Source organism: Anoxybacillus sp. UARK-01, from assembly GCF_002075365.1.
Classification (GTDB): Bacteria; Bacillota; Bacilli; order Bacillales; family Anoxybacillaceae; genus Anoxybacteroides; species Anoxybacteroides rupiense.
Map to the genome: position 1 here is coordinate 56,289 of NZ_NASY01000037.1, position 115,343 is coordinate 171,631.

Annotated in this window: 104 protein-coding genes, 1 tRNA gene, 1 other RNA gene and 2 pseudogenes (1 of these 108 only partly in view); 83 read left to right on the plus strand and 25 right to left on the minus strand. The window is 42.2% G+C overall.

The window, feature by feature from the left end:
• Window positions 1–26: 26 nt before the first annotated feature.
• Window positions 27–619: pseudogene (locus B6A27_RS07635) on the minus strand (IS607 family transposase).
• Window positions 620–1,102: 483 nt separating this feature from the next.
• Here B6A27_RS07635 and ilvA point away from each other — a divergent pair.
• The gene (gene ilvA, locus B6A27_RS07640; RefSeq protein ID WP_066149051.1) at window positions 1,103–2,311 is read left to right on the plus strand and encodes a threonine ammonia-lyase; all 1,209 of its coding nucleotides are present in this window, start codon (window positions 1,103–1,105) and stop codon (window positions 2,309–2,311) included.
• A gap of 30 nt (window positions 2,312–2,341) precedes the next feature.
• On the opposite strand, the gene B6A27_RS07645 is transcribed toward ilvA, so the two are convergent.
• Window positions 2,342–2,593 carry a DUF6154 family protein gene (locus B6A27_RS07645; protein ID WP_066149050.1) on the minus strand — a complete coding sequence of 84 codons (252 nt, stop codon included), beginning with the start codon at window positions 2,591–2,593 and terminating at the stop codon, window positions 2,342–2,344.
• 152 nt (window positions 2,594–2,745) lie between these two features.
• The gene (locus B6A27_RS07650; RefSeq protein ID WP_044745992.1) at window positions 2,746–2,997 is read right to left on the minus strand and encodes a hypothetical protein; all 252 of its coding nucleotides are present in this window, start codon (window positions 2,995–2,997) and stop codon (window positions 2,746–2,748) included.
• A 141-nt stretch (window positions 2,998–3,138) separates the two neighbouring features.
• On the opposite strand from B6A27_RS07650, the gene B6A27_RS07655 reads away from it, so the two are divergent.
• Window positions 3,139–3,903: an alpha/beta hydrolase family protein gene (locus B6A27_RS07655; RefSeq protein WP_080861080.1), complete on the plus strand. Its 765-nt coding sequence runs from the start codon at window positions 3,139–3,141 to the stop codon at window positions 3,901–3,903.
• A 309-nt stretch (window positions 3,904–4,212) separates the two neighbouring features.
• Here B6A27_RS07655 and B6A27_RS07660 read toward each other — a convergent pair whose 3' ends face one another.
• Window positions 4,213–4,749 carry a flavodoxin family protein gene (locus B6A27_RS07660; RefSeq protein ID WP_197431018.1) on the minus strand — a complete coding sequence of 179 codons (537 nt, stop codon included), beginning with the start codon at window positions 4,747–4,749 and terminating at the stop codon, window positions 4,213–4,215.
• A gap of 159 nt (window positions 4,750–4,908) precedes the next feature.
• On the opposite strand from B6A27_RS07660, the gene B6A27_RS07665 reads away from it, so the two are divergent.
• From B6A27_RS07665 to B6A27_RS07730, 14 genes are all read left to right on the plus strand, one after another.
• Window positions 4,909–5,556 carry a TetR/AcrR family transcriptional regulator gene (locus B6A27_RS07665; protein ID WP_080861082.1) on the plus strand — a complete coding sequence of 216 codons (648 nt, stop codon included), beginning with the start codon at window positions 4,909–4,911 and terminating at the stop codon, window positions 5,554–5,556.
• Between the two features lie 119 nt (window positions 5,557–5,675).
• Window positions 5,676–6,818, plus strand: coding sequence for an acyl-CoA dehydrogenase (locus B6A27_RS07670; protein ID WP_080861084.1), 1,143 nt, complete (start codon window positions 5,676–5,678; stop codon window positions 6,816–6,818).
• Between the two features lie 54 nt (window positions 6,819–6,872).
• Window positions 6,873–8,525, plus strand: a complete 1,653-nt coding sequence (locus tag B6A27_RS07675) for an AMP-binding protein (RefSeq protein WP_255375080.1) — start codon at window positions 6,873–6,875, stop codon at window positions 8,523–8,525.
• Window positions 8,526–8,535: 10 nt separating this feature from the next.
• A complete protein-coding gene (locus tag B6A27_RS07680) occupies window positions 8,536–9,891 on the plus strand; it encodes an acetyl-CoA carboxylase biotin carboxylase subunit (protein ID WP_080861086.1) in 1,356 nt (451 codons plus the stop codon).
• Between the two features lie 85 nt (window positions 9,892–9,976).
• Entirely contained in the window at window positions 9,977–10,189 is a 213-nt protein-coding gene (locus B6A27_RS07685; protein WP_066149044.1) for an acetyl-CoA carboxylase biotin carboxyl carrier protein subunit, read from the plus strand.
• Window positions 10,190–10,201: 12 nt separating this feature from the next.
• Complete coding sequence (locus B6A27_RS07690) at window positions 10,202–11,110, plus strand: hydroxymethylglutaryl-CoA lyase (protein WP_066149043.1); 909 nt, start codon at window positions 10,202–10,204, stop codon at window positions 11,108–11,110.
• Window positions 11,111–11,127: 17 nt separating this feature from the next.
• Window positions 11,128–11,907, plus strand: a complete 780-nt coding sequence (locus tag B6A27_RS07695) for an enoyl-CoA hydratase (protein ID WP_080861092.1) — start codon at window positions 11,128–11,130, stop codon at window positions 11,905–11,907.
• A 14-nt stretch (window positions 11,908–11,921) separates the two neighbouring features.
• Window positions 11,922–13,469, plus strand: coding sequence for an acyl-CoA carboxylase subunit beta (locus B6A27_RS07700; RefSeq protein ID WP_080861094.1), 1,548 nt, complete (start codon window positions 11,922–11,924; stop codon window positions 13,467–13,469).
• Between the two features lie 56 nt (window positions 13,470–13,525).
• A non-coding RNA gene (ssrS, locus tag B6A27_RS07705) (6S RNA) lies at window positions 13,526–13,716 on the plus strand.
• A 272-nt stretch (window positions 13,717–13,988) separates the two neighbouring features.
• Window positions 13,989–14,432: a MarR family winged helix-turn-helix transcriptional regulator gene (locus tag B6A27_RS07710; RefSeq protein WP_080861096.1), complete on the plus strand. Its 444-nt coding sequence runs from the start codon at window positions 13,989–13,991 to the stop codon at window positions 14,430–14,432.
• Between the two features lie 4 nt (window positions 14,433–14,436).
• Complete coding sequence (locus tag B6A27_RS07715) at window positions 14,437–15,075, plus strand: HlyD family secretion protein (protein WP_080861098.1); 639 nt, start codon at window positions 14,437–14,439, stop codon at window positions 15,073–15,075.
• 145 nt (window positions 15,076–15,220) lie between these two features.
• A complete protein-coding gene (locus tag B6A27_RS07720) occupies window positions 15,221–16,774 on the plus strand; it encodes a DHA2 family efflux MFS transporter permease subunit (RefSeq protein ID WP_369824156.1) in 1,554 nt (517 codons plus the stop codon).
• A 173-nt stretch (window positions 16,775–16,947) separates the two neighbouring features.
• Complete coding sequence (locus tag B6A27_RS07725; protein WP_080861100.1) at window positions 16,948–17,118, plus strand: DUF2639 domain-containing protein; 171 nt, start codon at window positions 16,948–16,950, stop codon at window positions 17,116–17,118.
• Between the two features lie 44 nt (window positions 17,119–17,162).
• Entirely contained in the window at window positions 17,163–17,369 is a 207-nt protein-coding gene (locus B6A27_RS07730) for a DUF6501 family protein (protein ID WP_080861101.1), read from the plus strand.
• A gap of 213 nt (window positions 17,370–17,582) precedes the next feature.
• Here B6A27_RS07730 and B6A27_RS07735 read toward each other — a convergent pair whose 3' ends face one another.
• The 3 genes from B6A27_RS07735 to B6A27_RS07745 are packed head-to-tail and all read right to left on the minus strand — an operon-like array spanning window position 17,583 to window position 21,339.
• Window positions 17,583–18,725 (minus strand): Ger(x)C family spore germination protein, encoded by a 1,143-nt coding sequence (locus B6A27_RS07735; RefSeq protein WP_080861102.1) that lies wholly within the window; start codon window positions 18,723–18,725, stop codon window positions 17,583–17,585.
• The gene (locus tag B6A27_RS07740) at window positions 18,725–20,251 is read right to left on the minus strand and encodes a spore germination protein (protein WP_080861103.1); all 1,527 of its coding nucleotides are present in this window, start codon (window positions 20,249–20,251) and stop codon (window positions 18,725–18,727) included. Before B6A27_RS07740 ends, B6A27_RS07735 begins: the two co-directional genes overlap by 1 nt.
• Window positions 20,251–21,339, minus strand: a complete 1,089-nt coding sequence (locus tag B6A27_RS07745) for a GerAB/ArcD/ProY family transporter (protein WP_080861104.1) — start codon at window positions 21,337–21,339, stop codon at window positions 20,251–20,253. The genes B6A27_RS07740 and B6A27_RS07745 overlap by 1 nt, the downstream gene beginning before the upstream one ends.
• 281 nt (window positions 21,340–21,620) lie before the next feature.
• Here B6A27_RS07745 and B6A27_RS07750 point away from each other — a divergent pair, with 281 nt between their 5' ends.
• Window positions 21,621–22,496, plus strand: a complete 876-nt coding sequence (locus B6A27_RS07750; protein WP_080861105.1) for a DMT family transporter — start codon at window positions 21,621–21,623, stop codon at window positions 22,494–22,496.
• A gap of 25 nt (window positions 22,497–22,521) precedes the next feature.
• Window positions 22,522–23,427, plus strand: a complete 906-nt coding sequence (locus B6A27_RS07755) for an EamA family transporter (protein ID WP_080861106.1) — start codon at window positions 22,522–22,524, stop codon at window positions 23,425–23,427.
• Between the two features lie 317 nt (window positions 23,428–23,744).
• On the opposite strand, the gene B6A27_RS07760 is transcribed toward B6A27_RS07755, so the two are convergent.
• Window positions 23,745–24,995 (minus strand): sensor histidine kinase, encoded by a 1,251-nt coding sequence (locus B6A27_RS07760; protein ID WP_080861107.1) that lies wholly within the window; start codon window positions 24,993–24,995, stop codon window positions 23,745–23,747.
• 827 nt (window positions 24,996–25,822) lie between these two features.
• Between B6A27_RS07760 and B6A27_RS07765 the strand changes: the two genes are divergently transcribed.
• The 8 genes and pseudogenes from B6A27_RS07765 (at window position 25,823) to B6A27_RS07800 (ending at window position 37,422) form a co-directional block, all read left to right on the plus strand.
• Entirely contained in the window at window positions 25,823–26,209 is a 387-nt protein-coding gene (locus tag B6A27_RS07765; protein ID WP_044741631.1) for a GntR family transcriptional regulator, read from the plus strand.
• Window positions 26,206–27,105 carry an ABC transporter ATP-binding protein gene (locus tag B6A27_RS07770; protein WP_080861109.1) on the plus strand — a complete coding sequence of 300 codons (900 nt, stop codon included), beginning with the start codon at window positions 26,206–26,208 and terminating at the stop codon, window positions 27,103–27,105. Before B6A27_RS07765 ends, B6A27_RS07770 begins: the two co-directional genes overlap by 4 nt.
• Window positions 27,080–28,792: a DUF6449 domain-containing protein gene (locus tag B6A27_RS07775; RefSeq protein WP_066149032.1), complete on the plus strand. Its 1,713-nt coding sequence runs from the start codon at window positions 27,080–27,082 to the stop codon at window positions 28,790–28,792. Before B6A27_RS07770 ends, B6A27_RS07775 begins: the two co-directional genes overlap by 26 nt.
• Window positions 28,793–29,244: 452 nt before the next feature.
• A pseudogene (locus B6A27_RS07780) lies at window positions 29,245–29,599 on the plus strand (ArsR/SmtB family transcription factor).
• Window positions 29,589–31,694, plus strand: a complete 2,106-nt coding sequence (locus tag B6A27_RS07785) for a heavy metal translocating P-type ATPase (RefSeq protein ID WP_080861114.1) — start codon at window positions 29,589–29,591, stop codon at window positions 31,692–31,694. Before B6A27_RS07780 ends, B6A27_RS07785 begins: the two are co-directional and overlap by 11 nt.
• A 207-nt stretch (window positions 31,695–31,901) precedes the next feature.
• The gene (locus tag B6A27_RS07790) at window positions 31,902–33,362 is read left to right on the plus strand and encodes a SpoIIE family protein phosphatase (protein ID WP_080861115.1); all 1,461 of its coding nucleotides are present in this window, start codon (window positions 31,902–31,904) and stop codon (window positions 33,360–33,362) included.
• Window positions 33,363–33,908: 546 nt separating this feature from the next.
• Window positions 33,909–35,648, plus strand: coding sequence for an ABC transporter ATP-binding protein (locus B6A27_RS07795; protein WP_080861117.1), 1,740 nt, complete (start codon window positions 33,909–33,911; stop codon window positions 35,646–35,648).
• Window position 35,649: 1 nt separating this feature from the next.
• Window positions 35,650–37,422, plus strand: coding sequence for an ABC transporter ATP-binding protein (locus tag B6A27_RS07800; RefSeq protein WP_236631821.1), 1,773 nt, complete (start codon window positions 35,650–35,652; stop codon window positions 37,420–37,422).
• Between the two features lie 34 nt (window positions 37,423–37,456).
• Here the strand turns inward: B6A27_RS07800 and B6A27_RS07805 are convergent, their stop codons facing one another.
• Both B6A27_RS07805 and B6A27_RS07810 read right to left on the minus strand, forming a co-directional pair.
• Entirely contained in the window at window positions 37,457–38,092 is a 636-nt protein-coding gene (locus B6A27_RS07805; protein ID WP_080861121.1) for an MOSC domain-containing protein, read from the minus strand.
• Window positions 38,093–38,579: 487 nt separating this feature from the next.
• The gene (locus B6A27_RS07810) at window positions 38,580–39,197 is read right to left on the minus strand and encodes a hypothetical protein (protein WP_080861123.1); all 618 of its coding nucleotides are present in this window, start codon (window positions 39,195–39,197) and stop codon (window positions 38,580–38,582) included.
• A 314-nt stretch (window positions 39,198–39,511) separates the two neighbouring features.
• Between B6A27_RS07810 and B6A27_RS07815 the strand changes: the two genes are divergently transcribed.
• The 14 genes from B6A27_RS07815 to B6A27_RS07880 all read left to right on the plus strand — a co-directional run bounded on the left by B6A27_RS07815 (window position 39,512) and on the right by B6A27_RS07880 (window position 53,848).
• Window positions 39,512–40,069: a thioredoxin family protein gene (locus B6A27_RS07815; protein WP_066149025.1), complete on the plus strand. Its 558-nt coding sequence runs from the start codon at window positions 39,512–39,514 to the stop codon at window positions 40,067–40,069.
• Window positions 40,070–40,138: 69 nt separating this feature from the next.
• Entirely contained in the window at window positions 40,139–40,537 is a 399-nt protein-coding gene (locus B6A27_RS07820) for a gamma-glutamylcyclotransferase family protein (RefSeq protein WP_080861125.1), read from the plus strand.
• A gap of 663 nt (window positions 40,538–41,200) precedes the next feature.
• A complete protein-coding gene (locus B6A27_RS07825) occupies window positions 41,201–42,085 on the plus strand; it encodes a sulfite exporter TauE/SafE family protein (protein ID WP_066149023.1) in 885 nt (294 codons plus the stop codon).
• A gap of 544 nt (window positions 42,086–42,629) precedes the next feature.
• Window positions 42,630–43,994 carry a type I glutamate--ammonia ligase gene (gene glnA / locus B6A27_RS07830; protein WP_080861129.1) on the plus strand — a complete coding sequence of 455 codons (1,365 nt, stop codon included), beginning with the start codon at window positions 42,630–42,632 and terminating at the stop codon, window positions 43,992–43,994.
• A 525-nt stretch (window positions 43,995–44,519) separates the two neighbouring features.
• The gene (locus B6A27_RS07835) at window positions 44,520–45,485 is read left to right on the plus strand and encodes a sugar kinase (RefSeq protein ID WP_080861131.1); all 966 of its coding nucleotides are present in this window, start codon (window positions 44,520–44,522) and stop codon (window positions 45,483–45,485) included.
• Window positions 45,470–46,768 carry an MFS transporter gene (locus B6A27_RS07840; RefSeq protein WP_080861133.1) on the plus strand — a complete coding sequence of 433 codons (1,299 nt, stop codon included), beginning with the start codon at window positions 45,470–45,472 and terminating at the stop codon, window positions 46,766–46,768. Before B6A27_RS07835 ends, B6A27_RS07840 begins: the two co-directional genes overlap by 16 nt.
• A 193-nt stretch (window positions 46,769–46,961) precedes the next feature.
• Window positions 46,962–47,975, plus strand: coding sequence for a LacI family DNA-binding transcriptional regulator (locus tag B6A27_RS07845; protein ID WP_080861136.1), 1,014 nt, complete (start codon window positions 46,962–46,964; stop codon window positions 47,973–47,975).
• Window positions 47,976–48,037: 62 nt separating this feature from the next.
• Complete coding sequence (gene hxlA, locus B6A27_RS07850; RefSeq protein WP_080861138.1) at window positions 48,038–48,676, plus strand: 3-hexulose-6-phosphate synthase; 639 nt, start codon at window positions 48,038–48,040, stop codon at window positions 48,674–48,676.
• Window positions 48,673–49,224, plus strand: a complete 552-nt coding sequence (hxlB, locus tag B6A27_RS07855) for a 6-phospho-3-hexuloisomerase (protein WP_080861140.1) — start codon at window positions 48,673–48,675, stop codon at window positions 49,222–49,224. The genes hxlA and hxlB overlap by 4 nt, the downstream gene beginning before the upstream one ends.
• 157 nt (window positions 49,225–49,381) lie before the next feature.
• The gene (locus tag B6A27_RS07860) at window positions 49,382–50,344 is read left to right on the plus strand and encodes an MBL fold metallo-hydrolase (protein WP_080861142.1); all 963 of its coding nucleotides are present in this window, start codon (window positions 49,382–49,384) and stop codon (window positions 50,342–50,344) included.
• Between the two features lie 98 nt (window positions 50,345–50,442).
• On the plus strand, window positions 50,443–51,231 hold the full coding sequence (locus B6A27_RS07865) for an SGNH/GDSL hydrolase family protein (RefSeq protein WP_080861145.1): 789 nt from the start codon (window positions 50,443–50,445) through the stop codon (window positions 51,229–51,231).
• On the plus strand, window positions 51,228–52,136 hold the full coding sequence (locus tag B6A27_RS07870) for an ABC transporter ATP-binding protein (protein ID WP_080861149.1): 909 nt from the start codon (window positions 51,228–51,230) through the stop codon (window positions 52,134–52,136). Before B6A27_RS07865 ends, B6A27_RS07870 begins: the two co-directional genes overlap by 4 nt.
• Window positions 52,129–53,109, plus strand: a complete 981-nt coding sequence (locus B6A27_RS07875) for an ABC transporter permease (protein WP_080861151.1) — start codon at window positions 52,129–52,131, stop codon at window positions 53,107–53,109. Before B6A27_RS07870 ends, B6A27_RS07875 begins: the two co-directional genes overlap by 8 nt.
• 115 nt (window positions 53,110–53,224) lie before the next feature.
• Window positions 53,225–53,848 carry an NUDIX hydrolase gene (locus B6A27_RS07880; RefSeq protein ID WP_369824153.1) on the plus strand — a complete coding sequence of 208 codons (624 nt, stop codon included), beginning with the start codon at window positions 53,225–53,227 and terminating at the stop codon, window positions 53,846–53,848.
• A gap of 42 nt (window positions 53,849–53,890) precedes the next feature.
• On the opposite strand, the gene B6A27_RS07885 is transcribed toward B6A27_RS07880, so the two are convergent.
• Window positions 53,891–54,784 carry a DMT family transporter gene (locus B6A27_RS07885; RefSeq protein WP_080861159.1) on the minus strand — a complete coding sequence of 298 codons (894 nt, stop codon included), beginning with the start codon at window positions 54,782–54,784 and terminating at the stop codon, window positions 53,891–53,893.
• Window positions 54,785–54,913: 129 nt separating this feature from the next.
• On the opposite strand from B6A27_RS07885, the gene B6A27_RS07890 reads away from it, so the two are divergent.
• From B6A27_RS07890 to B6A27_RS07925, 8 genes are all read left to right on the plus strand, one after another.
• Window positions 54,914–55,801, plus strand: coding sequence for a LysR family transcriptional regulator (locus tag B6A27_RS07890; RefSeq protein WP_080861162.1), 888 nt, complete (start codon window positions 54,914–54,916; stop codon window positions 55,799–55,801).
• 83 nt (window positions 55,802–55,884) lie between these two features.
• The gene (locus B6A27_RS07895; RefSeq protein ID WP_080861166.1) at window positions 55,885–56,310 is read left to right on the plus strand and encodes an SRPBCC family protein; all 426 of its coding nucleotides are present in this window, start codon (window positions 55,885–55,887) and stop codon (window positions 56,308–56,310) included.
• A gap of 1 nt (window position 56,311) precedes the next feature.
• Window positions 56,312–56,647: an ArsR/SmtB family transcription factor gene (locus tag B6A27_RS07900; protein WP_080861169.1), complete on the plus strand. Its 336-nt coding sequence runs from the start codon at window positions 56,312–56,314 to the stop codon at window positions 56,645–56,647.
• A 244-nt stretch (window positions 56,648–56,891) separates the two neighbouring features.
• Window positions 56,892–58,100 carry a DNA polymerase IV gene (locus B6A27_RS07905; RefSeq protein ID WP_080861171.1) on the plus strand — a complete coding sequence of 403 codons (1,209 nt, stop codon included), beginning with the start codon at window positions 56,892–56,894 and terminating at the stop codon, window positions 58,098–58,100.
• A 398-nt stretch (window positions 58,101–58,498) separates the two neighbouring features.
• Complete coding sequence (locus B6A27_RS07910) at window positions 58,499–58,801, plus strand: metal-sensing transcriptional repressor (RefSeq protein ID WP_066149121.1); 303 nt, start codon at window positions 58,499–58,501, stop codon at window positions 58,799–58,801.
• A 13-nt stretch (window positions 58,802–58,814) separates the two neighbouring features.
• On the plus strand, window positions 58,815–61,199 hold the full coding sequence (locus B6A27_RS07915) for a heavy metal translocating P-type ATPase (RefSeq protein WP_080861173.1): 2,385 nt from the start codon (window positions 58,815–58,817) through the stop codon (window positions 61,197–61,199).
• A gap of 22 nt (window positions 61,200–61,221) precedes the next feature.
• The gene (gene copZ, locus B6A27_RS07920) at window positions 61,222–61,428 is read left to right on the plus strand and encodes a copper chaperone CopZ (protein ID WP_066149004.1); all 207 of its coding nucleotides are present in this window, start codon (window positions 61,222–61,224) and stop codon (window positions 61,426–61,428) included.
• Window positions 61,429–61,550: 122 nt separating this feature from the next.
• A complete protein-coding gene (locus tag B6A27_RS07925) occupies window positions 61,551–62,102 on the plus strand; it encodes a DJ-1/PfpI family protein (RefSeq protein ID WP_066149757.1) in 552 nt (183 codons plus the stop codon).
• A 225-nt stretch (window positions 62,103–62,327) separates the two neighbouring features.
• Here B6A27_RS07925 and B6A27_RS07930 read toward each other — a convergent pair whose 3' ends face one another.
• From B6A27_RS07930 to B6A27_RS07950, 5 genes are all read right to left on the minus strand, one after another.
• Entirely contained in the window at window positions 62,328–63,236 is a 909-nt protein-coding gene (locus B6A27_RS07930; protein WP_080861175.1) for a DMT family transporter, read from the minus strand.
• 176 nt (window positions 63,237–63,412) lie between these two features.
• Entirely contained in the window at window positions 63,413–63,910 is a 498-nt protein-coding gene (locus B6A27_RS07935; RefSeq protein ID WP_080861177.1) for a DinB family protein, read from the minus strand.
• 109 nt (window positions 63,911–64,019) lie between these two features.
• Window positions 64,020–65,237, minus strand: coding sequence for an MFS transporter (locus tag B6A27_RS07940; protein ID WP_080861179.1), 1,218 nt, complete (start codon window positions 65,235–65,237; stop codon window positions 64,020–64,022).
• A 24-nt stretch (window positions 65,238–65,261) separates the two neighbouring features.
• Window positions 65,262–65,702 carry a MerR family transcriptional regulator gene (locus B6A27_RS07945; RefSeq protein ID WP_066149766.1) on the minus strand — a complete coding sequence of 147 codons (441 nt, stop codon included), beginning with the start codon at window positions 65,700–65,702 and terminating at the stop codon, window positions 65,262–65,264.
• A gap of 269 nt (window positions 65,703–65,971) precedes the next feature.
• A complete protein-coding gene (locus tag B6A27_RS07950; RefSeq protein WP_080861181.1) occupies window positions 65,972–66,976 on the minus strand; it encodes an LLM class flavin-dependent oxidoreductase in 1,005 nt (334 codons plus the stop codon).
• Between the two features lie 529 nt (window positions 66,977–67,505).
• On the opposite strand from B6A27_RS07950, the gene B6A27_RS07955 reads away from it, so the two are divergent.
• The 3 genes from B6A27_RS07955 to odhB all read left to right on the plus strand — a co-directional run bounded on the left by B6A27_RS07955 (window position 67,506) and on the right by odhB (window position 72,046).
• Window positions 67,506–67,577: transfer RNA gene (locus tag B6A27_RS07955), tRNA-Gln, on the plus strand.
• Between the two features lie 302 nt (window positions 67,578–67,879).
• Window positions 67,880–70,738, plus strand: a complete 2,859-nt coding sequence (locus B6A27_RS07965; protein WP_080861183.1) for a 2-oxoglutarate dehydrogenase E1 component — start codon at window positions 67,880–67,882, stop codon at window positions 70,736–70,738.
• Window positions 70,739–70,780: 42 nt separating this feature from the next.
• Window positions 70,781–72,046, plus strand: coding sequence for a 2-oxoglutarate dehydrogenase complex dihydrolipoyllysine-residue succinyltransferase (gene odhB, locus B6A27_RS07970; RefSeq protein ID WP_080861185.1), 1,266 nt, complete (start codon window positions 70,781–70,783; stop codon window positions 72,044–72,046).
• A 505-nt stretch (window positions 72,047–72,551) separates the two neighbouring features.
• Here the strand turns inward: odhB and B6A27_RS07975 are convergent.
• Together B6A27_RS07975 and B6A27_RS07980 are read right to left on the minus strand one after the other, a co-directional pair.
• Window positions 72,552–73,970: an amino acid permease gene (locus B6A27_RS07975; RefSeq protein ID WP_066149785.1), complete on the minus strand. Its 1,419-nt coding sequence runs from the start codon at window positions 73,968–73,970 to the stop codon at window positions 72,552–72,554.
• Between the two features lie 254 nt (window positions 73,971–74,224).
• Window positions 74,225–74,716, minus strand: coding sequence for a QueT transporter family protein (locus B6A27_RS07980; RefSeq protein ID WP_080861187.1), 492 nt, complete (start codon window positions 74,714–74,716; stop codon window positions 74,225–74,227).
• A 213-nt stretch (window positions 74,717–74,929) separates the two neighbouring features.
• Here B6A27_RS07980 and B6A27_RS07985 point away from each other — a divergent pair, with 213 nt between their 5' ends.
• Window positions 74,930–75,682 (plus strand): NAD-dependent protein deacylase, encoded by a 753-nt coding sequence (locus B6A27_RS07985; protein ID WP_080861189.1) that lies wholly within the window; start codon window positions 74,930–74,932, stop codon window positions 75,680–75,682.
• Between the two features lie 208 nt (window positions 75,683–75,890).
• On the opposite strand, the gene maa is transcribed toward B6A27_RS07985, so the two are convergent.
• Window positions 75,891–76,460 carry a maltose O-acetyltransferase gene (maa, locus tag B6A27_RS07990; protein ID WP_080861193.1) on the minus strand — a complete coding sequence of 190 codons (570 nt, stop codon included), beginning with the start codon at window positions 76,458–76,460 and terminating at the stop codon, window positions 75,891–75,893.
• Between the two features lie 318 nt (window positions 76,461–76,778).
• Between maa and B6A27_RS08000 the strand changes: the two genes are divergently transcribed.
• Window positions 76,779–77,516: an N-acetylmuramoyl-L-alanine amidase gene (locus tag B6A27_RS08000; RefSeq protein WP_080861198.1), complete on the plus strand. Its 738-nt coding sequence runs from the start codon at window positions 76,779–76,781 to the stop codon at window positions 77,514–77,516.
• A 304-nt stretch (window positions 77,517–77,820) separates the two neighbouring features.
• Here the strand turns inward: B6A27_RS08000 and B6A27_RS08005 are convergent, their stop codons facing one another.
• The gene (locus B6A27_RS08005) at window positions 77,821–78,696 is read right to left on the minus strand and encodes a LysR family transcriptional regulator (protein WP_183186830.1); all 876 of its coding nucleotides are present in this window, start codon (window positions 78,694–78,696) and stop codon (window positions 77,821–77,823) included.
• 128 nt (window positions 78,697–78,824) lie between these two features.
• Here B6A27_RS08005 and B6A27_RS08010 point away from each other — a divergent pair, with 128 nt between their 5' ends.
• The 20 genes from B6A27_RS08010 (at window position 78,825) to B6A27_RS08095 (ending at window position 101,147) form a co-directional block, all read left to right on the plus strand.
• Window positions 78,825–79,751 carry a DMT family transporter gene (locus tag B6A27_RS08010; protein ID WP_249218673.1) on the plus strand — a complete coding sequence of 309 codons (927 nt, stop codon included), beginning with the start codon at window positions 78,825–78,827 and terminating at the stop codon, window positions 79,749–79,751.
• A gap of 125 nt (window positions 79,752–79,876) precedes the next feature.
• Window positions 79,877–80,035: a hypothetical protein gene (locus B6A27_RS18810; protein ID WP_201722552.1), complete on the plus strand. Its 159-nt coding sequence runs from the start codon at window positions 79,877–79,879 to the stop codon at window positions 80,033–80,035.
• A 535-nt stretch (window positions 80,036–80,570) separates the two neighbouring features.
• Window positions 80,571–80,711 (plus strand): YrzI family small protein, encoded by a 141-nt coding sequence (locus B6A27_RS08015; RefSeq protein WP_080861200.1) that lies wholly within the window; start codon window positions 80,571–80,573, stop codon window positions 80,709–80,711.
• A gap of 136 nt (window positions 80,712–80,847) precedes the next feature.
• Window positions 80,848–82,608, plus strand: coding sequence for an ABC transporter ATP-binding protein (locus B6A27_RS08020; protein ID WP_080861201.1), 1,761 nt, complete (start codon window positions 80,848–80,850; stop codon window positions 82,606–82,608).
• Window positions 82,605–84,626 carry an ABC transporter ATP-binding protein gene (locus B6A27_RS08025; protein ID WP_080861204.1) on the plus strand — a complete coding sequence of 674 codons (2,022 nt, stop codon included), beginning with the start codon at window positions 82,605–82,607 and terminating at the stop codon, window positions 84,624–84,626. The genes B6A27_RS08020 and B6A27_RS08025 overlap by 4 nt, the downstream gene beginning before the upstream one ends.
• A 345-nt stretch (window positions 84,627–84,971) precedes the next feature.
• Window positions 84,972–86,162, plus strand: coding sequence for an N-acetylglucosamine-6-phosphate deacetylase (gene nagA, locus B6A27_RS08030; RefSeq protein ID WP_080861207.1), 1,191 nt, complete (start codon window positions 84,972–84,974; stop codon window positions 86,160–86,162).
• Window positions 86,125–86,904, plus strand: coding sequence for a glucosamine-6-phosphate deaminase (nagB, locus tag B6A27_RS08035; RefSeq protein WP_369824155.1), 780 nt, complete (start codon window positions 86,125–86,127; stop codon window positions 86,902–86,904). Before nagA ends, nagB begins: the two co-directional genes overlap by 38 nt.
• Window positions 86,901–87,623 (plus strand): GntR family transcriptional regulator, encoded by a 723-nt coding sequence (locus B6A27_RS08040; protein ID WP_080861214.1) that lies wholly within the window; start codon window positions 86,901–86,903, stop codon window positions 87,621–87,623. The genes nagB and B6A27_RS08040 overlap by 4 nt, the downstream gene beginning before the upstream one ends.
• A 58-nt stretch (window positions 87,624–87,681) precedes the next feature.
• Window positions 87,682–89,058 (plus strand): N-acetylglucosamine-specific PTS transporter subunit IIBC, encoded by a 1,377-nt coding sequence (nagE, locus tag B6A27_RS08045; protein ID WP_080861217.1) that lies wholly within the window; start codon window positions 87,682–87,684, stop codon window positions 89,056–89,058.
• Window positions 89,059–89,135: 77 nt separating this feature from the next.
• On the plus strand, window positions 89,136–89,867 hold the full coding sequence (locus B6A27_RS08050; RefSeq protein ID WP_080861219.1) for an SIS domain-containing protein: 732 nt from the start codon (window positions 89,136–89,138) through the stop codon (window positions 89,865–89,867).
• Window positions 89,868–90,620: 753 nt separating this feature from the next.
• Window positions 90,621–91,856 carry an EAL and HDOD domain-containing protein gene (locus B6A27_RS08055; protein ID WP_080861221.1) on the plus strand — a complete coding sequence of 412 codons (1,236 nt, stop codon included), beginning with the start codon at window positions 90,621–90,623 and terminating at the stop codon, window positions 91,854–91,856.
• Window positions 91,857–92,208: 352 nt separating this feature from the next.
• Window positions 92,209–92,550, plus strand: a complete 342-nt coding sequence (locus tag B6A27_RS19065) for a protoglobin domain-containing protein (RefSeq protein ID WP_236631815.1) — start codon at window positions 92,209–92,211, stop codon at window positions 92,548–92,550.
• A complete protein-coding gene (locus tag B6A27_RS08060; RefSeq protein ID WP_236631816.1) occupies window positions 92,547–93,944 on the plus strand; it encodes a methyl-accepting chemotaxis protein in 1,398 nt (465 codons plus the stop codon). Before B6A27_RS19065 ends, B6A27_RS08060 begins: the two co-directional genes overlap by 4 nt.
• 429 nt (window positions 93,945–94,373) lie before the next feature.
• The gene (locus B6A27_RS08065; protein ID WP_080861223.1) at window positions 94,374–95,252 is read left to right on the plus strand and encodes a GNAT family N-acetyltransferase; all 879 of its coding nucleotides are present in this window, start codon (window positions 94,374–94,376) and stop codon (window positions 95,250–95,252) included.
• Window positions 95,253–95,358: 106 nt separating this feature from the next.
• On the plus strand, window positions 95,359–96,162 hold the full coding sequence (locus tag B6A27_RS08070; RefSeq protein ID WP_066149832.1) for a DUF2935 domain-containing protein: 804 nt from the start codon (window positions 95,359–95,361) through the stop codon (window positions 96,160–96,162).
• Window positions 96,163–96,310: 148 nt separating this feature from the next.
• Window positions 96,311–96,538 carry an alpha/beta-type small acid-soluble spore protein gene (locus tag B6A27_RS08075; protein WP_044742520.1) on the plus strand — a complete coding sequence of 76 codons (228 nt, stop codon included), beginning with the start codon at window positions 96,311–96,313 and terminating at the stop codon, window positions 96,536–96,538.
• Between the two features lie 554 nt (window positions 96,539–97,092).
• A complete protein-coding gene (locus B6A27_RS08080) occupies window positions 97,093–97,914 on the plus strand; it encodes an ABC transporter ATP-binding protein (protein ID WP_080861235.1) in 822 nt (273 codons plus the stop codon).
• A 105-nt stretch (window positions 97,915–98,019) separates the two neighbouring features.
• Window positions 98,020–98,874 carry a 5'-nucleotidase, lipoprotein e(P4) family gene (locus B6A27_RS08085; protein ID WP_080861244.1) on the plus strand — a complete coding sequence of 285 codons (855 nt, stop codon included), beginning with the start codon at window positions 98,020–98,022 and terminating at the stop codon, window positions 98,872–98,874.
• 323 nt (window positions 98,875–99,197) lie between these two features.
• Window positions 99,198–100,091, plus strand: coding sequence for a DMT family transporter (locus tag B6A27_RS08090; protein ID WP_080861246.1), 894 nt, complete (start codon window positions 99,198–99,200; stop codon window positions 100,089–100,091).
• A gap of 189 nt (window positions 100,092–100,280) precedes the next feature.
• Window positions 100,281–101,147, plus strand: coding sequence for an oxidoreductase (locus tag B6A27_RS08095; RefSeq protein ID WP_080861249.1), 867 nt, complete (start codon window positions 100,281–100,283; stop codon window positions 101,145–101,147).
• Window positions 101,148–101,217: 70 nt separating this feature from the next.
• Here the strand turns inward: B6A27_RS08095 and B6A27_RS08100 are convergent, their stop codons facing one another.
• Together B6A27_RS08100 and B6A27_RS08105 are read right to left on the minus strand one after the other, a co-directional pair.
• Entirely contained in the window at window positions 101,218–103,317 is a 2,100-nt protein-coding gene (locus B6A27_RS08100; protein ID WP_080861253.1) for a DNA topoisomerase III, read from the minus strand.
• A gap of 436 nt (window positions 103,318–103,753) precedes the next feature.
• The gene (locus B6A27_RS08105) at window positions 103,754–104,251 is read right to left on the minus strand and encodes a YhcN/YlaJ family sporulation lipoprotein (protein ID WP_139788096.1); all 498 of its coding nucleotides are present in this window, start codon (window positions 104,249–104,251) and stop codon (window positions 103,754–103,756) included.
• Window positions 104,252–104,711: 460 nt separating this feature from the next.
• Between B6A27_RS08105 and B6A27_RS08110 the strand changes: the two genes are divergently transcribed.
• From B6A27_RS08110 to B6A27_RS08125, 4 genes are all read left to right on the plus strand, one after another.
• On the plus strand, window positions 104,712–105,332 hold the full coding sequence (locus tag B6A27_RS08110; RefSeq protein ID WP_080861256.1) for a nitroreductase family protein: 621 nt from the start codon (window positions 104,712–104,714) through the stop codon (window positions 105,330–105,332).
• A 24-nt stretch (window positions 105,333–105,356) separates the two neighbouring features.
• On the plus strand, window positions 105,357–105,752 hold the full coding sequence (locus tag B6A27_RS08115; RefSeq protein WP_080861260.1) for a DoxX family protein: 396 nt from the start codon (window positions 105,357–105,359) through the stop codon (window positions 105,750–105,752).
• A gap of 159 nt (window positions 105,753–105,911) precedes the next feature.
• Window positions 105,912–106,967, plus strand: a complete 1,056-nt coding sequence (locus B6A27_RS08120) for an FUSC family protein (RefSeq protein WP_080861267.1) — start codon at window positions 105,912–105,914, stop codon at window positions 106,965–106,967.
• 306 nt (window positions 106,968–107,273) lie between these two features.
• Window positions 107,274–108,533, plus strand: a complete 1,260-nt coding sequence (locus B6A27_RS08125; RefSeq protein ID WP_080861270.1) for an MFS transporter — start codon at window positions 107,274–107,276, stop codon at window positions 108,531–108,533.
• 313 nt (window positions 108,534–108,846) lie between these two features.
• Here B6A27_RS08125 and B6A27_RS08130 read toward each other — a convergent pair whose 3' ends face one another.
• Complete coding sequence (locus B6A27_RS08130) at window positions 108,847–110,079, minus strand: MFS transporter (RefSeq protein WP_080861275.1); 1,233 nt, start codon at window positions 110,077–110,079, stop codon at window positions 108,847–108,849.
• Window positions 110,080–110,794: 715 nt separating this feature from the next.
• Between B6A27_RS08130 and B6A27_RS08135 the strand changes: the two genes are divergently transcribed.
• From B6A27_RS08135 to B6A27_RS08145, 5 genes are all read left to right on the plus strand, one after another.
• Window positions 110,795–111,856, plus strand: coding sequence for a PQQ-dependent sugar dehydrogenase (locus B6A27_RS08135; protein WP_066149861.1), 1,062 nt, complete (start codon window positions 110,795–110,797; stop codon window positions 111,854–111,856).
• A gap of 76 nt (window positions 111,857–111,932) precedes the next feature.
• A complete protein-coding gene (locus B6A27_RS18625; RefSeq protein WP_156450546.1) occupies window positions 111,933–112,103 on the plus strand; it encodes a hypothetical protein in 171 nt (56 codons plus the stop codon).
• 50 nt (window positions 112,104–112,153) lie between these two features.
• The gene (locus B6A27_RS18815) at window positions 112,154–112,495 is read left to right on the plus strand and encodes a M15 family metallopeptidase domain-containing protein (RefSeq protein ID WP_201722553.1); all 342 of its coding nucleotides are present in this window, start codon (window positions 112,154–112,156) and stop codon (window positions 112,493–112,495) included.
• Window positions 112,459–112,623, plus strand: coding sequence for a hypothetical protein (locus B6A27_RS19365; protein WP_369824157.1), 165 nt, complete (start codon window positions 112,459–112,461; stop codon window positions 112,621–112,623). The genes B6A27_RS18815 and B6A27_RS19365 overlap by 37 nt, the downstream gene beginning before the upstream one ends.
• 73 nt (window positions 112,624–112,696) lie before the next feature.
• On the plus strand, window positions 112,697–113,713 hold the full coding sequence (locus tag B6A27_RS08145) for a S66 family peptidase (RefSeq protein WP_080861278.1): 1,017 nt from the start codon (window positions 112,697–112,699) through the stop codon (window positions 113,711–113,713).
• Between the two features lie 167 nt (window positions 113,714–113,880).
• Here the strand turns inward: B6A27_RS08145 and B6A27_RS08150 are convergent, their stop codons facing one another.
• On the minus strand, window positions 113,881–114,372 hold the full coding sequence (locus tag B6A27_RS08150) for an NUDIX hydrolase (RefSeq protein WP_080861281.1): 492 nt from the start codon (window positions 114,370–114,372) through the stop codon (window positions 113,881–113,883).
• 359 nt (window positions 114,373–114,731) lie between these two features.
• Here B6A27_RS08150 and B6A27_RS19370 point away from each other — a divergent pair, with 359 nt between their 5' ends.
• A complete protein-coding gene (locus B6A27_RS19370) occupies window positions 114,732–114,884 on the plus strand; it encodes a hypothetical protein (RefSeq protein ID WP_080861285.1) in 153 nt (50 codons plus the stop codon).
• A 232-nt stretch (window positions 114,885–115,116) separates the two neighbouring features.
• On the opposite strand, the gene B6A27_RS08160 is transcribed toward B6A27_RS19370, so the two are convergent.
• On the minus strand, window positions 115,117–115,343 hold the final stretch of the coding sequence (locus tag B6A27_RS08160; protein ID WP_080861292.1) for a MetQ/NlpA family ABC transporter substrate-binding protein. 613 nt of this gene lie beyond the right edge of the window; the window shows 227 of its 840 coding nt (coding positions 614–840); the start codon falls outside the window, past its right edge — the gene reads right to left on this strand; its stop codon occupies window positions 115,117–115,119.

A 115,343-nucleotide genomic window follows, 5' to 3' on the forward strand; every position in this document is an offset into this window, starting at 1 on the left:
ATTATTTGGTTCTAATCTAAATTTTCCTAGTTCGTATCATCATGAAGCAACTCTTTTATTATTTTCTTGGCTCTGTTTGCTCGTTTCCCTTGAAGCTTACAACTAAAAACGGTGATCATTTGTACTAAATCCTCTACTAACTCTTGTTCTTCTGTCTTTTCGGTTTTGTCAATAATTTCAATCTCTACGCTATAGCAAGCACATATATGCTCCATCAATTCAAAACCAAATCGAACCAACCTGTCTTTATAAAGAACAACGATTTTTTCCACCCTATTGCTACATATTAAATCAATTCATTTCTTTAACCCTTGTTTCGAATAGTTCATCCCGCTACCGATGTCCTCAATGATTTCAAAAGAATAACCTTTTGCCATCATATATGTTGGAACAGCTTCAACTTGACGCTCTAGGTCATCTTTTTGCTTTTTGCTAGGGACTCTGCAATACCCAATTCCTTTTTTCTGCACTTTTTGTTTCCTAATACTTGATTCAATTGCTCGTCGGAATAGTATCTAAATCCAGACGGAGCAATATATGCAGGTTTTAATACTCTTTTTTTATCCCAATTCCTTAATGTCCGTTCGCTTTTTTCGATTAACTCCGCAAATTTTCCTATGCTATAATACGCGCCATAAAAATCACCTCTATATACAACTTACCAAAAGTGAGTAAAATGTATATAGTTTTATAAAAAATTATAGAAATATTTTAATTGTTTACGCCCTCCTTATCATCATCGAGCTATTTGTAAAAACGAAGAGCCAGCTCTTGGCATGTCTCATGTCGCAGCAAGATCACGGATGTTGACATCAACCTGTCGTCTCCAATGATGAAATGCCGCAGAGGTTAGTCTCTTTTCTTAAAGCATAAGGGCTTGATTTTTTCTCAGCGAACAACAACGAAAGGACGAGTCATGATTGATTTGCCTCTTTCATCATAAAGGAATGAATGGTTATTTGCCAAGTAAAGGCGAAAGAAGAAAAGCAGATGCAAACAGGTAAAAGTACGGGCTTTTCATCACTCATGATAGCATATCGCTTAGAGATTCGATATAATGACAATGCGTGGATTAAACGATAAATAGTTAGGTGATGAAAGGATGCTAACACTTCAAGATGTTTTACAGGCAAGGGAAAAAATGAAAGGGACTGTTCATCACACTCCGTTGGAGCATTCCCAAACATTCAGTCAATTTTCTCAAAACGAAGTGTATATGAAATTGGAGAATTTGCAAAAAACGGGATCTTTTAAAGTGCGGGGGTCATTCAACAAGATTATGACATTAAGTGAAGAGGAACGGAAACGAGGAGTGGTGGCGGCATCGGCGGGAAATCATGCTCAAGGAGTCGCCTATTCAAGTGCGATGATTGGCATTCCTTGCACGATTGTCATGCCGAAAGGGGCGCCTTTAAGCAAAGTACAGGCGACACAAGGATATGGAGCCGAAGTCGTTTTGCATGGCGATGTATTTGATGAGTCGCTGGAATATGCTTTACAATTGCAAAAAGAACGTGAAGCGACATTTGTCCATCCCTTTGATGATTTAGCGGTCATTGCTGGTCAAGGCACGATTGGTTTGGAAATTATCGAGCAGCTGCCTGATGTGGATGTGGTGCTGTGTCCAGTAGGAGGAGGGGGGTTGCTCGCTGGATTAGCCTTTACATTGAAGCAACTAAAACCATCGATTCAAGTATACGGAGTGGAATCATCGGCATGTCCCGGCATGACGGAAGCGCTTCGCCAAAAAAAACCGGTGACGATCGTCTCTGCTGACACGATTGCTGATGGGATTGCCGTCAAAAAGCCAGGTGGCATCACATACCAATACATTGAAAAATATGTCGACGGAGTGGTTTGTGTAGAAGAAACAGAAATTTCAAGAACGATGCTTTATTTACTTGAACGGAACAAGCTGCTTGTAGAGGGATCGGGCGCTTGTCCGCTTGCGGCGTTATTATATCATAAAGTCCCATTCAAAGGAAAAAAAGTTGTCGCGGTATTAAGCGGAGGAAATGTGGATGTTACATTAATTTCTCGGATCATTGAACGCGGTTTAGTGGAGTCAGGACGGTTTGTCACATTCACCACGATCATTTCCGATAAACCTGGACAGCTCAATAAACTGCTTCGCATTATTGCGGAATTGGAAGCTAATGTCATGTCCATTCATCATCAGCGCATTGGAGCAAAGGTATTGCCGGGTCAAGCAGAGATTCACTTTTCACTTGAAACGAAAAATCAAGACCACATTCATCGCGTCCATCAAGTGTTGATCAATGAAGGATATGATGTAGAGTTTTTTCAATAAAAATAAAAGGGTGGCGGCAAGCCATCCTTTTTAATGAATAATAGAGGAGGAAGACCACTTTGTTTGTCCGACTCCTTCATTGGCCATTTTTGCTTTCAGACATTCAAGAATGTAAAGGCCGACCATGCCGACCAATTCGGTTTCGTCCATATCTTCAATCAGTTGCAGCAAATCTTTTCGACTCAACTCTTCTAAAATAGACATGGTCATGATTTCTGCGTCTTCTTCGTCTCCAGTCAGCCGATCTTTATAATATTCATACAATTCATCAACAAATTTCATCAATAAGTCCTCCACAAGGCTAATGGCCCTTCATTTATTGCGCCCCTCCTCCCCATGAATACTCCTATCAGGAATTGTCTATTTCTTGCTTATTTCGTTATGGTTGATCAATGTTTTTTAGTGATTTCTGATCAAGAGGAGGGCTCTTCTTTTTACTTCATGTCAGAAAAATGCTGTGCATGCTTAATGAACATTTCCTGATTTTCAATGAGTCCGCATGCGGCACATTGAACACGATAGCTCGGTCCGCGGTAAGGCAGATGGAAAGGATCAAGGGAATCATTGGTATATTCTTGTTCAATTTCACCTGTTTGCGGATGGAGCTTGACTGCCACGGGACGCTGTTCAATTAAGTTAAAGCGTGTTCGATTCGTTTTGCAATTTGGACATAACATTGGTTCCAAATGGCTCACCTCCGTTTATTATCTTTTAAAATAACAGCATATATTATACATAAAATCACTCATTTTCCTATCCACATAAAAAATTGACAAGACAAGGAACGAATACAAAGAACGAATACAAAGATAAAGGGGGAAGAGAAGATGCAAAAGGCCATTACGTTAGTGCATCGCGGAATGACACTTCGCGGAATGGAACATATTCCTCCACGAAAGGAAGGTGAAAAAGTTCCGGCGGTCATTTTATTTCATGGTTTTACAGGGACGAAGCTTGAGCCGCATCGATTGTTTCTTAAGTTGTCGCGGGCGCTAGAGAAGCAAGGAATAGCGAGCTTTCGTTTTGATTTTCTCGGGAGCGGGGAAAGCGACGGGAATTTTGAAGATATGACTGTATCAAGCGAAATAGCAGAAGCGCACGCCATTCTTGATTTTGTAAAAAAAGATGAGCGCATTGATGCGACGAAGATTTGTTTGCTTGGTCTTAGTATGGGAGGGCTCGTAGCAAGTGTTTTAGCTGGAGAAAGAGCGGCTGAAATTCATAAGCTTATTTTACTAGCGCCGGCAGGAAACATGTATGAGCTAATGATGTATATGGTTAAGCAAAACAAGATTGATATCACTGTTCCTTATTATGACCATGCGGGTAATTTAGTCGGTCGCTCGTTTTTAGAAGATTTGAAAACGATCAATGTATTCGAACGAGCGAAGCCGTATAGAGGTCCAGTCTTACTGATTCATGGCACGAATGATGATGTGGTCCCTTATCAAGTAAGCAGCCAGTATCAGCAGAGATGTTATGGAGAGCAAGCAACCATTCACTGGATTAACGGTGCAAATCATACGTTTGATCGGCATGAATGGGAATGCGAAGTGCTTGATAAGGTACTGCAATTTGCCTCGATTTATTAAACTTATTGTTTATTTTGTCAGGATGGTCTAGCTTCCCACAAAAACAGTGGATACTTATTGAATGTTTCGTCGCCTGCTCCTACCGTAGAAAAAGCCTTGATGTTCATCATCGATGCCGGATGGTATCACAAATTGTATCTTCATACTCGTGGTGCTAGTTGGGTAGATGATCCTGATCCCTTCCATATTTGCTCTCATGTGAACCGCCGAGAGGTCGGCACGCGGTCACGCTTTGATGTGACCAAGGTAAGCCACCGACTTGCTCTCCGGCGGATGTGTGAAAAAGTTTATTTTTAGAAAACAACGGAACTAAAGCGAACGAAAAATCTTATTCCAATATTTTGCTTCACTTAGGGCTCGCTGGTCGGAAAGAATTTCATCAGGTGCGTTTCCTTGACCGATTACGTAACCGATATACGTCAAGCCAACAAACTGGAAAATGTACTGGAATTGCTGGATAAGCGGCAGTCCTTTTATATACGGATCATCTCCGCCAACAGCCACAACAAACGCTTTTTTTGATTTCATTTCCTCCTTGAAGGAAAAATGAGGATCTCGCAAGCTTTGTGACCACCGATCAATAAACAGCTTCATTTGTCCACTCATTCCATACCAATAAATCGGTGTGGCAAAAATCAAAATATCATGTTCGCGAACAAGCCGAATGATTTTTTCATAGTCATCTGCCACAGGAGTAAATCCTTCTGGATCATGCCGTTTATCAATAATCGGTGTAATCGAAAAATCTTTCATATAGATCTGTTGATGAGCGATCCCCTCTAGCACAATTTGCGCTAATCGTGCTGTATTCCCGTTTTCGCGTGAACTGCCATTCATGAGAAGAATATTAGCCATTGAACTTACCTCTTTCTTTTTTTTATCAACGCTTATTATAAACAATGATTGACATCTGGGTCATTTATTACGTATTTTTATAGATAGCAACTACAAAATATTTAACTTTTCTAAAAATTATGTTAATATAAACGATAAAGGAGATTTTCAATGGCAAATAAAACGTTAAAAGAAAGAATTATCGATACGGCTCTACATCTTTTTGAACAATATGGCTATCATGGAGTTACCGTCGATCGGATTGTCACAGAAATTAACGCATCAAAAGGCGGTTTTTATCATAATTTTAAATCAAAAGATGAACTTCTTTATCACATTCACGATGTGTTTATTACTTACGTGCTCAACAAGGCGCAGGCGGCCTATGAAAACTATAAAACGCCTACAGAGCGTTTATGTGCCATTATTCAATCATTTGTAAAAGTATTTCATTTATACAAGCCGCATATCACGGTGTTTTACCAAGAAAGCACTTATTTAAAACCGGAGTATTCACAAAAAATCAATGAAAAACGTGATGAGTTTAAGCAGGTGATTTTCCGGGTCATTCGCGAAGGTATTGCCGCAGGCGAGTTTCGCCCGGAGCTTTCTGTAGAAATTACCGGTATGACGATTATTGGTATGGTGAACTGGACGTATAAATGGTATAAGCCGGAAGGACCGATGACAATCGAACAAATTGCCGACTATTTTATTGATTTTATTTTGCATGCTGTCCTTACAGAAGAAGCAAAGCAAACATCGGAAAATATCATTTATTTCATCAAAAACAAGCAAGTTTCACTCCGATCGTTTTAAAAAATGATGCTTACTGAATGTAAGTGTTGCTCGTGAAACAAACCAACTAGTCGGTCTTAAAACCATTCAAAACCGACTAGTCGGTTTTAGAATAATATGTTATAAATGGGGGAGAGAGAATGAATTTTGAACTGACAAAAGAGCAACAGATGATTAAAGAAATGGTAAGGGAGTTTGCTGAGAAGGAAATTGCACCAAACGCGGCGAAATGGGATGAAGAAGCCTATTTTTCTGTCGGAATATTCAAAAAGATGGGAGAATTAGGGCTATTGGGAATCCCGTTTCCAGAAGAATACGGCGGAGCTGGTGGCGATACGATTTCATATGCCGTCGCTGTTGAGGAAATTGGCCGTGCTTGTGGCGGGACAGGTCTTAGCTATGCTGCTGCTGTCTCACTAGGTGCAAGCCCTATTTACTATTTCGGCACAGAAGAGCAAAAGCAAAAATGGCTTGTTCCGATGGCAAGAGGAGAGGCGTTGGGAGCGTTCGGATTAACCGAACCGAATGCTGGTTCTGATGCTGGGGGAACTCGGACGAGAGCGGAGCTGGACGGAGATGAATATATCATCAATGGAGAAAAATGCTGGATTACGAATGCGGGGCATGCAAGGCAAGTAATTGTGACTGCAGTCACCGGAAAGGATGAGAGAGGAAAAAATATCATCTCTGCTATTATTGTTCCAACAGATACCCCGGGATTTACGATTCGATGCAATTATGACAAAATGGGTGTCCGTGCTTCCAATACGTGCGAGCTTGTGCTAGAAAATGTGCGTGTGCCGAAAGAGAACGTATTAGGGGATCCAGCCAAGGGCTTTAAGCAATTTTTATATACTCTCGATGGCGGCCGCATTTCAATTGCTGCTCTTGCCGTTGGAATCGCTCAAGCTGCGTTTGAGAAAGCGCTTCAATATGCGAAAGAACGCACACAATTTGGCCAATCCATTTCTAAATTTCAAGCGATTCAGTTTAAGCTTGCCGATATGGCGATGGAAATCGAATTAGCCCGCAATATGGTGTATAAAGCGGCTTGGCTAAAAGACCAAGGGAAACCGTTTACAAAAGAAGCCTCTTTTGCTAAACTGTTCGCTTCTGAAGCTGGCTTCCGCATATGTAATCAAGCCATTCAGATCCATGGCGGATACGGGTACATGAAAGAATATGGGGTCGAGCGCCATTTGCGCGATATTAAGCTTATGGAAATTGGTGAAGGCACATCTGAAATTCAGCGGCTCGTCATTGCCCGTCAGCTTGGATGTTAAAGGCAGAAAAATGGCGCGGATGAAAATTTCATTCAACCAAAGGAGGCGCATGTTATGGCGGAGATGTTAGAGGTTACAGTTGGCAAGCTATTAGAAGAAAAAGCGAACGCTTACCCAGAGCATGAGGCTGTTGTATATGCAGATCGCGGACTTAGAATGACATACAGGCAGTTTGATGAATATTGCCGTCTTGTTGCTCGGGGATTCATGAAGCTGGGCATTGAGACAGGAGAGAATGTTGCCATTTGGGCAACGAACACTCCTGAATGGCTGGCGTGCCAGTTTGCTACAGGTAAGATGGGGGCTGTGCTTGTAACGGTCAATACGAACTACCGCACAGCTGAATTAGAATACTTATTGAAGCAATCAGACTCTACCACGCTGATTTTAATAGAACGATATCGCGATTCCTCTTACATTGACACTATTTATGAGATTGCTCCCGAACTGTACGAATGTCAGCCAGGACAGCTGAAGTCGAAACGTCTTCCGCGTCTAAAAAATGTGATTGTTCTGGGGGACCGACGTTACCCAGGCACATACACGTGGAATGACATTTTGGCGATGGCCCATGACATCACCGAAGAGGAACTTGATCAACGAATGAACGCTCTCGACCCTCACGATGTCATCAACATGCAATATACCTCAGGAACGACGGGCTTTCCAAAAGGAGTGATGCTCAGTCATTACAACATTGTCAACAATGCCTACAACATCGCTCAATGCATGAAGCTTACAAAAGAAGACCGTTTATGTATTCCTGTGCCATTTTTCCACTGCTTTGGCTGCGTGCTTGGCGTCTTAGCATGCGTCTCTGTCGGCGCTACGATCGTGCCAATTCAAGAATTCAACGCGAAACAAGTGCTTCAAACGGTTCAAGATGAAAAATGCACAGCTTTACATGGCGTGCCAACCATGTTTATTGCTGAGTTAAACGACCCTGATTTTGAAAAATATGACTTGTCTTCCTTGCGAACAGGAATTATGGCAGGATCAAACTGTCCAATCGAAGTGATGAAGGCGGTCATTGAAAAAATGGGAGCCAAGGAAATTACGATTGCTTATGGACAAACCGAATCTTCGCCTGTCATTACTCAGACGAGAACGGATGACCCTATTCATTTGCGTGTCGAGACAGTGGGGCGTGCGCTTCCGAATGTTGAAGTCAAAATTGTCGAACCGGGCACAAACAGGGAAGTGCCCCGCGGGGTGCAAGGAGAGTTATGTACAAGAGGCTATCATGTCATGAAAGGATATTATAACAATCCGGAAGCAACGAGAGAAGCGATTGATGACGAAGGATGGCTTCATACAGGCGACTTAGCAATAATGGATGAAAATGGATATTGCCGTATTACTGGAAGGTTAAAGGATATGATTATTCGCGGCGGAGAAAACATTTATCCGCGAGAAATTGAAGAATTTTTATATCGGCATCCGAAAATTCTAGATGTTCAAGTGGTTGGAGTGCCTGATGAGAAGTATGGGGAAGAAGTGATGGCGTGGATTATTTTAAAACCAGGGCAAGCGGCAACAGCTGAGGAAATTCGTGAATTTTGCCGCGGAAAAATATCGCGTCATAAAATTCCTCGTTATATTGAATTTACGGATTCATATCCGATGACAGCGTCTGGAAAAATCCAAAAGTTTAAGTTGCGTGAACAGGCTAAACAAATTCTTCGTGCCAAGACAACCAATGAATAGGAGGAGTTGCATGTTTAAAAAAGTGTTAGTGGCGAATCGGGGAGAAATTGCAGCACGAGTCATTCGAACATGCCGGCGGTTAGGAATTCAGACGGTAGCGATATACTCAGAAGCAGATGCTGCTTCTCTCCATGTCAAATGGGCAGACGAAGCTTATTTAATCGGAAAGCCGCGTGTCAGCGAAAGTTATTTGAATATTGAAAAAATTATTGAAATCGCCAAAACGACGAAAGCGGAAGCGATTCATCCAGGATATGGTCTATTGTCGGAAAATCCGGCGTTTGCGCGTCGTTGTGAAGAGGAAGGAATCGTATTTATCGGGCCGAATGCGGATGTAATTGCGAAAATGGGAAGCAAGATTGAGTCGCGGAAAACGATGGCAGAGGCAGGTGTGCCGATCGTTCCAGGCATTTCGTTTCCGCTGCAAAATGTTGAAGAAGCAATGAGCGCGGCAGCGGCAATCGGTTATCCCATTATGTTAAAGGCATCTGCCGGTGGTGGCGGCATCGGCATGCAAATCGTCCATAATGAGGAGGAATTGCGCAAAGCGTTTGAAGGCAACCAAAAGCGGGCGACTTCTTTCTTTGGCGATGGGGCGATGTATTTGGAAAAGTATATTCAGAACCCTCGCCATATTGAAGTTCAGCTTCTTGCGGACCGCCACGGGAATTATGTGTATTTATGGGAGCGTGAATGTTCGATTCAGCGGCGCCATCAAAAGGTGATTGAAGAAGCTCCTTCCTTGTTTTTAGATGAGCAAACAAGAAAAAAAATGGGAGAGACAGCGATTCAAGCTGCCAAATATATCGGTTATACAAATGCAGGAACGATTGAATTTCTTGTTGACGAACAGAAAAATTTCTATTTTCTTGAAATGAATACGCGGCTTCAGGTAGAGCATCCAGTAACGGAGGAAATCACCGGTTTGGATCTTGTCGAAGAGCAGCTGCGCGTCGCTGCCGGAGAAAAGCTTGGCTATAGCCAAGAGCATATCCAGCGCCGAGGGCATGCCATTGAGGTGCGGATTTACGCGGAAGATCCAAAAACCTTTTTTCCATCCCCAGGAGCCATTACGGCCTTTCAATTGCCAGAAGGAGAGCATATTCGCAATGAAACAGCTGTTCAAAGCGGAATGGTGGTAACGCCGTTTTATGATCCTATGATTGCGAAATTAATTGTGAAAGGCGAAAACCGAAAGGAAGCAATTGATCGCATGTTGCAAGCGCTCGACAGCTATCAAATTGAAGGAATTAAAACAAACATTCCAATGCTAAAAGAAGTATTAACGCACCCGGAATTTCAAGCGGGGCATACGACAACAGATTTTGTCAATCGTCATTTAAGCAATATTTCGATCAAAAAATAAGAGGCTCATGAAGTCTTCCACTTTTCTTCATTAAGAAAGTGGAAGACCTTCGATCATCAAGATTAGGAAATGGAGGAATAAAAAGATGAATCAAATTGTGGCAACAATGGCGGGAAATGTATGGAAAATTGTTGTTTCTGTTGGCGAAAAAATTGAGGAAGGGCAAGATGTCGTAATTTTAGAATCAATGAAAATGGAAATTCCCATTGCTGCAGAAGCAAGCGGAGTCGTTAAAGAAATTCATGTGCAAGAAGGCGATTTTGTCAATGAAGGCGACATTTTGCTTGAATTGGAATAAGAGGTGAGGAGCGTGGGCAACTGGCCGAAACACGTAACAATTAAAGAGGTAGGTCCTCGTGATGGACTGCAAAACGAAAAGACAGCCATTGCGACTGAAGATAAAATTGCTTGGATCAATCAGCTTTCCAAAACAGGGTTGACGTACATTGAAATCACATCATTTGTTCATCCAAAATGGATTCCGCAGCTCGCTGATGCCTTCGATGTTGCAACAGGAATTGAGAGAGTTCCTAGTGTTACATACGCTGCACTTGTTCCGAATCAAAAAGGGCTCGAAAAAGCTTTGGCGGCTCAAGTGGATGAAATCTCAGTATTTATGTCGGCAAGTGAGACACACAATCAAAGAAATATTAATAAATCCATCTCCGACACCATTCCTGTCCTAACCGCTGTTGTTCAGGAAGCAAAGCGTGCTCAAAAAACCGTTCGCGGCTATCTTTCAACGGTTTTTGGTTGCCCATATGAGGGGGAAGTTTCCGTTGAACAGGTAGCCGCTATATCAGAGCGGTTGTTTGAAATGGGGGTGGATGAGCTTTCGTTAGGCGATACGATCGGTGTTGCTACCCCGCGCCAAGTGGAAGCTGTACTCAACTCACTTTTAAAGAGATTTCCAAAAGAAAAACTAGCCATGCATTTTCACGATACGAGAGGAACCGCTTTAGCCAATGTACTGATTTCATTAGAAATGGGCATTACAACCTTTGATAGCTCACTCGGCGGATTGGGCGGCTGCCCATATGCTCCAGGAGCTTCCGGAAATGTCGCAACGGATGATTTATTATATATGCTTCATGGCATGGATATTGCTACAGGCATTGACGCCGCGCGGCTAACGGAAGCGGCGCTATTCATTCAAAACAAGATCGGTCGAGCGCTCAGTAGCCATCAGTTACAAACCATCGATTCGTGTTTGTCCTAATGAAGGAGAGTGATTGAATGGAACCTTCTATTCTCTATGAGGCGGCGAATGGAGTGGCGGTGCTGACCTTGCATCGCCCGCAAGCAGCCAACGCTTTGTCCACTGCGATGTTAAACGAGCTGAAGCAAAAGCTTGAGCAATTAAAATTTGATCGCTCGATCCGATGTGTAATTGTAACAGGAAGTGGAAGAAAAGCGTTTTGCGCTGGTGCAGACTTAAAGGAACGCGCCAGTATGACTGAAACAGAGGTGAGAAAAACGGTGGCGCTGATTCGCGATACGATCAATGAAGTTGAACAGCTGCCAACACCGACGATTTGTGCCATGAATGGCGTTGCTTTTGGCGGTGGCCTGGAATTGGCGTTAGCCTGTGACATCCGCATTGCCTCTGATCATGTCCAGCTTGGATTAACCGAGACATCGCTTGGCATTATTCCGGGAGCCGGCGGAACTCAGCGGCTTCCGCGTTTAATTGGAAAAGGAAAAGCAAAAGAGCTCATTTTTACGGCCAAGCGGCTAACAGCGGCGGAAGCGGCCCAGCTTGGAATAGTAGAGTATGTTGTTCCTGATGAGCAGTTAATGGAAAAGGCGAATGAACTTGCCGAACAAATTATTCAAAATGCGCCGATCGCTGTTTCCCAAGCTAAAATAGCCATTAATCGAGGTCTGGAAGTCGATTTATATACAGGCTTGAAGCTGGAACAGATGGCTTACGAGATGACCATTCCAACAAAGGACCGTTTAGAAGGGCTGCAGGCCTTTAAAGAAAAACGGAAGCCTGTTTATAAAGGAGAGTAAAGGAGGAAGTGCGAGTGATCAACGAGCAAGCAAAAACGTTGACTGAGAAATTGACGGAGCAAATTGAAAAAATTGAACAAGGTGGAGCCATAAAGTATCATCAAAAAAATGCGGAGCAAGGCAAGCTATTTGTACGGGATCGTCTAAAGCTGTTATTTGATGATGGAATGCAATTTGAGGATGCTTTATTTGCCAATTGTCTTGCTGATGGTCTGCCGGCTGACGGGGTGGTAACGGGGGTCGGCAAAATCAATGGGCAAACCGTATGTGTAATGGCCAATGATTCAACGGTAAAGGCCGGGTCTTGGGGATCACGAACCGTAGAAAAAATCATTCGCATCCAAGAAACCGCTGAAAAGCTTCGATGCCCGATGCTGTATTTAGTAGACTCTGCTGGAGCGCGCATTACCGATCAGGTGGAAATGTTTCCCGGACGCCGCGGGGCAGGACGCATTTTTTACAATCAGGTGAAGCTGTCTGGAAAAGTGCCGCAAATCTGTTTGTTATTTGGTCCATCGGCAGCCGGTGGCGCTTATATTCCTGCTTTTTGTGATATCGTCATTATGGTTGAAGGGAATGCTTCGATGTATTTAGGATCGCCGCGAATGGCCGAAATGGTCATTGGCGAAAAAGTAACGCTCGAAGAGATGGGTGGAGCGCGTATGCACTGCAGTGTTTCAGGATGCGGAGATGTGCTTGTAAAAACAGAAGAAGAAGCGATCCAATTTGCACGCAAGTACTTATCTTATTTTCCGGCCAACTTCGCTGAAAAACCTCCGGTTGCCGAAGCAAAGCCAGCGAAGAGCTTTGAAAAAACCATCGAGGATATTTTGCCGCTGAATCAAAATGCACCGTTTAATATGTATGATTTGATTGAGCGTTTTGTGGATGAAGACTCTTTTTGCGAAATCAAAAAGCTATTTGCACCTGAATTGATTACAGGACTTGCTCGCTTGAATGGACAGCCAATTGGCATCCTTGCTAACCAGCCGCGCGTCAAGGGCGGTGTCTTATTCCATGATTCGGCTGATAAAGCAGCCAAATTTATTACTTTATGTGACGCCTTCAATATTCCGCTTTTATTTTTAGCCGATATTCCAGGATTTATGATCGGCACAAAAGTGGAAAGAGCAGGAATTATCCGACATGGAGCGAAAATGATTTCAGCGATGTCAGAAGCGACGGTTCCAAAAATTTCAGTTATCGTGCGGAAAGCGTATGGGGCCGGTCTTTATGCGATGGCTGGTCCAGCCTTTGAACCGGATTGCTGCTTAGCATTTCCTAATGCGCAAATTGCCGTGATGGGACCGGAGGCAGCTGTTAATGCGGTATATGCCAATAAAATTGCTGAGCTTCCTAAAGAAGAACAAGCAGCCTTTATTGAACAAAAACGGGAGGAATATCGCCGCGATATTGATATTTATCGCTTAGCGTCAGAGATGGTCATCGATGGCATTATCGCGCCAAATCAGCTGCGGGAAGAATTGACTCGCCGCTTTGATGCCTATATGTCGAAATACATCGTCTTTTCGGAAAGAAAGCATGGAGTGTATCCGGTGTAATAAAAAATCAGGAATAGATACTTGCAAAGTTGCAAAAGATTATGTATGATAATAATCACCTGCTGCGTTGTACGTGACAGAATGAAGTTTCAACCGATGACTGTAAAGAGGGAGTTCCATATCGAAACGGGAATGTCATGCCTCGATAATCGGATGCGGAGGACGACAAGAACGTTTCTGCGAACACCCACCTAGTGGAGTGTGGTTGAGAAACTCCATTCAGAAAACGGCAAATCGCGGCATCTTTATTCGATCATACAAAAGCCGATCTCTTTCAGAGGTCGGCTTTTTGTTATATTGATATAGGTAAATTTTTATCTTTTTTGACAAAATTTTTATTTGTCTGAATGAGATCTTATTACGATAACAGTAGTTTTGCTTGTTTGATAAAGGACATACTAATCTCTGGAATGATAAAGACAAGATAGTTGATTTTTAATAAAAATATGCTATAATCAATTTTCGTATGAGAATAATTCGTATTGAAATTATTTAAATTGAAATGAAAGGAGGGAATCAATGAATCCATTAGGGCGTGACTTGATGTATTCTGTTTTTCGGATTCAAAAAGCGCTGTATCGTCTGGTTCGCGAGGATGCAACGCGAGTGGGGATCACAGAGCTGCAGCTCATTATTCTTTACACGCTGTTTAAACAAGAGAACGTCCGTTTAAATGATCTGGCGGAGAAGTTAAATATGAGCAATAGCACGGTCAGCGGGACAGTGGATCGATTAGTCAGTGCAGATTTAGTAATGCGCGAAACATCTAAAGAAGACAGGCGCGCTGTAACCCTATACTTAACCGATAAGGGCCGAAAAAAGCTTAAAGAAGCGTTCAATGACGAGGATTCGGCACTGTTTCGACAGTTAAAACACTTGACAGATGTAATCAGTAAGGAAGAGTTAGAGCATCTCATATCGCTTCATGGCACTATTCGAGACATTTTGCTAGGGGAGGAATAAACGAGTGAATACAAGACGTCTCATTACATTGAATATCATTGTTCTTATTTTACTTGTAGCCGGCGGCTTTGCGGCCTATTATTATGTAAACGAAGCGACGAACTATATTAAAACAGATAACGCCCACGTTGACGGACAGCAAATTGTGATTGCGTCTCCCGTTTCAGGAAAGCTGACAAATTGGTCTGCCGATATCGGAAAAAATTTTCGTAAAGATGATAAAGTTGGGGAAGTATCCGACGGAGAGCATACAATCCCTGTGACAGCGCCACAAAATGTTACGATTGTTCAGCAAAGTGCTGTAGCGAATTCTTTTGTGGCTGCCGGGACAGCGTTGGCGCGCGGATATGATTTAGATGACCTATGGGTTACTGCGAACATCAATGAAACCGATATAGAGGATGTAAAGGTTGGTCAAGACGTTGACATTTACGTTGATGCTTATCCAGATCGGAAATTTACAGGAACGGTCCAAAAGCTTGGCTATGCGACAGCAAACACATTCAGCTTGCTTCCAAGCTCCAATAATACAGGAAACTATACAAAAGTGACACAAGTTGTCCCTGTTACGATTTCCATCGATAACTACAGCGGAGCGGGACTAGTGCCGGGCATGAATGTCACCGTTCGCATTCATAAGTAGGTGATCAAGCATGTCTAGCTTTTTCATAGCCTATATTGTTTTTTCTGTTTTCGTACTTGCTGCATTGAACTATGTAGTAAAGAGAAAACGGAACGTCGCTACCCGTGCAGTTAGCGATGGAGCGGACGTTGCTGCAACTCCGGCGATGGAGGCAGAAGAACAGCAGCAGCAGCCTCCTTCTGCTTCAGCTCATCAAGAAGAGTTAGGCAGCCGCGGGAAAGTAGTCGTCACCATCATGCTTGGCGCGTTCGTTGCCATTTTAAATCAAACATTAATCAACGTGGCATTGCCGCACATGATGAATGATTTTAATGTAGAAACATCGACAATCCAATGGCTGGTTACCGGATATATGCTAGTCAACGGCGTTCTGATTCCGATCAGCCCATTTCTAATCGCAAAATTTCCAACCAAAAAGCTGTTTCTCTCAGGAATGGCGTTTTTTGCGATTGGCGCGCTCATTTGCTCCTTGGCGCCTTCCTTTGGCGTGATTTTAACCGGACGCTTAATTCAAGCGGTTGGCGCGGGAATCATTATGCAGCTCATGATGGTCATTATGCTAAATATTTTCCCTCCTGAAAAACGGGGAATGGCAATGGGGACTGTGGGAATTGCGATGATGTTCGCCCCAGCGGTTGGCCCGACATTATCAGGATGGATTGTCGAGCATTATTCATGGCGTCTGTTGTTTGATATCGTTCTGCCAATTGCTATAGTGGATATTATTTTAGCGTTTATGTGGATGAAAAATACGCCGAAAACAGCCAATCCGACGTTGGATGTTCGGGGGGCCATTTATTCCACTCTCGGCTTTGGGGGAGTGCTGTACGGCTTTAGTGAAGCAGGAAGCAATGGCTGGGGGAATACAGAGGTAGCCGTTTCCATTGTAATTGGTGCCATATTCTTGGTTCTATTTATATGGCGCTGCTTTACAGTGGAGCATCCTATTTTGAATTTACGGGTATTTAAATATAATATTTTCACCTTAACAACTGTCATTGGCTGTGTCATTAATATGGCTTTATTTGCCGCAATGGTGCTGCTTCCGGTTTATTTGCAAAATCTTCGCGGTTTTACTCCGTTGGACTCCGGTTTGCTTTTACTGCCGGGAGCCATTGTCATGGCGATTATGTCGCCGATTTCCGGAGCCATCTTTGACCGGATTGGCGCTAGATGGCTAGCCATTGTTGGGCTTGTTATTACAGTTGTTACGACATGGGAATTTAGCCGATTGACGATGGACACACCATATTCGCATATTTTATGGCTGTACATTTTCCGGATGTTTGGCATGTCCATGCTATCGATGCCAATTATGACAGCAGGATTGAATGTGCTGCCGCGTCATTTGTATAGCCATGGAACGGCAACAGCGAATACGCTGCGCCAAGTTGCTTCTTCCTTGGGAACTGCTTTTCTTGTGACGGTTATGTCGAATCGCTCCAAGTTTCACGCTGAAAGCTATCGAAATGAAATGACACTGAATAATCCGACGATAGCAGACCTAGTTGCTCAATTGAAGCATTTAATCCCAAGTGATGAAGCCGTCACTCAACTGTTGTACGGAATGGTGCAGCAACGTTCAGCTGTTGAAGGAATTAACGATGCATTCATAGTAGCAACAGGACTTGCTTTTTTAGCGTTGATTTTATCGTTTTTCTTAAAAGGGAAAAACAAAGATCGCGCCTCATCGGTTTAACAAAAAGGGGAGTGCAGCCGATCTTTGCTTCGGAAAACCACTTCTGTTGCCTTGCTGTGAACAACAAAAAATGCGGAGAAGCGTAAACAGCTTCTCCGCATTTTTTGTTCTATCATATGTGCGGTGAACATATAGTATAGGAAAAGTTGCGGAAAAAGAAAGGAGAAGTTTTTATGGCCCATTTTGGTTCAAAAGGCTGGCTTGTTCAACAGCTAAAGGGTATTGGCATTCGCCGCCACCCGATCGGACAGAAGAAGGTAGAAGCGTACAAGGCTTCCGTTTTATATGGTCTGTATCAAAAATATGCTATCAAACGTGTTGATCCACAAGAAAAAAAAGCTTAAAATAAAACTAACAATGACCATACAATAAAGGAGAGCAATACGAAATGATTCATCAGACATGGCTAAATCGCCCAACGATCAAAAAAGTAACATGTGTACATACAAATGCAGAAAAATATGTTGTGAATCGTGTATTAACTGAGGGAAAGACGTATGACGTCAAAAATGAAACGGAAGAATTTTACTTTATTGTTGATAACACAGGCCAAGTAGGAGGATTTTATAAAGAGTATTTTAAAGAGGCGAATTAATCGCCTCTTTATTTATTGGAAAAATGTATGATGTTTAGCTTGATGGGAACGACCTGTATAAACGCATTTCACAGATGGAATGCATGATGCTAAAAAATAGTGGTCAGACATGGCAGCATCGGTTTGTTTGGTCGTCTATTCGTGCGGCAAAGGCTGACCACTGCTTAAAAAATGCTAAAGGGGAAGAGGTATTCAAAAAAATGCTATTTCAGGTTACTTGGTAAATTTCCGTTCTCCTGATGTACTGATGGATAGCTTGACTTTAACGTCTTTTAATGTATCTTTCTTTAACGGCAGGGCATTATCTACCGTTATTCTTTTCCAAGCATCAGGGTCTGCTTGATATAATACCTCGGACAAATTTAATATGTCAATATGATGTTTTCGTCCCAGTTCATATAGATCTTTGATTTCTTTTTCAATCGTTTTTTGAGCAAGGTCGATAAGCTCTTTTTCGGTTAATGGCTGTAGTACTTCAATAATGCTTCCTTGCACCTTAAGTTGAACGGTAAATTCGGGTGTATCTTTGTTCATTTTATTATAAGAAATTTTTGCTTTTGGCCCAAGTACAATGACAGAGGCGACGACTCTTTTGCCTTTTTTAATATAAATTGGCGTTCGGGAGATCTTTTCTTCTACCCAGCGAATTCCCATAATTTTAGAACGGTTAAAGCATTTTTGCACCTCGTGCTGGCGCATAAAGCAGATGCCGGATAAGGTAAGCATCGGCTTTTTTTGATGATTTTCTTCCCATGTTTTTTCCGAAATTCCCAAATAAGGAACTCTTGCGGTTTTTCCCGGTTCGTTTAGGTCGGCTTCGAAGCGGTTCAAACGAATGGGCCGGATAAAAGAGCTTTGCTGGAAAAGATCCTCCGGATTGCCGAGCAAGGAGAAATAAACAGATGTTTGCAATAACGGAACGGTAGCAAAAAGCTTGTCTAATGGTTCTTTTGTTGCATACACCCATAATGTATGGCGAATTTCATTATATCGATCAATCAAATCTAAAACATCCTTAACAGGTTTTGCTTTTAAAGCACGCTCCGTAAAGACAATCCCTTTGATTTGCCCCCATGACACCATTTGTTGAATGGAAGGATAAATATTATCCGTGACAATATTAAAGGTTTCTCCTGTTGCTTTTCCTACTGCCGTATCTACTCTTTGTTGCCCGCCGCCGGCATTCGTTTTAGCCAACCCGGTAAAATTGATGAATTGCACATAGACGATAAATTTATGGTCTTTATAATCCACTCCCATCGCATGCACATAGACAACGTGGTCAATGTCCTTTGTTCCCCAGCATCCGGTTAATAATGTAAGAGAAAGCAGCAAGGGGATGGCCCGTTTTAGCATTAGTTGTTCTCCCCTTTTGATGTATTGTCCCTTGGATGCACTACTTCCGCTCTATTTCTAAATCTTTTCCAAACAATGGTAGTCAATACTTTTAAAATATCGCGTGTAGGAGGTGAGAGTGGTGTTAAATAAGGGATTCCAAATGTTGTAATATTGGCCACATAGGTTAATAACAAAAAGAGAGAAACGATAAATCCGAATAAACCGAAGAACGCAGAAAAAACAAGAACGATAAACCGCAATAACGTAACGACACCAGATAGATTTTGGTTGACGAGCGTAAATGTAGCGACGACGGAAATCGCCGTTACAACAAGTGTAGGCGGTGCGGCAAGCCCAGCGTCGATCGCCGCTTGCCCGATAATGAGCCCACCAACAACAGATAAGGTTTGCCCGATCGCGATCGGCAGCCGCATCCCGGCTTCCTTAAAAATTTCGAACAGCCCAAGCATTAAAAACATTTCCAATGTAACTGGAAGAGGAACACCCTGGCGAGAAAGAACGACAGTAGCAAGCATAGTAAACGGCAGCTCATAAGGATGGAATGCTGTTAAGCAAACCCAAAATCCCGGCAGATAAATCGCTAAGGAAATCCCCAGCAGCCGCAATATTCGTTGGAAAAAGACAAAGATAAAAGCGGTATTGTTATCCTCTGATGTATTTAACAAAAAGGTTAAATTCGCTGGACCGATCGCGGCTGTCGGTGCGCCGTCAACAAGGAGGACGAAGCGACCGTTTAATAGGCAGTTTACAGCAAAATCGGCTCTGCCAGTGTAGCTGAAAGTCGGAAATAAAGAAAAACGGCGATCGGCAAGTAATTCTTCAAGCTGATTTGTACCTGACATAATATCAATATTGAGATTCAATATTCGTTTTCTCGCTTCATCAATGATTTGTGTATTGGCAACATCTTTAATATATAATAACCCAACTTTTGTTTGGCTTCTTGTCCCGACAATAAATAGCTCATAAGATAGTTGATGGGATTTGACGCGTTTGCGGATCAGCGCGACGTTTTTAGAAATTTCTTCGATAAATCCATCCTTTGCCCCTCTGATCGATACTTCTGTATTCGGTTCTTCCGGGTTTCGATTTGGCGGATTGGCCAGGGTTAGCGAATATAAAACATCCGCTTCTTGAAAATACACGAGTAAATCGCCATTAAATAAAATGTAGTTCATATCATCAATCGTTACTTCTTTTCCAAGAAGATCCATAGGCATTAATTTATTAGCCTCGATTTCCTCTACCGTTTGACAAGGATAGTCGCGGCACATTTCACGAAACATAGGAAAAATCACTTGCCTAAGCTGCCGCGTATCACATAATTCTTCACAATACACAAAGACAAGCGTCAGCGATCCGCTGCTGCTTTTGGCTGGTTGAATTTTAGATGTCAGAATGGCCACATCTTTACAGTTAGAGTAAAAATAGCGAAGCGATTCTTCGGTAACCAGCAATGTTTCTTTACCGCTATGATCATTGTTTTTTTGCGCGGATTGTGCGGCTCGTAACGGAATTTGCATTATGATCCTCTCCTTGTTTTTATGTATGAAATGAATGCTAATATCCCGAGCAAGCCAGATAGGCTTAACATGAAATATAAAGAGAATGGCAAAATAAAACGATTTAATAGATGCAAAAATTGCGGATCACTTACAGGAAGAAGTGAAAGAGCACAAATGACCACATAGACAAAAATCAAAATCCAGCGCCGTGTTTGTTTGTTCGATACCGCGAACAGCTCAGGGATTAACGTTGTGGCAAATGAAATGCGAATAAATGCACCTGAGAGCCATTGATAAATGGAAAGAAAATCAATATGTTCAATATAGGTTCCTAAGTTCACTAACCGCCATTGCTCAAAGGCGGGATAACGCAATACTCTTGCGCTTCTTGGACCAAATTCAATGATGGCGCCGATTGTCGGACCGATGCTTAAGCTGGCTGCGAAAATGCCAATAAAAATAAGTCCAAGAAACGGAAATTTTGGCTGCAAACGGTGCTGCATAAACAAGATCATGATAATTTCCGCATAGCCTGCCCCTGTATAAATCATTCCCTTTAATACCGGATCCCATCCGTTTTCCATAATGGGCTTTAGCAAGGAATAGTCTTTGTGCGGTACCGTAGAAAGCATGACTAAAACTCCAAAAATCACGACGAACGGCAAAACAATGCCGGATGTTTTCGCGATGGAATCAATGCCTAGATAGGCGTTGTAAAAGCAAAGTCCTACTAATAAAAGGATAATGATCCAGCTTGGTGTTGAAGTTAAATACGTTGTTGTTGTGAATGTAACCGTGTCTTTTAACGTGACATAACTGATGATGACTAATAATAACGTGCCGGAAAATGACACAATATATGCGATCACGCTAGAGAATTCGTTTTTAAGCCAGATGAATAAATTGGTTTGTTTGGACTGTTTCATAATGAAATACAAGAGGACCATCCATACAGGCAACAGTCCAAGTGTTAAGATGGCTGAAATCCACGCATCGCGATGGGCGGCATCCAATAAAAGCGGGATGACGATCACGTGGTCCATCAATCCGACGGATAACAGAAAAATAAATAACACCTGTACGATGCTTAACGGATAATGGTTCACAATCGGCCACCTTCTTTCGGAAATCAGAGAATTTAGGATACTAGTTTTTCCCGGTAAAGGAGAATATATTCTTTGCGAAAAATAGGTGTGGAAAAGAAAGAAAAATTTGATACAATGAAACAAAATATAAATTTGGCAGAGGAGGAAGAGGAATGAAAAGAACATTGTTTGAAAACGATCAGCCAGCCGCTTGCTTCTAAGACGGGGCAAGCTGGCGTATAGGTATGCTCCGTCTTGCGTGCAGAGAATGATCTTTAACGAAAGACGGAGGTTGATAAACGATGAAAAAAACATTGATGGGGGCTTTGTATTTATCGGTTGCATCAAGCATTTGGGGAGGAATGTATGTCGTCAGTAAATATGTGCTCGACTATGTTCCGCCGTTTACACTGGTGTGGTTGCGCTATGTGATCGCTTTTACCGTTTTGTTTGGCGTCTTACAGCTGCAAAAAAAGCGAGTTTCTGTGAAAGCAAATGATTGGAAGTGGATTGGCTGGATCGGCGTCATCGGCTATTTTATTTCTATCTCCCTGCAATTTATTGGAACAAAACTGTCGGATGCGCATACGGGAGCGCTCATTACATCCGCTACCCCGGCTTTTATTGTTTTATTTGCTCGCTGGCTGCTGCATGAAGCGATCACTGTAAGAAAAATCGCAGCTCTTGTGTTAGCGACAGCTGGGGTCATTGTTGTCATTGGTCTCAGCGGTGGAAAAGAATCATCGATTTGGGGCAGTGTGATATTGGTCGGAGCAGCGCTTACTTGGGCGCTGCTGTCAGTGTTAGTAAAGATCGCTTCCGCTCGGCTTTCAACGTTAGTTATCACAACTTACGCGATTTTTGTGGCACTTATTTGCACCACTCCAATGATGGTATGGGAGCTTGTGAGACCATCTGTTTTTTTGCTTCATCCGCCTATCGTTTTTGGTGTGCTGTATCTTGGTGTGGTGTCTACAGCAGGAGCCTTTTTCCTTTGGAATAAGGGAATGGAAATGATGGATGCGGGAGTCGGTTCCTTATTTTTCTTTTTCCAGCCGCTTGTCGGTTCCCTATTTGGCTGGTTATTTTTACATGAACGGCTGAGTGAAGCATTTTGGTATGGCGGTGCTTTGATCATTGCCGGAGTAGTGATTGCTGTGCTCGACGAAAAGAAGTAGTTCTGGGCGACATGGGAGGAGAGAAATGGTGTCGAGTCGTGCCAAAGGATTAATAATGGTTATATCAGGTGCGGCGCTTTGGGGATTGTCTGGAACGGCGGCGCAAGTATTGTTTCAAGAAAAGCAAGTAACGGCGGAATGGCTTGTTGCGGTAAGGATGCTGCTGTCAGGGATCGCTTTGCTTGCTATAAGTGCATATAAAAAGTTGCATCCTTTGTCGATTTGGAAAGAAAGAAGCAGCGCCAAGCCATTATTATGGTTTGGCCTAGTCGGAATGCTTGGCGTGCAGTATACGTATTTTGCTTCGATTGCTACAGGTAATGCCGCTACCGCGACATTGTTGCAATATTTGGCGCCGATTTATATTGTGCTATATTCCATCATAAAAGAACGACAAAAGCCGTCTAAAACAACGAGCGGAGCCATTTTGCTTGCAATTGCTGGCACATTTTTGCTAATGACGAATGGAGCGGCCAATGAGTTAACCGTCTCATTGGTTTCCGTGATTTGGGGAGTGCTTTCTGGCGTAGCTCTAGCATTTTATACATTGTCATCTGCGCTGCTATTGAAAAAATGGAATTCGCTGATCGTCGTGGGTTGGGGCATGATGATTGGAGGAGCGGCGATGTGCCTTATTCTCCCGTTTATTTTTTCGACGAATATCATTTTTGGAATGGATACATGGCTTTTAATTCTATTTGTTGTTGTTTTTGGCACATTGATTGCTTTTTTGTTATTTGTAGAAAGCATTCGTCATTTATCGCCTACAGAATCAAGCTTGTTATCAAGCGTAGAGCCGCTGTCTGCTGTGGCAGCCTCGTTTGTATTTTTGCATGTTTCTTTTGGAGAATGGCAAATGGTAGGGGCGTTATGCATTATTGGCACGGTAGGGATGCTTTCAGTTAAAAGGGTGCAAAAAAGCATTTCATAGCATCTGCGTGCTTAAGGACGGAAACGTGAGCAAAGAAGCCGCGCGCATGTATTCGGCTGCTTCGTATAACTATGTATATGGAGAAAGATGAAGCATAGGGAGTTTAGTTGCTCCCTATGTTTCTTTTTTTGTTCAAGATGTTTTTTCGATATAAATTCTATATGAAGCAGCAAGAGAATTGGTGATGATGCTTGAAGTTGGTATCGTTTTTTGGCTTTGACCTTATCAGAACATGGATTTTTACACATACCGTTCGATCTTTAAGTTGTTAAATCAGGAGTAAAAGGCTATTGACGTTATCTATCCATTCACGCGGATCAAGCTTTAGGAAACATGATGGTGGTCAATGTTCCGTGGCCGACTTCACTTTGAATCTGCCACGTTCCGTTCATCGTCTCAATTAATTTGACTGCAACCATGGATCCTAATCCCGTTCCTTTTTCCTTTGTACTAAAATAAGGTTCACCAAAACGGCTGATTTGTTCTTTGGTCATGCCGATCCCTGTATCTTGGACGGTAATAATAATCCCGTTCTCTTGAACCGTTGATGAAACAGTGAGTATACCGCCGTTCGGCATCGCTTCAATACTATTTTTCATTAGATTAAGAAAACATTGTCGAAAGTGCTGGGCATTGCCGATGATCGACCCCGGCTGCAGCTTTTCTTCAATTTTGATTCCATTCATTTGTGCGATCGGCTGAAGCATATGAATGACATAGCATAGCTCCTGGTCGACCATTAATGGTTCTGTTTTATTGGTCGATGGCTTGGCAAATGTTAAATAATCATTAATAATCGTCTCCGCCCGATGAATCTCCTCAAGAGCAATATGCATGTATTCGTCTTGAGTCTCCTTTGGAACAGACTGTGATTTCATTAATTGAATAAAGCCTTTCACGACAGTCAATGGATTGCGCACCTCGTGGGAAATGCTTGCAGCAAGCTGGCTGACGATTTCCATTTTTTCTACTTTAATGAGCTTCGACCGCATGATAATTGCTTCCTTCAATGTTTCCATAATGTAAACAACAAACAACATTCCGAACGGAGGGATGAGAATAAAATCGACAATATAAGATTGAGTCACTTGAAAATCAGAGATGGCTATCGCAATTCCTGTTGTCAAAACAGCGAGAAAAAAGGTTAGGCAGACCGAAGTATATAGCTTGCTCGTCCGGTTTAATCGCTGAAAAGCGGGAGAGACAAGGGCTGCCACGATAAACATCGTTACATAAACGACGACAGTTAAAAATTGAAATCCATAAAAAACAGACCGAACAATCAGCAAAATAAAAAGCAATGCGCCGCCAGCTATTCCTCCTCCATACAGTGTACCAATTAAGAAAGGAATTTGCCGTAAATCGTGGATGCAATTATCTGCGATGTAAATGGGAAATTTCATACATAACAATAGGGAAAAGCCTGTACAAGCTATAAAAAGCCATTGGCTTTGGCGAGAATTTTCTTTCCAAAGCTTACCGTGATCATAGATGAAATAATAGACAAAAATGCTGGACAAAATGTAGAATAAGTTGTTTAAAAGGTTTTGGTTGATATATGCCCCCATTATTAGATCCCCTAACTAATGAACTCTAACAATAATAATTATACGAAAAGAAGAAGGAATGAAAATAGCCTTTCCTAATAAGCAAAGAAATTGTTTAAAGAATTTTTGAATCTCTTATTTACAAATGAGCGGTTTGGCTTCTCTTGCATTTTCCCGAATTCCACCAGTAGCCTATTCGTTTTTTAAATAAACGGCAGACAAAGCACTCATCATTGTCTTTGATATAAAAGGCAGGTCTGGGGAAAGCGTTCCAGAAGAGGGATGAGAAAGCCAAAATTTTACTTCATTTGCTGTATGTATATAAATACAGACGGATGCTTCCATGTAGAAGCCCACCCCTTTCATCTTTTTCAGTTGACTTATATGCTTATGTATATCGGGTTATAGATACCATGAGAAGATGAGACGTCAAAAGTAGAATCCTATTTTTTACGGACAGAGGCAAGTCACGGTTCTATCTAGCTAATTTTTCAACATCCGTAAATCCTTCTTTGCTATTCTTTCTGCTCGTTTTGTGCCGCATGTCGATTATTTAAGTGTTCCTATATGACCGTACGAGGGTCATATGGAGGAGTGAATGATGAAACATCTTTCTTATATCACAGGAAATATATTCCTGATGATAGGAGAGAAAGGCAGAAGAAGCAAGCCGCTTTTATGAAGTGAAGCAGGATCGATTTATAATTTGTTAACATTCTATCACATCCGTTGATTTTGGGATATGAGTTGATGAATAAAGTTTTTTATTAAGAAAAGTTGCTTTTTTAGCTCAACTGTACTATGATTTATATTACAGTTAGTACAGACGTGAGAAAGGAGGAGGGGAGATGTTTGAACTTGATATTCGCAGTCGTCAGCCAATTTATGAACAATTAGTTGAAAAAATAAAGGAATTCATTATTCATGAAGTGTGGGGCCCAAACGAACAGCTGCCGTCTGTCAGATTATTAGCGAAGGAGCTAACGATTAATCCGAACACGATTCAAAAAGCGTATCGTGAACTTGAGCATCAAGGCTATATTTACTCCATTCCCGGAAAAGGCCATTTTGTCGCTACACAGCCGGAAGAAGTCAGTCGTGAAAAATTAGAGACAGCTAAGCAGCAGTTGCTGAAGCTTTTATGTGAGGCGTTCTATATTGGAATGAAGAAAGATGCCATTTTATCTCTAGTAGATGAAGCGGAACAAATAGCAGGAGGAGGAGATCCGCGATGATTGAAATTCATCATGTCCATAAAGGATTTGAACAGGTAGAAGCGGTCAAAGATGTAAGTCTGCATGTTCAAAAAGGCTCGATTTATGGACTTCTCGGTTCAAATGGTGCCGGAAAAACAACGTTGTTAAAGATGCTTGCCGGCATTTATAAACCGGACGACGGCGATATTTTTATTGAGGGAGAACCGATTTTTGAAAATGTTAAGCTAAAGAAGAAACTGCTGTTTTTACCTGATAACCCCTATTTTTTTCCACATGTTACAATCCAGCAAATGGCCCAATTTTATAGAGACGTTTATCCTGGCTGGAATGAAGAACGATTTTGGCAGCTACAGGAATGGTTTTCGATCGATGTACAGCAAAAAATTCAACGCATGTCGAAAGGAATGCAGCGCCAAGCAGCATTTTGGCTCGCCTTTTCCGTTATGCCGGATGTATTGATTCTTGACGAACCTTTTGACGGGTTGGATGCCGTGATGAGAAAAAAGATGAAAAACTTACTTGTACAGGATGTGGCGGAGCGGAATATGACGGTTTTCATTTCATCGCATAACTTGAGAGAGGTTGAAGATCTTTGTGATCATGTCGGTATTTTGCACAATGGTGAAATGATTATGGAGAGGGAGATTGATGATTTAAAAGCAGATGTTCATAAAATTCAAGTTGCTTTTCGCGACGGTATTCCTTCTTCTTTTCTTACCGGTTTGCAAGTCGTTTATCAAGAGCAGCGAGGCAGTGTCCTTTTATGCATTGTTCGAGGCAATCGTGAAGAAGTGGATGCGTATATTCAGCGATTTGCGCCAGTCATTTTTGATGTACTACCGCTTACTTTAGAAGAAATTTTTGTTTATGAAATGGGGAGGGTCGGGTATGCTATCGAAAGCGTTATGGTTTAACCGTTCTATCTGGCTGCAGCACTTTCGGAATATTGGCTGGATTGCGATTGTCCATTTGCTTCTATTATTAGCAATCGTTCCACTTCCGATTATGATGGCCTATACAAATGGCAAAAATCAATTAGATTATCTCAGAGGTCTTAAAAATGTATTTGATATTTCCGCGCCGTTTCAGGGAATGCTCGTTTTTACGATTCCGGTTTTGTTAGGGATTTTTTTGTTTCGCTATATGCACGTAAAACAGTCGGCTGACTATATGCATAGTTTACCGTTTCGTCGTGAATCATTATTTACACAACATATGATGCTCGGCGGGATGATCCTGCTTGTTCCACTTGTTTTTACCGCTTTAGTAGTGTCTGTTTTATGTTATTGGTTGCCACTTGATCGCATTGCATCGGCTGATATTGTACTATGGATAGCGGAAGTATTTTTGATGGAAATGTTTGTGTTTGCTGTTAGTGTTTTTGTCGGGATGCTGACAGGAATTTCGGTGCTTCAAGGTATATTTGCCTACATTTTATTTTTATTTCCAGCAGGAATTTTTGTTCTCGTATTAACGAATATGAGATATGTATTAGCCGGGTTTGCTGCTGATTATTATTTAAATGCTAATATAGAGAAAATCGTTCCATTTATTCGATTTATAGAGCTGAGTATGCGAGATTTTAGCTTACAAGAAGCGATAGGCTACCTCTTTTTAACAGGATTATGTATCGTCATGGCGTTATGGATGTATAGGAAGCGCCCTAGTGAAGCAGCCAATCAGGCGCTTGCTTTTCCGATATTGCGCCCGGTGTTTTTATTTGGGGTCCCTTTCTGCTTCATGCTTGTTGGGGGGATATACTTTAGAGAAGTAATGAATGGCAGCTTCGGCTGGATTCTATTTGGTTATATGGTCTTCTCCATTATCGGATTTTTGGTTGCGGAGATGGTGATCGAGAAAACATGGCGCGTCTTTCATAAATGGAAAGGATATGTCTACTTTTTGCTGCCTATGCTGCTTGTTGGCACTGTTCTTTATTTTGATCTGACAGGATATGAAAAACGAATGCCAAAGCTCGCCGATATTGAAAAGGTATACTTTGGTGATTCCGTGTCTCGATTTGACATAGATACGCAGCAAAGGGAAAATCATTCATTGATAGAGCAGCCCAATCAATTTTTAAGTAGTAAAGAAAATATTCAAAATGTATATATTTTTCACGAACAACTCATTGCCAATAAGCCGACACTGCCTTCACCGTTTGCCGATACTAAACGTGTCGTCATCGGATATGTTTTGAAAAATGGGGATCGCCTCATTCGAGTATACGATGTGCCTACCGATCCATACATGCCTTTTTATAAACAGATCATTGAATCAAATGAATATAAGCAAAATTACTATTTTATTTTGCGAGAAAAAGAAGTGGCGCCAATCCGTCAAGTAACTATTATGATGGGAGATGAAAGATTCAAAGAAATCGTGCTCAGCGATCCAAAGGAGATAAGCGGATTTATGGAAGGATTAAAAAACGATCTGAGACAGGAAAGTGCGGAATCCATACTGAAAAACCATGAATCATGGGGAACGATTGAGTTACTCCAAAGCGATGGAGATATTATTTATGTTACGTGGAAAAAAACATATGCCAATATCGAGAAGTGGCTGTCCCGGCAAAAATTACTTCCCAATCACAGGTAGCAACAAAAACGATTGGCTAAACTGAGAAGAGCAAAGAAATAAGGATCGACGGGTGTAGGTTTATGAACGGATCTGGAAGCGGCATGGCTCAAACTCTCGTCACACGTTTGTAAAACGAAGGCAAGTCTGCGGATTGGCCTTCGTTTTATTTTCTTCAAATGGGCGGATTGGCTTGTTATCCGCATAGTCGCTTAGGGCAAGCAGAAGCAATGATTTTCAGTGATCAGCGCGTCATCTAGCTATGAATGCGCTTAATCTTTGTTCAATGAGCAAAAAACAAACAAGGCCATAGCGCCTTGTTTTTATTGATTTTTGTTTAACATATCCACTAAGAAGTTTTCCACTTTGAAACGCCATGTAAGCGGGAGAGAAATAAAAAGCAAAATGAATGGACCGATTGTTTGCCTATTATATATACTATATTCAAATGAACATTTGAATGAGAGGATAAAATGGTTCGCGACATATGTGAAGTGTTTTGCTTTGATGAGAAAAAAGTAGCAGCTGTAAAGGGACAAGATTGAAGGAGTCGAACAGCTGTTTAAAGCTTTATCGGATGCCACTCGTTTAAAAATTGCTTATGCGCTTACATTGGAGAAAGAATTATGTGTTTGCGATGTTGTTCATATCATTGACGCGACCGTAGCAACAGCCTCGCATCATTTGCGCGTTCTTCGTGATATGGGGCTTGCTAAGCATCGAAAAGAAGGAAAGCTTGTGTTTTATTCGTTAAAGGATGAGCACCTTTATCAATTGGTATCGATGGCTCTTATGCATGTAGGAGAGGAGGGAGGAGATGGAAAATAGACATGTATATCGTCTTCAAGGACTTTCCTGTGCGAATTGTGCAGCAAAATTTGAACAAAACGTCAAAGCAATTGCGACGGTAAAAGAGGCGCATGTGAATTTTGGAGCCGCCAAACTGACCGTTATTGGCGAGGCCTCGATTGCAGAGTTGGAGAAAGCGGGAGCCTTTGACGGAATTCGTCTCATTCCAGAGCACGCCCAAACGCAGTCATCGGCGCCAGAATTTTGGCAAACACGGGCTACTGTATTGGCATTGATTTCTGCCTGCTTTCTTATGGTGGGATATGCAGCTTCTTTATGGATGAAAGAAAGCGAATGGCTTGCGGTTGGAGCATTTGCCTTAGCAATTGCTGTGGGCGGTTATGATTTGCTTCGAGTGGGATTGCTAAATTTATGGCATTTCCGCTTTGATATGAAAACACTGATGACAATTGCGATCATCGGGGCCGCGTTTATCGGAGAGTGGAAAGAAGGAGCCGTTGTTGTACTTTTGTTTGCTATCAGTGAAGCGCTGGAACGCTATGCAATGGATCGGTCTCGTCGTTCAATTCAGTACTTGATTGATGCCGCACCAAAAAAGGCGATGGTTCGCAAAGAGAATCAGGAATATGAAGTCGATGTTGATGAGCTAGAGATTGATGATATCATGATTGTTAAGCCAGGACAAAAAATTGCGGCAGACGGCCTTGTTGTGCATGGGACCTCAGCCGTTAATGAAGCGACCATTACAGGAGAATCAATGCCTGTTTATAAAAGTGTGAATGATGAGGTGTATGCCGGAACTATTAATGAGGAAGGGGCATTAGAGGTCAAAGTCACGAAAAAACGAAGCGAATCTATGTTGGCGAAAATGATTGATCTTGTCGAAGAAGCTCAAGCCGAGCGGGCTCCTGCTCAACAATTAGTCGATCGCTTCGCCCGCTATTATACCCCGCTGATTATGATGATCGCTTTTATTGTTGCTGTGACGCCTCCTCTTCTGTTCGGAGAAAATTGGGAAGCATGGGTTTATCGTGGATTAGCTGTATTGGTGGTCGGCTGTCCATGTGCGCTTGTCATCAGTACTCCTGTCGCTATTGTCACAGCCATCGGTCATGCCGCACGGCGCGGGATTCTTATCAAAGGCGGAATTTATTTGGAAGAAATGGGGAAAATCGCAGCTATCGCTTTTGATAAAACGGGAACTTTGACAAAAGGAACGCCAGAAGTGGCAGCTATCCGTTTATTTTCTGATCATGTCACGGAAGAAGAATGGCTTCAGATTGCGGCTGCGATCGAAAAATATTCTCAGCACCCCATTGCTTCAGCCATTGTGCGAAAAGCACAAGAGCGAGGCATTGTATTCACTGATCGTCAAGTGACGAATTTTTATTCGGTTACAGGAAAGGGAGCTTCCGCATCCGTGGACGGAATCACCTATTATATTGGAAGCCCGGCTTTGTTTTCAGAATATCTGTTATCGAAGGAGGTTCACGCTACCATTCAGCAGCTTCAACAGGCAGGAAATACGGTGGTTGTGCTGGGAAGTGAGCATCAGTTGCTAGGAGTGGCGGCCGTTTCTGACCAAGTTCGTGAATATGCAGCGGATATCATTCAAGAGCTTCGCAAAGAAAAAATAAAACAGCTGACAGTAGTCACAGGAGATCATCGGGTGACGGCTGAACATGTTAGCCACTCAATTGGCCTCACAGAAATACAAGCAGAATTGCTTCCTGAAGATAAGCTTCGCGTGATGAAAGAAATGAGAGAGAAATATGGTCGAGTGGCGATGATCGGTGATGGAGTTAATGATGCCCCGGCATTAGCAGCAGCCAATGTTGGAGTGGCGTTGGGAACAGGGGGAACCGATGTAGCTCTGGAAACGGCGGATATTGTGTTAATGGGAGATGATCTTCGCCAACTACCTTATGTCATTCGCCTAAGCCGTAAAGCGCTGCGAATGATTAAAGAAAATATTGTTTTAGCTTTATCTTTAAAGCTTTTGGCCTTAATTTTGATCGTTCCTGGATGGCTTACATTGTGGATGGCGATTTTTGCAGATATGGGAGCAACATTGATCGTGCTTTTCAATTCAATGCGCTTAATGCGAATATAGCGTGCAAGCCCTCTTTCCCTCATGGGGATGGAGGGTTTTTTTCCTTATGAAGTGTCCGTTTCTTCCGCCCAAATTCTATAGATTATATCGCATAATCCTTTTATGATTTTAATTTTATTATATTTTTTTAGAAGGAAACAACAAGAAATTTGTAGAATGAATAAAATAACGCTTTATCTAAAAATTATAGAAAAGGGCGGAATTTAAATGAAAAAAGAACATGTATATGTGTCGAAGAGTGAAGAAATTTTTCATAGGCAGGAAGGGATCATCATTACCAATCGTGATGCTAGAATTGTTGCTGTGAATGAAATACTGCTAGCCTCCATTGGCTACCGCCAGCAGCAATTGATTGGCCAGCCTGTCCATCTATTGTTTACGCAAAGTTATAGTATTTCTACCTATCATCTCATTTGGGAGAATGTTTTAAAGGAGGGCTATTGGGACGGAAATGTTCATTCGTATCAATTGCAAGACGGGCTCCTTTTAAGACGTTTAACCGTCTATGGTTTAGCGGATCATCATGGCCAAAACAATTTATTTATATGGAAGTTTTCTGACATATTGGAAATCGAGAACGTACTAAACGCTATTTATAAAATACCAATGATGGCTGTTGTTACATTGTATAAGGATATGACGATCAAGCACTGGAGCGAAGCAGCAGAATTATTATTCGGATGGAAAAAAGAAGAGATCATTGGCCGGCCTTTACTTTCATTATTTTCATACCATTTGTTTGATCTGGCTAAAATGATTCGTCAGACAGGGAGTGAGGGGCTTTTAGATTTGGAATGCGAAGCAAGAAAAAAAGATACAACGATGATGAATGTTGTTTTTTCAGTCGTTCCAGTCACGGACTCAGTTGGAGCAACGACAGGATATGTTATGACGATCAGGGATGTAACAAAGGTCAAACAAAAAGAATGGGAACAGCAAAAGAATTCAGAGCTGATCAAAAACATTCAGCAAAGCATATTCACTTCTCCGATTCAAACGAAGGATATAACGATGGATGCACTTTATATTCCATCGGAGGAATTATCTGGGGATATGTATGCTTGCTATCGAATTGATGAGGTTCGCTTTGGGGTTATAATAATCGACATTATGTGCCGCGGACTTTCCTCTTCTCTAATCATCATGTTATTGCGCTCACAATTAAGAGAGCTCATCCTTCGTGTTACTGATCCCGCTTGTGTAGCGACGGAGCTTGAAAAATATGTACAAACCCTATTCCCCGAGAGCTCTAGAGAAACGTCCTCACTGTTTTCAATGATTTATGCTGTAATCGATACAAAAAAGCAACAAATTGAATATATAAATGCAGGCCATCCTTCCGGGTTTTTATTAACTAATAATGAAATTATTGAGATGGATCAAGGAGGATTGGCGATCGGCAGTCCACTTTCTGTTCCATTTAAAAAAGAAGTGATTCATTATAATCAACAGGCAAGGCTTTTTTTATATACAGATGGAATTCTAGGGGAAATCGACCAGTCTCCATTATCCAGCATGATTCACATTCTTCATGATTTGAAGGAATATCGTTCTTTATCTGATCAACAATTTTTGCGACTGCTTGTTGATAAGCATATATGTGAGAACCGCCCGGCAAATGACGTGTGTATGCTTTCGATGACGATTGGCGAAGCCTCGACGGATTGATCAATAGATGTTGCTGCACGCGGCGAAGTGACTGAAAAGGGTAAAAAAGAGTACATAATGATCAGTTTGTCCTGTTTTTTGTTGTCATTCCTTGTTTTTTGAATAGCTGCCGCTGTTTTTTCAGCTGTGGCGCTGTTAGATAAGTGTTTCATGAGTTTCATCCTTTTTGTTGAAACTTTTTTTTTGTCTAAATTATATTTGTTGTACGTCTCACTGCTGGAACATTGCCTCATAAATCGTTTACTGCCGCTATTTCTCTCTGCTTCTTTTCACTTCTCTTCTGATATGTTCATCATAGGATTATTAATGAGGGACATGTATTCGTAAAAATGGTTTTATGGTTAGTGATTTCTAAAAAAATGAGGAGTGTATATATTTTTACGAGGAGATCACGAATCTAGTTTTTTTTGGTATAAGAGGATGATTGAGGAAATATCTACTATATATGCATAATCAGTTAGTGTATATACCACTGTATCAAAAAAATTGTAAAACCTCCACCATGCAAGTTAAAATAAAAGACACAACGAAGGGTGGGGAAAAACAATGCGCTATGTATTATCCTATTTAAAACCATACAGAAAATGGATGATAATAGCCTGGATGCTCATGTTGATTGAATTGTTTGTGGAACTGTGGCATCCGTTATTAATGGAAAAAATTATTGATAATGGAGTGATGAAAAATGACTTGCATGTCATTTGGAAATGGGGCGCTGTGATGGTTGCGACCTCTCTTCTTGCTTTTCTGTCTGGTATTGCCAATTCGTTTGCTGCCGCTTACGTTGGACAACAGTACGGATTTGCGTTGCGAAATGCGCTCTTTCAAAAGGTTCAGTCGTTTTCGTTATTTCATTTTTCCCAATTTCCAACGGCTTCTTTAATTACGAGGATGACGAATGATGTATCCCAAATGCAAAATATGGTATTTATGAGCTTGCGAGTGATGCTTAGGGCGCCACTCTTGATTATTTTTGGTGTAGTCATGGCGCTGTTTGTCCATGTGAAGCTTGCTCTTATTTTGCTCATTGTCGTACCGGCGTCGCTCGCCTTTTTACTTTTTATGATGAACAAAGCCGCTCAATTTTTTACAAAGGTGCAGCACATATTGGACCGTGTCAACAGCATTATGGGCGAAAATATCGCCGGTATAAGACTGATTAAGGCATGGGGGCGCAGCCTTTATGAGAAAACAAGATTTACCGAAACGAATCAAGCGCTTATGACGCGGACCATGACCGTTTTGCGACTTATAGAAACGATCACTCCTGTTTTGCTGTTGGTGATGAATATGGCAATCGTTATCATTTTACTCATCGGACGAGTGGAAATTCATACAGGCAGTGCAACAGCAGGGGAAGTCGTAGCGGTGATTAATTACACGACACGTATGACGGCTGCTTTATCGATCTTTACTTTTGTAACGACAGCGTTTTCTCGTGCCAAGGCATCAGGGCAGCGTATTGCCAATATACTGACAGCACCGGTTGATATGCTCGATAAGGACAAACGAGACGAAGAGCCTATTGAAGCAGGAAGCATTCAATTTGAGAACGTTTCGTTTCGATATCCGGAAACTGATGTCGATGTATTGCGAGACATTTCGTTTTCTATCGGTGCGCATGAAACGGTAGCGATTTTGGGAGAGACTGGTTCTGGCAAGTCTTCGCTGCTGCAGCTGATTCCTCGGCTATATGATGCTATGGACGGAACCATTAAAGTGGACGGAATCGACATTCGGCAAATAAGACAAGAACGCTTGCGCACAGCTATCGGCTTTGTACCGCAGGATATTTTGTTATTTTCGGGAACGATTCGCGATAACATTTGCTTTGGAATGGACAACGTGACAGAAGAAGAGATGATACAAGCCGCGAAAAACGCCCAAATTCATAATACCATTATGAGTTTTCCCGAAGGGTATGATACGATGGTCGGACAAAAAGGGGTGACTCTGTCGGGAGGACAAAAACAGCGTATTTCTATCGCTCGAGCACTTGTGCGCCATCCCAAAATTCTTTTGTTAGATGACAGTACAAGCGCATTGGATGTTCAAACAGAAGCTCAGTTGTTACAGGCATTAAAATCCTATTCATGCACAACTCTCATTGTCACTCAAAAAATATCAACCGCCATGGAGGCAGATACGATTATTTTGCTTAAAGACGGAAAATTGCTGGCGCATGGAACGCATGAATATTTGTTACGAACGAACGAGTTATACTCTAAGCTTGTTGAATCACAGCTTGGAAAGAAGGGAATTAGCGATGTTAAGAGCACCACATAGAATGATGGGAGTAAAAGAAAATAAGCGGAGCGTGAAAGAAAATGCTCAAACGCTGCGGCGCATATGGGGCTTTCTCGAGCATCAAAAGGGGCACCTAGCAGTTGTCATCGTAATGGTGATGATTAGCTCCGGTCTCAGCCTTCTTGGCCCATATATCGTGGGGAGAGCTGTCGATACATATATTATCGCCAAGCGTACAGATGGCTTTTGGATGGTTGTTGTTGCTCTTTTGCTTATTTATCTCGCTTTGTCGTTATCAAGCTTTTTACAAAGCTACTGGATGATTGGAATTGCGCAAAAGACGATTTACGCAATTCGCACTGAATTATTTGGACAATTTCATCAGCTTCCTATCTCTTTTTTCAATCAAAGGCAATCGGGGGAGCTAATGAGCCGATTGACGAACGATATTGACAATATGAGCCAAACGTTCAACAGTACGGTTATCCAAGTGATTTCAAGTACTCTTACGCTTATCGGAGCGGTGGTGGTGATGCTCCTGTTAAGTCCTCTCTTGACAGCGGTAACGCTGTTGATTGTGCCGATTATGTATGGATCTATGAAATGGATTACGAATCGAACACAAATGAGGTTTAAAGAGCAGCAGAGAAATTTAGGAGAGTTGAACGGATTTATTGAAGAAGTGATTTCTGGACAAAAAGTCGTTAAGTTATTTTCCCAAGAAAAAAAGATGATTGCTCAGTTTTTAGAAAAAAGTGAACAGCTCAAGCAATCGGGATTTTGGGCGCAAACCTATTCAGGTTTTATTCCCAAACTTATGAACGTGCTAAATAATATGAGTTTTGCCTTAATTGCGGGTGTCGGAGGAATTTTCGCATTTAAAGGAATGATTTCAATCGGAACGATTGTGATTTTTTCAGAATATGCCAGACAATTTACACGTCCGCTCAATGATCTTGCCAATCAATGGAATACATTTCTATCTGCATTGGCTGGTGCTGAGCGGGTGTTTGAAATTGTTGACCAAGACAAGGAAGAGGATGATGAAGCAGAAGCGATTGATTTGCCTGCTGTGCGCGGAAATGTTGAATTTCGCAATGTGTCTTTTTCATATGATCAAAAACGAAAAGCGATTCAAAATGTCAATTTTTCAGTAACAGAAGGCGAGACGGTAGCGCTTGTTGGACCGACGGGTGTCGGAAAAACCACGATTATTCAGCTTCTTATGCGATTTTATGATCCGGATCATGGACAAATTTTGATTGATGGTATAGATACTCGGCGAGTGAAGCGGTCCAGTCTTCGCAGCCATATGGCGTTTGTATTGCAAGATCCTTTTTTGTTCCAAGGAACGATTCGCGAGAATATTCGTTATGGCAGACTGGAGGCAACAGATGAAGAAGTGGTGGAAGCGGCTAAGTGGGCGAATGCGCATTCGTTTATTACAAAATTGCCAAAAGGCTATGATACCGTTTTACAGCCGGACGGCAGCGGTATTAGTCAAGGACAAAAGCAATTGCTGGCAATTGCTAGGGCAATGATCGCGAAACCGTCTATTTTAGTTTTGGATGAAGCGACAAGCAATATTGACACAATGACGGAACTGATGATTCAAGAGGCGCTTGAGCGTTTGATGGAGAAGCGAACCTGCTTTGTTATCGCCCATCGGCTCAATACGATTCAACAAGCTGATCGCATTCTTGTTTTGCGTGAAGGAACCGTGGTGGAACAAGGAACGCATGATTCCCTTCTGAAGGAAAAAGGATTTTACAGTGAGCTGTATTATCGACAATTTAAAAAGGACGCCATATAAAAGTCTTGCACGGCATATCCGTGCAAGACTTTTATCACCTCTCCATTCGTTTGATGAATGATTGGCGCCAATCTTCCGATAAGGCAGGCTCGGCAATAATGGTTTTCATAGCCGCTACATTCCTTTTATCAATATAATAAATAGTATTCACATCATGAATAGAGAGAGCAAGCGGGCTCCGATCGATTAATGTGAGAGGATCACCTTTCTGTATGGAACCTTCTTGAAGCACGCGAAAATAAAAGCCTGTGTAGCCGGTTTCTTGAACTTTGAGCGGCAGATCCTTTAACCCGTGGCGTTTAGCTAATTTAAAACACGGCTGACGCGGCTGTGAAACTTGGATGACCGCTGTACCGACCTCATATACATCGCCGATGCAGACTTGGTTTTCCGTCAACCCAAAGAGAGTCAAATTTTCCCCAAATGCACCTGGGGTGAATGAGCGATGATAGACTTGCTCCCAAAACGAAAAATGTTCAGACGCATAAGCACAAATCGCTTTATCCGGCCCCCCATGGTGAATAAGATCCGCTTGTCCATCGCCAATGCAATGGGTTTTTGTGACAGTGATGGGCCCATTCACTGGCTGTTTATAAATTCCAGTAGTCAGAGGCTTTTCGTCAATTGTCACCGTTTGCGGCATCCCGATATTAATTGAAACAATGTGCATCATTTTTTCCTCCTTGTCTGTCAAGCTATGATATAGACGTCCATGACAAAAAATGAGATCATCATCGGAAGGGCGAAAACCCCTTTTGTTGAAATGGCTTTCTTTACTTGCGCTGACGAAAGGAATTTTTTCAGGATAGATGAAACGGAGTCTTGTTGATTGTTTGTGCCTTTCGGTAGAGTTCGTGCTATCTTTTGAGTTTTGTCTGGACGGCACTGCTTTCCGATCAACAAACCAATTTGTAAAGCAACTCGCTATTCTTCTGTCGCGTGAGCGCGTGAATCGCTACTTTTGTCAATTGGAAATATTTTGTATCCGCTCCGTTCTTTTTTCTGTATGTATATCAACAATTTCTATGTTTAACCGCGTTTGTTTCAGTTTTCTGCATTTTCTATTATGCTTGTTTGCTGATAGAAAGTCTACTTGTTTTGATGACAAACGCATGGTGTTTTTCTATGAAAAAAGATCCTTTGCTGAATGCAAAGGATCACATGTGCATGAGCTCTTTTTCGGAGGTCTCGGTTTGGCTTGGCTGTTGAGAATTTCTCGTGAATATGGATGAAATCGTCTGCTTAATGGTTTCCACGATATGTGTGCATCGCTCAAAAATAATCTCTTTGATAGTATCGAGCTGTCTCATTATTTTATATTGCGATGCTTCTTGGGCTTCTAATCGTTTGATGACCGTGTCATGAAACACACCTTGAAGCTCCAGCTTTTCTGCTAACTTTTGATATAGCTTTTCTTGTCCCTCCAAGCGTGCGCTCAATCCTTGATACAGCTCGTCTTGAAAGGCGATTTGTTGAGCCAGTCTTTTCATTGTGTTTTCCTGAACAGAAAGGGAATCAAGAATCGCTTTCTTTACGGTTTGATCGTTTTCGTTCATTTCTTGCCATTGGGCATATAAATGTTCATGCTGTTGCTGTTGCAAGGAAAAAGAGTGCTGAAGCTGCTCCATGGAAGCGGACAAATGCTCATGAAATTGCTGCTGTTCATTCAACAACTCTTCGGTTTGAGGACGCCGATGATGAAAAACAGGAAAGGTAGCAGAGCTGCTTGGATCAGCAGGCGGCGTGGCTTTTTTATGCAAATAAATAAACGACATGCTTCTCCTCCTTTCTAATAAAAATGAAGTGCATCCATAGTATATGCATGTGCTTGTTTATGCGTTTATAGAGATTTCGCTTGACATGTTAGCATTTGCTAGTGCTGTTTATAGGGGGGACAATGTTGCTGCACAGAATCGGGAATGGGTCTGAAAGGGGCGTGTTCCTTTTTTGTTTCGCATCCGTATGGCCGAAAGGCAAATCACATGCTTCTTCCAACTGTGGATGTTTTTATAGGCACAGGATTTGTAAGGAAAAAAGAAGTCTGTTATAATCGAAGAAAAATACGACATTGCAGAGAGGATGTGGAAATATGCCTGCGGTTGAATCAGCAATGTTTCCATTAGGAAAGCAAGCGCCGTCTTTTGCTCTTGTCAATGCGATTGATGGCAAGATCGTGCGGTTGGAGGATGTGAAATCTGATGTGGCGACTGTCATCATGTTTATTTGCAACCATTGCCCGTTTGTTAAGCATGTGCAGCATGAATTGATCCGTCTCGCTCACGATTATCAGCCAAAAGGGGTGTCGTTTGTTGCCATCAACTCGAATGACGCCGAGAAATATCCGGATGATTCTCCGGAAAATATGAAAAAAGTCGCTGAAGAGTTAGGATATCCGTTCCCTTACTTGTTTGATGAAACGCAAGAGGTAGCGAAAGCATATCAAGCGGCATGCACGCCAGATTTTTATATTTTTGATAAAGAATTAAAATGTGTGTATCGCGGCCAATTGGATGACTCAAGACCGAATAATGGCATTCCTGTTACCGGTGCTTCTATTCGGGCGGCCTTGGATGCCCTCCTAGCTAATCAGCCCGTGTCTGAACAGCAAAAGCCAAGCATCGGCTGCAGCATAAAATGGAAGGAGTAAAGCTGGCTCGAGCGGCCAGCTCTTTTTTATTTTAGCCGTTTACTTTGATAATAAGGCAGGGAGAGAGGAATGACGGAACAAACGTGTCGAGTGTTTGTATACGGAACGTTATTAACAGGTGAAGTGAATCATGAAATTGCGGCTCCTTATTTGCAAAACGTGAAGCCTGGAAAAGTAAAGGGAAAATTGTATGATGTCGGATCATATCCGGCCCTTGTAGTGGATCAGGAGGGGGAAGTAGTTGGTGAATGGCTGACTATAACGATAGATGGAATTCGAAGGATGGATGAGCTGGAGGATTACGAGGAAGGAAGAAATGATAACGAATACGAGCGCGTATGGATTAGAGACTGTACTCAGGAGATAGAGGGATATGTGTACGTCTACCATCCTGACAAGGCCCTCCACCTTCCTTTGATTGAATCGGGTTCATGGCGCCAGCATCGTCCAAAAAAGAGGAATGCGTAAAGGGAAAAGTGACTCTTGCTACATCAACGGGTGATTAAAACATTCGTAAGCTCATGAAACGAGGCCATCCATTTAAGAATAATGCGGAAAACGTAGGAGCAGTGCTGTATAAACTATATAGATACAACTGGATGTATCAACAGTTGTTTAGACTATAACTGATTTCGACGGTAAGGTGATCGAACAACTCCTCTTCCTGATAACTAAAATCATCTGAAAATGGCTGGTTGTTCGTTTTTTGTCGTGCAAATGTGTGGTGAAAGCCAATCCACAGATTGTCCCCTGATCTGTCCACTCCTCAAAAGGTGGCCGCTCCATCTTTAAGGTGTATTTCATTAGATGCAAGTGATTAAGCGAGCATATAGAATGAAGCGGAAGACGAAATCGTATGGAGAAGATAAAAAATGAATGATAAAACACACTTGACAAGTAGGAATACTTGGTATTAATGTATTAAATAATGAAAAAATTCAAACAGGTAAATGCTGATCAGACAAACTGAAGGCACTTTATGGTTGGGGAATGCATATCCGACAATAAAGTGTCTTTTTTGTCTATCAAAGGGAGGGATGTAGGAAAACTTAAGAACGCTTTTCTGAGCAAAAGATAAACATCGACACATGAAATAAATGATTTTGCAAAGATTAGGGGAGGTTGAAGATCATGAAAAAGCTGATTGTATTTATCATTGTTGGGTTTATCGCCCAACTGATTGATGGCTCACTTGGGATGGCTTATGGGGTGACTTCGACGACACTGCTTCTTGCTTTTGGAATTGCGCCTGCTGTTGCTTCGGCATCTGTACATTTAGCTGAGGTGGTGACAACCGCCGCTTCTGGAGCTTCTCATTTAAAATTTGGAAACGTAGACCGCGATATGGTGTTAAAGCTGATTATTCCGGGATCGATTGGTGCATTTGTTGGCGCCTGCTTTTTAAGTAATCTGCCTGGAGATTTAATTAAACCGTACATTTCTACTTTTTTATTAATTCTTGGACTTTATATTATCTATCGCTTTTTATTTCTTCAATCGTCTCAAGAAACGGAACGAGTGCAAAAGATGTCAAATAAACAGCTGGTTCCGCTCGGACTGTTAGCTGGTTTTTTTGACGCAACCGGCGGCGGAGGATGGGGACCGATCGCAACACCTGTCCTTTTAGCGAAAAAAGGAGTAGAAGCCCGCAAAGTCGTGGGAACTGTTGATACATCAGAGTTTGCGGTAGCCGTGTCTGCTACGCTTGGATTTTTCATTTCTTTAGGATGGGAGGAAGTGAACTGGTTTTGGGTCGGTACGCTCATGCTAGGAGGAATTATCGCAGCACCGATTGCTGCTTGGATTGTTAGAATCATGCCTTCCCATTTGCTTGGCGTGCTTGTCGGAGGATTAATTGTGTTAACGAATGCACGCACATTGCTTCACTCTTGGAATGTAGCGGAAAATTTGTATATGGTGGTTTATAGCATCATTATTGCCGGCTGGGTGTTTTCGGTTTGGTGGGCCATCCGCAATCATAAAAAGAGACTAATATCGGATCATTTGGCTTCGTAGCCTGTGATGGATAAATGTTGGAGATAAGTTCATTCCTCTGTTTGGGGAAAGCCTATGTATATCGAAGGGAGTGCCTTCCCATTTTAGCGGCGTTATTCAATGTAACGATCTTAATCCAATGGAATGTGTCAATATTTCCCCGCATATGAGCGGACAAGGAACTCACTGCAACAGTCGTCTTTCTGACCAAGTGATGTGTCTGAAAACGGTTGATTGTTTGATTCTCGGTCATGCTTGGGTGTGACCGAGACACCTGATCGTCGAAAAAAAAGGAGATCTTCTGTTTATCTTCAAAGCCAACCTTTTACTCAAAAGGTTGGCTTTTATAATAGGAAGAATGAATGAATATACAAAAAAATGAAAGGTTATTACACTTGACTACAATCTTTCAAACATATAAAAACAGATGATCAAGAAAACGCTTTCTTAAAAAATTATAAAAATACAGAAAGATTTATAAAAAAAGTGATTGTCAAAACGGGAATGTTTCAATATAATAAAATCATGTTAGAAAACTATACGCACGAATGTGAGGTTATGTAACATGTCTAAGGTGTTAGTTTCGCAAGTGAACAATGATACGGCAGTTCTTGAACAAATTAAAGAGACGATTCAACAAAAACATGTAGAGCTTTTACATTTGCAATTTGTAGATATTGAAGGAATTTTAAAGCATGTGACGGTTACGGTTGAGCAATTGGATGATGTGGTCAATGGAAAAATCATGTTTGACGGCTCCTCCATTAAAGGATTTTCGCCTATAAACAAATCAGATTTGTATCTTCTTCCGGATCTTAACACATTTGCTGTTTTGCCTTGGACGGTAGAAGAGGGATATTCGGAGGCGCGTTTTCTTTGCTCTGTAATGAACCCAGATGCAACGCGATTTGAAGGAGATCCTCGTAACGTATTAAAGAAAACAGTCGAACGTGCGGCGCAGCAAGGGTATACGATTTCTGTCGGTCCGGAATTAGAATTTTTCTTATTCAAAACGGATGAACACGGAAATCCAACGACACAAACACAAGATAATGGCGGTTATTTTGAACCATCGCCAAAAGATCTTGGGGAACGCGTTCGTCTTGAGATTTATCGAGCATTAAAAGCGATGGGCTTCACAATCGAAGCCTCACATCATGAGGTGGCCGAAGGACAGCATGAAATTAACTTTAAATACGCGGATGCATTAGGCTCTGCTGACAATGCTACAACTTATAAATGGGTAGTGAAAACGATTGCAAGCAAATATGGATTGCATGCTACTTTCATGCCAAAGCCTGTCTTCGGCATTAACGGATCAGGAATGCACGTCAATATGTCATTATTTAAAGATGGAGAAAATGCATTCTTTGATCCGAGCGATGAAAATCAGCTTTCAGAAACAGCATATCAATTTATCGCTGGTTTATTAAAAAATGTGAAAAGTTTTGCAGCGGTCACAAACCCACTTGTCAATTCCTATAAACGTCTTGTTCCGGGATATGAGGCACCATGCTATATTGCGTGGTCAGCATCCAACCGTTCGGCGCTTATCCGGATCCCGGCTAAACGCGGTGTAGCGACACGTGTAGAGCTTCGCTGTCCAGATCCAGCGGCCAACCCTTATTTAGCGTTTGCTGTGATTGCGGCAGCTGGACTTGATGGTATTGAAAAAGCGCTGAAAGCGCCAGCTCCGATTGATGAGGACATTTTTCATATGACAGAAGAGCGTCGGGAAGAGCTTGGTATTGAAAATCTTCCAGCAAGCTTAGGAGACGCTGTGTCTGAATTTGTAAATGGTACGATTGGACGCCAAACGCTAGGTAATCACGTATTTGATGAATATGTAGCCATAAAAAATGAGGAATGGAATAGCTACCGCACAGCTGTGCATGCATGGGAGCTTGAACAATATCAAGGAAAGTTTTAAGAGTGCATAAATTATGGAGAAAAGCAGGCGATTTTTGCCTGCTTTTTTATTTTTAAAAAGGAATAAGAGAGAGCAGGGAAATGGCTGAAATCTTAGCTTGTCTTTCATAAAAAGTCTAAAAATTTTAAAAATTACTTGAGAAAACGCTTACGTAAATGTTATAATTCTTGTAAACCGATTTACAAAACCGATTTACAAGCCTTAAACGAAGAGGAGACGTTTGAAAGCGAGAAAAGTTTCAATTTTTTCGGGGGGGGGGGTGGCTCTCTTTCATGATGACACACGAGCTATAAATATAAGGGATGGATATGGAATTCAATGGCCCGCGTTCAAACAACAGCAGTATTTGGACTCTTATCACATGTCTGCATGATGAAAGCAAACTTATAAGATTTGTCTCTGACTGATCATCGATTTTTCAGTGATCTTTTCTTCGATTTTCAAGCTGCCTTTATATGGCTTGGACGGATCTTTAACAAAAATACGAAAATCGCAGAATCAAGAGGATGAGAAAGGGGAGAGAGGATGGATGTTGTCACGTTTGGAGAAGCGATGGTGATGTTTGTTGCGGAGGAGCCTGGATCGCTTCAGCAGGTGAGCCGCTTTCAGCGAGCGCTTGCCGGGGCGGAGGTCAATACGGCCATCGGGTTTGCTCGATTAGGGCTAAAAAGCGGGTGGGTCAGCAAAGTTGGAAATGATGTGTTTGGGAACTATATTCTCGAGCAGCTACGTCAGGAACAGGTGAACATTGAGCAGGTCCACATCTCTGCTTCTTTTGCGACAGGCTTTCAGCTAAAAGCAAAAGTAAGTGAGGGAGATCCAGAAGTACAATATTTTCGAAAACATTCAGCTGCCAGTCATTTAAGCGTGGCTGATTTTGACGAAGCCTATTTCCGTTCCGCTAAACATCTGCATATGACAGGGATTCCTTTAGCCCTTTCCAGCTCCATGCGAGAATTTGCCAAGCACGCGCAATCATTTATGAGAAAAGAAGGAAAAACGATATCGTTCGATCCTAATCTAAGACCTGCATTATGGACAACAAAAGGCGAGATGATTCGAATGGTTAATGAATATGCTTTTAAAAGTGATTACGTTCTTCCGGGAATCGAAGAGGGAAAATTGCTAACGGGCTATACAAAGCCGAGCGATATCGCTGATTTTTATTTAAAAAGAGGAGTGAAGCTGGTTGTTATAAAATTAGGAAGCAAAGGGGCGTTCTATAAATCTTGCGATGAGGAGGGATATGTTCCGGGATATCGAGTATCGAAAGTAGTAGATACTGTTGGGGCTGGAGATGGTTTTGCTGTAGGGCTTATCAGCGGAATTTTAGAAGGAATGCCCGTTTTCCAAGCGGTGATGCGAGGAAACGCGATCGGAGCTTTAGCTGTTCAATCAATAGGTGACAGCGACGGCTATCCTAATCGAAAAGAGTTAGACAGCTTCATGCAAAAATATCATGGGGAGGATGCGGCATGCAGCGTACAATAGCGAAATCGCGCTGGTATCGTTTAATTCCGATTGTTTTCATTACGTACAGTCTAGCCTATTTGGATCGTGCCAACTATGGATTTGGCGCGGCGGGAGGATTGGCGGAGGATTTGCATATTTCCGCAGCGACATCTTCATTGCTCGGCTCGCTGTTTTTTCTTGGTTATTTTTTCTTTCAGGTTCCTGGTGCCCATTATGCCGAAAATAAAAGCGCGAAAAAGCTGATTTTTTGGTCGCTCATTCTTTGGGGAGGACTTGCGAGTGCCACTGGCATCGTCAGTAATATCCAGTGGCTTATGGTCATTCGCTTTTTATTAGGAGTGGTAGAAAGCGCTGTCATGCCTTCCATGCTTGTATTTTTAAGCCACTGGTTTACGAAGGAGGAGCGTTCGCGAGCAAACACCTTTTTGATTTTAGGGAATCCTGCAACAGTGCTATGGATGTCTATCTTATCAGGGTATTTAATTGAAGCAGTAGGCTGGCGCTGGATGTTTATTGCTGAAGGCGTCCCGGCCATCATATGGGCTTTTATTTGGTGGAAGCTTGTCAATGATGAACCAAAAGAGGCCAAATGGTTGACGGATGAGGAAAAACAGCAGCTGCAAGCTCAATTGGAGCGCGAACAGCAAGAATTAACGCCTGTAAAAAATTACAGTCAGGCATTCCGTTCAAAAACGGTCATATTATTGAGTTTGCAATATGCGCTTTGGAGCATTGGGGTGTACGGATTTGTCATGTGGCTTCCATCTATTATCCATGCCGCGCCTAATATGGATATTGTCAAAACGGGCTGGTTATCATCTGTTCCTTATGTGTTGGCGATTATTTTCATGTTCGCCGCTTCCTACTACTCTGACAAACTGTTAAATCGAACCATATTTGTATGGCCGTTTCTACTTGTTGGAGCGATTACCTTTTATGCTTCCTATATGATTGGCACAAGCCACTTTTGGATCTCCTTTTTTTTACTGGTAGTAGCAGGAGCAGCCATGTATGCCCCGTACGGACCGTTTTTTGCGATTATTCCTGAAATCTTGCCTCGCAATGTTGCTGGAGGAGCGATGGCCTTAATCAATAGTATGGGAGCGCTCGGATCGTTCGTCGGCTCTTATATTGTCGGCTATTTGAATGGGGCCACGGGAGGATTTGGAGCCTCGTATATTTTTATGGCAGGATCTTTGTTCTTCGCCGCGATCTTCACGATGATGGCGGTGAAAGGACAACAATCCCTCAAAAAGAAACATGTGCCTGAGCAATGGGAGGTCCATCAAGCACACAAATGAAAGGCTATCATTATTATACGATAAAAATTGCATATTTGCACGATGACGGCACAATAACCAGAAATAGACGGTTGAAAGGCTAGCGAGGAAAAGAGAATTTGCTTTTCTTCCCATGTGCTGGATAGGCCAGTTTATTCTTGTTAAAATGGAAATAATCGAAATTTAGCGAAGTTTATAAAAAGGAAGAGGGGTTATGAAAAGAATAACAATGGCAGATGTAGCCAAAGCGGCAGGGGTATCAAAAAGCACGGTATCGCAATTTTTAAATAAACGATATGAGCATATGGGAGAAGAGACAAAAGAAAAGATTCGTGAGGCCATTGAACGGCTTGGCTATCATCCGAATTATATTGCCAGAAGTTTAAAGCAAAAACGGACAGCCATGATCGGAATTATTGTTGCTAATATTATGCATAGCTTTTCGACGGAAATTAGCAGAGCCATCGAAGATTTTTGTCATGAGCATGATATGCATGCCATTGTTTGTAATGCAGACGACGATCCGGTTAAAGAACGGAAATATATTGAGATGCTGCGAGCAAGACAAGTGGATGGGTTAATCCTTTTTCCGACTGGCGGCAATCTTGAGTTGTACAAACAAATGGAGCAGGAACGTTATCCAGTCGTATTTGTAGACCGCAAGATTTCAGAAGTCAATATCCGTACCATTGTTGTGAATAATAAGGAGGCAACCTATCAGGCGGTGGCCCATTTGATTGAAAAGGGGCATCGAGACATTGCCATAATTACGCCACCGCTAACGATTTATCCGCGCATGGAGAGAATGAACGGTTATAAGCAGGCGCTAAACGACTATCGCATTCCCATCAAACAAGAATATATGATTTCAACAGAAATCCAGCGAATGATTTCCGAATTAAGCCGTTTATTTGCATTGCCGGACAAACCAACGGCATTAGTAGCGGGGAATGATTTATCCTTTTTTGAAGTCATGAAATTTTTAAAAGAAAACGGTCTTCGCGTTCCAAATGATGTGGCCGTCGTTGTATTTGACAATATTCCTTTTGCTAGTTTTTCTGAACCGACAATGACCACAATTGCTCAACCGGCATATGCGATGGGGAAAAAAGCGGCCGAGTTGCTGCTGCAGCAAATTCATCATCACGAGGAATTACCCGATTCAAGCTTATACACTTTCCCGTGTACATTGATGATTCGTGAATCTTCTAGCAGAGCACCTATATAGATATAACTTGGCATACATTGTCGCATAGAAAAAGCCGCCTTGATGGGGAAAGGAGAAGGAGGATGTACATTCAGCTTGCGCTTGATCGAATGACAATGGATGAAGCGATTCATGTAACAGAGGAGGTGTATCATGAAATTGATTGGATTGAAGTCGGCACCTCTTTAATTAAAGAATACGGTGTTCAAAGTATTGAAAGGCTGAAAAAAGAGTTTCCAAATAAACTGCTTGTGGCGGATATGAAAACAATGGATAACGCGGCATATGAATGCCAGATGTGCTTTGAAGCGGGAGCTGACGTAATGACAGCGATGGGAGTCGCGCCGAATATTACCGTGAAGACATGCTTGGATGAAGCAAAAAAGAGAAAGAAAAGAGTCATGATTGATTTATTGAATGTCCATGAAACGCTTCTGCCGTCATTGCTAGAATATAAGGAAGCGATTTTTTGCCTTCATGTAAGCAAGGATGAACAAGAGCTTTTTGGTTTCAACGCAGCACGGTTCCCTATGTTTTTGGAGGAGATGCAAGGACGGACATGGGCGATTGCCGGAGGAATTTCCCTTGATTCTCTTAATATGGTGAAGCAGCTGCAGCCCTATGTCGTGATTATCGGTTCTGCCATCACAAAGGCAGAGAATAAACAGAAGGCGGCCCAAACACTGAAACAAGCGATTTTTGCAAGGAGGAGTCATGGATGAACGATCCCCTTCAATTAATCATGAAAGAGATCGAACAGGCGCTTGGTGATTTTCAAACGACTAATATGGAACGGGTGGTAACGATTCTTTCCTCTGCGACACGAGTTTTTGTGGCAGGAGAAGGACGTTCTGGATTGATGGCAAAAGCGTTTGCGATGCGCCTTATGCATCTTGGCGCCGATGTTTATGTAGTTGGGGAGACGATCACGCCGTCGATACAGAATGGAGATGTATTAATCGCAGTGTCTGGTTCAGGTGTAACCAAAAGTACCGTTTGGATGGCGGAAAAAGCGAGGCAGCTTGGCTGTCCAGTGCTGGCTTTTACGACTGATGTAGCCTCCCCGCTTGCTCAAAAGGCTTCCTGCATAGTTTATGTTCCTGCAGCGACTAAATATCGCCGCGATCATGAAAAAGCAAGCATACAGCCGTTAAGCTCTCTATTTGACCAGTGCATCCATATTATTTTAGATGCCATTTGCCTGCAATATGCAGAAATGAAACAGGTTGAACACAAACAAGCCTTTAGCCAGCATAGCAATCTAGATTGAACACTCCCCCCACCTCTGATTCGCTTAGAGGTGGGGATTTCTTGGTTAGAGATGATGAATGTGCCATTGAATGCCGTTTTATATCTTTTTATAGAGATTCTTCACTTATTTTGGTAAAATATTTAGAAAGCTTCAATAGGGGATGGGAGATGAATGTATGCAGACGATCATGGATTTAGGAAATGGAATTTCGCTAATTGATGTATTCGATGTCGGCTGGACTGAGCGTACCGGTACATATGTGCTTCATGAAGAAGAGCTGACGATTATCGAAACGAGCGCCAGCCCATCGATTCCGCATTTATTAAAAGGTCTAGAAGCTTTAGGATTGCATACCGCTGATGTGCGCAATATTATTGTGACGCATATTCATTTGGATCATGCTGGCGGTGCGGGACTGTTGCTAGAAAAATGCCCCCATGCAAACATTATCGTTCATTCGAAAGGAAAGCGCCATTTGGCCGATCCTACGCGATTAATTCAAGGGGCAAGAGCGGTGTATGGAGAAAAATTTGCTGAATTGTTTGAGCCGATCATCCCGATTCCGGAAGAGCGCATTGTAGTAAAAGAAGACGGGGACACACTTCAGCTGAGCGAGCATCGCACTTTAACGTTTTTCAACACTCCTGGACATGCGAATCACCATTTTTCCATCTATGATTCTCGGAGCAAGGGAATTTTTACAGGGGATACGTTAGGGGTATTTTACCACCAGCTGCTGGAATACGGACTGGAGTTGTATTTGCCTTCCACTTCACCAAACCAGTTTGATCCCCATGCGATGCTTGCCTCGGCAGAACGGCTCGAAGCCTTAGAACTCGATTATGTTTATTTTGGTCATTTTGGCATGTCTAAAAATCCGAAGGCTGTATTTGAGCAGCTGCGCTATTGGCTGCCAAAATTTATTGAAATAGGAGAACACGTGATGGAGAAACAGTCCACCCGTGATTTTGAAGAAAAAGCGAAGGCGGTGACTCAAGGTCTGTTGGGGCTTGTAGAGCCGCGTTTAGCCGAACATCATGTGCCGCGGCAGGCTCATATACACTCTGTGCTGGAGCTGGATGCTAGTGTTTGTGCGATGGGAATTATTGATTATTTGCAAAAACGATTGGGTCAATAAAAGCGGCTGCTTGATGCGCCGCTTTTTTTCCATTATGCATCGTTCTATTTTATAATGAAAGATAGTACAGTGTGCTGCGAAAGGATGATCGTGGGAAAATGAATATGGTAAAAGTAATTGCGGTTCTTTCTATCATTGCAGGAGGCTGCTGGCTTTTTGGGCTTGGCTTGACCGTTTACGACCAATTTTTTCAGCCAGCTGCTTCACTGTCGACACATCATCATGCAGAAGAAACGACTGATGAGGACCACCGTTTGCAGATTGTGGCGCTTGGTGACTCATTAACCCGGGGAACAGGTGATGAAACAGGAAAGGGGTATGTTGGCTACGTTTTGGACGAGCTGCGGACGAAAACGAAGCAGCCGATTCAGCTGACAAATTTGGCGATCAAAGGACAGGTGTCGGAGCAGCTGCTGCAACAACTCCAGCAAAATGAAGTACAGCGCCAATTGAAGCAAGCGGACTTTGTATTTATGACGATCGGCGGCAATGATTTGTTTCAAGGAGGAGAGACGCTGCAAAATCTCTCAGCTGAGCACCTAAACCGAATAAAAAGCGTTTATTTGCGTCATTTAGATGCCATTTTCCGAACGATTCGATCGGTGAATCCAAACGCGGTTGTTTTTTATATTGGGCTTTACAATCCGTTTAACCAGCTTGATCATGCGGAAACTACTTCAGCGATTGTGCGCCAGTGGAATTATGATTCAGCCGAAGTAGCGGCGCGTTATCCTCATATTATTGCTGTTCCAACGTACGATTTATTTGAATTGCGTGTCAATGATTATCTTTATAGCGATCAATTCCATCCAAATAAGGAAGGGTACAAGCTGATCGGCGAACGGCTGTCTTCGCTGATTACATTTACGAAGGAGGGGAAAAAATGACGCAGACGCTCGTTGTTGAAGATTTGCAAAAGAAAATCGGAAGAAAAACGATTATTAAAGGTCTCTCATTTTCGTTAAAAAAAGGGGAAGTATTTGGTTTTTTAGGCCCTAATGGAGCGGGAAAAACGACGACGATTCGTATGCTTGTCGGCTTGATTAAACCGTCAGCAGGCCGAATTACGATTTGTGGATATGATCTTCAGCGTCAATTTACGAAGGCCATCCGTCATATTGGCTGTATTGTAGAAAACCCTGAACTTTACCCTTATTTAACTGGATGGGAAAATTTAGAACATTTTGCTCGCATGCTACCGGATATTTCGAAAGAACGAATAACGGAAGTAGTCAAGCTTGTAGGATTGCAGAACCGTATTCATGACCGCGTTCGCACCTATTCATTAGGAATGAGACAGCGTTTAGGTATTGCTCAAGCGTTGTTAGGAAAGCCATCTGTGCTGATTTTAGATGAACCGACAAATGGACTGGATCCGATCGGCATTCGCGAGATGAGGGAGTTTATTCGTTTTTTAGCCGAAAAAGAAGGGTTAAGTGTGCTTGTTTCTTCTCATTTATTGAGTGAAATTCAGCTGATGTGTGATCGGGTAGCGATTCTGTCAAAAGGAAGCATCATTCGCATCGATACAGTGGACCATTTATTAAAGGAACAAGCGCGGGTCGTTTGGAAGGTAGAGCCGCTGGAACAAGCAAAAAAACAATTAGAAAGCGAAACGGTGATTTTATCAGCACAGGCTGATACATTGATTACATATTATGAAAAAGAGAAATTGGCAGCATGGAATGAAAGATTAGTGCAAGCAGGTGTTAAGGTGAGCCAAATGGAACCGAAGTTGCCGACACTGGAGGATTTATTCATTGAGCTGACAGGAGGAGAGACGATTGACTGATCTTGTCTATAATGAAATGTTAAAAATTATCCGTAAAAAGCGGTTATTCATTATTGCTGCCATTACCGCTGTTCTTGTGGCTTTATTTACATATGCGCAATTTAAGCATGTACAGGATGTGCAAAAACGGCTCGGCACGGCCGATTGGCGAACACAGCTTCAGCAGCAAATTATTGATACGCAAAATCGCTTGAATTCAAGCGGCATTGATGAAGAATGGCGCAAGTTTTTACAAATTCGTCTTCAGCAGCAACAATATTATTTAGACCACAACATTAATCCGTCGGCGCCAGGGGCTCCGACTTTTATGCGCACCTTTGTTGAAAACGCTATCGATCTGTTTCTTCCATTGATGGTGATGGTCGTAGTGGCTGATTTAGTTTCTTCAGAAGCAAGCGGAGGAACGATCAAATTATTGCTCACAAGGCCAGTAAAGAGATGGAAAATCCTATTAAGTAAATATATCGCGATGCTGTTGTCGATCTCCTTTATTGTCCTATCGCTTGTATGTCTCTCATGGCTGATTTCTGGCGCTGTATTCGGATATGGCGGATGGAATTTGCCGCTGTTGACAGGGTTTACAATTCAAGGAGAAGAATTGAATACAGCCAATGTCCACTTAATTTCTCAGTGGAAATATTTATTGATGGAGCTGGGGCTTGCTTGGTTTGTAGCTGTTGTTGTAGGAACATTGACATTTATGTTATCCGTATTAATTAGAAGCACGGCGGCCGTGATGGGAGTCATGCTGGCAGCCTTGATTTCTGGCGCTATTTTAGCGAACATGGTTTCTTCTTGGGAATCCGCCAAATACTTTTTTATGGTCAATTTGCGTCTGACAGACTATATTAGTGGAACAGCGCCGCCGATTAATGGAATGACGATCGGATTTTCGATGAGTGTTCTAGCTGTATGGGGAATCGCTGCCTTGCTTATCGCTTTTTTCGTTTTTGTTAAGCGTGATGTTTATTAATCCATTTTTTTTATAAATACAGCTTGAAATGGAACGAATCTTCTTAAACAAGCCGGCTGTCAAAATAAAAGAAAGCTCCAAACATTTTTTATCTATAATAGGAGAAAAGGGAGGGATGAGAATGGATGGAAAGATTCAAAAGCTAAAGCAGCGAACTCCGTCACTGCTCGGCATCGAGCAGTTCGCCCAATTTGCCATTCTGCTGCCGTTGATAAAAAAAGAGAAAGACACTCATCTGTTATTTGAGGTTCGCTCACTTCAGCTTCGGCGACAACCTGGGGAAATTTGTTTTCCAGGGGGCAAGGTCGATCATGACGATGAGAATGAACAAGCGGCTGCTATCCGTGAAACGTGCGAAGAGCTGGGAATCGAAAAAGATGCTATTCATGATGTATTTCCGCTTGATTATATCGTTTCCCCATTTGGGATGGTCCTTTATCCGTTTGTCGCTACTCTTGCTTCTCCTCATTTAATAAAGCCGAATGAATCGGAAGTGGACGAAATCTTCACGGTGCCGTTGTCGTTTTTTTATGAGACGCAGCCAGAGATTTATCATGTGCAGCTTCAAGCGTGTCCCGATGCCAATTTTCCTTTTGATAAAATTCCAGGAGGGAAAAACTATCGTTGGCGTCCGCGGCAAATCGATGAATACTTTTATTATTATGAAGATAAGGTCATTTGGGGACTGACGGCAAAAATTGTTCATCATTTTATTGAGCTTCTTCGGTCAACGGAATAGCCATAGAAACGTTTGGGCAGCAAAAACCCAAACGTTTTTGGTTTACATCTCCATCGCTTTTCTTGCCGCTATGCTTTGTCGCTTTTGCTTTCCGCTTTGAACTTGAGCATAAATAACACCAAACAGGACGAGTGCAGCTCCAAAGTATCCTTTAAGCGGCAAAACCTCTTCTAAAAAGATGTAGCCGAATAAAGCAGCAAAAACAGGTTCAAGTGAAAAAATTAAGCCGGTATAAGTGGCTGTCGTATATTTTTGAGCAACTGTTTGTACGACAAATCCAATTGCGCTGCAAAATATGCTTAAGGAGAAAATGGCGATCCATGATTCTATTTGAGTTGGAATACTTGGCGATTCAAACAAAAGCGAGCATAAGGCTCCAAGACCTCCGCAAAAGCCAAGCTGCAGGACGCCAAGGGCAATGGAGTCAACGTTTTTGGTCAGCTGCCCGGTCATCATAATATGAGCCGCATACGATACAGCTGTCATTAGGCAGAATATATCCCCTTGGCTTATCGCGAAGCCGTGGTTTAATGTTAACAGTCCGATTCCGCACATGGCAGCGCCTGCGCCGATGATGACTCGTTTTTCTGGTTTTTTCTTTAAAAAGATAGCAGAAAACAGCGGAACTAATACAACGGTGAATCCTACTAAAAAGCCCGCATGTGAAGTAGAGGTGGATTTTACGCCCACTGTAACGAACGCAAATACGAAAAATAAGATGGTTCCTAGAAGGGCTGCTCTTTTTACAATTTTTCGGTCAAGCTGAAGCAGCCGTCGATAAAAAATAAGGGACGATAAGCAAAAGGCAATGCCGAATCTCCAAGCAATCAAGCTAAATGGTTGAATGGAATTCAGCCCCATTTTCATAAATAAGTAAGAAGAACCCCAAAATATCGTAATCAAAAATAGCATGACATTTGCTTTCATTTGACTCATCGGTTGACCCTCTCCCTAAATTGTTGAATGGATTGTTTGATGAATAGTATACATGTACAATGAATATAAGAAAATTGAATCTTTATCATATTTTTTATGAAAAAAATTCATGAAAAAGGAGCACAATGGATGTCGTTGACTAAGTTTGAAATATTCCATGCAGTAGTAGAGTTTGGCAGTCTTTCGAAAGCAGCGGAGGCTCTTCGTTTAACTCAATCGGCCGTAAGCCATGCCATCGCGAGCTTGGAAGCGGAGTGGGGATTTTTGCTTTTACAGCGAGACCGATCGGGTGTGCGTTTAACAAGCAATGGAGAGCAAGTATTGAAATTAGTGCGAGAAATACTAAACTGGAATGAAAAATTAAAACAGCAGGTCGCTGCTATTAACGGATTAGAGGTTGGTATGGTGCGAATCGGCACTTTTACTAGTGTTTCAGCGCGCTGGCTTCCCGGGGTCATTCGCATGTTTCATACGCACCATCCTTTGATCGAGATTAAACTGTTAGAAGGGGATTATGACGAGATTCGCCATTGGATTTCCAGTGGAGAGGTAGATTTTGGTTTTTTATCTTTAACAGCTGCGAAATCTTTAGAAACGATCCCTTTAAAGAAGGATCGAATGGTGTGCATGGTTCCACGGCAACACCATTTATCTGGAAAAACATCGATTCCACTCGAGCAGCTCGAAGAAGAGGAGTTTATTATGCCAAAATGGGGATACGACCATGATGTGAGAACCATATTAAAGGAAAATCGCGTGTTTCCGAAAGTGAAGTATGAGGTGGTAGAGGATCAAGCGATTATAGCTATGGTACAGCATGGGCTTGGCATCAGTATTTTGCCAGAAATGGCGCTTTTTCGAATGCCAGATGATCTTTGTACCATCCATTTAGAGGGAGATTATTACCGGACGATTGGCATCGCAGCGTCATCTTTCTATCACCTTTCTCCTGCCTCCAAAACATTCATTCATTGCGTTCAATCATGGCTTCGTTCACAAAGCTTGCTAGATTTTTAGAAAAATTGACATGAAACTAAATGGTTTCGTATAATCAAAATGAAACTATTTGGTTTCGAAAAATAAAGCTGGAGGACATGAAAATGAACATTGGAAATCGTTCTTCGTTAACGGATATTCGCCGAACAGTGAGATTAAATGCCCCTATTGATCAAGCATGGAAAGCGGTAGCTACCTCCGAAGGTCTTGCTGTTTGGTTTATGCCGAATGATTTTCAACCGATTGTCGGCCATCGATTTCATCTCAACGCTGGTCCGTTTGGAATGTCACCGTGCGAAGTAACCGAAATAAATCCGTCGCACCGACTTTCATTTCGCTGGGGAAAGGACTGGGTTTTGACGTTTGAATTAAAGGAGATAGCCAACCAGACAGCCCTTACATTGATCCATTCTGGATGGGATATGGACAAGGAGACAGAATTTGGAGAACGTCACACCATCGTACGCGACCGAATGGATCAGGGCTGGGGGAAGCTGCTTGCATCATTAAAGGACTATTTAGAGGCATAAGATGTCAGCTTTATCAAAAAAGCATGATGTGTTCCAAGCCATCGCTGATCCTACTCGGCGAAAGCTATTAAACTTGCTGGCGGATGAGGAATTATCTGTTACCCTTATCAGCAAACATTTTCCGATTAGCCGTACCGCTGTTTCGAAGCATTTGCGTATTTTGGCGGAAGCAGGTCTTGTTCAAGAGAGGAAAGTCGGGCGGGAAACGCGGTATCGTTTAGAACCGACTCCGCTTCTTGAACTGAAGAACTGGCTTGCTTTTTACGAACGATTTTGGGATAACAAACTTGTAATGCTTCAACATTATATAGAACACGATCGAAAAACAGATGTATAATAGTAGAAAAAGAGCGAAAATAGAGCCAAGTCGAACCACACTAGCTCTATTTTCAGGAAAGCCAAAAACTCGCGATGGCGACTTTTTCCTGACCGCTACCTTTTAGCCGCACATTTAGTGTACTAATTGGTGGACATCCATCCGGTGTCGTGACGTTTGTGGTTTTTGAATTTACTGCTGCTGGTTTAAGGCGCGTCTGATGTGCATATGTTTAATCATTTTTTACATGGAAAAATGACAGGACGTGAGTTCGATGAATCAGAAAAAAGGAAGGATCATTTTTCACGTTGACTGTAACTCGTTTTTTGCCAGTTGTGAAATCGCTCGTCAACCCGAATTAAAAGAAAAAGCAGTCGTGGTGGCTGGAGATCCGAAAGAACGGAAAGGAATTGTTCTGGCTGCTAATTATGTTGCTAAGCAGCGTTATGGCATTTATACGACAATGACGCTTTGGGAAGCGAGAAAAAAGTGTCCGGAGCTGGTTGTCTTGTCCCCTGATTTTAGTTTCTATCGCAAAATGAGCCAGGAAGTATTTCGCTTTTTAGCCTCTTTTTCTTCCGTTCTAGAACTTGCTTCGATCGATGAAGGCTATTTGGATATGACAGCATGTGAATGGCCTAGGCCGCCGCTCGAAATAGCGGAACGGATTCAAAAAGGATTGCTGCAGACGCTGCAAATTCCTGTCAGCATTGGGATTGCGCCTAATAAATTTTTAGCTAAAATGGCGAGTGAAATGAAAAAGCCACTGGGAATTACTGTGCTGCGGAAGCGGGAAGTCCCAGTGAGACTTTGGCCTCTTCCGGTCCAAGCGATGCATGGAATCGGTGAACGAACGGCGCAAAGACTGAATCACATGGGCATTTTTACAATTGGCGAGCTTGCAAAAGCAGAGATGCCTCTCCTTCAGCAGTCCTTCGGAGTAAACGGTATTCGCCTTAAGGAGCGGGCGAACGGAATCGATGATCGTCCGGTGGATCCCGAAGCGCGGACGAAAGGGAAATCAGTTGGAAATTCTACCACTCTTTCGCAAGATGTGACGGAGGAACGAGTCCTTTTCGATGTTCTGCGCCGTTTAGCACAATCGGTTAGTCAGCGGATGAAGCAAAAAGGTGTGGTTTCTGCGACTGTTCAAATTATGGTCCGTTACCGTGATTTTCAGACGATTACACGCAGCAAAACATGGGAATGTCCGTTTCAAGAGGCAGATGAAATTTTTCAATATGCCGCATATCTGTTCAAAAAGCATTGGAATGGAAGCGCTGTAAGACTTCTTGGAGTTACGGCGTTGGATGTATTTGATCAAAAAGAGGTGGTTAAGCAGCTGGATTTATTCCATTTTGAAGAGGATGCGAGGGACGAAGCGTTGTTGAATACAGTGAAGCATCTTCAGAAGAAGTTTGGTCAAAACATTATTCTTCGTGGCTCTGAACTGCTTCATAAGCCTGACAAATAGAAACGGGTTAGAGAAGAGGAGATGCGTCTCTTTTCATATCGTAGGCAAAGTCCATTTTGGCTTTGTCTACCATCATTTTCAGCATCTTTCATGCAGGGCGAAGGCATTGATCAAAGTAAGTATGAGAGGAGCAGAGATGCATCTTCTTTCATTTTGGGTCAAGCCATAATCATTTATTTCGTTAATGAATAACAAGTAGACACATGGGATGAGTCTCTCTCACCTACCCTCCGTATAAGAGGGGGAGGCTTTTCGGTAGATGATGTTAAAAGAAGCGAGCAAAGGAAGCGGGGGTCATCACATTTTCACCTTGGAGAAAAAATAGAACTCTTCGTTTGCATCTTATACCCATTACGGGTATAATGTAATTGAAGAAGTTGCTGAATATGAAAGAAGGGATGACAATGGAGCATCATGATCATAAAAAGACGATGCGCACCGAGCAGGAAATAGACGATTTGCTAAAGCGGCTCAGGCGCATCGAAGGACAAGTGCGCGGGGTACAAAAAATGATTGAAGACCATCGCTATTGCGTGGATATTTTAGTGCAAATTTCCGCTATTACGGCTGCGCTAAACAAAGTGGGATTGAACCTGTTAGAAAGACATGTCAGCCATTGCGTGGCCAAAGCGATTCGCGATGGCAACGGAGAAGAATCAATCCGAGAGCTCATGGATGTTTTTAAGCAATTTGCGAAATAAGGGAGGAAGGGCCATGAGTCAACAAAAGCATGTAACAATGAAAATTACAGGGATGACATGTGCCGCTTGCTCTAATCGAATTGAGAAAAGGCTAAATAAGATGGATGGGGTACAAGCTACGGTGAATTTGGCGATGGAAACGGCAGCGGTTCAATATGATTCCTCCAAGCAAACCCTTGCAGATATTTCCGGCCAAATTCAGAAGCTTGGATACGGTATTGCTTACAAAAAAGCGACATTCGATATTGAAGGAATGACATGTGCCGCTTGTGCAGCAAGAATTGAAAAAGGATTGCAGCGAATGGATGGCATCGCTGATGTCGCGGTCAACTTGGCGACGAATCGTGCTGTTGTCGAGTATTATGAAGGAATGGTGACAATCGAACATATCGTAGAGAAGATGAACAAGCTTGGCTATAAAGCGCAAATTCAAGATAGCAAGCACAAGTCTAAGCAAAAGCAGCACCAAAAACAACCGCTGCTTTTTGTCTCTATTGCCTTATCGTTGCCGCTTCTTTATACGATGATGGCGCATCTGCCGATCAGCACAGGCTTGCCGATGCCATCATTATTGATGAACCCATGGTTTCAACTTTTTTTAGCTACTCCAGTGCAATTTTATATCGGAGCTCCTTTCTATATGGGGGCGTATCGGGCGCTGCGCAACAAGAGTGCGAATATGGATGTACTGGTCGCTCTCGGCACGTCAGCGGCCTACTTTTATAGCTTGTATGAAGCGGTACAAGCCTTTATACATCCTGGGTACGTGCCAAGTCTCTATTTTGAAACAAGCGCGGTATTAATTACGCTTGTACTTGTCGGCAAATACTTTGAAGCGTTGGCAAAAGGAAGAACGACAGAAGCGATTACTAAACTATTGAGCTTGCAGGCAAAGGAAGCAATTGTGCTCCAAGATGGTCAAGAAAAGAGAGTGCCGATTGAGAAGGTGCAGGTTGGTGATCTTCTCCTTGTCAAGCCTGGAGAGAAAATTCCAGTGGATGGACTTGTCGTTTCTGGATCATCGTCTGTCGATGAGTCAATGATTACCGGAGAATCGATTCCTGTTGATAAAAAAGAAGGAGATGTTGTCATCGGAGCTACTATTAATCAACAAGGGGCACTAACGATTCGGGCAGAAAAGGTCGGAAAAGATACGGCACTTGCCAATATTATACGAATTGTTGAAGAAGCGCAAGGCTCCAAAGCACCCATCCAGCGCCTTGCGGATGTGATTTCGGGAATCTTTGTTCCCATTGTGGTCGGCATTGCTTTAGTAGCGTTTGTCATCTGGTATGCTTGGGTGATGCCAGGAGATTTGCCAAAAGCGCTTGAAGTAGCGATTTCTGTACTTGTCATTGCGTGTCCATGCGCTCTCGGTCTTGCTACTCCGACGTCCATCATGGTCGGGACAGGTAAGGGAGCAGAGCAAGGCATTCTTTTTAGAGCGGGAAAATCATTAGAAATGGCTCATAAGATCCATACCATTTTGTTGGACAAAACAGGAACCGTGACAAAGGGAAAACCGGAGGTAACCGATATCCTTGTGCTGCAAAATGAAATGCTCAGCTATGCCGCTTCTGCTGAAGGTGTTTCTGAGCATCCATTAGCACATGCTATTGTCGAATATGCGAAGCAGCAACAGATTCCGCTGAAGCCTGTGGACTCTTTTTCCGCTATTGTCGGCCATGGTCTGAAGGCGTTGGTCGAGGGGAAAGAGGTAATCGTCGGAACGCGCAAACTGATGAAGGAATACGGAATTGCGTTTTCCATGTATGAAGAAAAGCTAGTTGAATTTGAAAAGCATGGAAAAACAACAGTGATGGTTGCCATCGAGGGACAGTTGGCTGGTGTAATTGCCGTCGCTGATACTGTAAAAGCAAGCTCAAATGAAGCGATTCAAGCACTAAAGCAGCTCGGTCTGGAAGTATGCATGGTGACAGGAGATAATCAACGGACAGCAGAATTCATTGCTCACCAAGTGCAGATCGATCATGTATACGCAGAAGTGCTTCCAGAAGAGAAGGCGGATCTTGTCGCGAAACTGCAAAAACAAGGGAAGCAGGTGGCGATGGTCGGTGACGGCATCAATGATGCGCCGGCTCTGGCGAGAGCGGATATTGGCATAGCGATTGGCACCGGTACCGATGTTGCCATTGAAACAGCGGATATCACATTAGTTGGTGGAGATTTGCGCCATATTCCGAAAATGATCCAGCTGAGCCACAAAACAATGAAAAATATTCGTCAAAACTTATTTTGGGCTTTATTCTACAATTCAATCGGCATTCCGATTGCGGCGTCCGGTCTATTGGAGCCATGGATTGCCGGCGCCGCCATGGCATTCAGCTCCGTTTCAGTTGTGGCGAACGCGCTTCGCTTGAAGCGTGTGAACATATAAAAATAAAAGGGAGGAATTCATCATGACCGTTACATTGCAAGTAAAGGGAATGACATGCGCACATTGCAAAGCCGCTGTGACGAATGCTTTGCGCGAGCTTGAGGGCGTGCAGCGCGTGGAGGTACACCTTGAGAAAGGAACAGTGGATGTTGAATATGATGAAGCAACAGTGAAGCTTGAAGCGTTAAAAGAAGTGATTGAAGAACAAGGATATGATGTAGAATCATAATTTTGCGCGGCATCTTCTCATTTGAGAAGATGCTTTTTTATGCTATTATTAGGACATTTTTCTTTTTTTGTTTTTCTATTATGATAGAGATGTAAAGAAAAAAATGGTAAGGAGGAAGGATCATGAGCAAAAACGTATTAATTGTCGCAGGTGATGCGGTGGAGGCGCTAGAAATATACTATCCGTACTACCGGTTGCTGGAAGAAGGATATCAAGTAACGATTGCTGCTCCTAAGAAAAAGAAATTGCACACCGTTGTCCACGATTTTGCTAATTGGGATACGTATGTGGAAAAGCAAGGATATTTGATCGAAGCGCAAGCTGCCTTTGCTGATATTGACCCAAACGATTATGATGGATTAGTGATTCCAGGCGGACGTGCTCCTGAATATATTCGGCTTGATGCGGATCTTCAGCGAATTGTTCGCCACTTTTTTGAAGCAAACAAGCCCATTGCTGCTATTTGTCACGCTTCGCTTATTTTTGAAACGATGCCAGATGTAGTCAAAGGTCGCAGTTTGACAGCTTATATTGCCTGCAAGCCAGGGATGGAGGCATTAGGGGCAACCTATGTATCCGACCGTACGATTCATGTTGATCAAAACCTTGTTTCTGCTCATGCTTGGCCAGACTTACCAATTTTTATGCGCGAATTTATCCGTTTACTTCAATAGAAAAAGCAGGATTCTAGATTGTAGACAAAGCCAAAAGACAGGCTTTGTCTACAATTATACATATTCAGCATCCCCGCATAAAAGCGTTTGTCAGAAGTCTGAATCCCCCTTATCTTAAAGGGGGATTGTTATGGGAAACCCATATCGTAACATCCAATTCGTCTGTTTTGCATGGTGATTGCGAAACAGAGCTTGATGCCGGGCGGCGTGAGAACTTTCCTCTTGTTAATGTCCAGATGAGACGGTTGCGTCTGTTGAACGAGAAGCTTTTGTCTTAGGAATAGAGGTTGCTAAATATACGCCTGTTAGCACAAGCGCACCGCCGACAAGCTGTGGCATGGAAAGTGAATCGCCTAATAAAAAAATGATCAGTGCGGTAAAAACGGCAATAAAATTTAAGTAGATGCCAGCATAGCTTGGTCCTACTTTTTTCACCGATACATTCCAAAACAAAAATGACAAGACGGATGGAAATAGACTAATATAAAGAATCCCGATGCTGCCGCCCTTGCTTAGTTCATGTAATGAAAAAGGATGAAAGAACATAAAAGGAAGAAGCGCAACAATGCTAAAAAACACTGAGAAAGCTGTGGCTGTAATAGGCGGTACAGCTAATTTTCTTCCCATAATCGAATAAAGCGCCCAAACTACGCCAGCTAATAGCATCATTAAATCACCAAGGTTGTAGTTTGCTTGAAAAATGAATAGCAAATGTCCTTTCGTTAAAATAAAGAGGACACCGATCAGTGAAACAGCAAAACCAAATAAGTTCATTAGGGTGATTCGTTCCTTCAATAAAAAATAGGAGAACATCACGATAATGGCTGGATTAAGGGCATTGACAATGGCCGCATTCATTGGCGACGTGTATTGAAGCGCCCCATATAAGAGCAAGTTATAACCAATAATTCCGAGAATGCCGTTGACAAGCAGCGGCAGCCACCAGCGTTTCAACACCTCGGTGTAACGCGGACGTTCCAACAGATAAGTAAGCGGAAGAAGGAAGATCAAGGCAATGCACCAGCGAATAAATGTCAGCCATAAAGGTCCCGTTTCTTTAATCACCTGTTTTCCGACGACATAATTGCCCGCCCAAAACAAATTAGCAAGCAGCAAAAATAATTTTTCCCTCAGCGGATTTTCCTCCTTTACTATCTGTCTTATATCCTGTATTTTTCTTGTTTTACATATGTTTATATATATAAGTTGGAATGGCTTACTTAATAGATAGAGTCGACCGATCGTCAGGAAAAGGGATCATCGTCTGTTCACATTCCAATGATTTTTTTGTTCATTGAGACATTTTGGTGCTAGCCTTTTTTTCTTGGAATCGTTAATGTTTTCCATTCTGTAGATGTTAATTGCTTAGCGATATAAACAATCTGGCCGATATGGTACGAATAATGATACATTTGCCGTTCAATGGCTTCTATCACTGAATGCGGTTCATGGCGAATCGTAACCGTGCGCAGCAGATCGCTTTCGCTAATGGTGTTTAATGTAGTCAAAAAAGTATGCCATCCTTTTTCCCAACATATTAAAACCTCATCTCTGGTTGTGAACTCATTTATAAATTCGTCGTCCCGGTTTCTATTAGGTTTTTCACCGTCAGAATGAAAAAAATTCGTCCAGCGGGAAATCATGTTTCCGCTTATATGCTTGACAATGACAGCTACACTATTGGTTTCTTCATTAAAGGTGTGGAAAAGCTGATCGTCAGACAGCTGTTCCATCGCTTTCTCAGCTGTTTTTTTCATATCCATAAATCGGTCCTTAACTACTCGCAAATATTCTTGAGCAACGTTCATAGGCTCGCCTCCCTGGTTATTTTTATTCTCTTTGCATGAGCGATGTTCCTTTTTCACTTCGTTATGAAAATGTAAAACCCCGCTTCGCGATGGGGAAGCGGAGTTAGATTTAATGGGCAGCTGATGCTGTGTCGATATGCTGAAGATGTCTGCGCCCTGACAAAATAGCGGCGACCCCACAAGCGACCACCAATGCTCCAACATAAAAAGGAACGTGCGGATTATACCATTCCGCTAGCTTGCTAGCAAGCCATGGACCGATTGCGCCAAAGACAAAGCGAATAAAGCTGTAGGCAGCAGAAGCAGTAGATCGTTCCACTGGAGCCGCCAGCATAACGGCCGTTGTCATCAGCGTGTTATTGACACCTAAAAACGCACCTGCGATAACCACAGCGCTGATTACGGTCATTTGCGAGGATGTCCAAATCCCCATAACCAAAAGCGTCAGCGCGAAACATAGTAGCATCGCACTCATAGAGCCCACAGTGCCAAAGCGGTTTTGGAGCTTTGGGGCAACGAAGACAGAAGTAATGGCGAGCAGCAGCCCCCAGCCAAAGAAGACGAAGCCGAGACCATGCTCATTTAAATTCATAACAAATGGTGTATAAGCCATTAAAGTGAAAAAACCAAAATTATAGCAGAGTGCGGCAATTCCTAATGTGAATAACGAACGATATCGCAGCGCTTTAAAGGGATCGGCTAGAGAGGTGCGTGTTTTAGGCTTCGGCAACTTTGGCAATAAGATGACAATGGACAGAAATGCCAATGCCATTAAAACACCAACGCCTAAAAAAGGACCTCTCCATGAGATCGAACCTAATTCGCCGCCTAATAGCGGTCCGACCGAAATGCCGAGGCCAAGGGCTGCTTCATATAAAATAATGGCTTTAGCTGGTCCGCCGCTAGATAAGCCAACAATTGCTGATAAAGCCGTTGCGATAAATAGGGCATTTCCAAGTCCCCATCCTGCTCGGAATCCGACAAGCTGTTCAATCGTACTTGACAGCCCGCCGCAAACAGCAAAAATGACAATCAAGAGAGTTCCTGATAGCAATGTCCATTTTGTTCCTAAGCGGCTTGAAACGAACCCAGTAATCAGCATAGCCAGTCCGGTAATCAATGTATAGCTGGAAAACAATAATGAAACCTGGCTGGGAGAAGCATGCAACTTACTGGCAATGGCTGGTAGAATCGGGTCGACAAGACCTAATCCCATAAATGAGATGACACAGGCAAAGGCGACAGCCCATACGGCCTTTGGCTGGTCGAGCAGTCTGCCGCTTCGGGATTGAACCTCTGTTTCGATTGGCGTAGATGCGGATTTCATACTGGATCCCCCTTTATGAAATGACTATTTTGATAATTCTTCATCAATCTTTACGATCGCTGCTCGCGCCCGTTCGCGAAGCGTAACTAATTCCGTTTGAACAGACATGATTTTATGAATTTTCTCCTCGATCATTTGGAGCTGGTCGTCAAGAAGATGGATAATTTCTATTAATTTTTCTTTTCGCTCTCGCGGCTCGGTTACTTTTTTGTAATCCGCTCGCTGATTTTCTAGTGTGTCTCTGAGAGAAAGGAAGTGGTGCAACTCCTGCAATGAAAATCCGAGCACTTCTTTCGCTATCGTGATCTTTTTCAAAAACTCGACATGATCCTGTGTATAAAGTCTCGTACCTCCTTGGCTGCGGGGAGGAGGGGGCAGCAGCCCAATTTCTTCGTAATAGCGAATCGTTCGTTTGCTAAGCCCGCTTAATTTGGCCACTTCGTCAATTTTTAATAATTCCTCCATTTGAACATAGACCTCCTGTCAATTAGCCATTATATATAAATTTAACGTTAACGTCAAATTTATACATAAATATTATAGATAAATTAAGATGGATAGATATTAAAATATAATGTTAACGTTATATTTTATATAGTATGATGAGAAGTATGAGAGAATGCCCATAGTGAATGATTGCGCCCAAACAAACCGTCATGATGAATAGAAACCCCTCGCCGTTAACAGGAACAAAGGCGAGGGGAATGAATCATCTAGAAAATAGCGGGCATAAGCTATGACATCATTTCTTTGGCGATAAGCTCAAACGATCGAAGCTTGTCTTGAAAATCATAAGTAATGGTAACAAGCATAATTTCATCAGTCTTATATGCTTTGCTTAAATCGATTAATTGCTGCTTCACTTGACTTGGCGTTCCAACAATCATTCGCTTACGGTTTTCTTTTATGCGTTTGATTTCGAACGGGCTATAAGAATAGGCGGCAGCCGTTTCTGGGCTTGGAGTGCCTGTTGCTTTCATGCCTTGTTCAATCATTAAAAGAGAAAGGTCTAAGCTAGACGCGATCCGTTCCGCTTCTTGTTCTGTTTCGCCACAAATCACAAAAGTAGCGACCATGCTTAATGGCTGTGATAAATGGCGGGAGGGAATAAACCGCTCATGATAAAGCTGGGTATAGTACTCTCCTCCTTCTCCATTAATGAACCGTGCAAAGACAAACGGTAATCCTTTTTGGGCGGCTAAGATGGCACTTGCAGAACTGGATCCTAGCAGCCAGACGCTTGGAGATTCTTGAATATGAGGAGTAGCCTTTAACCCATAAAAGGGGTGAGCGCTATCAAGATCATCATGCAAGTAGCCGAGTAAGTCATCAATTTGCTCAGGGTAGCGATCGACATTTCTTGGTCTTCCATCATGCAAAGCCATGGTAGCCAGAGGCATGCCTCCTGGGGCTCTTCCCAGACCTAAATCGATGCGGTCTGGATAAAGACCTGCTAATACCTTAAAATTTTCCGCTACCTTATAGGCGCTGTAATGCGGCAGCATCACGCCGCCGGAGCCGACGCGAATGCGATTGGTTTTTGCTGCGATGTGAGCAATTAAAACTTCTGGAGAGGAGCCGGCCAAACTTTGTGTATCGTGATGTTCTGAGACCCAAAAACGAACATAACCCAGTTTTTCAACAAATTCAGCAAGCTTTGCTGTATTCGAAAGAGCCTCTTCTGCTGTCATTCCTTGTGAAATGGGTGATTGATCTAACACACTTAATTTTAAACGCATCGAATAGTTTCCTCCCTTAAAAGCTGGTATTTACTATTATTAAGCGGCTATAAGAATATGTCTATTGATCTGCTTAGCAAGCGGACGTCTTTACTGTATATATCATGAACGAATAGGAGTGGCAAACATTCATAAACGGAAGGAAGAGGAGAGTTGAGTGATTGGCTTTTCCATTATCCATATGGCGTCCAAATTGGTCATGATCTGTTCATTTTAGAGACAAAATTCGTGCATCAATTGATCGCTATAAATGACAATGGATTTCTAGCATTTGTTCCCTATTTCTTCTGATGACTCGAAATGTTGCTGCTTTTTCATTGATAGGGACTTGTCAATCTGAATCTGTATAGTGGCGCACTCATAGGTAGTTTAGCAAAAACGATAGGAGTCAATTTGTTACTTCCCCGTTTTATTGTATACGGTTATTCTAACTTGGTTATACTACAATTGAGCACGGTGGATATGCCAGTGGCACTCCAGCATATCATTACATAGCATCATCATAAAAATTTGTTCTCCTGTATATCAATGGGCTATAGCCAAGCGGTAAGGCAACGGACTTTGACTCCGTGATGCGCTGGTTCGAATCCAGCTAGCCCAGCTATCTCAATTGGAGCCATTGCGATTTTCTTCTTTACATTACATTTTGTTTGTAAATTTTGTTTCTAAAGAAGAAATAAGCATGGCTCTTTTTATGTTTTTTTTATATAATGAGTACGGACGAAAAGTTAGAAAAGTAATAAAAATCAAGTTATTTGGATTTTCGTCTAAATCGTAGTAAAATGGAAATGAAATCGGTTTATCTTCCATTTCAAGTGTGTAGATATTTGAATTCAAGAAATGGTTTTGTGTCTCGCTTGTTGATGGAAGAATTCGTAATCAGTGCTGGAGGGTTATCTAAAAATGAACACGCTTAGTGACAGTAGCAGAAGTCCATGGGAAAAATTTCACGGTCCAAATCTCGGATACGTCATGGAGATGTATGAGCAGTATGTGCAGGATCCTAACTTGGTTGACGAAGAGCTAAGGAGCCTGTTCGACCGTTGGGGACCGCCTGAGTTGGCGGACGCAGGTCGTTATGACAACCAAAAAAGCATAACGGTTGACTCTTATGTTTCGTCAAGTGCATTGGAAAAATGCGTCCAGGCTGTTAAGCTGGCGGAGCATATTCGCGTTTTCGGCCATTTGGATGGAAAAATCAATCCGTTAGAAACGGAGGAACAACGTTCAAAGGCACAAATAGATCTGCAAAAGTTTGGGTTGACGAAAAAGGATCTTTTATCAATCCCAGCTTCCATTATAAGTCCATATTTGCCTAATCATATAAAAAATGCGTTTGAAGCCATTGAATATTTAAAAGAAGTTTACACATCTAAACTTACGTTTGAATTTGGCCATGTTCAGGATGAGGAAGAGAAGAACTGGCTTTTGCGGATGGTAGAATCAGGGGAGTATCGTCCGGTCGTTTCCAACGAAAAAAGAGTCGAAGTTCTTAAGCGTTTGACAGAAGTGGAAATTTTTGAGCAATTTTTGCATCGGACATTTGTAGGACAAAAGCGTTTCTCCATTGAAGGGGTTGATACGCTTGTTCCGTTGCTCGATGAAATCATTTCTGAGTCTGTACAAAAAGGCATCCAATCGATTAATATTGGAATGGCCCACCGCGGTCGTTTAAATGTTTTGGCACATGTGTTAGGAAAGCCGTATGAGATGATTTTTGCTGAATTCCAGCATGCGCCAAATAAAGAATTGATCCCATCTGAAGGATCGATCGGAATTACATATGGATGGACAGGAGATGTGAAATACCATTTAGGGCTTGATCGAAAAATTAAAAAAGAAAATACGGTTCGTGCTGTTATCACTTTAGCCAATAACCCAAGCCATTTAGAGTTTGTCAATCCAGTGGTGGCCGGTTATACGAGAGCTGCACAAGAGACTCGAAACAAGCCTGGTTTTCCTGAACAGGATGAAAATAAAGCGCTTGCTATTTTAATTCATGGCGATGCCGCATTCCCAGGTCAGGGGGTCGTCGCAGAAACGTTAAATTTAAGCCGATTAAGAGGCTATAAGACGGGTGGAACGATTCATATCATCGCTAATAATATGATTGGATTTACGACAGAAAGCGAAGATTCTCGCTCTACCAAATACGCGAGCGATTTGGCAAAAGGCTTTGAAATTCCGATTGTTCATGTGAATGCGGATGATCCGGAAGCCGTGCTGGCCGCTGCCCATTTAGCCGTCATTTATCGGCAAAAATTCAAAAAAGATTTCTTGATTGATTTAATCGGCTATCGCCGTCACGGTCATAACGAGATGGATGAACCAGCTGCGACCAATCCATTAATGTATCAAATCATTCGCAAGCACCCGACGGCTCGCAAGCTTTATGCAGATCGTCTGGAACAGCTTGGAATTATCTGTTCGGCAGAAGAAGTAAATCGTTTTAGAAAAGAAGTAGAAACAAAACTGCAATCCGCTTATCAAAAAGTGGCCAATGTGAAAGAAGAGCTGGATTATGAAATGAATCCGCCGGAAGTAGCGGAAAAAGGCATTCCAAAAATTCATACAAGCGTACCAGCTGAGGTTTTGGAGCAAGTGAATCGCGAGCTTGTACAATGGCCAAAGGGTTTTCGTGTATTTAATAAGCTTGAACGGATTTTGCAACGTCGCATTCATGCTTTTCAAGAGAACAAAATCGATTGGGCTCATGCGGAGGCGCTTGCGTTTGCAACCATTCTTCAGGAAGGCATTCCGATTCGACTATCAGGACAAGATTCAGAAAGAGGAACGTTTGCCCAACGCCATTTAATTTTACATGATGAAAAAACAGGAGAGAGATTCTCGCCATTGCATCAATTGTCTGAAAGCAAGGCCTCTTTTGCGGTGCATAACAGCCCGCTATCTGAGACGAGCGTGCTTGGCTTTGAATACGGCTATAACGTTATTGCCCCAGAAACGTTAGTGATATGGGAGGCTCAATTTGGAGACTTCTCCAACTCAGCACAAGTCATTATCGATCAGTTTATCTCGTCTGGAAGAGCGAAATGGGGACAAAAATCGGGGCTTGTCATGCTTCTTCCGCACGGGTATGAAGGACAAGGGCCTGAGCATTCAAGTGCTCGGTTAGAGCGTTTCCTTACATTGGCAGCAGAAAATAACTGGACAGTTGCCAATATGACGAAATCATCGCAATACTTTCATATTTTGCGGCGACAAGCACTTGTTTTACAAAAAGAAGAAGTGCGTCCACTTGTAATTATGTCGCCAAAAAGCTTGTTGCGTCATCCATTGGTCGTATCCGGAGCTGCAGATTTGAGCGAAGGAAGCTTCCAGCCAGTGTTGCCACAACCGGGATTAGGACAAAATCCAGAGAAAGTGGAACGATTAATTTTATGCTCAGGTAAAATCGCAATCGATTTAGAAGAAAAATTGGCGGAAGTTGCAGATCGGGAATGGTTCCATATTTTAAGAGTGGAAGAATTATATCCGTTCCCAATGAAGGAAATTGCTTCTTACATTCAGCAGTTCCCGAATTTAAAAGAACTAGTATGGGTACAGGAAGAGCCAAAAAATATGGGCGCTTGGAATTTTGTTGAACCAAGATTGCTTACATTAGCTCCAAGTGGTGTACATGTTTCTTATATTGGCCGGAGACGTCGTTCAAGCACAGCAGAAGGGGATCCGGTCGTTCATAAGAAGGAACAAGCAAGAATCATCAATCAAGCTTTTGTGCGTTCATACGTTCATCATATTTAAATTAAAAATATAAAGTGAGAAGGGCGAAAGGAGATAATCACGGTGGCAGAAATCAAAGTACCAGAATTAGCAGAATCAATAACAGAAGGAACGATTTTTCAATGGTTAAAAAAACCAGGCGATTTCGTTCAAAAAGGAGAACCGCTTGCCGAATTAGAAACAGATAAAGTGAACGTAGAATTAATGTCTGAGGAATCGGGAGTCATCACGCAATTGTTGTTTAACGAAGGGGACACGGTAAGAGTAGGAGATACGATTGCGATTGTATCAGAAGGAGCAGAGGCCGCTGCGCCACAAGCAGTGGAACCGGCGCCGCAGCCAGAAGCGGCAGAGCCTGTTCAACCGGCAGCCGCCCAATCGGCCCCTGCTTCCGTTGAGGAAGGAGAAGCAAAATCTGTTCAGCGTCCAATTGCTTCACCGGCGGCAAGAAAACTGGCTCGTGAAAAAGGAATCGATTTGACTCAAGTAACGCCAGTTGATCCGCTTGGCCGTATACGTAAGCAAGATGTAGAAGCTTACGCAAGCCAGCCGGTTCCAACGATTCAGCCAGCGCCAGCCGTTGAAGCTGTCAAGCCGTCGCAGCCTAGTGCGGCAATGGATCCAGAGAAACCAGTCGAGCGAATGAGAATGTCTCGCCGTCGCCAAACGATTGCAAAGCGGCTTGTCGAAGTTCAGCATACAGCAGCTATGCTGACAACTTTTAACGAAATTGACATGACGGCTGTCATGAATTTGCGCAAGCGTCGGAAAGATGCTTTTTATCAGGAACACGATGTGCGTCTTGGCTTTATGTCATTTTTCACGAAAGCGGTTGTGGCCGCATTGAAAAAATATCCGCTGCTCAATGCGGAAATTCAAGGCGATGATATCATTGTGAAAAAGTATTATGATATCGGGGTAGCGGTATCTACCGAAGAAGGGTTAGTCGTGCCTGTGGTGCGTGATGCCGATAAGAAAAATTTTGCGGAGATTGAACGTGAAATTTTACATTTAGCGACAAAAGCGCGTGAAAACAAATTAAGTCTTAAAGACTTACAAGGCGGTACGTTTACCATCACAAATGGCGGTGTGTTCGGTTCGTTAATGTCGACGCCAATTTTAAATGGTCCGCAAGTTGGTATTTTAGGAATGCACAAAATCCAACTTCGTCCTGTAGCGATTGATGAAGAGCGCATGGAAAATCGTCCGATGATGTATGTTGCACTCTCATATGATCACCGCATTATCGACGGAAAAGAAGCCGTCGGTTTCCTAGTAAAAGTGAAAGAACTTCTTGAAGATCCAGAGCAGCTTTTATTAGAATCATAAGAACCACGATGGATGGGGTGTCTAATCAGTCGATTTTCCGGCTGATAGGCGCCCCTTTCTTTCATCTTTTTACGTCGTCCGCCGAGAATCTCCCACCTCTTAAGTGTAAGCGGAGGAGGTTTATGATTTTTCATCAAGAAGGATGGGGGATAAAAGCAATAGCCGTGTTTGTTTTGTATGGAGCAACATGATCTACCGTCTGGATAAAGTTCTAAACGCCATGAACTCTATCATCTATATCCATTAGCTAGTTTGTTGCAAAAATGAAGAATGTTTGATGACAAGGTTAATGTTCTGCCGATAGAAAGTAGAGTTGTCTTTTCAGCAATAGAAGAAGGAAATCTTGACGTCCGTAAAGAATTGGATAAAATGGCGCTGAATTTTATTTGAATCGATAGGAAAAGGAGGAAATTCGACTACATGAAGGACGTTAAAATGGTTGTAGAACAAAGTCGATGTTGACTTCGTCTACAACACGGAGAGGGTCATTCATATTGATTCTCTTTTATGCTCCTTTTAATTTTGCCCGTTCTTGATGATCGTTTTTTGGTTTCATCAATAGCGGATATAGAAGTATTCCTGCCACAAATAAACCGATTCCTAAGAAAAAGGTGTGCCAGTCTGCCGTTCCTGTTTTAATGACCCAAAGCGAATAGAAAAGAGCTGCCAATGTAATCAAACCGTCACGTACGCGTTGTGCTGTTTCATTTTGATATGTTTCCCCCGTTATAATGAGCTTCAACTGATATAAAGCAGAGACAAGATATGGAACGAGATAAGCTAAGGTCGCTACGACAATCGCAAAATTGTACGCTTCGTTCATCGTTCCTGAGATAGTGGAAAATAGAAAAATTTGTGTCATTACATTAGTTATGAGCAACGAACGCACAGGGCTTCCGTTTTGATTGGTTTTCCCAAAAAAGCGAGGGAATAGCGCTTCTTTTGCTGCTTGATATGGAACTTCTGAACTTACTACAATCCAGCCGACTGTCGATCCGAAAAGGGAAATCAGCGCTAAAATCGCCATCATATAAGCACCGCTGTTTCCAAGAACGGAATAAAGGGCATCAACAAGCGGCTTTTGCGATTCTCTTAATTCCTCTTGGGAAAGAACTCCCATTGTTAGTAATGTAATTCCAATATAAATCAAGACGGAAATGATCAGTCCAAGGAATGTCGCTTTCTTAACATCCTTTGGAGATTGGGCGCGGTTTGAGAGCATAACGGCTGATTCAATGCCGATAAAAGCCCAAAGCATGGTAATAGCCGCTCCATTAAGTTGGGACGGCACAGAAACCGTCTGTCCTTTTTCATTTATAAAAGAAAGGCTGTCTACATTTGCTGCATGAAACACCCATAGCGTACCGATAATATAAAGGAAGAAACCAATCACTTTCGCTCCGGTTGTGAAGATGTTTATTTTTCCAGCCTTTTGAAAATCTCTCACGAGAATCCAATGAATTCCCCACAATACACCAGTGCAAATCATAAATGTAAGTCCTTTTCCTGTTTCCAAGGAAAAGGAACCGATGGTTAATAAAGTTTGCTTGCTTTGCATGATTGGAAAAAAAGTGCTCAAATAACCAGCAAACGAAATAATGACGGATGCCGTTGCTGCCCAGTTTGCTGCCCAATATCCCCAAGCCATGCTGTAGCCGGCTACTTTCCCCATTTGCGGGGAAGAAAACAAGGCCTGCGCATAGCTCTGTGGTCCAGCTTTTAGCTCCGGTTTTCTTGTGATTAAATTGCCAAATACGAGCGCGATCATCCAAACTCCAAGCCCTGTTGTGATCCATGCCAATACGGATCCGACAGGGCTAGATACTTGCGCAAGATTCGCTGGGATCATAAAAATACCGCCGCCGATCATGTTTCCGATAACAAAGGCGGTCAACACCCATAAGCCCCATTTTTTTGCTGCCATTTGTATTGCCTCCTTATGTGCAACGTCTAGATGAATCAATAAAGTAAAGGATTTCATTTTTCATCATAACCGATCTTTTTAGTTTGGTAAAGTGATAATATGATAAAGAAATAAAGTTGTTTAATTTTGAAAAGTATGTATTTTCGACCGCTCATTTTCTAATCATTTTACATCAAATAAACTCAAATAAAACTATGTTCTAAATAATCAATTATAAATAAGAAAAAATAAAAAATAGCGGCAAGATTGCCGCCTTATTTTTCCATTAATCGATCCAATCGAACTCGGCGATGAATAGCATACATAATCGGAGCGCCAATCGCCATCGTAACCAGCTCGCCAGCGGCCGTTGTCAGCCACGTCAAAAGAAATGGTAAATCTAATGCCAGCTTCAGCTCCCAAGCAATGATAAACATAGTCAACGTAAAAATGAGAGTATTAACAGCCATACGAGCCCACAAATTTTCGACGTAACGCGTGATCACAATGGTTGTTAATAAAGCGATGACAGATTGTCCAACTCCAAAAACAAGATCATACATGCCTAAAGGGGAAAAAAAGAAATTCGCCAAAAAGACACCTAATATAATTCCAAAGAAATATTTCTTATGAAACACAATGAAGTGATTTAAGATTTCTGATACGCGAAATTGCACATTTGTAAAGCCAAATGGCTGAATCAGCATTGTAACGATAATATACACGGCAGCTAAAATACCGTTAATGGCCATTGTTCGTACATTCATTTCTCTCCTTCTCCTTTTACAACATATCATGCAGCTGAAAGAAAACGCAGCAATTTATATTCTAACATAAACGGTGGAAAACGCCATTATGGTTTTGCGTTAAGTTTGTTGATCGCTCATGATGGGTTGCGGGCGTGCGAGAAAGAGCGTAGAATGAAGATATCCAAGCTCCTCGATTTTTGAGGGGCTATTTTGTTGAAAGGGGAGAAATCAATGGAGGAATATAAAGAATTAGCTGAACAACTAGCACGCGCGAAAACGATCGCGGTTTTGACAGGAGCAGGAATGAGCACGGAGTCAGGCATTCCAGATTTTCGCGGCCAAAATGGAATTTATGCGCAAGAAGACAATGTCGAATATTACTTGTCGGAGCACTATTTCACTTCCCACCCTGTTGATTTTTGGCATCGCTTTAAACGAATGTTTTCATTAAAAATGATGGGCACGTTCTTGCCTAATAAAGGGCATATCTTTCTTCAAGCGTTAGAAGCTGCTGGGAAAAAAGTGACGATTTTAACGCAGAACATCGATGGGCTCCACACAAAAGCAGGAAGCACGAATGTGATCGAATTGCACGGAACCTTGCAAACGGCCACATGTCCTATCTGTAGCCAAAAGTACGATTTATCGTTTATAAATTCACAAGACGTTCCTGTTTGCCAACAAAAGGGATGTGGTGAAATTCTAAAGCCTGATGTAGTTCTATTTGGCGGAATCGTACCAAGAATCGATGAAGCATTTGCCGCAGCAGCAGAAAGCGACGTCTTGCTGGCGATGGGCACAAGTCTTGAAGTAACGCCTGTCAATCACATTCCGTTTTATGTCACTTCCGAATCTCCTCGTACATATAAGGCTATAATTAATAAAACAGCAACGAGAATGGACCATCTTTTCGATCTTGTCATTCACCATTCTATTGGGGATACCGTTTCACAATTGCGGGCGTATATGGCAGAGCTGCGGTGAGTGATGGCAAAAAATACAACTTTGAAGGGTGAACCATCATGAAGCAGATACTCAAAACTAGCATGATACCAAAGATCAAGCTTGCCTTTTAAGCGAAAAAACGCATTGATCGACAGTCATTTGTCACGGACGCACGTCAATAGGGGATCGATATAACGCTCAATCCCCTATAGAGCCGTCTCATTCAATAAATATCAATTAGACTGTTTTATGCTTTTAAATGACTGATTGTTTTGATGATTCGAGCCGGATTTCCTCCTACTACAACATTGTCCGGGATATCCTTTGTGACGACGGCTCCAGAAGCGATGACAACATTGTTTCCTATTGTTACGCCAGGATTAATGACTGCTCTGCCGCCGATCCACACATTATGGCCAATACTGACGGGCTTTCCGTATTCGGCACCGGAGTTTCTTTCCAAAGGGTCTAACGGATGGGTAGCAGTATAAATATGGACACCTGGGGCGATTAGGCAGTTATCGCCAATTTTTATCTCACATACATCCAAAAAAACACAATCAAAATTGGCGAAAAAATTTTCACCGACATGAATGTTATACCCATAATCACAACGAAAAGGAGGTTCAATGAAGAGATTTTTTCCTGTTGAACCAAAAAGTTCTTTCAATAAGGAAGTCCGTTTTTGATGCTCGGTTTCCAATGTTTGATTAAACAATCTGGTCAATCGACGAGCGCGCTCCCGCTCCGCTGCTAGTTCGGGATCAGCCGCCATATATAATTCACCGCTTAACATTTTCTCTTTTTCCGTTTTCATATGGCTCCTCCTCATACACACTGAAAATGATTTCTAATTTAACCTAAATGTATAATACTATAAAATGATGAGCATCACGACCAATTCTATCGCCAGGAATTATATTTTAGGTGATATGGGGGATCTGTATTCCGCAAGCACCCAAATTATCGAATAGATGCATATCCGCCGTTGCCCTTGTCCTGGATGTTGCATATGTTACTTTTGAAGCGGAAATTTTTGATGCAGGTGTATTCATGCAAAGAATCGAGTATATAAGGTACGGTGTCACATCAATGGTGTCGATCCATATACTCTCAAGAAAGGGGATGATCAATAATGGTGAAAATCGTACTTGATGCAGGGCATGGTGGAACGGATAGCGGAGCTGTAGGGAACGGTCTACAGGAAAAAAATCTGACTTTAAATATTGTCAAAAAGATCGGGGGGTTGCTCGCTGAATACGAAGGGGTCAGCATTATCTACACGCGGACGGATGACCGTTTCGTGGAGTTGTCGGAGCGTGCGGCCATCGCGAACAGGGCGGATGCCGATTTTTTCTTATCCGTTCACATCAATGCCGGCAGTGGAACAGGATTTGAGTCCTACGTTTACAATGGCAATGTGAGCCCGTCGACCATTGCGTATCAGAACACGATCCACAGCGAGATCATGAAAGCGATCGCCGGAGTGCAGGATCGCGGTAAAAAGCGAGCCAACTACGCGGTACTGCGCGAAACGAAGATGCCGGCATTGCTCACAGAAAACCTGTTCATTGATAATGCGAACGATGCGGCCAAATTGAAATCAGAGCCGTTTCTGTTGCAAGTGGCGCACGGCCATGTCGAAGGGATTGCGAAAGCATTTGGCTTGAAAAGGAAAGCAACACAGCAAAAACAGGAGGAGCCAAAGATGCCAGCACCTGAAAAAACAGCGTATGACAAAGCGGTCGATGCAGCGTTTGAATTTTTGAAGCAACACGGAGTGGTGACACAGGATCGACGAGAGGAACCCGTGACACGAGCACAAGTTTTTTTGATGTTGCATCGATTAGCACAAAATATGTTGCAGAAATAGTAAAAGTAGTCCCTGCCCAAATAGCAGGGACTTTTTCTGTGAGTGAATGAACCTCCCCGCCTCCACTTCGATTAGCGGTAAGCGACTTCTCGGCGAATGTGTGAAAGATCCAGTCTGGACTGTAACAGAATAAGCTTGTACCGAGCACACCTTCTGAATAAGATATCGAAAAGGAAGAAGTTCTGACTCCTGCTAAGTATAATAAAGAAATTTCTTTGGCTAAAGGAAGCCACTAGCCTGGCATGGGCTGATGCCTAATTGAATTCACAAAAAGGAACCAATCAATCTCACGGCATTTTTTCTTCTATTCTAAAAGAAGATGGATTAATTGTTTCATTGATTGCGATAGCCACTTCTTTTGGTGATACACCAACTGCAAATAAAGTTTAGGCTTTATGTCGGAAAGGGGAAGGAGCATTAATTTTCCGTTTGCGATTTCTTCCTTTACCGCCATGAGCGGTAAAAACGCGATTCCAAGCCCATAAGCCACACATCGTTTAATTGCTTCAATACTCCCTAATTCAATGGTTAATTCAAGCCGTACTGCATGGCGACGATATAAATTTTCAATCATTTCACGGTAGCTGCAGCCTTGCTCTGTCACAATGAGCTTTTCATTTTCCAAATCTCTCATATAGATATGATCCCGTTGGACGAAAGGATGATCAGGCTTTGCGACTAGCACTAATGGTTCTTCTTTGATAATAATAAAATGTAAATCTGGATCTTCTTGTTTTTGATCAAGAATAATAGCTAAATCGTATTTTCCTTCTTTTATACCTTTAACTAAATATTGGCATACTCCTTGCTGGAGGAGTAAATTCACTCGCGGATACTTATTTTTAAATGCTTGCAAATATGGAGGAAGATAAAAGCCTGCAATGGATTCAATAGTGCCGATCGATAAGCTTCCAGCCAGTTCTGCTTGCTCAGAAAGGCTTTGTCTTGCTTCATCAAGCAGATGGATCATTTTATTAGCATATTCTAACAATTCCTTTCCAGCGGGTGTCAATTTGATTCTGCCACTCCAACGTTCAAACAAAATGACCCCAAATTCTTCTTCCAATTTTTTGATTTGTGTGGTGACGCTTGATTGAGCATAACCTAGCACTTCCCCAGCTTTGGTAAAACTGTTCCACTTTGCGGCTTCGCGAAACGTTTGCAAATAATTGATATTCATTGCAATCAAACTCCTATCAAAAATCTTGATGAATAGCATCAATTATTATCAATAACACCTATGACCAAATATTTGTAGAATTGATTATATCAGAAATTTTATCGATTATGGGAGGATTTTTTGTGCAAATGAATCATATAAAAACGTATATTTTGCTTTTCCTGACAGCCGCTATTTGGGGAGGCGCTTTCATTGCGGGGAAAATAGCGACGGTCAGCCTGCATCCTGTTTCAGTTGCTTTTTTCCGCTTTTTTGGGGCCAGCCTGATTCTTTTTCCGCTCATGCGTTGGAGGGAACGGCAAGCAAAGGTTCCTACCAAAAAAGACTGGGGGATGTTTGCACTGCTTGGCCTTACAGGTATTTTTCTATATAACGTTTGTTTTTTTATTGCGACTAAATATGCGCCGATTGTCAAAAGCTCTCTCGTTATTGCGGTGAATGCTCCGTTGATTACGCTCTTTTCGGGCCTGTTTTTAAAGGAAAAAATCAACGCTAAAAGCATATTAGGTATGGTTATGGCGCTCATCGGAGCTTTATATATTATCACAAACGGGCAGCTATCCGTTATTGTAAAGCTTGGGCTCTCTCCGATTGATTTTGTTTTAGTAGGCGCCTGTCTCAGTTGGAGCATATATTCTGTGATCGGGAAGGTGGTGATGAAAAAATATAGCCCTTTAGCGGCAACGACGTATGCAACGGGATTCGGAACGCTTTTCTTATTTCCTTTCGCTTTGTACTATACTTCTTTCACCGCGATAAAAGCGAGCAATTGGGAAGTATGGATTAGTGTGTTATATGTTGCGGTCATTGTTTCTGCTATTAGCTTTGTTTGGTGGTATAACGGTATCCAAAAGGTAGGCGCGTCAACCGCCTCCATTTTTATTAACGTGATGCCTATATCGGCAGCTGTGATGGGAACAATCGTGTTCCATGAACGCTTGACATGGACCCATATAATTGGAGCGTTATTCGTATTTGGCGGCATTTTGTTTAATATTTATAGTAAGAAAGAAAAAAAGAGCGTGCTAGTATCCAGAGAAGGGAAAGTGATGTAACTAGCGTGATCGATAGCGTCATCCTTCGTATTCAACTACTTTAGAGTAGAATGAATGGAGGACTACCTTTATTTATCCATCCAAATGAAGGTATAATAATAAAAAATGAAAAAAGGGTGGAAATCATGCATATTGGTGATATCATTTTTCAATTGTTCGTGATCGTGATGCCGGCTTTGCTTATCGCAGGAGTGGCTTTGTTTGTTTATTCCGTCAAAAAACGCAAAGCGCAATTAAATCGAATCGAGGAAAAATTGGCGGAAATGTCAAAACTTCCCGAATGAGCAATAGTTAGGGCGGAATCATCAACAACGAAGGCTATAGATTGAAAGTTTTCAACATGATCCGTCTCCCACCCATTAACAGAGTGTGGGTGGGAGAGGATCATGGAGAGCGTTTCAATCTTCAGGCACATGGTATGGCGGGCATCTTTCGCTGGTTGGATATGTATAGAAAACGTAGAGCTTATTTTTCTTACGAATGATTTTGCAGAAAAAGGTTTACAACTTAGTTATCTTTGGATATAATTTACTTTGTAACATGATTTCGGAAGGAGGATGAACACAATGACTAACATGATGAAAGCTGTAGCATATAAAAATGAATATGTGCGAACGATTCAACCTTCCGATTCTGTTATGGCTATCATTTTTTAACTTAAGAAGGAATGCCGCAGGGAAGGAGATCGTTTTTTCCTGCGGCTTTTTATGTAGATATAAAGCCGTGGGATGACGCTATTCCCGCGGCTTTTTTGCTTTTTTGAAGCCGCTGGATACTCTTTTTCCATGCGGCTTTTTTTATGAAAGGAGGTGGGAAAGAATGATGGTTCATCTATTGTTTGTAACCATTACGATTCAACGAAGAAAGTGGACAATCGAAGAGATTGAACATGAGCAATTAGTCAAGAAGATTGAAGAAGAAATGATGGATCGTAAATGCGGTATATATCCGAGATTTTAATATTTGTTTGATCATCAACTAAGTGACTTAAAGGAGGAATACAAAAATGGAAATGAAATGGATGATGCTGGCATTACAAGCGGGAGAGATCAACAGCGGTTAGATGTAAACAAACAGTGAAAGGGGATGATTTGGAGTGTTTTCAGTATTATGGAAACTTCAAGCGTTTTTTAAACAGCATTGGAAACGATACACGATTGCGATTGTGCTTTTAGTAGTGGGCGGAATGTTAGAAATGATTCCGCCCAGGATCATCGGAATCGCGATTGATGATATGTATGTGGACGGTTTAGATAAAAGCCAGCTGCTCAAGTACCTAGCTTTATTGTTAGGGTTAGCAGGTGTGATTTACAGCATCAACTATATATGGATGTATCAGCTGTTTGGCGGTGCGTTTTTGCTTGAAAGAAGCTTGCGTTCCCGATTTATGAAGCACTTGCTTTCCATGACACCGACCTTTTACGAGAAAAACCGTACAGGAGACTTAATGGCAAGAGCGACAAACGATCTAAGAGCGATATCGATGACAGCCGGATTCGGCATCTTAACTCTCGTGGATTCAAGTGTATTTATGCTTGTTATTTTATTGACAATGGGGGTTCTCATTAGCTGGAAGCTGACTTTGGCGGCTTTGTTGCCGCTTCCAGTGATGGCAGTGGCGATGAACGTATACGGAAAAAAAATCCACGAACGCTTTACAAAAGCTCAAGATGCTTTTGGCGATATGAACGACTATGTACTCGAATCCATTTCCGGTGTTCGTGTCATTCGCGCTTATGTGCAGGAAAAAGAAGATGAGGCACGGTTTAAGCGACTAACCGAAGAGGTATATCAAAAAAATATGAAGGTCGCCCGTATTGATTCATTATTTGATCCTACCATTAAAGTGCTGGTCGGCCTGAGTTATTTAATCGGCATCGGATATGGATCGTATTTAGTCTTTCATAAAGAAATGACGTTAGGAGAATTAGTTTCCTTTAATGTATATCTAGGAATGCTGATTTGGCCGATGTTTGCCATTGGCGAACTCATTAACATTATGCAGCGAGGCAATGCTTCGCTTGATCGCGTCAATGAAACGCTTGCCTATCTTCCAGATGTTCAAAACCACCCGCAGCCGGTCTTACTCGAAAAGCCAGAAACAATTGAATTTCAACAGGTAACGTTCCGTTATCCGTCAGCCACCATTCCGCATTTACAACATATATCTTTTTCGCTCCAACGAGGACAAACGCTGGGAATCGTCGGGCGAACAGGAAGCGGAAAAACGACGCTTATGAAACAGCTGCTGCGGCAATATCCATTGGGAGCAGGAAGCATAACGATTTCCGGTGTGCCGATTGAACGTATTCCAATGGAAGTCATTCAAAGCTGGATCGGATATGTTCCACAAGACCATATTTTATTTTCGAAAACAGTAAAAGAAAATATTTTATTTGGCCGAAAGGATGCGGACAGTGAAGAATTGCAGCGTGTGATTGAATTGGCTGCACTCCATAATGATATTCAGCTGCTGCCGCAGGGGCTTGATACATTAGTAGGGGAGAAGGGAATCGCGCTATCTGGAGGGCAAAAGCAGCGGATTTCCATCGCTCGGGCGCTGTTACTCAACCCGGAGATTTTAATTTTGGATGATGCACTTTCAGCCGTCGATGCCAAAACAGAAGCAGCTATTATTGAAAATATTCGGCGCGAGCGCACCGGCAAAACAAATATCATTGTAACCCATCGTTTATCAGCCATTCAGCACGCGGATTGGATTCTTGTTTTGGAGAATGGAAGAATCATCGAGGAAGGCACACATGAGCAGCTATTAGAACAAAATGGCTGGTATAAAGAACAATTTATTCGTCAGCAAGCAGCAAAGGATCCAGAAAACAGCGGGGTGTTTTTATGAATACAGGTAAACGGCTAATCGCCTATGCGCTTCGGTACAAAAAAATCATTGTGGCGGCCTTGTTCATGCTGGCGATTTCAGTGGCCGCCGAATTAACGGGTCCGTTGATCGCTAAAAAAATTATTGATCAACACATTTTAGGAATTGAATCTCCATGGTATGAGGCTGATAAAAATGACGATCAAGCCGTTTTTTATAATGGAAAATGGTATAAACGAAGCGACGATTTCGCTCAAGGAGAAGCAAAGGGCAAAGAAGTGCGTTTGCTACAAATTGGCCGCGATTATTATTTTGTAGACCGCGCGATCACATTTGATGGCAAACGGTCGATTCAAAATGGGATGTTAATGATTCAACATGGTGAGCAAAAAGCCGTATATCCGATTGAAAAACTGTCGAACAGCGAGCTGTTCCGTTTTTATCAGCCGGAAATTCGGTCGATTATTTATCTTTTGGCACTTTATTTTTCTTTGTTATTGGCGGCAACAGTGTTTCAGTATGGACAGCGCTACTGTCTGCAAATGGCGGCTAATCGCATTATTCAAACGATGCGCAAGGATTTGTTCGCTCATATCCAACGCCTGCCAATTCGCTATTTCGACCGCCTGCCTGTCGGAAAAGTTGTCGCCCGCATCACGAATGATACCGAAGCCATTCGTGAATTGTATGTGACGGTGCTGGCTACTTTTTTTACAAGCACTATTTACATGACAGGGATTTTTATTGCCTTGTTTCTGTTAGATGTGCGCTTAGCGCTTCTATGCCTCATTCTTATTCCGATTTTAGCCGTCTGGATGAAAATTTACCGCCAATATGCGTCTCGCTATAACCATATTATTCGTTCGCGGCTAAGTGACATTAATGCAATGGTCAATGAGTCTATTCAAGGTATGCCGATTATTCAAGCGTTTCGCAGACAAAAAGAAACTGAACGGGAATTTGAAACGCTCAATCGCGAATATTTTGTGTATCAAAACAAGCTTCTAAACTTAAATTCGCTCACCTCCCACAATTTAGTAGGGGTGCTGCGCAATCTTGCCTTTGTCGCATTAATTTGGCATTTTGGTCGCGACTCATTCAATCACCAAGCGATTTCACTCGGCCTTCTCTATGCGTTTGTTGATTATTTGAATCGCTTATTCCAGCCCATTACAGAAATGGTCAACCAATTGGCCAACCTAGAGCAGTCAAGAGTAGCAGCTCATCGTATTTTTACGCTTCTTGATGAAGAAGGGGAAGAGGTATATGATGGAGAGATGCCTCGCTATCAGGGAAATGTCGTATTTGAACATGTGTTTTTTGGATATAAAGAAGGGGAATATGTGCTAAAAGACATTTCTTTTTCTGCTAAGCCGGGCGAAACCATTGCACTTGTCGGCCACACTGGGTCAGGAAAAAGCTCGATCATGAATTTGCTGTTCCGTTTTTATGACATCGAAAAGGGACAGATTTTCATTGATGGGAAGGACATAAAAACCATCCCGAAACAGCTGCTTCGAAAACATATGGCGATCGTGTTGCAGGATGCGTTTTTATTTACAGGAACGATTGCTTCAAATGTCGGTTTAAATGATCCTGCTATTTCCCGACAGAAAATAGAACAGGCCCTTCGGGAGATTGGAGCCGATCAACTATTGGAAAATTTGCCAAATGGATTTGATGAACCAGTCGTGGAAAGAGGCAGCACCTTGTCATCGGGACAGAGACAGCTAATTTCGTTTGCGCGGGCGTTGGCGTTTGATCCGGCTATTCTAGTGCTGGACGAAGCGACGGCCAACATCGATACAGAAACGGAGGCGACGATTCAAAAAGCGCTGGAAGTTTTAAAACAAGGACGGACAACATTTATTATTGCTCACCGTTTGTCAACCATTAAAAATGCGGATCAAATTCTTGTGCTAGATCGCGGGATGATTGTTGAACGCGGAACGCATGAAGAATTAATTGAAAAAAATGGAATATATTATAATATGTATCAGCTGCAGCAAGGGAACAAAGAAACAACGAAAGCGGGTTAAAGGTAAAGGGGGCTAGCATTAGCCTCCTTCTAGATTATTGACAAACGTCAATGGATCTCGTTCGTCCGCTCAGAACATCCCTTGTTCGATTCTCGTTCGCACTCGGCTATGTTCCTTGTTCACCAAGTTTAAGCCCATCTGATGCGAAACCCATCACAAACAATGAAGGATGGTTAACATATTAGCCTTCTTAGTTTTATTTGTGCTATTTCCATGCCTATGAAGACAGCCAAATTCGTTTGTTGATAGCGATCAATGCTCTCATATCTATAAATATATCAAATTGGTATAGACAACTATATAATATAATGTTAAGATGACTTTAAGGAAAGAAGGGGTGCGAGAATGGATCAGTTTTTACTAAAAAATGCGACGATCTATGCGGAAAACGAACAGATTCAACGAGGATATTTATTAATTGAAAATGGCAAAATAGCCTACGTCGGCCCGACCCCTCCGCCATCCAATGCTAAGGAATTTGAATTAAGCATTCATGATTGTGTGCTTCCTGGCTTTATCGATCTTCATATTCACGGTGCTGCTGGTGCTGATGTGATGGATGCCACAGTAAAAGCTTTACAAACAATGGCCTCCGTATTGCCAAAGGAGGGAACCACTAGCTTTCTAGCAACCACGATGACCGCAGCTTCCAGCGAGATTGAAAAAGCGGTGAAAAATGTAGCGAACTATATGGCACATGACAATCGGCCCGGAGAAGCAGAGGTGCTCGGAATTCACTTAGAGGGGCCTTTTCTTTCGCCAAAGCGGGCGGGTGCCCAGCATCCCCGCAATATCATCAAGCCGGATATTGAACTCTTCAAAAAATGGCAGAAGGAAGCCAATGGACATATCCGTCTTGTCACATTGGCGCCAGAGGAAGAAAACGGGCTGTCTCTTACTGCATATTTAAAGGAGACAGGAGTGATTGCCTCCATTGGCCATTCTGATGCGGTTTATGCTGAAGTGAAAGAAGCCATTCAAGCCGGGGTGACACAGGCTACGCATTTATTTAACGGTATGCGCGGACTGCATCATCGGGAACCTGGGGTGGTCGGCGCGGTGTTGATGCATGAGGAAGTATTATGTGAAATTATCGCAGACGGCATTCATGTAGCACCTGAAATGGTTCGCTTTGCTTATCGCAACAAAGGAAGCGAGGGATTGATTGCGATTACCGATGCAATGCGCGCCAAATGTCTCGGTGAAGGGCAGTATGATCTGGGAGGTCAGCAAGTCACCGTTCGGGGAAAACAAGCTACATTAAAAGACGGGACGCTTGCAGGAAGCATACTGAAATTAAAGGATGCTGTGAAAAATATAATGGAATTTACCCGGTGTTCGCTTGAAGAAGCGATCCGCATGGCGAGCTGGAACCCTGCTAAACAATTAGGCATTCTTGATCGAAAAGGAAGCATTCTCCCAGGTAAAGATGCTGATATAGTCGTGCTTAATCAAGAACGGGAGGTCATCCTGACTTTTTGCCGGGGAAGGCTAGCTTATGCCAAACAGGAGGTGTTGCGCAGTGAAAATCATTGAAGTACGCGACTACAAAGAGATGAGCCAAAAAGCAGCGGAATGGATCATCCACCAAGTGCGAATCAATCCGCATTCAGTGCTCGGACTAGCCACTGGAGGAACGATGCTTGGAACTTATGCGGCGCTTGTGGAAGATTATCGAAATCACCAAACAACCTATCGCCATGTTCATACGGTGAATTTAGATGAATATGTTGGACTGGATGGCGATCATCCTAACAGCTACCGGTACTATATGAATCATCATTTTTTCCATTTCATTGACATCCCGCCATCGCAGACACATATTCCGAATGGGCTTGCGGAGAATGTGGAAGCAGAATGCCAGCGTTATGAGGAGGTGATCGAATCAGTAGGAGGAATAGATTTACAAATCGTGGGGATTGGCCAAAACGGTCATATCGGCTTTAATGAACCCGGCACTTCATTTGATTCTACTACTCATGTAGTGGAACTGGCTGAATCAACCCGAAAAGCCAATGCGCGCTTTTTCTCTTCCATAGAAGAAGTGCCAACCCATGCGATTACAATGGGAATAGCGACCATTATGAAAAGCAAGCAAATTCTTTTATTAGCATCGGGAGAGGGAAAAGCCACGATCTTAGCCCAGTTATTAGAAACAGAAGTAACACCAGCGATCCCGGCCTCCATTTTGAAAACACATGACAATGTCACCATCATGGCTGATCAAAAAGCGCTCGCTTTGGTTAGTGAAGAACAGAGAAAGGTGTATGCACAATGATTAATAAACATTCGCCACTTCCGATTTACTATCAGCTTGAACAGGGAATTAAAGAAATGATTGAAAAAGGACAGCTACAGCCAGGAGAAATGATTCCCTCTGAACGGGAATGGTCAGAACGATATGACATTAGCCGAATGACAGTTCGTCAGGCAATCAACAATCTAGTGAATGATGGCTATTTAGTGAGACAGCGCGGCAAAGGAACGTTTGTGGCGACTAAAAAAATTGAGCAGCCGCTAAAAGGACTTACCAGCTTTTCAGAGGATATGCGGGCAAGAGGAATGGAACCGGGCACAAAGGTATTAAGCTTTGGTACCATTCCGGCGAGCTCTTCATTAGCAGGACAGCTTCATGTTTCAGAAGAAGAGGAAGTCTACGAAGTCAGACGCCTTCGCCTTGCTGATCAGCTGCCGATCGCCTTGGAGATCGCCTATGTTCCATGCTCGCTCGTTCCTCATTTAACAGAAGAAATTGTAAGCGGTTCCTTTTATGAATTTATTGAGCAGAAACAGTTACTGACGATTCGATCCGCTACACAAATATTAGAAGCATCTGTGGCTCGAAAAGTTGAGGCTGATCTTTTGCAAATTAAAGAAGGTGCCCCCGTGCTGCTGATCCAGCGCAACAGCTATTTAGAAAACGGTCAGCCGCTTGAGGTCGTGAAGTCGGTGTATCGAGCCGACCGCTATAAATTTATGATTGAAATGGAACGATAATCGATTTCATGAAGTGTACGTTATGAAATGATAGGTTGGAAAAGGAGAGAGGATGCTTATGTTAGGTTTTTTACAAAGGCTTGGCAAAGCGTTAATGCTGCCGATCGCTGTTTTGCCGGCAGCGGCCTTGCTGCTTCGTTTAGGTCAGCCCGACTTACTCGATATTCCTTTTGTCGCCGAGACAGGAAATGCTGTGTTCGCCAATTTGCCTTTGCTATTTGCGATCGGGATTGCAGTAGGACTAGCAAAAGATAACAACGGTGCTGCTGCTTTAGCTGGGGCGATCGGATATTTCATCTTAACCAAAGGAGCCGTTTCCATTAACAAGGATATTGATATGTCTGTGTTAGGCGGGTTTATTTCCGGGATTGCAGCCGGTTTGCTGTATAATCGCTATCATAATATCAAATTACCGGATTGGCTTGGTTTTTTCGGCGGCAAACGGTTTGTGCCGATTATCACTTCGCTGACAATGCTAATCGCAGCGCTTGTTGCTGGCTATGTTTGGCCGCCGATCCAAGACGGCATTAATGCGGTCGGCGAATGGATTGTTGGTCTCGATGCGGTTGGAGTCGGTATTTTCGGCTTTTTAAACCGTCTATTAATCCCGGTTGGTTTACATCACGTCTTAAATAGTTTAGTATGGTTTGTGTTTGGAGAATTTGCTGGAAAAACGGGCGATCTTAATCGCTTTTTTGCGGGGGATCCAAGTGCAGGAATTTTTATGGCCGGGTTTTTCCCGGTGATGATGTTTGGTCTTCCGGCGGCAGCGCTGGCTATGATCGCTACCGCCAAAAAAGAACGCCGCAAAATGGTAGCAGGCGCGTTGCTTGGAGTTGCGTTTACTTCCTTTTTAACAGGTGTGACGGAACCTATTGAATTTTTATTTATGTTTTTATCTCCGCTGCTTTATGTTGTTCACGCTGTGTTGACAGGCCTTTCGCTCGCGATTGCAACGATGCTTGGCATCCATCACGGTTTTGGTTTTTCAGCTGGCGCGATCGACTTTTTCTTAAACTGGGGAATTGCGCAAAAACCGCTCTTATTGCTATTACAAGGAATTATCTATGGCGGAGTTTATTTTATCGTCTTCTATTTTCTTATCAAAAAGCTTGATTTAAAAACACCAGGACGTGAAGACGACGAAGAAGAAAATGCAGCATTCCATGATGAACCAACCACCTCCGCAGCCACCAAATATGAGGCATTAGCAGAGAAATATATGGAAGCGCTTGGCGGAAAAGAGAATTTAACAACGATTGATCATTGTGTGACGCGCTTGCGTCTAAAAGTAAAGGATATGTCAAAGGTGCAAGATAACCAGTTAAAACAACTTGGGGCTAAAGGGGTCATCCGCCTCAATCAAACCGATCTTCAAGTCGTCATTGGCACCGATGTAGAGTTTATTGCGAATGAAATGAAAAAGCAGAGATAAAGAAAGCAAACGGACCATTGCTGCAAAAGAATGGGCCGTTCTGTTGGGAAAGTACCGTAAGGATGGGAGATGGGAATATGCTTGGCAAAAGATATGCACAACGCATCAAAGAACAGCTTCAGCTTGTAGAAGAAACTCAATGGGAAGAGATGGAGAAAGCAGCGCGGCTTATTGCTCATTCCATTAAAGAAGGAGGACTTGTGCATATTTTTGGTTGCGGCCATTCTCACATGCTGGCAGAGGAGATTTTTTATCGTGCTGGAGGGCTTGTTCCGGTTAATCCCATATTCGAAACAAGTCTCATGCTTCATGAAGGGGCTGTTAAAAGCTCGATGCTTGAAAAAACGGAAGGCTATGCTTCGATGATCCTGGAACGTTATCAGCCCCAGCCTAATGAAGTGATGATTATCGTTTCCCATTCTGGAGTGAATGCTGTACCAATAGAGATGGCGATGGAAGCAGTAAAAAAAGGACTAAAGGTCATCGCCCTTACATCGTCTGCTTATTCGCAAGTGCCTTCCCGCCATTCTTCAGGCCAAAAACTGTATGAATTGGCGCATATCGTGATTGACACCCATGTCCCTTATGGTGATGCGCTGATTGCGATTCCACAGTTAAAAGTCAACATAGCCCCAAGTTCTACTGTGGTGGGAGCGTTTATCTTAAATATGCTCATTGCAGAAGTTATCGAAGAGCTGCTTCATTTAGATGTCATTCCACCGGTTTTTGTGAGCGGAAATGTGGCAGGTGGATTTGAACATAATCAATCATACATTCAGCAATACCGTTCCCGTATAAGACACTTGTAGATACAAAATCCATGCCCAAATCCAACGGCAATGAACAGCCCGCCCCATCTCTGATAAAAAGAGAGGGGGTTTTTTATTCTCTTGGAGGCGCAGCGATCACCACATCATTTAACCATCCATTGAGAAGTCTCCCACGTCTAAACGAAGTGAATGGCTTGCCGACTACGGAAGAAAAGTGAGCAATCAAGCCATGTCAATGAGTTTTTATTGGATCATCAACGCCCCCATCATACAATGAAAAGCATTCGTTGAGCCGGAAGCAGTGAGCCTCAGTTCCCCGTGATGAAGCAATCTTTTTAAGTTTTTATGGAAAGATATCATCTGCCTGCAATCTATGGTTATTTTTTGTAAAAATTTATGTATTTTGTACAGATATATGGTAAAATAGGACTATATTATGAACCTGTGGTGCTAGTTAAGCATGATGCACAACTAGATGAATGCCTCAACATTTGTCCACATGTAAGCGGATAATGCCCCAATTCTGACACTTGGCTGTTGTAAAAGCATCATCATATAAAATGAGCTTCATTCATCTATCTGTAAATACAACTATTGACGATCTAATTATTTTACTAAAAAAGCGTATGCTAAGAGCAACCAGCTTTGCCTACTGTGGCAGAAAAGCGGGGAATCAAGAAATGTCAATAGATTTTTCTTAGATTATCGACATATTTGATCTGTAGAGATCAAATATGTCTCATGGCGAACTTTATATTGTTATATCATTATGATGTTAATGGGGGATCAGTGATGGACATTTATGTGGGACGGCAGCCTATTCTCAACAAAAAATACGAATTGTTTGGCTACGAATTGTTATATCGAAGCGGCGAGCAAAATTTTTATGACTCCATTGATGGAGACCATGCCACAATAGACGTCCTTATTAATAGTTTTATGAATATTGGAATTGAAAAATTGACAAATGGCGCGCGCTGCTTTATTAACTTTACAGAAAAACTGCTAGAAAAAAACATTCCTCTCTATTTTCCAAATAAATTGATTGTCGTTGAAATTCTTGAAACTATTCCATATTCCGAGAAGTTGCTTCATATATGTAAAAATCTTAAAGAAAAAGGATATATCATCGCTCTGGATGATTTTGTTTTTCAAGCAGATTATCGTCCTCTTTTTCCTTACATCGATTTCATTAAGATTGATTTTTTTGATTTAAATATCGAACAAGCTCGTTATATTCAAAACATCATCAAGCAATACAACATTCAGTTTATTGCAGAAAAAGTTGAAACGCACGATCAATTACAATTGGCCACTCATCATGGATTTTCCTATTTTCAAGGATATTTCTTCAATAAACCAGTCGTTTTAAAAGAAAAATCTTTACCAAAAATAACGAATACGTCCCGTTTAACGTTGCTAAAACAAATGAACCAAGCGGAGTTCAATTTTGATAAAATTGTCAAAACAATCGAAAATGACCCATCGCTTGCGTATCGTTTGCTAAAAGTGGTGAACTCATTTTTCTTATACTCCTCTCCTAAAATTAAATCCATTCGTCATGCAGCTATTTTGCTTGGTGCCAGCTATTTACGCAGCTGGCTAACGATATTAACGTTCCAAGAAGCCAGCAATCCATTTGAAAATGAGGTGATTGTCAACTCTTTAATTCGGGCAAAAATGTTGGAACAAGTTGCGGTTCGTTTAAATATGCATGAGGAAAAAGACAGCTTGTTTTTTATGGGGATTTGTTCTTCCTTGCACATTTTGCTTGAACGTCCTTTAGCCGATATTTTAGATGAATTAAACGTAGATGAGGCGATTAAAGATGGATTATTCAAAGAAAAACACTTGTTTTTTGGTTTATATCAATTTGTGTTGGCCATTGAGCTCAATGATTTGATGAAAGCGAAACAATTGGCGGAAGAACTGGGCCTTTCTTTGTCAGAAGCGTTATTATGGTATCAACAATGTATTGAATGGGTAGTTCAATTGCAAAGAAACAGTGTCAACAGTGAGCAAAGGTAATTTGGATGGGAATCTTGAAGAAATCTAATTTCAGCTCTTGACGCTAGTTGGATCTTACGCGCAATGAATATATAGATTCGGATAGAAAAAGCGACATCCAACTTGATGCGCCACGATTTGTCATCAAATGGGCAGATGATTCCCGATTTTGGCGGTCGGACGAATAACACCGCCTATCGACAAGTGGATTTGTCGATAGGCGGCTTGTTGCTTGGCGCTCTGTCACTTTTGTGACTGGGATCTTATTTACATATTTTTTTAAACGAATGATAAAAAATAAGAAAAAAGGACTAAATTCGCAGTATAATAGAACTACCTTATATATTGTGACAAAAGGTGAAGGGGGGATTATATGCTGTTAAAATGGCTACAACCAAATGTGCAAGAACTCCTTGAACAAGGAACAGACTATTCTTTTGCAGGTCGTTTTGCTGACACACTATCATTTAATCATTTTACTAAGGAAGATTTCCATCAATTGCAGGACGTTTATCAACTACTCGCTTCTCATCAGGATGAACTTGTGCAGTTTTTTTATGAAATGCTCCAACAAATTCATGCAAAAGCAGCGCAATCCATTACTCAAGATCGCATTACGCAGTACGTCCATGCATTTTTTACGATGGAGCGCAATCGCGCATATGTCAATGAAATTCTGTCCTTTTTTTCCATTTGCTGCGCAGAGAAAAAGTGAATATTGGCAAATTGATTGTCGCTTTTAATCGATTTAACTTTTATATGGGTACCCTTCTACTGTCAAAAGGGTTTTTGTCCCCTAAACGACATTTAAAACTAACGAGGTCGCTACAGCGTGCTTTTAATATCGAATTGGAAGTGCTGGTTGAAGCCTATACGGAAGCGATGCTTGAGCAAATTGCCGACGGCACGGCCCAATTAATGGAGAAAAACGCAGAAATTATGTTTATTAAAGATTTACTGCGCTCTCTTGATGAACAAAATGCAGATGTCCAAATGGTAACAGCTGCAACCGAAGAAATAAACACATCCGTTTCCGAAGTGGCTAATACAGCAATGGCGATTGCTGAAAAAACTACCTCATCGGTTGAACGAGCGGAAAAGGGCCAGCACATGAGGACTTCTGCATTTAACGAAATCATTGAAACAGATGAAATGTTTAACAACATGGTAGAGCGCTTTGAGCATCTACAGCAGCATTTGAGTGCTATTGAAAAAGTGATGCAGCTTGTCAACGGCATCGCGGACCAAACCAACCTTTTAGCGCTGAATGCCTCCATTGAGGCGGCGCGTGCTGGAGAACATGGCAGAGGGTTTGCCGTTGTAGCTGAAGAGATCCGTAAACTAGCGGATCACACCGTTCAGTCGCTTAGCGAAGTACATAAAAACGTAGGAGAGCTGCGAAATATTTCGGCTGAAGTCTCTTCAGCTATTCATTCCACCTCTTCTGTTATTCGCCAAGCTGTTACACAAGCTCAGGAAGCGATGCCATTGTTAAATGAAATCACGCAGGCAATGAATGACATTCAAGATCACACCAGTACGAATGCAGCTGTTGCTGAGGAGCAATCGGCAGCTGTCGATGAAATTGCTCAACGCATGTCCTCGATTGCTTCGCTAACAGAATCTGTGCATGAAATTGGCCAAACAACAGGAAAAACGGTGCATCAGTTAAGTAAAGCCATTGACCAATTTCGCTTGCAGCTCGTTCAAGATAGTGGTGTTCATCTTTCTTCAAAAGCACTTCTTTATTTGGCCAAAACAGATCACCTTCTTTGGAAATGGCGAATTTATAATATGATGATCGGCTTTGAGCATATTCGTGCCGAAGATGTGGCCTCTCATCGCCACTGTCGTCTTGGAAAATGGTATTTTGATCCCGAAATACAAGCCCAATTAAAGGGAGTCCCGGCCTTCGATCAGCTGGATGAGCCTCATCAGCGTGTTCATATCGCGGCAAAGGAGGCAGCAGAATTTTATGCCCAAGGACGCCTCGAACAAGCAGAAGCAAGTTTACGCCGATTGGAGAAAGCCTCTGCTCAAGTCATCGAATGGCTCGATGAGCTGATTCATAAAATCGGACAAGAGCGCACTTTTGAAACCCGTCTCTAGACAGAGCGGGTTTTTTATAGATTGATTGAAAAACTTTTTCCTGTCTAAATAGCGTATACTATTTGTAGAGTTACGTTCATGTGTAAAAATACATATAGAATGAAGAAAAATTTGATTAAAAATTCATGTTATTCATTGCTTTTAATGAATAGAACGGAAAGAGCTTATGGATGGAAGGCGGATATGTGAAAAAAGGGCGATTTTTAAAAATTTTCCATCCATGCTTTTTTCCGGACATTATTCGTTCAATCTGTATCCATAAGCAAAAAATGCTCATCTCGGTTCCATGGTGGTTCATATCATAAAAGAAGAGGCAAAACCCAACACGGTCTCAGACAGCAGCAATTGCCCTTTCTTCTTCGCTGAACAGAGTGACAGAAGCCACAAAACATTGAATAATTGAGAAGAAAGCAGAGAGGAGACAGATGTATGCTACATATTAAACGATTATCACAATGCACGTTAGAGGAAGCAGTCACGGCTTGGAATACGGGTTTTGAAGGATACTATTTTGATGCTACGATGACCGTTGAACGATTTTTAGAGAGGCTCGTACTTGAAGGATTATCTCCAACGCTATCAATCGTTGCTTTTCAGGATGAGAAGCCAATTGGCATCATCAAAAATGGCATTCGTCTGTTCAATGGGATGAAAATTGCTTGGAATGGCGGAACGGGGGTGGCGTCTGCATTTAGAAAAAAAGGCATTGGAAAAGCGATGATGGAAGCTGCTCTTTCTATCTATCAAGAAGAAGGTGTCCAGCTAGCCACATTAGAGGCGATCCGTGCCAATCAAAGGGCAATTTCTCTTTATGAACAAATGGGATATCAAATGGTCGATGAGCTGGAGCATTTGGAATGGAAGGGAGCTTATCTACATGCAAAGTCAGCTTCCTATCCTTATCTAGTGGAAAAGACTATTCCGCAACAAGTGAGTGATTTGTCCTTTTATAAAGGATTAAACCCTTGGCAAACACAGTGGCAAAGTGCAAAAGATGGAGAGGCGATCATCGTAAAAGACGAACAAGGACTTCCCATCGGATATGCTTATTATCGCAGAAGTTTTCATGGACATGGAAAACATGAAAAAACGATCTTATTTCAATGTGAGGCTCATCCTGAGAGAAACGATGCAGGAGATCTCGTTCGTTTTATGATTGATCAAGTGCTCGCCTTCGCTGACGATTCGGTCGTTACGATCATTCCCAATCTGCCTGTCAATCAATCCAAACAAACCTATTCCATTTTAAAGGAAATTGGGTTTCAGACTATCGTCCAGCAAGTATTTATGGTGAAAGAGCTGAAATAAAGAAAAAATTAGAATCTCTCCTTTATGAACGGATTGGGGCATAGGCCATGCCATTTGGGAATACATATTGAAGTGGTTTCGATTTTTTTAGAAGGAGAGGGCATTCATGAGCAGTACGCTGGAAGAGAAAGCGAGATTTGAACATCGATTTTGGCTTCAGGTTTTAGGTGATCATGCCCGATTTATTTATGAGGCTTTGGCTCCAGTAGAAAAAGAGGATATTGCGACTGCCTACCAGTTTATCCAAGCATTTGACCGCCTTCTTGGCAAAACGGATTCGGAAAATTGGTCTCAATTAACTTTAGCGGCAGAAGCGGAAGCGCTGCGACTGCGTGAATTTAAGCTGCATCTGATCAGAAAGCATTTATTGGGACAAATCAAAATACATCTTTCACCAACCTTTCTTAATCATATGGTGAATGAGCTGGAGGAATATTTGCGACTATTGAGTTATTTTAAAGCTAACCAAGTGCCGCCTGTTTCTCATGAGCTTCACCATCATTTAATTTGGCTGTTAGACGCTGCGGGGCATGCCGGTATTATATCTTCTAATTTAGATGACGTCGAAAAGTCATTAAAGAAGAAAAGCAAAAAATATCAAAAGAACTTTGAAGCTTTTTATTTAAAAGCGGTTGAACTTACCGGATATTTGCGTACGAATTTATCTAGCTTTCCTGCATTAAAAAAGATGAATTCGGATGCCGCATTAGAGATTAAACTGTTCCAGCAATTTCTTCAAGAATTAGAGGAGCTTGAACTTAGCGCCCAAGCTCTTGGCACGTTCACCGCGCTTATGGCGGATCATATGTTTCGCGAAGAGTGTTATTATTTAATGAAACTGGCTGAATCCGCTGACTTAGAAAGTCCGCATTGCGATCCGGCCAAACCTCGAATAGAAGAACGAACCTAATTTCTTTATGCGGTATGCGTGCTGCTTTTTTTGAATGTTTGATTCGCAATTTTCATCATTCCATAAATTACCTGAATTAATGATGAATAAAACACTTTTTTTAATAAATATTAATAACAAACTATTAAAGGAGATGATGATATTGCCAATGTCACAACAACACGGAAGAAGCAGCCAATCAAATGAGATTTTAATTCCTCATGCCGCAGCTGCGATTGAACAAATGAAATACGAAATCGCTCGTGAGTTTGGTGTCGAGCTTGGTCCTGATACAAGCTCTCGAGCAAATGGCTCTGTCGGAGGAGAAATTACAAAACGTCTTGTCTTAATGGCTCAAGAAAAATTACAATCAGCTTTTCGTCCAACGATCCATTAATCGCTATATAGACACAAGGTTTACATTCAGGAAGGGTTATAATTCGACCCTAATCACAGTTTCATTTATTAAATGTATTAAATGGATCATCGACATTCCTAAAGTCGTATCTTTTCGTAATGGAAAAAAAGCATCTTAATCTTCATCATGAATGATTAGGATGCTTTTATTCTTTAACTGTGGTCAAATCATCGGACCACATTTCTATAAACATTTTGATTTCTTCCTATTTTTCGATGGTTACGTGATGAAGAGAAGTCTATAACCTACCTTGAACCTTCGAAAAACATCTATCTCTTTCCTTATCGGATGCTGCTCTGTTCATTTTCCAAACGATCATTTACAAAAAATAGAAAAAGAATTATAATAAAATGTAATATTCAGAATTTTTTAATTGAGTTGTTCGGACTGCTGTTATCAAAAGAACATTCATACAATTTACAGCACCGTTCCCTATGAACCCGATACATGCTTAGAACGATGGGCTTGTAAATGTCGCGATGTTGGCATGTTTTGCGGTGTGGAAAGATTTTAGAATAGAGGTGTACAATAGAATGGAAGCAATTATCCAGATGAACAATGTATCACTGATTAAAGGAAATCGAGTCATTTTGAAAGAGCTGAACTGGGAAGTTAACGAGAAAGAGCATTGGGTTATTTTAGGTTTGAACGGTTCAGGAAAAACCTCTTTATTGAATATTGTGACAGGCTATCAATATCCAACAAAAGGAGAGGTAACGGTTTTAGGAAATGTATTTGGCAAAACGAATTTGCCGAATCTTCGAAAGCAAATCGGTTTTGTGAGCAGCGCTTTAGACGCTTTTCAATCAACGCTTGCCTCTGAATCAGTAGAGGATATTATTATCAGCGGCAAATTCGCCAGCATTGGTTTATATGAAAAAACGACGGATGAAGATAGGAAGCAGGCAGAACAGCTGATGCATATGTTTCGAATGAACCACCTGCAAGGAAAAGCGTATGATACATTATCGCAGGGAGAAAAGCGGAAGACGCTGATTGCCAGAGCCTTGATGGCCCAGCCTAAGCTGCTCATATTAGACGAGCCTTCTGTTGGATTAGACATTTTAACGCGGGAGGAATTGCTATGGTCTATTAAAGAGATTATCGCTAGTCAACGCTGCCATATTCTCTATGTCACTCACTATATCGAGGAGATTATTGAAGAAATGACACATGTTTTAGTATTAAAGGAAGGGAAAATCATTGCTTCGGGAAAAAAAGAGGAAGTGCTGATCGATCAACATTTATCTGAAGCCTTTCAGCTAGACATCAGCCTTCGTTGGGAAAATAAGCGGCCATGGGTTTCTATTCACCACAAAGCAGAGACACTTCATTCCAGCTATGATAAAAGCTGATGGTGCGATGCGGTTGAAAAAGAAAGATGCATGATCAGCAAAAAAAGTGTAAAAAATACAAGAGGACATGCTTCAAAACACAAGGCAGCTTAGGAGGTAAACAGCATGAACAAATGGAGAAACACATTAAGCGGTCTGATTGCTGCAAGCATTTTTTCTTTTTCCATCTTTGCAGTGAGCGCCGAGACGGCCATAGCGTCGCAGTCAGTAGAAAAAACGGTGCCATCTACATCCAACAACGAACATATGCTGATGGCTACCCTTTGGTATCAGAAATCAGGAGAGATGCAAGCACTTTATTATCAAGCATACAACCTGGGGAAAATGGTGGTTGACGACGCTCTTAAACAAAAGCGCAATAGTCATTCAAGGAAGAAACTGGCCATCGTGCTCGACATTGATGAAACCATTTTAAATAATAGCCCCTATGAAGCTTATATTATTCAAAAAGGAGTGCCGAACTTTACCGACTGGCATAAATGGGTGATGCAAGCACAAGCAGAAGCTCTTCCAGGTGCTGTTGAATTCCTTACATACGTTGATTCAAAAGGAATCGATATTTTCTACGTATCCAACCGCGATGAAAACGAGGGAAAGGCAACGATTAAAAACTTGAAGGAAAAAGGATTTCCACAAGCAACAGCGGACCATATGCTGTTTCGCGCCAAAGAAAATAGCAAAGAACCTCGCCGGCAAAAAATCCAGCAAACCCACGAAATTGTAGCATTGTTTGGAGATAATTTAAGCGATTTTACAAAAGAGTTTGACCAAAAGCCATTAGAAGAGCGCAATGCTAACGTGGATCGCTTCCGTGAAGAGTTCGGCCGCAAATTTATTGTTCTCCCGAATCCGATGTACGGCGACTGGGAGAATGCTATTTATGGCTACGACCTTGACCAAACGTTTGCTGAAAAAGCGAAAGTAAGAAAACAAGCATTGAACGCATATCCATTGAAGTAGCCGTTGATCAGCTATCTTCCCCCTTTTTCATTTGCTTCGAAAGGTTGTTCATGGTGGCAGTGATTTTCACCAAGAACGACCTTTTTCTGTAACACGATGCCCCCAATTTTATAGATAGTCTTGAACAATTCTCTATTATATACTGAAAATAACGTCTGATTATTTCTCCTATTGTTTAAGATTTCAAAGTGATTATAATTGTATCTAGGATGCTATATGATTTTGCGATAACCCATTCACCCAAAAAAAGTAAAGATGGGGAAGAGGTTTTAAAGGATCGCCGCATTTCGTTCTAGATTTTAATGATTCGAGGTGCAAGCAATATGTGGAAAGGATATGTGCTCGTATTTTTATCAGCAACGGGATTTGCCTTCATTCCCATCTTTGCATTGTATGCGTACGAGAGCGGTGTAACAGTCACAACTTTGCTGTTTTTGCGTTTTGCGTTTGCTGCACTTTTCTTTTTTATGTATTTACTTATCAAAGAAAAGCATTGGAAAGTGTCATGGTCCCATCTTTTTTATCTGTTTCTGCTAGGCGGCATTTGTTATACTATGCAATCTACTTTTTATTTTAATGCAGTGAAGTACATCCCGTCCTCACTAGCGGCTTTATTGCTTTACCTAAATCCGATTTTTGTCGCTATTCTTTCATTTTTCATCAATAAAGAGAAACTAACCACGCCAATCATCACAGCGATATGTATTTCTTTAATAGGGATGATAATGGTGTTAGGGGCTCCAGCGGGAGGTATTCAACCAGCCGGGGTAGGACTTGCGATCGGAGCAGCGGTGATTTATTCGATCTATATTATTATGGGGAGCAAAGTGACGGCACAAGTACAGCCGATTACGACTAGCGCCTATATTGCGTTATTTGCGGCGATGTCTTTTTTTATATGGGGCACATTGACGCAAACGCTTCATTTTCATTTTGATCATATCGGCTGGCTTCCCGTCATCGGAACCTCTTTCTTCTCTAGCATTCTCGCTATGCTTACGTTTTTTGCCGGAATGAATATGATTGGGCCAACCAAAGCATCGATTCTAAGCATGATTGAGCCAGTCATTACGTTTCTCCTATCTATGGTATTTTTGCATGAAACAATGTCCATGATGCAAATCATTGGTGGGCTGATTGTACTAAGCGGCGCCATGTTAGTCGTAATGGCAAGAGAAAACAGGACCGAAAAGAAAGTAACCTCCATCCGTTCATGATGGGGGTTTTTAACATGATCCACCGAGAAGTCTGCCCCCTCAGGGAAGGAGGTTTATTTATGCAATCATAACAAAAGTGAGGGAAGCAGGAATGACCGCTATCCTTATCCAATTGAATATAGGCACGTTTAACACATTAATCAGGAATATGGTGTAAGAAGAAACAAAACGTCAGGAGGGGATGATTGTATGAATCAAAATTCACATAAATCTCCCGTTGCGTTTGTGACGGGGGCATCAAGCGGCTTTGGATTACGGACAAGCGTGGCGCTTGCCCGTGAAGGTTATCAGGTAGTGGCTTCAATGCGAAACGTTCAGAACAAAGGAGGGCTAGAATCGGCCGCTCAAGAAGCTGGGGTCATCGATCGGTTAGAGGTTATTTCATTGGATGTCACCGACTTTTTCGCTGTGGAAATGGTCATTCAAGACGTAATCAACCGTTATGGGCAGATTGATGTATTAGTAAACAACGCAGGCTTTGCCACAGGTGGCTTTACAGAAGAGCTTGATATCGAGGAATGGCAGCAGCAATTCCAAACGAACTTTTTTGGACTAGTCGCTGTCACAAAAGCGGTGTTGCCATCGATGAGAGAGCGTCGAAATGGCAAGATCATCAATATCAGCAGCATTAGCGGACAAATCGGGTTCCCTTCGATGGGCCCTTATGTAGCATCAAAATTTGCCGTAGAAGGGTTTAGCGAGTCGCTTCGTTTGGAAATGTTGCCATACGGAGTTTATGTCGTGTTAATCGAACCTGGTTCTTACAAAACGGATATTTGGTCCAAATCGATAGGAAGAGTAACGATCTCTCCTCATTCCGCTTATGCCAAAGAGATGAACGCCGTTTTAAAATACGTCAATCGCGTTGCAGAGACGGCACCTCCTCCAGACGAAGTCATTCGCAAGATTGTCGAGGTAGCAAAGTCCCCAGCCCCAGATTTACGATATCCGGTTGGCAGAGGGGTGAAACTAACGATAGCTCTGAAAAAACGACTTCCGTGGAAGTGGTGGGAGCGGATGGCCATCAAACAGTTTCACAAAGAAAAAAGACAGTGAGGAGAGAGTGTCTAAAAAAATCGGTGCCTCTTTCGCAAAAAGAAAAGAGGCGCCAGTTTCTAGTCTTATGTTAGCTTTCCTTTTTGTCTAATGCTTGTTTAAGCAATTCTCCTAAGCTTGTGCCAAACGCGTCGTTTTCCGCGCTATACTTTTTCAACAATGCCCGGTCTTGGCGGTTAATCGCTGTGCTTTTCTTTTCCTCGGCTTTTTCGACCATGTTGCAACGGCGGCATTGAAAATAAACGCCCGCTTTTCCTTCATGGATTTCCATTCGTTTTTGACATTGCGGGCAACGCCGTTTCGACAGCTTCGCTTCCTTTTTATGCTTGCGATAGCGGCACTCTGTGTTAGAACAGATGAGCACTTTGCCTTCTTTCGTTGTCCGTTCTTTTAAAAACGAGCCACACTCTGGGCACATTGAGCCGGTCAAATTGTGCGCTCGGTAGGTTTGCTTGCTTTGTTTAATCTCAGAGACAAGCTGTTCTGTTTGCCGGCGGATGTTTTGCAAAAAGGCTTTCGCATTTCCTTTTCCGCGAGCGATGGCTTCCAGCTCCCGTTCCCAGCGCGCTGTTAGTTCAGGTGATCTCAGCTCTTGATTAACGAGTTCGATTAGCTGTTTTCCTTTTTTTGTCGGATATAAGCGGCTATTTTTTCGTTCCACTGCCTCCGTTTCGAGAAGGCGCTCAATAATATCGGCTCTTGTGGCAGGTGTACCAAGGCCGTATTTTTCCATGTGTGATAAAATATCAGCTTCTGAATAACGAAGGGGCGGCTCTGTAAGTGCTTCTTTAAGTTCTAGCTCATTCAATGTCAACACTTGTCCTTTTCTTATGATCGGCAAATGTGGCCGGGATGGCTCATTGTCGCTTTTTCCTAGCACTTTGCGAAAACCGATATCCACGACTGCCGTTTCGCGAGCCGCTAGCGGCTCGCCTCCGGCATCAAAAACAACATGAATCGTTTCATATTCATAAGCAGGATAAAATAGCGCCAAAAAACGGCGTGCAATTAAATCATATAGTTTTCGCTCTTCATCAGAGAGCTTCATCAGATGGAGCGGCTCTTCCGTTGGAATAATAGCATGATGGTCCGTTACTTTTTCTTGATTAAACACCCGTCTGGCGATGACCTTGCTTTTTTTGGCCAGAAGCGGACCAACTTCTTCCTTATAGCTTCCTGCCATCGCTTTCAGCCGCTCAAGCATCGTTGCTTCCATATCTGGTGTTAAATAGCGGGAGTCTGTACGCGGATAGGTGACAAGCTTATGATGCTCATAGAGCCGCTGCAAGATATTTAATGTTTTCTTTGCGGAAAATCCAAACCGTTTGTTAGCCTCGCGCTGCAGCTCAGTTAAATCATAGGGAAGCGGCTGTGGTTCTGTTTTTTTCTTTCGTTCTATAGAAATAACGGATGCTTGTTGTATTTGCAGCTTTTGATATAGCTGATGGGCCGCTTCTTTTGAAAAAATTCGCTTTTCGCCATTCTTCTCCCAAACCGCTGAAAACGGGCCGATGCGGGCATGAATGGTCCAATACGGCTTAGGGACAAAGTGCTGAATTTCTTTTTCACGCTCTATAATCATGGCGAGCGTCGGGGTTTGAACGCGTCCGGCCGACAGAGGTTCATGATACTTTGTCGTTAACGCTCTTGTGACATTTAAACCGATCAACCAATCCGCTTCTGCGCGACAAACAGCCGATTGATATAAAGAGTCAAATTGTGCTCCTGGTTTTAGCTGTTTGAATCCATCTCTAATCGCTTTGTCTGTCTGCGAAGAAATCCATAAGCGCCAGAGCGGCTTTTTCCACTGGATTTTTTGCAAAATCCATCTGGCGACAAGCTCGCCTTCGCGTCCTGCATCTGTAGCAATGATGCAATCCTTAATATCTGGGCGTTTAGCCAAATGGGCAATCGCCCTAAATTGCGGACTTGTTTGTTTAATAATAGTTAATCCCATCTTCTGTGGAATAATCGGCAAATCCTCGAGTCTCCATGTTTTATATTTCGGATCGTAATGCTCCGGCATTTTTAATTCAATTAAATGGCCAAGCGCCCATGTGACAATATATTTGCTTCCTTCAAAGTAGTGCTTATGAGGCTGTTTGCAGCCAAGCACACGGGCAATTTCACGGGCGACGCTCGGCTTTTCAGCAAGAACGAGAGATTTCAATGCTATTCTCCTTTCCATCCATCAACAGATTACTTGATTAAGTATAACGGAAAGAACACCGTTTTGCATCTTAGAGGAGAAAGGGAATTAAGTTTTTATGTTGAAAATGACTATCAGACAGAAAAAAATGGTTTCTATTTTTTGTAATGAAGGATGTATCGTAACCTGAATCACGGTATAATGAGGATAATTTTCCTTTTTATGTTTATGTAGAACCTAAAATTCGCCCTTGTTTCAGTCTGCCAGGAGGGATGTTAAGCATACGAACCATTTTGCATAAAAGCATCATTCGAAGATCGATTAGAAAAAGAAAAAACGGACTAAAAACAAGGAAAAAGCTCAATCAGCCAAATAAGACTCAGGCTGATTGAGCTTTCTTACTATGATCGATTATTCTTGTACTACTTTTTCCATTTAATCTTGACTGCTCGTTTGATTAGCGAGCTGTTGGAAAGACGCGTCTGACCATTTCGCTAAATTCCTCGAAAAGTCCGGAGACGGGTCTCCCTTGCTGCAATTTTTGTGAATAATCAGCCATGCGTTCGACAAAATCAGGATTTGTTGAAACAAACACATTATCGATTTTTGGATCTGTCTGTTTCACTGTATTCGCAATTTTTCGCTCAACATCCTTTGTCATTTTGCCTTTTAGATGATTGCTGAGTATAACCGCGACATACGCTGTGCGATTAGCGACAATCACATTTGCTTCACTTACTTCTTTCAAGTCCGCAACGCGGTCAGCTGCTGTTTGGGCGACTTCCATTCTTGTTTCTTGATTCGTCGGACGGTTGCGGTCAGGCGGATTATATCGGACATTTTGCACGCGGTTATCGTTATTTCTTGCTTCATTGTCATAATTATTAGCGGCACATCCAAACAAAAGAGGAATGGCAAGTGCCAAGGTCATGATTAGCTTTGCATATTTCAGCATGATTAGATCATCTCCTTTCAAGAAAAATCATCTCTGTTGTTAATGTGTCTCCATTTCCCTTTTTTATACGGTTAATCCGGAAAAATAAGCGCCGGCTGTCCATGCATGTGAAGGAAGATAGAATAAATCATCTGTCGATGAACAATTAAAGATGTAAAAACTAAAGTGTTAAGTTTCATCATGATATGAAAAAAATTGACAAAATGAAAAAAAGCGTAGTATATTTATCTTGAATTAAAAATAAATTAATTCGAGATATTTCGGAAATCTTTAAGAGCATTCAATATGGATTTGGTTTTAGGACTTGCCTGTCACACATAATTTATAGAAAGAAAAAAGATCTTAGCCCAGTACCGGCAGATCCTCCTATAAGCCAGCCGTTTTGTGAGGTGAAAGGCAAGTAAGAAAGTGTCTCGAATTAACAATATTTGAATTGAGTATAAAAACTGGAGGAATCGAAATGGAATCTTTCACACAATTAGTCAAAGAACGTCGTTCCGCTCATAATTTTCTTGAAAATCATCCCATTAGCGAAAAAGAGCTAAATGAGATCTTCGAGTTAGTAAAGCTCGCGCCATCAGCTTTTAATTTACAGCATACTCGCTATTTGGTGGTTCTTCATCCTGGCTTAAAAGAAAAAGTAAAAAAAGCTGCTTACGGACAACACAAAGTGTCGACAGCGTCTGCCGTCATTGTAGTCTTAGGAGACAAAAAGGCTTATCGAGAAGCAGCTCACATTTATGAAGGGCTTTTAGCACTGGGAATTTTAAATAAGCATGAATTCGAGCAAATGGTAGGGGATACCGTTTCTTTTTATGAAAACAGGGGCGAAGTCTTTCAACGGGATGAAGCGATTCGAAACGCATCGTTATCAGCCATGCTGTTTATGCTCGCTGCTAAGAGCAAAGGATGGGACACTTGCCCAATGATCGGCTTTGATCCTAACGAACTGAAGCAAACGTTAAATATTTCAGATCCATATGAACCTGTACTGATGATTACAGTAGGGAAAGAAAAAATTCAAAGCAGAAGGCCAAGAGGATACCGTAAACCGGTATCTGAATTTGTTAACTATTTATAAAACATCTTAGGGAGGGACAGAAAAATGATGGATGTAGGTTTATTGATTATTCGATTGGTGGTTGGTTTAACATTTATGGGACATGGTGCACAAAAATTATTTGGATGGTTTGGCGGTTATGGGATCAAGGGAACAGGAAGCTGGTTTGAGTCCATAGGCATGAAACCGGGGGTGACGATGGCCTTGTTGGCTGGATTAGCCGAGTTTATTGGCGGAGCTTTATTTGCTGCCGGCTTATTCACTTGGATCGCAGCATTGCTTCTCGCGCTTACGATGCTTGTGGCCATTGTGAAAGTCCATCAAGCGAACGGGTTTTGGGTTACACAAAATGGTTTTGAATACAATTTCGTTCTGCTCGCTGTCGCGATAGGAGTCGCCTTAATTGGACCTGGACAGTACGCAATAGATGCCCTTTTCTAAACAATAAACTTCTTATTGGGATTGAAGGAAAGCAGCCTTCAATCCTTTTTTACGGTTTAGGGGATCTAAAATCGTTTGGCTGTCATAATTTATTCGTTCCCGTTCATAATAACGATACAAATCGAAAGCAAGGAAGCCAGTTGAGATAAGGAGATTGTTATGAAAAACAACAAAAGCAGACAACAGCGCGCTCTAATAAAAGGAATCATGCTTATCGTCAAAATCGCATTGGCAGCTGGCGTATCATGGGAGGTAGCGAAGCTGCTTGGCTCCAAACATCCTTACTTAGCACCGTTAACCGTCATTCTTTCTATGCAAGAAACCGTTTGGCATTCAGCTGCCTATGCTTTTTATAGAATGATTGGCACTGTTTTTGGAGTGGTTGTGACGGTCTTTATTGTCAGTCATTTGGAGGTAAATGGATGGACGATTGGCTGCTTATTGCTTGGGGGAATGCTGCTTCCCGTCATACTAAGAGTACATAAAACCATCATTCATCAAGTGGCCTTGACCATTTTGTTAGTGTTTGTCTTTGCCCACCAAACAGCCAGTTATCCCTCAGATCGGGTGAGAGATACCATCGTCGGAGCATTCACAGCCATTTTCATTCACATGTTGCTTTTTCCACCGAGCTATGTGAAAGAAGCCGGACAAACCTTAAATCAATTTGGTTTTCATCTTATCCAGCTATTTAAGAGAAGTGCTGATTGGGTTCATGGTCACTGTGATCCTCTTGAGGGACAAGCGTTAAAAAAAGATGTAGCCAACCTGCTGCAGGAGCTGCATCAAGTGCAGAAGGATTTACAAATGGCAGAGAAAAGCCTTAAATTAAACATTTTCTCAAAAAATAAACAGCAGTCATTAAAGCAATATAAGCACATCCTTTCGCTATTGACAACAGGCTATCTGTATATTTCCAGCATTCTTCCCCCGTTCCACGACTGGACCAAAATGGGAACGATGTCAGCAGATGAACGAGAGCAATGGACCATGCAATTAAAAATGCTGGGGGAATACATAGGAAATCAGCTCCATCAAGCAATGGAGAAGCAAAATCATTCAGGAGCCTCCGGCCGGATGCCTGACTTGCTTGACTTATCTGCGCTTTCCCTGCAAATTAGTGTTCCGTCAGAGTTAAAATGGTACCGATATCCATTAAGTCTGTATCAGCAAACCGCCCAACTCATTCAAGAATTAAAAATGACACGGCAATAACGGAGGAGAAGTAAGCCTCCTCCTTTTTCTTTGCCATGCAAAGCCAATCAATTAGTAAGCTTGATATCGCATCTATACATATAAAGAGGAAAATTTTTATTGGTAAGGCTTGCTTGAACCAACAAATTAGATTAATATCTAATTAGGTGTATATCGAATTAAAGAGATAATAACGCTTCCGCATTTTTAGCAGATGCTGGAAAAATCAATTAGTAAAAAAATGATGAGCAAACAACGACGATATCCATCATTTATTATTTTTTGCTCATCTAATTAGATATATATCAAATTAGAGAGGGGAATTGGATGGGAAGCATAGCTCATCTTTTGCAACAAGAAAAGCATTATCTGCGGCTATTTGGAGCGGGAATTGTGAATGGAATCGGCGATCGCTTTAGTCAAGTGGCGTTGTTATCGAAGCTTTTAGAATTAACGGGTTCCGGATGGGCTGTTGGTGCTGTTTTAGCCATTCGTGTTTTTCCTTTTTTATTATTCGGTCCTTTAGGAGGAAAGCTGGCCGATCAGTTTTCACGAAAAAACATCCTAATTATAACCGATCTATCTAGAATCATTTTTGCGATTTCATTGGCATTTGCCAATAGCGCAGATGATATGTGGCTGATTTACATTAGTACGTTTATGCTAGCCGCAGGAGAAGCCATTTACGCTCCTGCGCGAAAATCGTGGATTCCGTTGCTTGTCAAAAAAGATCATATCATCAAAATTAACAGTTTAGAGCAAGTTATGCTTGGCATTGTTTTAATCGGAGGATCATTGTCCGGGGGAATCGTGGCTTTTTATTTTGGAACGGATTTGACATTTTGGCTGAACGGGCTTTCATTTTTGCTTGCGGCTTTTATGATCGCTTCCATTCCATTCGTCCATCGAAAGAGAGAGCCAGATAAAGAAAAAAGAACAGGCACCTTTCACTCGATCCAAACAATCAAAAAGTTAGTAATAGCTTCTGCCGCTTTGTATATTGTGTGCTTGTTTGAACTGATTGTGCCGCTGTTTAATGGCATTGATAATGTTCTCATTAGCATCTATGCCATTCAAGAGTTTCATCTTGGCGATATAGGAGTCGGTCTGTTTTACGGGGCTCTTGGAGTGGGATTAATGTTAAGCTTTATGATTTCCCAGCGAATCACTCAGCATCTTTTATTCATTGGGCTGGCGGCACTTATAATAGAAGGGATAGGCCTCATGTTTTTAAGCCACGTCTACTTAGCATGGATCGCTTGTCTGCTTTATATTTTCATCTCTTTTGCATCTGGTATTTGCAATACATGTATGGATTCTATCGTTATGCAAGAAACACCTGTTGGCCAGCAAGGCTTCGTATTTGGATGGCTGGTAACCGTGTCAAATACCTTCATCGGAATATCTATGTTCACAACTGGAATCATGTTAGAAGCCGTCAGTAATCGAATGCTTGGTTTATTGGGAGGACTCGGCTTTGTGCTAACAGGGCTATTTCTTGCTATGGTATATTGGACTAAACAAAAGAAACGAATGATGAGAAAAGAATCATTTGATACGAATAGTCGAGGAGAAGATACGCGATGAACAAGCGATTGGTTGGTGCGGCTATTTACCATGAAGGATTTGTATAATATATTTTCACGGTTCACGACCGTATTGGCATGGTGACAGGAAAAATGCCATTTTTTGTAAATTGAGATTGATTTTTAACACATCTACCGAGAAGCTCCCCCTCTAAACGGAATGAAGGTAGGAGAGGTTCATAATGCTAATGAATGACAGTTTCTGTTTAAAGGAGGCAAAAAAGCTGTTGAACGTATGACTTGATTCATACGCTCAAACAGCTTTTTGTTTCAGGCTGCCTCAGGCCGCCCAAACGGCTGGGCTTTGTGAGTTGTCATGATTTAGCTTTAGCAGGATGAAGCATTCGAAACATCGGAAGCATGATGATCATCCCAATGAAAAACAGCGCGGCGGAAATCTGATAAATAAGAAATAGAGATAGCTGTTCCTTCAAGAGACCAGACAAGCTCATTGTAATGACCATCGCTCCCATGAACATCGGTGTCAATATGCCGTTGACACGGCCTACGAACGCTGCATCCGTTTGATTCATAATAATGGTGTTCATGCCGATATGAAAAGCCGGCATAAACAAACCAATAGAAAACTCTGCCAATAGGGTGAGCCAAAACAGAGTGGACCAGCCGATCACAAAAATCCCTATGGCCATACTGCCCATTCCCATCATGAGTAAAATATGCGGCGCCACTCGATGGGAAAATGCCATAGCTAAACCTCCACCGATCATCATAGCGGCCCCGTGTGCGGCGAACAGCCATTGCAAATAGCTTTCTTCCATCCCAAGCCGCTCAGTCACAAGAAAGATAGACAAAGGCTGGATTAATCCTATCCCGAATCCAGCGGCAATAAATCCTCCGCCAAGAATCACAAGCACTTTACGCGACCATACATAGTGAAAGCCTTGCTTCATTTCATCCCAAAGGGGGACAGAAGAATCAGTTTTTTCGATTCGATCCGGCGGCAGCAGGGTTAGCACAAGAGCAGAGAATAAAAAAGCGAGACCGACGATCGCCATGGAAATATAAATTCCAAATTGTTGAAATACAAATGTTCCTAATACAGGGCCAATCACAACAAAGACGGCCATCATGGTTTGGAATAGCGACATGCCTGCTTGCATCTGTGCTTCGTGAACGTGCACTTTAAATAATTTCATTCCCGAAGGCTGAGAAAACTGCGATAAAATGGCAGAAACAAAGGTTGCGAGAAACACTGCTTTCCATGTGCTAAATAAAAGTGCAAGAAGGATGGCAAAGATTGATAGGGCACTTAAGAGATCACACCAGATCATCGTGCGTTTAGGCCGCCAGCGGTCGGCAAACGTTCCGCCGATAAATGAAAAGATAAAAATGGGTGCAAATTCAGCCACTGAAATAAGTGAAACAGCAAGTGCGTTGCCATTCGTTTTTTCGGTAACAAACAATAAAATCGCAAAGTTGCGAATCCAAATGCCGATTTGGATAAGCACTCCTGCTGTCATAATCGTTTGAATAAAGCGATTACGCAATAGCGAAGCCATAGATGGATTGGTATGTGTTACGGACATAACATAACCTCTCTACTTGTATTTATTTTCAAACTGTTAAGGCTTTGCAAGATTTAGCTGCCATGACACTCCAACTGTTGGCTGAATGGAGATGGAGCAAGCAGCATGAGAACTGTTCCTCTCTGTGCCAACTGTTCAAATGCTTGCTTAAAAATATGGCCGGCGTAAACGAGTGAGGATGGCTGCTGTTAATCGCATCATCGGCTGTTCCTTTAAGACGAATGCCGCATATCAAACCGCCCCATTTTCATGATGAAAAAACATGCTTGATTTCTATTGGTTTGAACCCATTTCCAATTCTCTCCTTTATCAAACGTGTAAAAACAATAGGAGAAAATATACGAATATACGTTCTGTATCTCTATTATCAATCATCAATGGCCATTTGTCAACTAAATAATCAATTTTTGAATTGATAGAAAAAGGGGGGATTAAAAAGCGAAAACATCCGCCAAAAGGGATTTTCATATTTTTGCCGAATGAAAAATAGAAAACAAACTTCTCTAAATAAATACTATATGACTCTCCACATCACATAAAAGAGAAAAAGTCGTTCAATAAAATTTTTGTCCCTCCTTTTGCTGTATCAACTGTCCATGGGTAAAAAAATGGATCGTGATAAAAATAAGCGACATGACGAAGTGATGATGATCAACATAGCGACGAAGGAAGATTGACAAAAACGAAAACTATTGAATGATGGGGGAGAAAGCGAATGAAGAAACGCTTAGCAAGCATCACCTGTATCATGATTTTTCTAGCAAGTTGTTCAAATCAATCGGAAGATAACGAGCAAAATGACTCCCATCCTGTTGAACACGAAAGCATCATTGCGCAAGATTTAAGCGCGCCATGGGCGATAGAATGGGACGGCACCTCCTTTTATATTTCAGAACGGACAGGTTCCATTGTCAAAATAACAGGCAAGCAGAAGGTAAGGCAAAATCTTCAATTGGATAAAAGGCTTGCGACGGCAGCTGAAGCAGGAGTATTAGGTTTTGCCCTCCACCCAGAGAAAAAGAACTATGCTTTTTTATATTACACATACGAGGATGAACACGGACAATTTAATCGGGTAGTAGAACTGCGTGAAAGGAGTGACGGATGGACAGAAGAGCGAGTGTTGTTAGATCGCATCCCAAGCGGCAATTTTCACCATGGCGGTAGAATCAAAATCGGACCAGATCGCAAGTTATATATTGCCACTGGAGATGCAACCGATCCAATGCTGGCGCAGGATTTATCGTCAATTGGAGGAAAAATTCTGCGGATGAATTTGGATGGGACGATACCAAGAGACAATCCTTTTTCTGACTCATTTGTTTATAGCTATGGGCATCGCAACCCCCAAGGTCTGGTTTGGGATGAGAACGGTCAGCTGTATAGCTCTGAACACGGCTCCAGCGCGCATGATGAGATCAATACGATCCAACCTGGGGGCAACTATGGCTGGCCTTTTATTCAGGGAGACGAGAAACAGGAAGGAATGATCAAGCCGTTATTCCATTCTGGCGGTCATACTTGGGCGCCATCTGGACTCGCTTATAACCGTGGAGTTTTATACGCTGCCCAACTGCGTGGCGAAGGAGTTTTGGCGTTCAATCTTGAAACGAAAACATATAAGCAAATCGTGAATCATGTGGGCCGGGTACGTGATGTGTTTATATGGAAGGATGATTTATATTTTGTCACGAATAACACGGACGGCAGGGGGGTTCCCGGTCATCACGATGATAAGTTCATCCGGATTCCGTTAGCGAAGAGTTTTTCACACTAGCCTAAAAGAAGCTTTCTGCGTTGCTTTATAAAAACATGTCGAGGTTTACGGAAATCGAGAAAAAGGAGAGAGGTTTGTGAAAGAAACGAAAACGATTTTAATGAGCGATTCCCTTGTTTTCTCTATGCCTGTTGAGCCATCACAAGAACCATTTGTTGACCTTGCTTACTTTGATCCAGATATTGCAGTAGATCCGGTTTTTGCAAACAGAAGCGATTACTTTTCGTTTGTGTCCGCCTGTCGATAGCCAAGAAGCTTTCTATAGCCAAAGCCTTGCTTCCAAAGGGCCTGCGCTTTTTGGTTAAAGAAGGATACAGACCTTTGCATATTCAGCAGCGTGCTTTTGATCGTGCTTTGCAACGGGCAAAGCTCCAGTTTCCAAACAAAAATTCAGCTGATCTTATAGCAGAGGCATCTAAATATGTGGCTACGCCAAATATAGCTCTTCACCCAACAGGAGGAGCCAGCGATTTAACTTTGGTTGATGTGAACGGCAGCGAGTTGGATCTTGGTACACCTATGATGCTATACCGCAAGAGACAGACAACGCCACTTTTTTTGACGCAGCCAATATTAGCGAAGAAGCTCGAAAAAACCGGCAAATCCTCGCTCATGCTCTTCAACCTGTCGGTTTTGTGAATGATTTTACAGAATGGTGGCATTGGTCATACGGCGACCGATATTGGGCGGTGATGACTCAAGCCAACCAAGCCCTTTATTCCGCTGTTTCCGAACAAGAACGGATCGGTTTATATAAACATTCATAAATCAATAGCGGTGTCGTTATCCAAAGACTAAACTGCAAAATTTGAATGGTTAGACAGAACAGGAGAGAGGCGAATGATCGAATATCCATTTTTACGAAAAGGAGCAACAATTGGTATCACCGCACCTTCCTCAGGCGTCAAGCCCGCTTTGCATCCGATGCTTCGAGGGGCTTGCGAACGCATAGAGAAAAAAGGGTATAAAGTCGTTTGCGGTGAAACGGTTTGGACGCAAGAAAAAGCCAAATCGGCTCATGCAAAAAAGAGAGTGAACGAATGGATGGACATGATGCAAAATGAAAAGATTGATTTGATCATCCCGCCTTGGGGAGGGGAGCTATCAATTGAGATTCTCGAAGAACTCGATTTCGCAAAGATTAACAAAAAATGGATTTTAGGGTATTCTGATACAAGCGTTCTACTATTAGCGATTACGCTAAACACCGGAATCGCCACTGCTCACGGAACGAACTTTGTAGATATTAGAGGTGAATATGTTGATGAGACAACAGCCATGTGGGAGACGGTTTTGTCGACGCAGTCAGGTGCAGCTGTGATTCAATATTCTTCGCGAAAATATCAAAAGGAGTGGCAGCATGACAACCCATCTCCATGCGTGTTCCATCTTACAGAAGAGACATATTGGAAAACCATTACAAATAGACCTGTCAACCTGCAAGGCCGATTGCTCGGTGGCTGCATTGATGTCATTCGGCATTTGATTGGCACACCTTATGGCCGTGTCCGTGATTTTCGTCAAACCCATCTCAACGGTGAGCCTATCATTTGGTATTTAGAAAACTGCGAGCTTTCCACTACAGATTTGCGGCGTTCTCTTGTGCAAATGAAATTGGCGGGCTGGTTTGATCATTGTTCGGGAATTTTGTTTGGGCGCAGCGCTGCCAATAAACCGATTGATGGCTATACAGCAGAAGATGTGTATCAAGATTTGGCGCAAGAGCTGCAAATTCCCATTGTGTACGATATCGACTGCGGACACGTTCCGCCGCAAATCACTTTTATTAACGGAGCGTTGGCTGAAGTCAAAGTGAACAACGGAAAAGGGAGCGTTATCCAACATTTCAAACCGTAAATGTAAGCAAAAGAGACATGAACATCGCTCCTGAATTCAGGAGGGTTCATGTCTTTCAAAACGGTTGCTCTGATGGACAGCTATTGTTCAGCAAACAGGATGAAAGAAGCTCTAAATGTGGCGATAGGAGCCCATCGAACCCTTTACTCTTGCTTGAAGGTTAATGTCTATGATGGGTTTATAGCACGATAAAGGATTTCCTGATAAAGTTCGTTCCAATCATGATAATAGTCTATTACTTCATTTGGATTGATAAAAATTCTTTCAACTGATTCGTATTTTCCTTCAAAATCCAATACTTGCTCAATATCCATACGATAAAAAACTTGATAGCCGATTTTGGGATAAGGACTGCTTTCATCCCATTTGGGATTGGCGCTATGATCAACGACAATATGCCCTAAAAGAAAACAGCTTCCTCTCACATAGCCTTCCTCATATGCTTCACGTTTGACACATTCTGTAGGAGTTTCTCCTTGTTCCATATGTCCGCCGGGAAAGTCCCATCCCCTATGGTTAAGATTCACCAGCAGCAGCTTGCCATCTTGAAAGCAAAAAGCGTGAGCACTTGTTATTAAATGTCTTGGCGGAAGCTGTGTATCCGGATTCCACGTTAATCTTACTTTTGCCTCTCCCCATTGAACAACTTTTGTGATCATGTTTTTCCCTCCATTTCTATCTTACTATAAAAAGAAAAAATAAAGGTTTTTAAAACAGGAATGGTCCAAATGAACTGAAATCTTCCTCGTATCTTCGCTTTTCAATGTCATGCTCGTAACGATCTTATCAACGGGGCTCCGTTTTTATTTGTTGAATAAGGGGGAAACAGACATGAAGAAAACGATCTATGATTGTAGTATTGCTTATAAGAAGCCTTATTACTGGGGCGATGTAGTACCATTATAAATTATGAGAAGTTGGTTTGGGAAGGGGGAGCGAATAAGGCGTTACCGCCGCCGCAACACGCAGGCATTTACTATTTTTAGCTTGGGCGTCTTTCGTTTTATCATGCGCGTTCATGTTGATTGGACTGTACAATATGGATGCGCCGCTTGTTGAGAAAGGATCATTACGCCGTCTGCGCCTGTTTTTTAGTCATGTCCTCATTCGTGCTGCAAAAAAACGATCCGCGACAATATCGAAGACGATAATTATGAGAAAGAGCATATGACAAAAAGGACGGAAAAAGAAGAAGCGAAATGATCCTTAGATGAATGTTCAATTATGTATTCATTGTCGCTAGCTGTCGAAGAGGCATCCTGATAAAAAATCAGCCATCCAGCAAAAGAAAAATTGAGCAAGTGTAAAAGCGGACAAATGAAGGTTGACTTCATGCGTCCGCTTTTGTTTTGCTCTTATCGTCTGTTTATCTTGGCTTTCATGAAGTAAAAAAGGAAGACAACTTACTGTTGAAAATAATCAGGGCGATGAAACCCTTCAAAGCTTGGGTCTGTTTCAATGATTTTTTGAAATTCTGGAGATTTGTAAGCTTCCATAATGTCCTTTACAAATGGTTTGTCTTTATCCTTGGTTCTAACGGCTACAAGATTTTGATATTCAAATGGCGGATTTTCTAAATATAAAGAAGAAGATAGTTTACGGCCTGACGACAAAATGAAGTTTCCATTCA

Excerpts from the sequence above, each read along its gene's own strand:
- ilvA (WP_066149051.1), top strand. The coding sequence starts at position 1,103 with ATGCTAACACTTCAAGATGTTTTACAGGCAAGGGAAAAAATGAAAGGG.
- B6A27_RS07645 (WP_066149050.1), bottom strand. The coding sequence starts at position 2,593 with ATGAAATTTGTTGATGAATTGTATGAATATTATAAAGATCGGCTGACT.
- B6A27_RS07655 (WP_080861080.1), top strand. The coding sequence starts at position 3,139 with ATGCAAAAGGCCATTACGTTAGTGCATCGCGGAATGACACTTCGCGGA.
- B6A27_RS07665 (WP_080861082.1), top strand. The coding sequence starts at position 4,909 with ATGGCAAATAAAACGTTAAAAGAAAGAATTATCGATACGGCTCTACAT.
- B6A27_RS07670 (WP_080861084.1), top strand. The coding sequence starts at position 5,676 with ATGAATTTTGAACTGACAAAAGAGCAACAGATGATTAAAGAAATGGTA.
- B6A27_RS07675 (WP_255375080.1), top strand. The coding sequence starts at position 6,873 with ATGGCGGAGATGTTAGAGGTTACAGTTGGCAAGCTATTAGAAGAAAAA.
- B6A27_RS07680 (WP_080861086.1), top strand. The coding sequence starts at position 8,536 with ATGTTTAAAAAAGTGTTAGTGGCGAATCGGGGAGAAATTGCAGCACGA.
- B6A27_RS07685 (WP_066149044.1), top strand. The coding sequence starts at position 9,977 with ATGAATCAAATTGTGGCAACAATGGCGGGAAATGTATGGAAAATTGTT.
- B6A27_RS07695 (WP_080861092.1), top strand. The coding sequence starts at position 11,128 with ATGGAACCTTCTATTCTCTATGAGGCGGCGAATGGAGTGGCGGTGCTG.
- B6A27_RS07710 (WP_080861096.1), top strand. The coding sequence starts at position 13,989 with ATGAATCCATTAGGGCGTGACTTGATGTATTCTGTTTTTCGGATTCAA.
- B6A27_RS07720 (WP_369824156.1), top strand. The coding sequence starts at position 15,221 with ATGGAGGCAGAAGAACAGCAGCAGCAGCCTCCTTCTGCTTCAGCTCAT.
- B6A27_RS07725 (WP_080861100.1), top strand. The coding sequence starts at position 16,948 with ATGGCCCATTTTGGTTCAAAAGGCTGGCTTGTTCAACAGCTAAAGGGT.
- B6A27_RS07730 (WP_080861101.1), top strand. The coding sequence starts at position 17,163 with ATGATTCATCAGACATGGCTAAATCGCCCAACGATCAAAAAAGTAACA.
- B6A27_RS07735 (WP_080861102.1), bottom strand. The coding sequence starts at position 18,725 with ATGCTAAAACGGGCCATCCCCTTGCTGCTTTCTCTTACATTATTAACC.
- B6A27_RS07740 (WP_080861103.1), bottom strand. The coding sequence starts at position 20,251 with ATGCAAATTCCGTTACGAGCCGCACAATCCGCGCAAAAAAACAATGAT.
- B6A27_RS07750 (WP_080861105.1), top strand. The coding sequence starts at position 21,621 with ATGAAAAAAACATTGATGGGGGCTTTGTATTTATCGGTTGCATCAAGC.
- B6A27_RS07755 (WP_080861106.1), top strand. The coding sequence starts at position 22,522 with ATGGTGTCGAGTCGTGCCAAAGGATTAATAATGGTTATATCAGGTGCG.
- B6A27_RS07760 (WP_080861107.1), bottom strand. The coding sequence starts at position 24,995 with ATGGGGGCATATATCAACCAAAACCTTTTAAACAACTTATTCTACATT.
- B6A27_RS07765 (WP_044741631.1), top strand. The coding sequence starts at position 25,823 with ATGTTTGAACTTGATATTCGCAGTCGTCAGCCAATTTATGAACAATTA.
- B6A27_RS07770 (WP_080861109.1), top strand. The coding sequence starts at position 26,206 with ATGATTGAAATTCATCATGTCCATAAAGGATTTGAACAGGTAGAAGCG.
- B6A27_RS07775 (WP_066149032.1), top strand. The coding sequence starts at position 27,080 with ATGCTATCGAAAGCGTTATGGTTTAACCGTTCTATCTGGCTGCAGCAC.
- B6A27_RS07785 (WP_080861114.1), top strand. The coding sequence starts at position 29,589 with ATGGAAAATAGACATGTATATCGTCTTCAAGGACTTTCCTGTGCGAAT.
- B6A27_RS07790 (WP_080861115.1), top strand. The coding sequence starts at position 31,902 with ATGAAAAAAGAACATGTATATGTGTCGAAGAGTGAAGAAATTTTTCAT.
- B6A27_RS07795 (WP_080861117.1), top strand. The coding sequence starts at position 33,909 with ATGCGCTATGTATTATCCTATTTAAAACCATACAGAAAATGGATGATA.
- B6A27_RS07800 (WP_236631821.1), top strand. The coding sequence starts at position 35,650 with ATGATGGGAGTAAAAGAAAATAAGCGGAGCGTGAAAGAAAATGCTCAA.
- B6A27_RS07805 (WP_080861121.1), bottom strand. The coding sequence starts at position 38,092 with ATGCACATTGTTTCAATTAATATCGGGATGCCGCAAACGGTGACAATT.
- B6A27_RS07810 (WP_080861123.1), bottom strand. The coding sequence starts at position 39,197 with ATGTCGTTTATTTATTTGCATAAAAAAGCCACGCCGCCTGCTGATCCA.
- B6A27_RS07815 (WP_066149025.1), top strand. The coding sequence starts at position 39,512 with ATGCCTGCGGTTGAATCAGCAATGTTTCCATTAGGAAAGCAAGCGCCG.
- B6A27_RS07820 (WP_080861125.1), top strand. The coding sequence starts at position 40,139 with ATGACGGAACAAACGTGTCGAGTGTTTGTATACGGAACGTTATTAACA.
- B6A27_RS07825 (WP_066149023.1), top strand. The coding sequence starts at position 41,201 with ATGAAAAAGCTGATTGTATTTATCATTGTTGGGTTTATCGCCCAACTG.
- glnA (WP_080861129.1), top strand. The coding sequence starts at position 42,630 with ATGTCTAAGGTGTTAGTTTCGCAAGTGAACAATGATACGGCAGTTCTT.
- B6A27_RS07835 (WP_080861131.1), top strand. The coding sequence starts at position 44,520 with ATGGATGTTGTCACGTTTGGAGAAGCGATGGTGATGTTTGTTGCGGAG.
- B6A27_RS07840 (WP_080861133.1), top strand. The coding sequence starts at position 45,470 with ATGCAGCGTACAATAGCGAAATCGCGCTGGTATCGTTTAATTCCGATT.
- B6A27_RS07845 (WP_080861136.1), top strand. The coding sequence starts at position 46,962 with ATGAAAAGAATAACAATGGCAGATGTAGCCAAAGCGGCAGGGGTATCA.
- hxlA (WP_080861138.1), top strand. The coding sequence starts at position 48,038 with ATGTACATTCAGCTTGCGCTTGATCGAATGACAATGGATGAAGCGATT.
- hxlB (WP_080861140.1), top strand. The coding sequence starts at position 48,673 with ATGAACGATCCCCTTCAATTAATCATGAAAGAGATCGAACAGGCGCTT.
- B6A27_RS07860 (WP_080861142.1), top strand. The coding sequence starts at position 49,382 with ATGCAGACGATCATGGATTTAGGAAATGGAATTTCGCTAATTGATGTA.
- B6A27_RS07865 (WP_080861145.1), top strand. The coding sequence starts at position 50,443 with ATGAATATGGTAAAAGTAATTGCGGTTCTTTCTATCATTGCAGGAGGC.
- B6A27_RS07870 (WP_080861149.1), top strand. The coding sequence starts at position 51,228 with ATGACGCAGACGCTCGTTGTTGAAGATTTGCAAAAGAAAATCGGAAGA.
- B6A27_RS07880 (WP_369824153.1), top strand. The coding sequence starts at position 53,225 with ATGAGAATGGATGGAAAGATTCAAAAGCTAAAGCAGCGAACTCCGTCA.
- B6A27_RS07885 (WP_080861159.1), bottom strand. The coding sequence starts at position 54,784 with ATGAGTCAAATGAAAGCAAATGTCATGCTATTTTTGATTACGATATTT.
- B6A27_RS07890 (WP_080861162.1), top strand. The coding sequence starts at position 54,914 with ATGTCGTTGACTAAGTTTGAAATATTCCATGCAGTAGTAGAGTTTGGC.
- B6A27_RS07895 (WP_080861166.1), top strand. The coding sequence starts at position 55,885 with ATGAACATTGGAAATCGTTCTTCGTTAACGGATATTCGCCGAACAGTG.
- B6A27_RS07900 (WP_080861169.1), top strand. The coding sequence starts at position 56,312 with ATGTCAGCTTTATCAAAAAAGCATGATGTGTTCCAAGCCATCGCTGAT.
- B6A27_RS07910 (WP_066149121.1), top strand. The coding sequence starts at position 58,499 with ATGACAATGGAGCATCATGATCATAAAAAGACGATGCGCACCGAGCAG.
- B6A27_RS07915 (WP_080861173.1), top strand. The coding sequence starts at position 58,815 with ATGAGTCAACAAAAGCATGTAACAATGAAAATTACAGGGATGACATGT.
- copZ (WP_066149004.1), top strand. The coding sequence starts at position 61,222 with ATGACCGTTACATTGCAAGTAAAGGGAATGACATGCGCACATTGCAAA.
- B6A27_RS07925 (WP_066149757.1), top strand. The coding sequence starts at position 61,551 with ATGAGCAAAAACGTATTAATTGTCGCAGGTGATGCGGTGGAGGCGCTA.
- B6A27_RS07935 (WP_080861177.1), bottom strand. The coding sequence starts at position 63,910 with ATGAACGTTGCTCAAGAATATTTGCGAGTAGTTAAGGACCGATTTATG.
- B6A27_RS07940 (WP_080861179.1), bottom strand. The coding sequence starts at position 65,237 with ATGAAATCCGCATCTACGCCAATCGAAACAGAGGTTCAATCCCGAAGC.
- B6A27_RS07945 (WP_066149766.1), bottom strand. The coding sequence starts at position 65,702 with ATGGAGGAATTATTAAAAATTGACGAAGTGGCCAAATTAAGCGGGCTT.
- B6A27_RS07950 (WP_080861181.1), bottom strand. The coding sequence starts at position 66,976 with ATGCGTTTAAAATTAAGTGTGTTAGATCAATCACCCATTTCACAAGGA.
- B6A27_RS07965 (WP_080861183.1), top strand. The coding sequence starts at position 67,880 with ATGAACACGCTTAGTGACAGTAGCAGAAGTCCATGGGAAAAATTTCAC.
- B6A27_RS07975 (WP_066149785.1), bottom strand. The coding sequence starts at position 73,970 with ATGGCAGCAAAAAAATGGGGCTTATGGGTGTTGACCGCCTTTGTTATC.
- B6A27_RS07980 (WP_080861187.1), bottom strand. The coding sequence starts at position 74,716 with ATGAATGTACGAACAATGGCCATTAACGGTATTTTAGCTGCCGTGTAT.
- B6A27_RS07985 (WP_080861189.1), top strand. The coding sequence starts at position 74,930 with ATGGAGGAATATAAAGAATTAGCTGAACAACTAGCACGCGCGAAAACG.
- maa (WP_080861193.1), bottom strand. The coding sequence starts at position 76,460 with ATGAAAACGGAAAAAGAGAAAATGTTAAGCGGTGAATTATATATGGCG.
- B6A27_RS08000 (WP_080861198.1), top strand. The coding sequence starts at position 76,779 with ATGGTGAAAATCGTACTTGATGCAGGGCATGGTGGAACGGATAGCGGA.
- B6A27_RS08005 (WP_183186830.1), bottom strand. The coding sequence starts at position 78,696 with ATGAATATCAATTATTTGCAAACGTTTCGCGAAGCCGCAAAGTGGAAC.
- B6A27_RS08010 (WP_249218673.1), top strand. The coding sequence starts at position 78,825 with ATGAATCATATAAAAACGTATATTTTGCTTTTCCTGACAGCCGCTATT.
- B6A27_RS18810 (WP_201722552.1), top strand. The coding sequence starts at position 79,877 with ATGCATATTGGTGATATCATTTTTCAATTGTTCGTGATCGTGATGCCG.
- B6A27_RS08015 (WP_080861200.1), top strand. The coding sequence starts at position 80,571 with ATGATGGTTCATCTATTGTTTGTAACCATTACGATTCAACGAAGAAAG.
- B6A27_RS08025 (WP_080861204.1), top strand. The coding sequence starts at position 82,605 with ATGAATACAGGTAAACGGCTAATCGCCTATGCGCTTCGGTACAAAAAA.
- nagA (WP_080861207.1), top strand. The coding sequence starts at position 84,972 with ATGGATCAGTTTTTACTAAAAAATGCGACGATCTATGCGGAAAACGAA.
- nagB (WP_369824155.1), top strand. The coding sequence starts at position 86,125 with ATGCCAAACAGGAGGTGTTGCGCAGTGAAAATCATTGAAGTACGCGAC.
- B6A27_RS08040 (WP_080861214.1), top strand. The coding sequence starts at position 86,901 with ATGATTAATAAACATTCGCCACTTCCGATTTACTATCAGCTTGAACAG.
- nagE (WP_080861217.1), top strand. The coding sequence starts at position 87,682 with ATGTTAGGTTTTTTACAAAGGCTTGGCAAAGCGTTAATGCTGCCGATC.
- B6A27_RS08050 (WP_080861219.1), top strand. The coding sequence starts at position 89,136 with ATGCTTGGCAAAAGATATGCACAACGCATCAAAGAACAGCTTCAGCTT.
- B6A27_RS08055 (WP_080861221.1), top strand. The coding sequence starts at position 90,621 with ATGGACATTTATGTGGGACGGCAGCCTATTCTCAACAAAAAATACGAA.
- B6A27_RS19065 (WP_236631815.1), top strand. The coding sequence starts at position 92,209 with ATGCTGTTAAAATGGCTACAACCAAATGTGCAAGAACTCCTTGAACAA.
- B6A27_RS08065 (WP_080861223.1), top strand. The coding sequence starts at position 94,374 with ATGCTACATATTAAACGATTATCACAATGCACGTTAGAGGAAGCAGTC.
- B6A27_RS08070 (WP_066149832.1), top strand. The coding sequence starts at position 95,359 with ATGAGCAGTACGCTGGAAGAGAAAGCGAGATTTGAACATCGATTTTGG.
- B6A27_RS08075 (WP_044742520.1), top strand. The coding sequence starts at position 96,311 with ATGTCACAACAACACGGAAGAAGCAGCCAATCAAATGAGATTTTAATT.
- B6A27_RS08080 (WP_080861235.1), top strand. The coding sequence starts at position 97,093 with ATGGAAGCAATTATCCAGATGAACAATGTATCACTGATTAAAGGAAAT.
- B6A27_RS08085 (WP_080861244.1), top strand. The coding sequence starts at position 98,020 with ATGAACAAATGGAGAAACACATTAAGCGGTCTGATTGCTGCAAGCATT.
- B6A27_RS08090 (WP_080861246.1), top strand. The coding sequence starts at position 99,198 with ATGTGGAAAGGATATGTGCTCGTATTTTTATCAGCAACGGGATTTGCC.
- B6A27_RS08095 (WP_080861249.1), top strand. The coding sequence starts at position 100,281 with ATGAATCAAAATTCACATAAATCTCCCGTTGCGTTTGTGACGGGGGCA.
- B6A27_RS08105 (WP_139788096.1), bottom strand. The coding sequence starts at position 104,251 with ATGCTGAAATATGCAAAGCTAATCATGACCTTGGCACTTGCCATTCCT.
- B6A27_RS08110 (WP_080861256.1), top strand. The coding sequence starts at position 104,712 with ATGGAATCTTTCACACAATTAGTCAAAGAACGTCGTTCCGCTCATAAT.
- B6A27_RS08115 (WP_080861260.1), top strand. The coding sequence starts at position 105,357 with ATGATGGATGTAGGTTTATTGATTATTCGATTGGTGGTTGGTTTAACA.
- B6A27_RS08120 (WP_080861267.1), top strand. The coding sequence starts at position 105,912 with ATGAAAAACAACAAAAGCAGACAACAGCGCGCTCTAATAAAAGGAATC.
- B6A27_RS08125 (WP_080861270.1), top strand. The coding sequence starts at position 107,274 with ATGGGAAGCATAGCTCATCTTTTGCAACAAGAAAAGCATTATCTGCGG.
- B6A27_RS08130 (WP_080861275.1), bottom strand. The coding sequence starts at position 110,079 with ATGTCCGTAACACATACCAATCCATCTATGGCTTCGCTATTGCGTAAT.
- B6A27_RS08135 (WP_066149861.1), top strand. The coding sequence starts at position 110,795 with ATGAAGAAACGCTTAGCAAGCATCACCTGTATCATGATTTTTCTAGCA.
- B6A27_RS08145 (WP_080861278.1), top strand. The coding sequence starts at position 112,697 with ATGATCGAATATCCATTTTTACGAAAAGGAGCAACAATTGGTATCACC.
- B6A27_RS08150 (WP_080861281.1), bottom strand. The coding sequence starts at position 114,372 with ATGATCACAAAAGTTGTTCAATGGGGAGAGGCAAAAGTAAGATTAACG.
- B6A27_RS19370 (WP_080861285.1), top strand. The coding sequence starts at position 114,732 with ATGTTGATTGGACTGTACAATATGGATGCGCCGCTTGTTGAGAAAGGA.